This is a genomic window from Pseudomonas sp. 32_A, from assembly GCF_017490905.1.
Lineage (GTDB): Bacteria > Pseudomonadota > Gammaproteobacteria > Pseudomonadales > Pseudomonadaceae > Aquipseudomonas > Aquipseudomonas inefficax.
Genome location: NZ_JAFGYI010000009.1, coordinates 1 through 115343, shown reverse-complemented (window position 1 = coordinate 115343; position 115343 = coordinate 1). Strand labels below are relative to the sequence as shown.

General features: G+C 61.7%; 95 protein-coding genes, 1 tRNA gene and 2 pseudogenes (1 of these 98 running past the window's edge). 61 read left to right on the top strand and 37 right to left on the bottom strand.

Going from position 1 to position 115343, the window contains the following annotated elements:
* The 9 genes from J5M58_RS08110 to J5M58_RS08070 form a co-directional block, all read right to left on the bottom strand.
* Window positions 1-254, bottom strand: partial view of an ABC transporter permease gene (locus tag J5M58_RS08110; protein WP_112253239.1) — the start only. Its footprint begins 733 nt before the window's first position; the window shows 254 of its 987 coding nt (coding positions 1-254); the start codon lies at window positions 252-254; its stop codon lies off the left edge, out of view.
* Window positions 251-1861 carry an ABC transporter substrate-binding protein gene (locus J5M58_RS08105; RefSeq protein WP_252378358.1) on the bottom strand — a complete coding sequence of 537 codons (1611 nt, stop codon included), beginning with the start codon at window positions 1859-1861 and terminating at the stop codon, window positions 251-253. The genes J5M58_RS08110 and J5M58_RS08105 overlap by 4 nt, the downstream gene beginning before the upstream one ends.
* Window positions 1862-2235: 374 nt before the next feature.
* Window positions 2236-3885 carry an ABC transporter ATP-binding protein gene (locus J5M58_RS08100; RefSeq protein ID WP_207877794.1) on the bottom strand — a complete coding sequence of 550 codons (1650 nt, stop codon included), beginning with the start codon at window positions 3883-3885 and terminating at the stop codon, window positions 2236-2238.
* Window positions 3882-4730, bottom strand: a complete 849-nt coding sequence (locus tag J5M58_RS08095; RefSeq protein WP_112252888.1) for an ABC transporter permease — start codon at window positions 4728-4730, stop codon at window positions 3882-3884. The genes J5M58_RS08100 and J5M58_RS08095 overlap by 4 nt, the downstream gene beginning before the upstream one ends.
* Before the next feature lie 140 nt (window positions 4731-4870).
* The gene (locus tag J5M58_RS08090; RefSeq protein ID WP_112252889.1) at window positions 4871-5926 is read right to left on the bottom strand and encodes an NADP(H)-dependent aldo-keto reductase; all 1056 of its coding nucleotides are present in this window, start codon (window positions 5924-5926) and stop codon (window positions 4871-4873) included.
* A gap of 92 nt (window positions 5927-6018) precedes the next feature.
* Window positions 6019-7341, bottom strand: coding sequence for an LLM class flavin-dependent oxidoreductase (locus J5M58_RS08085; RefSeq protein WP_112252890.1), 1323 nt, complete (start codon window positions 7339-7341; stop codon window positions 6019-6021).
* 14 nt (window positions 7342-7355) lie between these two features.
* On the bottom strand, window positions 7356-8600 hold the full coding sequence (locus J5M58_RS08080; protein WP_207877792.1) for an acyl-CoA dehydrogenase family protein: 1245 nt from the start codon (window positions 8598-8600) through the stop codon (window positions 7356-7358).
* A 21-nt stretch (window positions 8601-8621) separates the two neighbouring features.
* Window positions 8622-9554, bottom strand: coding sequence for an ABC transporter permease (locus J5M58_RS08075; protein ID WP_112252892.1), 933 nt, complete (start codon window positions 9552-9554; stop codon window positions 8622-8624).
* On the bottom strand, window positions 9551-11194 hold the full coding sequence (locus J5M58_RS08070; RefSeq protein WP_112252893.1) for an ABC transporter substrate-binding protein: 1644 nt from the start codon (window positions 11192-11194) through the stop codon (window positions 9551-9553). Before J5M58_RS08070 ends, J5M58_RS08075 begins: the two co-directional genes overlap by 4 nt.
* A 641-nt stretch (window positions 11195-11835) precedes the next feature.
* Between J5M58_RS08070 and J5M58_RS08065 the strand changes: the two genes are divergently transcribed.
* From J5M58_RS08065 to J5M58_RS08050, 4 genes are all read left to right on the top strand, one after another.
* On the top strand, window positions 11836-13947 hold the full coding sequence (locus J5M58_RS08065; RefSeq protein ID WP_207877790.1) for a TonB-dependent receptor: 2112 nt from the start codon (window positions 11836-11838) through the stop codon (window positions 13945-13947).
* Between the two features lie 200 nt (window positions 13948-14147).
* A complete protein-coding gene (locus J5M58_RS08060; RefSeq protein WP_207877788.1) occupies window positions 14148-14459 on the top strand; it encodes a hypothetical protein in 312 nt (103 codons plus the stop codon).
* Between the two features lie 170 nt (window positions 14460-14629).
* Window positions 14630-16876 (top strand): bifunctional diguanylate cyclase/phosphodiesterase, encoded by a 2247-nt coding sequence (locus J5M58_RS08055; RefSeq protein ID WP_112252896.1) that lies wholly within the window; start codon window positions 14630-14632, stop codon window positions 16874-16876.
* Window positions 16873-18462 (top strand): PAS domain-containing methyl-accepting chemotaxis protein, encoded by a 1590-nt coding sequence (locus J5M58_RS08050; protein ID WP_207877786.1) that lies wholly within the window; start codon window positions 16873-16875, stop codon window positions 18460-18462. The genes J5M58_RS08055 and J5M58_RS08050 overlap by 4 nt, the downstream gene beginning before the upstream one ends.
* Before the next feature lie 30 nt (window positions 18463-18492).
* Here the strand turns inward: J5M58_RS08050 and tssM are convergent, their stop codons facing one another.
* The 3 genes and pseudogenes from tssM to vasI form a co-directional block, all read right to left on the bottom strand.
* The gene (gene tssM, locus J5M58_RS08045) at window positions 18493-22101 is read right to left on the bottom strand and encodes a type VI secretion system membrane subunit TssM (RefSeq protein ID WP_207877784.1); all 3609 of its coding nucleotides are present in this window, start codon (window positions 22099-22101) and stop codon (window positions 18493-18495) included.
* A pseudogene (gene tssA, locus J5M58_RS08040) lies at window positions 22098-23566 on the bottom strand (type VI secretion system protein TssA). Before tssA ends, tssM begins: the two are co-directional and overlap by 4 nt.
* Window positions 23554-24186 (bottom strand): type VI secretion system-associated protein VasI, encoded by a 633-nt coding sequence (gene vasI / locus J5M58_RS08035; protein ID WP_207877782.1) that lies wholly within the window; start codon window positions 24184-24186, stop codon window positions 23554-23556. Before vasI ends, tssA begins: the two are co-directional and overlap by 13 nt.
* 298 nt (window positions 24187-24484) lie before the next feature.
* Between vasI and tssB the strand changes: the two genes are divergently transcribed.
* The 23 genes from tssB to J5M58_RS07925 all read left to right on the top strand — a co-directional run bounded on the left by tssB (window position 24485) and on the right by J5M58_RS07925 (window position 49313).
* A complete protein-coding gene (tssB, locus tag J5M58_RS08030; protein ID WP_112252900.1) occupies window positions 24485-24988 on the top strand; it encodes a type VI secretion system contractile sheath small subunit in 504 nt (167 codons plus the stop codon).
* Between the two features lie 17 nt (window positions 24989-25005).
* Window positions 25006-26496: a type VI secretion system contractile sheath large subunit gene (tssC, locus tag J5M58_RS08025; RefSeq protein WP_207877780.1), complete on the top strand. Its 1491-nt coding sequence runs from the start codon at window positions 25006-25008 to the stop codon at window positions 26494-26496.
* The gene (tssE, locus tag J5M58_RS08020) at window positions 26493-26903 is read left to right on the top strand and encodes a type VI secretion system baseplate subunit TssE (RefSeq protein ID WP_112252902.1); all 411 of its coding nucleotides are present in this window, start codon (window positions 26493-26495) and stop codon (window positions 26901-26903) included. The genes tssC and tssE overlap by 4 nt, the downstream gene beginning before the upstream one ends.
* A 3-nt stretch (window positions 26904-26906) precedes the next feature.
* The gene (gene tssF / locus J5M58_RS08015; RefSeq protein ID WP_112252903.1) at window positions 26907-28673 is read left to right on the top strand and encodes a type VI secretion system baseplate subunit TssF; all 1767 of its coding nucleotides are present in this window, start codon (window positions 26907-26909) and stop codon (window positions 28671-28673) included.
* Window positions 28637-29653 carry a type VI secretion system baseplate subunit TssG gene (gene tssG / locus J5M58_RS08010; RefSeq protein WP_207877778.1) on the top strand — a complete coding sequence of 339 codons (1017 nt, stop codon included), beginning with the start codon at window positions 28637-28639 and terminating at the stop codon, window positions 29651-29653. The genes tssF and tssG overlap by 37 nt, the downstream gene beginning before the upstream one ends.
* Complete coding sequence (locus tag J5M58_RS08005; RefSeq protein ID WP_112252905.1) at window positions 29650-30207, top strand: FHA domain-containing protein; 558 nt, start codon at window positions 29650-29652, stop codon at window positions 30205-30207. The genes tssG and J5M58_RS08005 overlap by 4 nt, the downstream gene beginning before the upstream one ends.
* Window positions 30204-30998: a type VI secretion system lipoprotein TssJ gene (gene tssJ, locus J5M58_RS08000; protein ID WP_112252906.1), complete on the top strand. Its 795-nt coding sequence runs from the start codon at window positions 30204-30206 to the stop codon at window positions 30996-30998. Before J5M58_RS08005 ends, tssJ begins: the two co-directional genes overlap by 4 nt.
* Window positions 30999-31050: 52 nt before the next feature.
* On the top strand, window positions 31051-32394 hold the full coding sequence (tssK, locus tag J5M58_RS07995) for a type VI secretion system baseplate subunit TssK (protein WP_112252907.1): 1344 nt from the start codon (window positions 31051-31053) through the stop codon (window positions 32392-32394).
* Window positions 32391-33263, top strand: coding sequence for a type IVB secretion system protein IcmH/DotU (icmH, locus tag J5M58_RS07990; protein ID WP_243432251.1), 873 nt, complete (start codon window positions 32391-32393; stop codon window positions 33261-33263). Before tssK ends, icmH begins: the two co-directional genes overlap by 4 nt.
* A 133-nt stretch (window positions 33264-33396) precedes the next feature.
* Window positions 33397-33912: an Hcp family type VI secretion system effector gene (locus J5M58_RS07985; protein ID WP_207877776.1), complete on the top strand. Its 516-nt coding sequence runs from the start codon at window positions 33397-33399 to the stop codon at window positions 33910-33912.
* Between the two features lie 73 nt (window positions 33913-33985).
* The gene (locus tag J5M58_RS07980; protein ID WP_207877775.1) at window positions 33986-36052 is read left to right on the top strand and encodes a type VI secretion system Vgr family protein; all 2067 of its coding nucleotides are present in this window, start codon (window positions 33986-33988) and stop codon (window positions 36050-36052) included.
* Window positions 36053-36066: 14 nt separating this feature from the next.
* Window positions 36067-37428, top strand: a complete 1362-nt coding sequence (locus tag J5M58_RS07975; RefSeq protein ID WP_207877773.1) for a DUF2169 domain-containing protein — start codon at window positions 36067-36069, stop codon at window positions 37426-37428.
* Between the two features lies 1 nt (window position 37429).
* Window positions 37430-37786 carry a DUF4150 domain-containing protein gene (locus J5M58_RS07970; RefSeq protein ID WP_207877771.1) on the top strand — a complete coding sequence of 119 codons (357 nt, stop codon included), beginning with the start codon at window positions 37430-37432 and terminating at the stop codon, window positions 37784-37786.
* 3 nt (window positions 37787-37789) lie between these two features.
* Window positions 37790-38962: a hypothetical protein gene (locus J5M58_RS07965; protein ID WP_207877769.1), complete on the top strand. Its 1173-nt coding sequence runs from the start codon at window positions 37790-37792 to the stop codon at window positions 38960-38962.
* A 24-nt stretch (window positions 38963-38986) separates the two neighbouring features.
* Window positions 38987-39982, top strand: coding sequence for a hypothetical protein (locus J5M58_RS07960; protein ID WP_207877767.1), 996 nt, complete (start codon window positions 38987-38989; stop codon window positions 39980-39982).
* Between the two features lie 100 nt (window positions 39983-40082).
* Window positions 40083-41846, top strand: coding sequence for a type VI secretion system Vgr family protein (locus J5M58_RS07955; RefSeq protein WP_243432250.1), 1764 nt, complete (start codon window positions 40083-40085; stop codon window positions 41844-41846).
* 48 nt (window positions 41847-41894) lie between these two features.
* Complete coding sequence (locus tag J5M58_RS07950) at window positions 41895-42326, top strand: DcrB-related protein (protein ID WP_112252910.1); 432 nt, start codon at window positions 41895-41897, stop codon at window positions 42324-42326.
* Window positions 42277-46383: a DUF6531 domain-containing protein gene (locus J5M58_RS07945; protein WP_243432249.1), complete on the top strand. Its 4107-nt coding sequence runs from the start codon at window positions 42277-42279 to the stop codon at window positions 46381-46383. Before J5M58_RS07950 ends, J5M58_RS07945 begins: the two co-directional genes overlap by 50 nt.
* On the top strand, window positions 46355-46996 hold the full coding sequence (locus J5M58_RS27865; protein ID WP_368857199.1) for an RHS repeat-associated core domain-containing protein: 642 nt from the start codon (window positions 46355-46357) through the stop codon (window positions 46994-46996). Before J5M58_RS07945 ends, J5M58_RS27865 begins: the two co-directional genes overlap by 29 nt.
* Entirely contained in the window at window positions 46987-47400 is a 414-nt protein-coding gene (locus tag J5M58_RS07940) for an SMI1/KNR4 family protein (protein WP_207877765.1), read from the top strand. Before J5M58_RS27865 ends, J5M58_RS07940 begins: the two co-directional genes overlap by 10 nt.
* A 361-nt stretch (window positions 47401-47761) precedes the next feature.
* Window positions 47762-47971 (top strand): RHS repeat domain-containing protein, encoded by a 210-nt coding sequence (locus J5M58_RS27860; protein ID WP_243432248.1) that lies wholly within the window; start codon window positions 47762-47764, stop codon window positions 47969-47971.
* 219 nt (window positions 47972-48190) lie between these two features.
* The gene (locus J5M58_RS07930; RefSeq protein ID WP_133974066.1) at window positions 48191-48388 is read left to right on the top strand and encodes a hypothetical protein; all 198 of its coding nucleotides are present in this window, start codon (window positions 48191-48193) and stop codon (window positions 48386-48388) included.
* Window positions 48389-48911: 523 nt separating this feature from the next.
* Window positions 48912-49313 (top strand): hypothetical protein, encoded by a 402-nt coding sequence (locus J5M58_RS07925; RefSeq protein WP_207877760.1) that lies wholly within the window; start codon window positions 48912-48914, stop codon window positions 49311-49313.
* A 541-nt stretch (window positions 49314-49854) separates the two neighbouring features.
* Here the strand turns inward: J5M58_RS07925 and J5M58_RS07920 are convergent.
* From J5M58_RS07920 to J5M58_RS07890, 7 genes are all read right to left on the bottom strand, one after another.
* Window positions 49855-49930, bottom strand: a tRNA-Gly gene (locus J5M58_RS07920).
* A 64-nt stretch (window positions 49931-49994) separates the two neighbouring features.
* Window positions 49995-50555 carry a CDP-diacylglycerol--glycerol-3-phosphate 3-phosphatidyltransferase gene (gene pgsA / locus J5M58_RS07915; RefSeq protein ID WP_015271035.1) on the bottom strand — a complete coding sequence of 187 codons (561 nt, stop codon included), beginning with the start codon at window positions 50553-50555 and terminating at the stop codon, window positions 49995-49997.
* 32 nt (window positions 50556-50587) lie between these two features.
* Window positions 50588-52411, bottom strand: coding sequence for an excinuclease ABC subunit UvrC (gene uvrC, locus J5M58_RS07910; protein WP_207877758.1), 1824 nt, complete (start codon window positions 52409-52411; stop codon window positions 50588-50590).
* Between the two features lie 6 nt (window positions 52412-52417).
* Window positions 52418-53056, bottom strand: coding sequence for a UvrY/SirA/GacA family response regulator transcription factor (uvrY, locus tag J5M58_RS07905; protein WP_112252913.1), 639 nt, complete (start codon window positions 53054-53056; stop codon window positions 52418-52420).
* Window positions 53057-53119: 63 nt separating this feature from the next.
* The gene (locus tag J5M58_RS07900) at window positions 53120-53509 is read right to left on the bottom strand and encodes a helix-turn-helix domain-containing protein (protein ID WP_112253242.1); all 390 of its coding nucleotides are present in this window, start codon (window positions 53507-53509) and stop codon (window positions 53120-53122) included.
* 117 nt (window positions 53510-53626) lie between these two features.
* Entirely contained in the window at window positions 53627-54058 is a 432-nt protein-coding gene (locus J5M58_RS07895) for a GNAT family N-acetyltransferase (RefSeq protein ID WP_075045798.1), read from the bottom strand.
* 142 nt (window positions 54059-54200) lie between these two features.
* Window positions 54201-54587, bottom strand: a complete 387-nt coding sequence (locus tag J5M58_RS07890; RefSeq protein ID WP_207877756.1) for a DUF488 domain-containing protein — start codon at window positions 54585-54587, stop codon at window positions 54201-54203.
* A gap of 127 nt (window positions 54588-54714) precedes the next feature.
* On the opposite strand from J5M58_RS07890, the gene J5M58_RS07885 reads away from it, so the two are divergent.
* Window positions 54715-56331, top strand: a complete 1617-nt coding sequence (locus J5M58_RS07885; RefSeq protein ID WP_112252915.1) for an inorganic phosphate transporter — start codon at window positions 54715-54717, stop codon at window positions 56329-56331.
* 171 nt (window positions 56332-56502) lie between these two features.
* Here the strand turns inward: J5M58_RS07885 and J5M58_RS07880 are convergent, their stop codons facing one another.
* From J5M58_RS07880 to J5M58_RS07870, 3 genes are all read right to left on the bottom strand, one after another.
* Complete coding sequence (locus J5M58_RS07880) at window positions 56503-57198, bottom strand: glutathione S-transferase N-terminal domain-containing protein (RefSeq protein ID WP_112252917.1); 696 nt, start codon at window positions 57196-57198, stop codon at window positions 56503-56505.
* An 88-nt stretch (window positions 57199-57286) separates the two neighbouring features.
* Window positions 57287-57784, bottom strand: a complete 498-nt coding sequence (locus J5M58_RS07875; RefSeq protein ID WP_112252918.1) for a PaaI family thioesterase — start codon at window positions 57782-57784, stop codon at window positions 57287-57289.
* A 60-nt stretch (window positions 57785-57844) separates the two neighbouring features.
* Window positions 57845-59227 (bottom strand): amino acid permease, encoded by a 1383-nt coding sequence (locus J5M58_RS07870; RefSeq protein WP_112252919.1) that lies wholly within the window; start codon window positions 59225-59227, stop codon window positions 57845-57847.
* 255 nt (window positions 59228-59482) lie between these two features.
* Here J5M58_RS07870 and gcvA point away from each other — a divergent pair, with 255 nt between their 5' ends.
* Both gcvA and J5M58_RS07860 read left to right on the top strand, forming a co-directional pair.
* On the top strand, window positions 59483-60379 hold the full coding sequence (gcvA, locus tag J5M58_RS07865; protein ID WP_015271044.1) for a transcriptional regulator GcvA: 897 nt from the start codon (window positions 59483-59485) through the stop codon (window positions 60377-60379).
* Between the two features lie 235 nt (window positions 60380-60614).
* On the top strand, window positions 60615-61868 hold the full coding sequence (locus J5M58_RS07860; protein ID WP_112252920.1) for an aspartate aminotransferase family protein: 1254 nt from the start codon (window positions 60615-60617) through the stop codon (window positions 61866-61868).
* Between the two features lie 13 nt (window positions 61869-61881).
* On the opposite strand, the gene J5M58_RS07855 is transcribed toward J5M58_RS07860, so the two are convergent.
* On the bottom strand, window positions 61882-62184 hold the full coding sequence (locus J5M58_RS07855; RefSeq protein ID WP_112252921.1) for a hypothetical protein: 303 nt from the start codon (window positions 62182-62184) through the stop codon (window positions 61882-61884).
* 246 nt (window positions 62185-62430) lie between these two features.
* Here J5M58_RS07855 and J5M58_RS07850 point away from each other — a divergent pair, with 246 nt between their 5' ends.
* Together J5M58_RS07850 and fusA are read left to right on the top strand one after the other, a co-directional pair.
* Window positions 62431-62856, top strand: a complete 426-nt coding sequence (locus tag J5M58_RS07850) for a hypothetical protein (protein WP_112252922.1) — start codon at window positions 62431-62433, stop codon at window positions 62854-62856.
* Window positions 62857-62929: 73 nt separating this feature from the next.
* Entirely contained in the window at window positions 62930-65041 is a 2112-nt protein-coding gene (gene fusA / locus J5M58_RS07845) for an elongation factor G (protein ID WP_112252923.1), read from the top strand.
* A 129-nt stretch (window positions 65042-65170) separates the two neighbouring features.
* Here the strand turns inward: fusA and J5M58_RS07840 are convergent, their stop codons facing one another.
* From J5M58_RS07840 to J5M58_RS07830, 3 genes and pseudogenes are all read right to left on the bottom strand, one after another.
* Window positions 65171-66613: a SulP family inorganic anion transporter gene (locus tag J5M58_RS07840; RefSeq protein WP_112252924.1), complete on the bottom strand. Its 1443-nt coding sequence runs from the start codon at window positions 66611-66613 to the stop codon at window positions 65171-65173.
* 82 nt (window positions 66614-66695) lie between these two features.
* Window positions 66696-68405 (bottom strand): annotated as a pseudogene (locus J5M58_RS07835) (S8/S53 family peptidase).
* Window positions 68406-68459: 54 nt separating this feature from the next.
* Complete coding sequence (locus tag J5M58_RS07830; RefSeq protein WP_207877753.1) at window positions 68460-69632, bottom strand: hypothetical protein; 1173 nt, start codon at window positions 69630-69632, stop codon at window positions 68460-68462.
* Window positions 69633-69758: 126 nt separating this feature from the next.
* Here J5M58_RS07830 and J5M58_RS07825 point away from each other — a divergent pair, with 126 nt between their 5' ends.
* Complete coding sequence (locus J5M58_RS07825; RefSeq protein WP_181457362.1) at window positions 69759-70523, top strand: secretin N-terminal domain-containing protein; 765 nt, start codon at window positions 69759-69761, stop codon at window positions 70521-70523.
* A 489-nt stretch (window positions 70524-71012) separates the two neighbouring features.
* Window positions 71013-72338: an isocitrate lyase gene (aceA, locus tag J5M58_RS07820; protein ID WP_112252927.1), complete on the top strand. Its 1326-nt coding sequence runs from the start codon at window positions 71013-71015 to the stop codon at window positions 72336-72338.
* Between the two features lie 234 nt (window positions 72339-72572).
* Here the strand turns inward: aceA and J5M58_RS07815 are convergent, their stop codons facing one another.
* Together J5M58_RS07815 and J5M58_RS07810 are read right to left on the bottom strand one after the other, a co-directional pair.
* The gene (locus J5M58_RS07815; protein WP_112252928.1) at window positions 72573-72836 is read right to left on the bottom strand and encodes a DUF3077 domain-containing protein; all 264 of its coding nucleotides are present in this window, start codon (window positions 72834-72836) and stop codon (window positions 72573-72575) included.
* A 156-nt stretch (window positions 72837-72992) separates the two neighbouring features.
* The gene (locus J5M58_RS07810) at window positions 72993-73235 is read right to left on the bottom strand and encodes a hypothetical protein (RefSeq protein ID WP_112252929.1); all 243 of its coding nucleotides are present in this window, start codon (window positions 73233-73235) and stop codon (window positions 72993-72995) included.
* A gap of 1181 nt (window positions 73236-74416) precedes the next feature.
* Here J5M58_RS07810 and J5M58_RS07805 point away from each other — a divergent pair.
* From J5M58_RS07805 to nuoN, 13 genes are all read left to right on the top strand, one after another.
* On the top strand, window positions 74417-74830 hold the full coding sequence (locus J5M58_RS07805; protein WP_003251427.1) for an NADH-quinone oxidoreductase subunit A: 414 nt from the start codon (window positions 74417-74419) through the stop codon (window positions 74828-74830).
* 9 nt (window positions 74831-74839) lie between these two features.
* Window positions 74840-75517, top strand: coding sequence for an NADH-quinone oxidoreductase subunit B family protein (locus J5M58_RS07800; protein WP_003251429.1), 678 nt, complete (start codon window positions 74840-74842; stop codon window positions 75515-75517).
* A gap of 78 nt (window positions 75518-75595) precedes the next feature.
* Window positions 75596-77377: an NADH-quinone oxidoreductase subunit C/D gene (nuoC, locus tag J5M58_RS07795; RefSeq protein WP_085625347.1), complete on the top strand. Its 1782-nt coding sequence runs from the start codon at window positions 75596-75598 to the stop codon at window positions 77375-77377.
* A gap of 2 nt (window positions 77378-77379) precedes the next feature.
* Complete coding sequence (nuoE, locus tag J5M58_RS07790) at window positions 77380-77877, top strand: NADH-quinone oxidoreductase subunit NuoE (RefSeq protein WP_003251433.1); 498 nt, start codon at window positions 77380-77382, stop codon at window positions 77875-77877.
* Window positions 77874-79253 carry an NADH-quinone oxidoreductase subunit NuoF gene (gene nuoF / locus J5M58_RS07785; RefSeq protein WP_039613100.1) on the top strand — a complete coding sequence of 460 codons (1380 nt, stop codon included), beginning with the start codon at window positions 77874-77876 and terminating at the stop codon, window positions 79251-79253. The genes nuoE and nuoF overlap by 4 nt, the downstream gene beginning before the upstream one ends.
* Before the next feature lie 134 nt (window positions 79254-79387).
* A complete protein-coding gene (gene nuoG / locus J5M58_RS07780) occupies window positions 79388-82102 on the top strand; it encodes an NADH-quinone oxidoreductase subunit NuoG (RefSeq protein ID WP_112252930.1) in 2715 nt (904 codons plus the stop codon).
* Window positions 82099-83106, top strand: a complete 1008-nt coding sequence (nuoH, locus tag J5M58_RS07775; protein WP_003251440.1) for an NADH-quinone oxidoreductase subunit NuoH — start codon at window positions 82099-82101, stop codon at window positions 83104-83106. Before nuoG ends, nuoH begins: the two co-directional genes overlap by 4 nt.
* Window positions 83107-83117: 11 nt before the next feature.
* On the top strand, window positions 83118-83666 hold the full coding sequence (nuoI, locus tag J5M58_RS07770) for an NADH-quinone oxidoreductase subunit NuoI (RefSeq protein WP_003251442.1): 549 nt from the start codon (window positions 83118-83120) through the stop codon (window positions 83664-83666).
* A gap of 10 nt (window positions 83667-83676) precedes the next feature.
* Complete coding sequence (gene nuoJ, locus J5M58_RS07765) at window positions 83677-84177, top strand: NADH-quinone oxidoreductase subunit J (protein WP_003261007.1); 501 nt, start codon at window positions 83677-83679, stop codon at window positions 84175-84177.
* A gap of 3 nt (window positions 84178-84180) precedes the next feature.
* The gene (nuoK, locus tag J5M58_RS07760) at window positions 84181-84489 is read left to right on the top strand and encodes an NADH-quinone oxidoreductase subunit NuoK (RefSeq protein ID WP_003251446.1); all 309 of its coding nucleotides are present in this window, start codon (window positions 84181-84183) and stop codon (window positions 84487-84489) included.
* On the top strand, window positions 84486-86339 hold the full coding sequence (gene nuoL, locus J5M58_RS07755; protein ID WP_114168202.1) for an NADH-quinone oxidoreductase subunit L: 1854 nt from the start codon (window positions 84486-84488) through the stop codon (window positions 86337-86339). The genes nuoK and nuoL overlap by 4 nt, the downstream gene beginning before the upstream one ends.
* 40 nt (window positions 86340-86379) lie before the next feature.
* The gene (gene nuoM / locus J5M58_RS07750; RefSeq protein WP_112252932.1) at window positions 86380-87912 is read left to right on the top strand and encodes an NADH-quinone oxidoreductase subunit M; all 1533 of its coding nucleotides are present in this window, start codon (window positions 86380-86382) and stop codon (window positions 87910-87912) included.
* 7 nt (window positions 87913-87919) lie between these two features.
* Window positions 87920-89389 carry an NADH-quinone oxidoreductase subunit NuoN gene (gene nuoN / locus J5M58_RS07745; protein ID WP_085625354.1) on the top strand — a complete coding sequence of 490 codons (1470 nt, stop codon included), beginning with the start codon at window positions 87920-87922 and terminating at the stop codon, window positions 89387-89389.
* Window positions 89390-89468: 79 nt separating this feature from the next.
* On the opposite strand, the gene J5M58_RS07740 is transcribed toward nuoN, so the two are convergent.
* Window positions 89469-89732 (bottom strand): ogr/Delta-like zinc finger family protein, encoded by a 264-nt coding sequence (locus tag J5M58_RS07740; protein ID WP_112252933.1) that lies wholly within the window; start codon window positions 89730-89732, stop codon window positions 89469-89471.
* 200 nt (window positions 89733-89932) lie between these two features.
* Here J5M58_RS07740 and J5M58_RS07735 point away from each other — a divergent pair, with 200 nt between their 5' ends.
* Window positions 89933-90313: a helix-turn-helix domain-containing protein gene (locus J5M58_RS07735; RefSeq protein ID WP_112252934.1), complete on the top strand. Its 381-nt coding sequence runs from the start codon at window positions 89933-89935 to the stop codon at window positions 90311-90313.
* Here J5M58_RS07735 and J5M58_RS07730 read toward each other — a convergent pair.
* The 3 genes from J5M58_RS07730 to J5M58_RS07720 are packed head-to-tail and all read right to left on the bottom strand — an operon-like array spanning window position 90310 to window position 91271.
* Window positions 90310-90672, bottom strand: a complete 363-nt coding sequence (locus J5M58_RS07730; protein WP_112252935.1) for a hypothetical protein — start codon at window positions 90670-90672, stop codon at window positions 90310-90312. The genes J5M58_RS07735 and J5M58_RS07730 overlap by 4 nt on opposite strands.
* Window positions 90665-91012 (bottom strand): head completion/stabilization protein, encoded by a 348-nt coding sequence (locus J5M58_RS07725; protein WP_112252936.1) that lies wholly within the window; start codon window positions 91010-91012, stop codon window positions 90665-90667. Before J5M58_RS07725 ends, J5M58_RS07730 begins: the two co-directional genes overlap by 8 nt.
* 10 nt (window positions 91013-91022) lie before the next feature.
* On the bottom strand, window positions 91023-91271 hold the full coding sequence (locus tag J5M58_RS07720) for a helix-turn-helix domain-containing protein (protein WP_112252937.1): 249 nt from the start codon (window positions 91269-91271) through the stop codon (window positions 91023-91025).
* A 217-nt stretch (window positions 91272-91488) separates the two neighbouring features.
* Between J5M58_RS07720 and J5M58_RS07715 the strand changes: the two genes are divergently transcribed.
* Complete coding sequence (locus tag J5M58_RS07715; RefSeq protein ID WP_207877750.1) at window positions 91489-93561, top strand: TonB-dependent receptor; 2073 nt, start codon at window positions 91489-91491, stop codon at window positions 93559-93561.
* Between the two features lie 163 nt (window positions 93562-93724).
* Here J5M58_RS07715 and chrR read toward each other — a convergent pair whose 3' ends face one another.
* A complete protein-coding gene (chrR, locus tag J5M58_RS07710; protein ID WP_112252939.1) occupies window positions 93725-94285 on the bottom strand; it encodes a class I chromate reductase ChrR in 561 nt (186 codons plus the stop codon).
* A 157-nt stretch (window positions 94286-94442) separates the two neighbouring features.
* Here chrR and J5M58_RS07705 point away from each other — a divergent pair, with 157 nt between their 5' ends.
* On the top strand, window positions 94443-94661 hold the full coding sequence (locus J5M58_RS07705; RefSeq protein ID WP_003261019.1) for a hypothetical protein: 219 nt from the start codon (window positions 94443-94445) through the stop codon (window positions 94659-94661).
* On the opposite strand, the gene J5M58_RS07700 is transcribed toward J5M58_RS07705, so the two are convergent.
* From J5M58_RS07700 to J5M58_RS07685, 4 genes are all read right to left on the bottom strand, one after another.
* Window positions 94645-96894: an Orn/Lys/Arg decarboxylase N-terminal domain-containing protein gene (locus J5M58_RS07700; RefSeq protein ID WP_112252940.1), complete on the bottom strand. Its 2250-nt coding sequence runs from the start codon at window positions 96892-96894 to the stop codon at window positions 94645-94647. The two genes, J5M58_RS07705 and J5M58_RS07700, sit on opposite strands and share 17 nt — an antisense overlap.
* A 175-nt stretch (window positions 96895-97069) precedes the next feature.
* A complete protein-coding gene (gene dnaQ / locus J5M58_RS07695) occupies window positions 97070-97828 on the bottom strand; it encodes a DNA polymerase III subunit epsilon (RefSeq protein WP_112252942.1) in 759 nt (252 codons plus the stop codon).
* 51 nt (window positions 97829-97879) lie between these two features.
* The gene (rnhA, locus tag J5M58_RS07690) at window positions 97880-98326 is read right to left on the bottom strand and encodes a ribonuclease HI (protein WP_112252943.1); all 447 of its coding nucleotides are present in this window, start codon (window positions 98324-98326) and stop codon (window positions 97880-97882) included.
* Between the two features lie 15 nt (window positions 98327-98341).
* A complete protein-coding gene (locus tag J5M58_RS07685; RefSeq protein ID WP_112252944.1) occupies window positions 98342-99115 on the bottom strand; it encodes a class I SAM-dependent methyltransferase in 774 nt (257 codons plus the stop codon).
* A gap of 85 nt (window positions 99116-99200) precedes the next feature.
* Between J5M58_RS07685 and gloB the strand changes: the two genes are divergently transcribed.
* From gloB to J5M58_RS07630, 11 genes are all read left to right on the top strand, one after another.
* Window positions 99201-99980, top strand: coding sequence for a hydroxyacylglutathione hydrolase (gene gloB, locus J5M58_RS07680; RefSeq protein WP_112252945.1), 780 nt, complete (start codon window positions 99201-99203; stop codon window positions 99978-99980).
* Window positions 99981-100080: 100 nt separating this feature from the next.
* On the top strand, window positions 100081-101511 hold the full coding sequence (locus tag J5M58_RS07675) for a lytic transglycosylase domain-containing protein (protein ID WP_133974128.1): 1431 nt from the start codon (window positions 100081-100083) through the stop codon (window positions 101509-101511).
* 218 nt (window positions 101512-101729) lie between these two features.
* The gene (locus J5M58_RS07670; protein WP_207877748.1) at window positions 101730-103559 is read left to right on the top strand and encodes an extracellular solute-binding protein; all 1830 of its coding nucleotides are present in this window, start codon (window positions 101730-101732) and stop codon (window positions 103557-103559) included.
* Window positions 103556-105391 (top strand): extracellular solute-binding protein, encoded by a 1836-nt coding sequence (locus J5M58_RS07665; RefSeq protein WP_207877746.1) that lies wholly within the window; start codon window positions 103556-103558, stop codon window positions 105389-105391. Before J5M58_RS07670 ends, J5M58_RS07665 begins: the two co-directional genes overlap by 4 nt.
* Before the next feature lies 1 nt (window position 105392).
* Window positions 105393-106466, top strand: coding sequence for a microcin C ABC transporter permease YejB (locus tag J5M58_RS07660; protein WP_016488245.1), 1074 nt, complete (start codon window positions 105393-105395; stop codon window positions 106464-106466).
* Between the two features lies 1 nt (window position 106467).
* Window positions 106468-107487: an ABC transporter permease gene (locus tag J5M58_RS07655; RefSeq protein ID WP_085664605.1), complete on the top strand. Its 1020-nt coding sequence runs from the start codon at window positions 106468-106470 to the stop codon at window positions 107485-107487.
* A 1-nt stretch (window position 107488) separates the two neighbouring features.
* Complete coding sequence (locus J5M58_RS07650) at window positions 107489-109099, top strand: ABC transporter ATP-binding protein (protein ID WP_207877744.1); 1611 nt, start codon at window positions 107489-107491, stop codon at window positions 109097-109099.
* 469 nt (window positions 109100-109568) lie between these two features.
* Complete coding sequence (locus J5M58_RS07645; protein WP_207877742.1) at window positions 109569-112499, top strand: aminotransferase; 2931 nt, start codon at window positions 109569-109571, stop codon at window positions 112497-112499.
* A 411-nt stretch (window positions 112500-112910) separates the two neighbouring features.
* Window positions 112911-113816, top strand: coding sequence for a LysR family transcriptional regulator (locus J5M58_RS07640; protein WP_112252951.1), 906 nt, complete (start codon window positions 112911-112913; stop codon window positions 113814-113816).
* Between the two features lie 122 nt (window positions 113817-113938).
* Window positions 113939-114874: a hypothetical protein gene (locus J5M58_RS07635; RefSeq protein WP_207877740.1), complete on the top strand. Its 936-nt coding sequence runs from the start codon at window positions 113939-113941 to the stop codon at window positions 114872-114874.
* Window positions 114871-115343 (top strand): toxin VasX (locus J5M58_RS07630; protein ID WP_368857198.1); only part of this gene is annotated, 473 nt, incomplete at its 3' end. The genes J5M58_RS07635 and J5M58_RS07630, both read left to right, overlap by 4 nt.

The following is a 115343-nucleotide window of genomic DNA, read 5'->3' as shown; positions in this document are numbered from 1 at the left end:
TGCACGGCCAATGGCTTGTCGAGGCCGTACTCCACGCGCGCGGCTTCAATCGCTTCCGGCGTCGGGTTGCCACTGGGGCCACCAAGAATCGCCAGCACCGGGTCACCCGGCATCAGCCGCAGTGCGAAGAAGGTCAGGGTCGCCACCGCCCACAGCACCAGCACGCCACCGGCCAGGCGGATGGCGGCGCGCCGCCCCAGGGCAGCCAGGCGTTCGCGACGCGGGTCGGTCACCGCGAGTGTCGTCGTAGTCATTTGTTCACCCATGCGTCATAGAGGTAGGTCACCGCCAGCGAAGGTTCCAGTCGCACGCCATGGGCGGTCTTGTAGATACCCAGGCGCGTGCTTTGCGGATAGGTGGTGAGTTGCAGGTACTGCGCGGCGGCCTGTTGCTGTGCCTGGAAGTAGCGCTGGCGCCTCAGGCCCGCGTCCTGGGTGGCCAGGGCACTGTCGAGCAGTGCGTCGTAGCCCGGGTCGGCGTAGCCGGAAGAGTTCTGGTGATAACCGCCAACCCCGGCTGGCTGCACGAACGCGGTGGTGAAGATGATGCGCAGCACGTCAGGGGTGTTGGTGTTCCAGTAACCGGTGCGGATGTCGTAGTCCCATGCCGCCTGGCGAGCGGTGACCTGGGCATCGCTCATCTGGTCCAGTACCAGCTCCAGGCCCGCCTGCCGGGTTGTGGCCTGTACCTGCTCCCACAGGGTCAGCTCCGACGGCGGCGTGCGCGCACCGATCAGCACGACGGCACGCAGCCGCTGGCCGTTCCTGGTGCGGTAGCCTTCGCTGTCGCGGCCGGTCCAGCCAGCCTCGTCGAGCAGCCTGGCGGCGCGAGCCGGGTCGTATTCCTGGCTGCGTTCGAAGTCACCGCTGTAGAACGGCGTGGCCAGGCTCAACGGGCCACCGGCGCGGGGGAACTCGCCGAAGTACACACTTTTCAGCGCACCCTCGACATCGGCGCTGCGAACGAAGGCCTCGCGTACACGGATGTCGTCGAACGGTGCGCGGCGCAGGTTGAAGGTGCCATTGGTGGGATTGCCCGGGCGCTGGGCGATGATCAATTCCACATCCGGGTTACGCCGTGCTGCTTCGTGCGACTCTGGTGGCAATGCTTCGATCACATCCACCTCACCGGCCTGCAGCGAGGCGAAGCGCACCGACGGTTCCTGGATGAACTTCCAGACGATGCGATCAAGGTACGCAGGGCCCTGGTGTCGTGCGGTCGGCGGCGCCCAGTTGTAAGCCGGGTTGCGCACCAGCTCCACCTGGTTCTGCCGGTCCCAGCGCACCACCTTGAACGGCCCGCTGCCGACCGGGCTTTCGCAGTTCTGGTCGCGGCTGCGTTGCAATGCGGTGGGCGACTGGATGCCGAGAAAACCCTGGGCCAACACTTCAAGGAACGCCGCATAGGGTGTCGCCAGGGTGACTTCGGCAGTGTAGGTGTCGATCACCTTCGTGCCGCGGTACTGGCGGATGTAGCCACCGGCGGTACTGGATTGGGTCTTGGGGTTGGCCATGTGGTCGAGGTTGGCCTTGACCGCTTCGGCATTGAACGGCGTGCCGTCGGTAAAATGCACGTCGCGGCGCAGGTGGAAGGTGTAGCGCAGGCCATCTGGCGAGACCTCCCAGCTTGTCGCCAGCCAGGGGCCGATCTGGCCGTTGCTGTCCATCGACACCAGCGAATCGAGGTACTGCTGGGCAATGAAAACCTGCGGCATGTCACCGGCCACATGCGGGTCCAGGCAGGTGGGCTCGCGGTCGGTGGCATAGACCAGGGTGCCGCCCTGCTGCGGCTGGGTACTTTGCGCGGCGTGCTGTTCGGTTTTTTCGCAGCCGAGCAAGGCCAGTGCGGTGCAGAGCGGGATCAGAGGGAGGATGGGTGTGTTCAAGGGCGCTCCTGCGAGGACTGGGCTTCGATAGGCCTGTTGCAGGAGTTGTGCCGGGTTCAAAGGCTTGATTTTGTTGGAGTTTGCCGAGGGTCAGGTGCTGTTGCGGGGGCAAAGTGTCCGGGGGGTGTTGGTGGGGCGACAGTGAAACTGTGTCTTGTTTATGATCATCGATGCCTCTCCTGTAGTGATCCTGTGGGAGCGGCTTTAGTCGCGAAGAATCCAACGCGGTGCATGGCACCGGCTGCGCCGGTGTTCGCGGCTAAAGCCGCTCCCACAGTATCCTTGCCAATTCAATGAGTTATGTGCAGCTCCATAAGTGCGGCCTTGCCCGCGTCAGGGCTGGCACGGGTTTACAAGGCAATCCGCGCAAACCAGCTTGGCCGCGCCGCCGGAAGATGAGGTACGGCATCGAGCAAGGCTCGGGTATAGGCCTGACGCGGCTGGCCGAGCACCTGGGCTGCCGCCCCTTGCTCCACCACCCTCCCCCCTTGCATCACCAATACCTGGTCACTCACCTGCTCCACCACCCCAAGGTCGTGAGAGATGAACAGGCAAGCCAGGTTCAGCTCCGCCCTGAGCTCGGCCAGCAATGCCAGGATGCGCGCCTGCACCGACACATCCAGTGCCGATACCGGTTCATCCAGCACCAGTACCCTGGGCTTCATGGCCAGCGCCCGGGCAATCGCGATGCGCTGCCGCTGCCCGCCCGACAATTCCAGTGGGCGGCGGTCGAGCAACCCCGCCGGCAGCTGCACCCGCTCCAGCAACGCCGCTGCCTCGGTGCGCTGCAACGCACGCGGTACCCCCGCATGCGCCAGCGCCTCGGTCAATACCCGTAACACGGTGTAGCGTGGGTCGAACGAAGCCAGCGGGTCCTGGAACACCACCTGGATCCCCTGCCGTGCCTGGCGCTGCTGCGCGGCGGACAACGCAAGCCAATCCTGCCCGGCCAGTTGCAGGCTGCCTTGCTCCGGCCGCTCCAGCCCCAGCAGGATGCGCCCCAGCGTGCTCTTGCCGGAACCGGACTCGCCTACCACGCCAAGGGTTTGCCCGGCGCGCAACTGCAGCGACACTTCGTCCAGCACCTGACGCAGCCGCCCGTCCGGGCCGACAAAGGCCTTGCTCAGGCCGCGCGCCTCCAGCACCACCGGTTGCTCGTCCACGACATTCTCCATCAGCGCCAGGGCAGGCGCCGCCGGACGTTTGAAATGTACTGCCCGAGCCGCGCTCAGCAGGCGTTGGGTATAAGGGTCCTGCGGGTCCTGCAAGATCTGCTCGACACTGCCTTGCTCCACCACCACGCCATGGCGCATCACCGCCACCCAGTCGGCCAGGCGTGCGACCACGGCCAGGTCGTGGCTGACCATCAACAGGCTGTTGTCGCGCTCGCGCAGTTGCTCCAGCAGGTCGAGGATCTGCGCCTGCACCGTGGCGTCCAGCGCGGTGGTGGGCTCGTCAGCAATCAACAGGCGCGGCTGACAGGCGATGGCCGAAGCGATCAGGGCGCGCTGCCTGAGGCCTCCGGATAACTGCCAGGGGTATTGCCGGGCACGGACTTCAGGCTCAGGCACTCCGACCTGACGCAACAGCTCGAGCACCCGCAGACGGCGCTGCTCCGCGGCCAGGTCGGTGTGCAACAGCAATGGCTCTTCGATCTCTGCCCCCACGCGCCGCAGCGGGTCGAGCGAACCCAGCGCATCCTGCATGACAAAGCCGATATGCTCGCCACGCAAGCGCTGCCACGCGCGCTCGTCGAGCTGGCGCAGGTCCTGCCCGGCAAAGGCCAGGCGCTGCGCCTGCACATGAGCGCCGGCGCCGGTCAGGCCGACCAGGGTACGCGCCGTGACGCTCTTGCCCGAGCCCGATTCGCCCACCAGTGCCAGGCACTGCCCTCCGCGCAACTGCAGGTCGACGCCGTGCACCACTGGCACACCATTGAAGCTCACGTGCAGGCCGCGGATGTCTACCAGCGGTGCCTGGTTCTTCTTGAAGATGCTCATGCGCGTCTGCCCTCGCTACGGCGCAGCCAGTCTCGGCCAATGACGGTGATGGAAATGACAGTCAGGGTGATCGCCAGCGCCGGCCAGGCCATCAGCCAGGGCGCGTTGGCCATGAAGTTGCGCGCCACTGCCATCATCGCGCCCCACTCCGGCGCGGGAGGTGGTGCACCGAAGCCCAGGAAGCTCAGCGCAGCGGCGGCGGTGATGGCGCCACCCAGGCCGATGCAGGCCAGGATAAATACGGGCTGGACGGCGTTGGGCAGCACATGCCAGAACACCACGGCCAAGCGCCTGCGGCCCAGCGTGACCGCTGCTTCGACGAAACTGGCACGCCGGATGGTCAGCGTCTGGGCGCGTACCAGGCGCGCATAGCGCGGCACCGAGGCGATACCGACGGCGAGGATCAGATTGCTGGTGCCTTGGCCGAACAGAGTGATGATGACCAGCGCCAGTAGCAGGTCCGGGAAGGCCAGCAGTACATCGACGGCGCGCATCAGCAGGTTGTCCAGCCAGGCTGGAGCGAGGCCGGCGAGCAAGCCGAGCAGCGTGCCCAGGCCAAGCCCGACCAGGGTGGCGGCCAGGCCGATGTAAAGCGATGGGCGGGCGCCATGGATCAGCCGGCTGAGGACGTCGCGGCCGTTCTCGTCACTGCCCAGCCAAAAGGCGGGGCTTGGCGGGTGGTAAGCCAGGCGGGCGTCGGCGGCCAACGGGTCGGTTGGCGAGAGCCAGCCGGGGAAGATTACAGCCAGCAGTAACAGGCCCAGGGTGATCCAGGCCAGCGCCAGGCCAGGGCGAATCTGCCACCTGCTGGTCGCTGTGTTTGGTATGGAGACGATTGCGTTCATGTCTGTCCTTCTTGTGTCGCCTGTACTGGCCTCTTCGCGGGTAAACCCGCTCCCACAGGAGCACAGCAAAGGCTGAATTCGTGAGGTCCCTGTGGGAGCGGCTTTAGCCGCGAACAAGGGCGAAGCCCTTGCCATGTGGGCTACGGCGCCGGGTTGGGAATACGCCGGTGCACGGCCTGGATCTCGGCCAGTACTTCATCGCTCAGTTGCACATCCAGTGCACTCAGGTTCTCCTGCAGTTGCAGCAAGGTGGTCTGCCCGGTAATCGCACTGGCCACGAACGGCTGGCGTATGACGAAAGCCAGGGCCAGTTGCGCCGGTGTCAGCCCATGCTCCCGGGCAATCCGCACGTAGCTGGCAATCGCGTTGTTGGCCTCCTCGCTGCCATAGCGATTGAACGTGCGATACACCGACGACAATCGCGAACCCTCCGGCCTTGCCCCGTTCAGGTATTTGCCGGTCAACGCCCCGAACGCCAGCGGCGAATAGGCCAGCAGGCTGACCCCTTCGCGATGGCTGAACTCCGACAGGCCGTTCTCGTACAAGCGGTTGAGCAGGCTGTACGGGTTCTGGATGCTGGCAATCCGTGCCAGGCCTTTGTCCTCGCTGTGCCGCAGAAACTGCGCCACACCCCACGGCGTCTCGTTGGAAACACCGATATGGCGCACCTTGCCGGCCTTGACCTGTTCGTCCAGCACCGCAAGGGTTTCTTCGATGGCTGCCGTTTGCGGATGGTCGTCGACGTAGGGGTACTCACGGATGCCGAAGAAGTTGCTGGTGCGGTCGGGCCAGTGCAGTTGGTAGAGGTCCAGGTAGTCGGTCTGCAGGCGGCGCAGGCTGCCCTCCAGGGCGGCGACGATGTTCTTGCGGTCGTGGTGCGACAGGCCATCGCGGATGTGCACCTGGCCGCCCGGGTCACGGGCCGGGCCGGCGATCTTGCTGGCCAGCAGGAGTTTGTCGCGCTTGCCACGGGCCGCCAGCCAGGTGCCGATGAAGCGCTCGGTGGTGGTCCAGGTTTCAGCGCGGGTAGGTGTGGGATACATCTCGGCGGTGTCGATGAAGTTGATGCCTGCAGCAACGGCAGCGTCCAGTTGCTGAAGAGCATCCTGTTCGCTGTTCTGGTGGCCCCAGGTCATGGTGCCGAGGCTGAGCAGGCTGACCTGGAGGTTGGTGTGGCCCAAGGGGCGATAGCGCATGGGTGCATCCTGTCGATTGTGTGTTGGGTTGGAATTTTTGGGGCTGCTTTGCAGCCCTTTCGCGACGCAAGGCCGCTCCCACAAGGGCAGCGCTAGGCTGTGAACTGGTTCACGGCCCTGGGCAACCCCAGGTGCTCGCGCAAGGTGGTGCCGGTGTATTCGGTGCGGAACAACCCACGCTTCTGCAGCAGCGGTACCACCTCTTCGACGAATACCCGAGCACCCGACGGGAACATGTCGGGCATGATGTTGAAACCATCCCCCGCCCCCGCCAGGAACCACTCGGCCAGGGTATCGGCGACCTGTTCCGGGGTACCGACGGCCAACCGGTGCCCGACCAGAATCCGCCGCGACAACTGGCGAATGGTCAGGTTCTCGCTGCGCGCCAGGTTCAACTGGGCCTCCAGAAAACCCTGCGACCCCCGCTCGAAATCCGCCACCGCGCCAATCCGTTCCCACGGTAACGGCGCATCGGGGTCCAGCTCGCGGGGGTCGATGCCGATACGCCCCGCCACTTGCTGCAACAGGCCGTGCTCGCCATGCCAGGCATTGAGCTCGTCGAAGCGTGCATGAGCCTCGGCCTCGGTGCTGCCAATCACGGTCGACAGGCCGGGCATGATCTTCAGGTGCTGCGGGTCACGGCCCCAGGCTTTGGCCCGTGCCTTCATTTCCCGATAGAACGCCAGCCCGTCGGCGAGGGTGGTCTGGGTGGTGAAGATCGCATCGGCATAGCGTGAACCGAGTGCCTTGCCACCTTCGGAAGAGCCGGCCTGCACCAGTACCGGCCTGCCCTGCGGCGAGCGCGGCAGGTTCAGCGGCCCCTTGACCTGAAAGTGCTTGCCCTTGAAATCCAGGGTGTGGACTTTGCCCGGGTCGGCAAAACGACCGGCACTGCGGTCACCGATGATCGCGTCGTCCTCCCAGCTGTCCCAAAGCTTGAGGGTCACATCGACGAACTCCTCAGCCCGCCCGTAGCGGTCTACATGCAACGGCGCGCCAGCCAGGCCGAAGTTCTGTGCTGCCGCGTCACCGGCATTGGTCACCACATTCCAGGCTGCGCGGCCGCCGCTGATGTGGTCCAGCGAGGCAATTCGCCGGGCCAGGTTGAAAGGTTCGTTGTAAGTGCTGGAGCAGGTCGCGATAACGCCGATGCGCTCGGTGGCGGCCGCCACTGCGGTCAGCAGCACGGTCGGTTCCAGGCGCCCGCCGGGCTGGGCGGACACATCCGGCGGCAACGCCGGGCCATCGGCAAGGAAGATCGCATCCAGGCAACCGCGTTCGGAAATACGCGCGATATCGCGGTAATAGTTGACGTCGATATAGGCGTCGATTGCCGCCTCACCCTGGCGCCAGGCGCCGGAGTGCGAACCGAAGCCGAGGATGTTCATACCCAGGCTCATCTGTTTGGTAGTCATGCCGATTCTCCTGATCAGACTGCGCTGGCTTCGTCGCCGCTGCCCTGCCCTTCGCTGGCGCTGGCATGAAGGGCACGCCAGGCCTGGGCCGGGCTGATGCCATTGAGGTAGTAATTGCCCAACGCCTGCTCGCGGTAGATCGCCGGGTTGTGCGAAGCCAAGGTGCGGGCATTGCGCCAGTGGCGATCGAGGCGCCGGGCATTGCTGGTGGCCGATGCGCCCCCGACTTCGAACAATAAGGTGCTCGCTTCCAGCACTTGCGGCAGCACAACCTGCTGCGCCTGGAAGGCATGGATCTCGGCGTCGGTGTAAAGCTGCTCGGCCACCTCGCCGTGCTGCCCGGCTTCGAACACCGCCTGCAGGCTCTGGCCCACGGCGGTGACTTGCGCATCGGCAGCGAAGGCCAGGCTCGACAGGCGGCCGATCACCGCCTGCACCCGCGGGTCTGCGGCCGGCTGCGACTGCCCCGGCACGCCAAAGGCGCGGGTACGGCCCTGGACGAACGCTACGGCATCGGCCAGTACCGCATGGCCGATACCCGCCAAGGTGGCCAGATGCACCGCCTGGTAGAACGCGGTCAGGTACGACTCGGCGCGCAACTCGCCCTTGGCGAAACGGCGCAGCACATGTTGCGGCGGCACGCTGACCCGGGTGAAACGGGTGGTGCCGCTGCCGGTCAGGCGCTGGCCGAAGCCGTCCCAGTCGTCGATCCGCTCAACCCCCGGCGCGCGGGTCGGCACCACGAGGCTGACAAAGTCGTCGCCGTGGTTGGCCACTGCCGCCACCCAATCGGCGTACAGCGTGCCCGTGCAGTAATACTTTTCGCCGTCCAGGCGGTAACCACCCTCGTCTTCGCTCAACTGCACGGTATTGCCGGTACTGGCGGTGCGCTCGGCCATGGCCGCGCCCCACAGCTCACCGGCGACCACGCGAGCGAACCAGTAGTCCTGAGAGGCGGCGTCACCGGACGACAGCCGCCCCTCGACGAAGCCGAAGTGAGCACGGAAGATCTGCGGCAGGTTGGAGTCGGCTTGCCCCAGACGCACCAGCTGGCGCAGCAACTGCGGCAAGGTTGCGCCTGAGCCGCCGTGGCTGCGCGGCACGCGCAGGGCGCCGAAGCGGGCCTCGCGCAACCAGGCCACCGGCTCATGGGCCAGGGTGCGCTGCTGTTCGCGGGCCACCGCGCCTTCGGCAATTCGCGCGTAGACCGGCGCGAAACGCGCATCCAGTTCGGCATCGGTAATCGTGGTTTGGCTCATGATGGTTCCTTTTTCGTGAATTCAGACGCGTGCGGTGCGCGGGTCGATGGCCTGGGTCGCCAGGTCCACCAGCAGGTTGACCAGCACGTAGATCGCTGCCGCCAGCAGGGTGACGCCGAGCACCAGTGGCACGTCCTTGCTGGCGGTAGCGTCGAGCATCAAACGGCCAATGCCTTGGCGGCCAAACAGCAGTTCCAGCACCACGGCACCGCCGAGCAGGCTGGCGAACACGTAGCCGGCCAGGGTCACCAGCGGCACCAGGGCATGACGCAGGGCGTGGCGCAGGCGCACAGCGATATCACCCATGCCACGTGCACGGGCCTGGGTGATGAAGGGTTGTTCCAGCACCTGCTCCAGCGACTGGCGCAACACCTGGGCGAGCACCGCCGCGATCGGCAGCGCCAGGGCCAGGCTCGGGAGTACCAGCGAGCGCCAACCGCCAGACCCGGACGGCGGCAGCCAATGGAAGTGGAACGCGAAGGCCAGCAGCAGCACGGTGCCGATCACGAAGTTTGGGGCCGACGACAGCAACAGCTCGATGCCCGACACCACCACCCGCAAACGCCGCCCGCGGTTAGCGGTGAGCAGCGCCGAGGCCACCGCCAGCAGCACCGCCAGCACAGCCGCGCTGCTGGCCAGCGCCAGGGTCGCGGCGGCCTGCTCGCCAATCGCCTGGCCGACCGGTATGCGCAGCCGGTACGACTCGCCCAGGTCGCCCTTGGCCAGGCGCGCCAGGTAGTGGCCGTACTGCACCCACAGCGGTTGGTCGAGGCCGTACTCGGTGCGCACCTGCGCCAACAACGCTTCGCTCGGCATCGCATCCGGGCCGCCGAGAATCGCCAGGGCGGTGTCGCCACCGCTGTGTTGCATGCCGAGAAAGGTCAGGCTGGCCGCTGCCCATAGCACGACCACACCGTCACGCAGACGGCGCAGCAAGATCGTCAGCAGTTTCATGGTTGCTCCTTGGCCAGCCACACGCTGGTGAACAGGGGAACATTGTGCGAACCATCGAACAGCACGCCGCCGACCGCATTGCGGTAGGCCAGCAGCATCTGGCTTTCCACTGAAGGCACAGCCGGCACTGTCTCGCCCAGGCGCTGCTGGGCCTGGCGATACAGCTCGCGGCGTTGCGCCGGGTCGGTGCTGCGCCGGGCGGCGCCGAGCAGCTGGTCAAGGGTGGCGTCACGGAAGTAGCCGACGTTCTGACCGATCATTCGTGTGCTGGGGATGGATTGGCTGTGGTAGAGGATGTACAGGCCATCGGCCGTGTTGGTGTGCCAGTAGCCGCCGCCGATGGCGTCGAAGTTGCCGCGGTAACGCAGCTCCATGACCTTGCTCAGCGGCAGCAACTCGATGCGCAGGTCGAAGCCGACCTTGCGCAGGTCCGCCTGGGCCGCCACCGAGACATTGGCCGGGAACGCCGGATTGTCATAGGTCAGCAAGGTCGCCCCGAGGCGCTGGCCCGCACGGCTGCGATAGCCTTCGGCATCACGCTCGGTCCAGCCGGCTGCGTCGAGCAAGCGCCCGGCTTCGGCCGGGTCGAAGGCCAGGGTGTCGCGGGCCACCGGGTCATAGCCAGGCGTATTCACGGCAAGGAAGTCCCCCTTGGCCAGGTATTCGCCGAAACCGGAAATCCATGCCAGGCCATCACGGTCGATGGCCTTGGCCACTGCCTGACGCACCCGCACGTCATCGAACGGCGAACGTTCGACATTGAAGGTGATGCTGCGCGACGGGTTGCCCTTGCGAATGCGATTGCGCAGGGTCAGTTGCGGGTTGGCGCGGATCGCCGCGGCATTCTGCGCCGGTGCATCCAAGGCCATGTCGTTGTCGGCAGCTTCCAGCGAGGTGTAGCGGATCATCGCTTCGGGCACGTAGCTCAGCTCGATGCCATCCAGATACGCCTCGCCCTGGTGGTTGATCGCCGTCGGCGCCCAGTTGTACCCCGGGCGGCGAACAAAGCTGGCACGCTGGTCGCGCACCCAGCCGGTCAACACAAACGGCCCGGTGCCGATGGGCTGACTGGCGATGGTCTTCGGCGCCTCGAGGATCTGCCGTGGCGAGATCATCCCCAGCCAGGCCTGCGACAGTACATCGAGAAACGGCGCATAGGGCGCACGCAGGGTTGCCTCGAATGTGTACTCGTCGACCACCCTCCCCTGCAGGTATGGCGCGATATAGGCGGCGGCCAGTGGCGACTTGGTCGTCGGGTCGCGCATGTGTTCGAGGTTGACCCGTACCGCCTCGGCGTTGAAGCGCTCGCCATCGCTGAAAGTGACGTCGTCACGCAGGTGGAAGGTGTAGGTCAGGCCGTCGGCGCTGATGTCCCAGCTTTTCGCCAGCCACGGAGTGAGGGTGCCGTCTTCGGACTGGTACACCAGGCAATCGAACAGGATGCGGCCCATCCACTGCATGTTGCCATTGGACAGCGCGTGGATATCGAAGCTGCCAGCGTCGCTCGCCGCCGACACGCGCAGCGTGCCACCGCGATTGCCGGGTTGCTGCTCGACGAAATCGCTGGCCGGGTAGCGCATCACGCCGTTCACTTCGCTGAGCGCTTCGCCCTTGAGCGGCGCCTGGCTCTGCGCGGACATGGCGGGTGAGCAGGCGACAACCAACAGTGCGCTGGCCACCAGGCATGTATTGAATAATCGAGAATTCAGCTGCACAACGGGCCCTTTATATAGACGGCTACATGAAGGGCTATTGCAGTTGTCGTGCCAGCGCTAACACAGCGCATTCGTTGAGGTTAGTTCAATCCGCCTGACGCATTAACCATACAAACTGTTTCATCCCTGTTGCGCTGACAACATCCAACCCTTTGGGCTGCGCTGTCGCGCAGATAACTGAAATTGCAAGCAACCCGCGTCCCCTGTGGGAGCGGCTTTAGCCGCGAAGAATCCAACGCGGTGCATGGCACCGGCTACGCCGGTGTTCGCGGGCATGCCCGCTCCCACAGGGATCGCCCAGCTTTTAGAAATTGAGTAAGACAGTTGCTCCCACAGGTTGCGCCATAGCATTCGGATATTTGGATATAACCTGCACTGTTCCGCAAACAACAGGGGCGCAACAAAATTTGCTGTTTTATTCAGCACTTCACACTAAAACTTTGCCCACACCCCCAAACTTCCGGCCTTTCGCCAGCTGGCACAGAAACTGCTCTCACATATTCCGACAGGCCTGACTATTCCCATAGAACGCCGAGGACCTACGATGACTTGCAAGGAATTCAACGATGCGTGCGATTCAACCCCATCCACTGCGCCTGGCCATCCGCCACGCCGCCCTGGCCACTGCGGCCACGGCCCTGCTGGCCCCGGTCACGGTACTGGCCGCTGAGCAAACCCTGGGCACGGTGACCGTGCAGGCTGCCAAGCAATCCGAAGTGCAACAGGCCGCCAGCGCCCTCGCCGAGGTGCCCGGCGGCACCAGCGTGGTCGACAGCGAAGAGGTCGCCAAAGGCCGCACTGCCACACTGCAGGACACCCTCGGTTACCAGCCCGGGGTATTCGTGCAGTCCACCGGCGGCAACGACGCTGCGAAGATCTCGATCCGCGGCTCCGGTGCCAATACCTCGCCCGGCTATTTCCGTGAGGGCATCAAGTTCCTGTTCGACGGCCTGCCGCTGACCGGCCCTGGCGGCACACCCTACGAATTCCTCAATGCCAGCGGCGTGAACTACACCGAGATCCTGCGCGGCGCCAACGCCTTCCAGTATGGGGCGCTGACCCTCGGCGGCGCGGTCAACTTCGTCAACCACAGTGGCTACAGCGCCCCTGGCCTGCGCGTGCGCGCCGAAGCCGGTAGCTACCACTACCAGAAGCAGAGCATCAGCTACGGTGGGGTCGAGGGCGACCTGGACTACTACCTGCAGGCCGACAACTACCGCAACGAGGGTTTTCGCGACTACAGCCTGTCGAAGAGCTCGGGCATCGTCGCCAACGCCGGCTACCGCTTCAGCCCCAAGCTGGAAACCCGGCTGCTGCTGCGCTACCGCGACGAAACCCACAACGACCCCAGCGCCACCACCCTCAACGCCGCACTGCACCACCCGCGCCGTGCCAGCGCCACCGCCGAGAGCAGCGGTGCCGGTGCGCGCCGCCCGGGCAGCATCTGGGTAGGCAGCAAGACCACCTATACCTTCGACGACGATGCACGGCTGACCTTCGGCCTGTCGTATCACGACTATCGCCATACCAACAGCCCGCGCAGCCCGAGCAATCCCAGTTACTGGGACTGGCACGACCTCGGCCTGCTGTTGGGCTACGATCGCGTCGACTACCTGTTCGGCCACGAAAGCCGCAGCAACATTGCCTTTACCTCGACCCAGCACCTGCGTGGCGGGGTGAACTCGGCCAATGACGACAAGCTGTCGCTCAAGCAGGTCAACTACAAGGATTCGTTCGACCGGGTGATTGCCCTGGGCAACGATATCAACCTGGTCGACAACCTCTGGCTCACCAGCGGTGTGTCGTTCATCAACGTGCGGCGCAAGATCAACATCGATCACGCGGTAAACCCCAACACCACCACCTTCCCGCAGCACGTGGACTACGACAACTGGAGCGTCGCCCCGCGCATCGGCCTGCGCTACGAGTTCAGCCCGAACCTGCAGGTATTCACCAACTTCAGCCGCAGCATCGACCCGCCTGCTTCGTGGGAATATTCGGGCTCCGGCCCGGCCCTGCCTTACATCCGCCCGCTGGTGGAGCAGAAGGCCAACACCTTCGAGGTCGGAATCAAGGGCTCGCACGGCATCTTCGATGGCAGCCTGGCCCTGTACCGCTCGTGGATCCACGACGAGCTGCTGAATGTGCAGATCATCCCCGCCACATCATCGTCGGCAGCGGTCACCGGCGCCTTCAATGCCTCACCAACCATCCACCAGGGTGTCGAAGCCGGCCTCAACACTCGCCTCTGGGAAAACCCTCAGGGCGACCTGGTACGCTGGCGTCAGGTGTACACCTACAACGACTTCTACTACCGGCATGACGACAGGTTCGGGGACAACCAGCTGCCGGGCGTGCCCAAGCACATCTACCAGGGCGAACTGCAGTACCAGGACCACAGCGGCTGGTACAGCGGAATCAACGTGCAGTCGGCCTCGCGCACGGCAGTGGACTACGCCAACAGCCTGTATGCGCCGTCGTACACCATCTGGGGGGCGAACCTGGGGTATGAGGCGCCGAAGGGCAACTGGAAGGTGTCGCTGGACCTGAAGAACCTGGCGAACAAGGCATACGTGACGGCAGTGACGCCGGTGTACAACGCGCGCGGGCAGGACACTGCGTCGTTCTGGCCGGGAGACGGGATTGGTGCATACGTGGGGGTCGAATACAGGTACTGAGCAGGCGGCCACGCGCTTGATGGCACGTCCGTTGTGCATTCGAAACCGAGCGCCGTCCCACGGTGCTCGGTTTCGAGGAGCGCTGTTCGCGCCGAAGGGCTTCGCAGGGTAAATGGAAAGGTTTCAGCATTGACCTGAATCAATCAAACGCCATGGGCGGTGTTGTAAACAGCACACCGAACATACGGGAATGAAGTTTGATGAGCGAGTCCAACCAGGCAACCAGAATTATCTGCAACAATCTTGAACTGGCCGATCAGTTGCGCCAGTTGCTGGCGCCTATCGCACCTGATTGCGAGGTGCTGAGCACGCCTGACAATTGCAGTGCCGTACCGCTTTGTCGCTGGCTCGGTGAAACACAGTTGGGCTCGGCTGGGCAGGTACAGGCTGCACTGCTGGATGCCACCGAGGTGCTCGCACAGACCCGACACGCCTTCAAGTCCCGCGAACTGGGTTTGCTGCGGCGACGCTTGGTTGCATTGCTGGATAAATTGTCGGAAGATCCCCAATGATGTAAATGTGCCATCACCAGGTTCCGCCCTGCGGGAACCGGCTTTGCCGAGCAGGATAATAGGCCTGAAAGACGAAGCGCCGTGGCAACAAGTTCTCGAGCAGAACTTGTTGCCACGGCGCTTTTTTTTGTTCAGCACAAAGGAATCTTCTCCAACACCGGGGGATGTGAATGAAGGTGACAAAAGACCTCGAGGAACTGCTCAAGCGTATCCGTCTGGATCACGCCGAGATTGTCGAACGCTTTCGTTTTCTTGACTGGAGCGGCGAAGATGCCAGGCGACTAGGCGCAGCAGCTCAGTACATGGCCCCGTCCCAGCAGGCTTTCGTCGACCATCTGTACCGTCACCTGGCGGAATTCTCCACGCCGTCTGCGTTGCTTCGCACACCGGAGGTCACCGCCCGCTTGAAGCAGAGCCAGGCTGAGTATTACCAGTGCCTGTGGGGCGGCCCCTACGATGAAACCTACGTCAACGGCCGCCTGCGCATCGGTGTGATCCACCAGCAGATCGGCCTGGAGTTGAAGTGGTACCTCGGCAGCTATCGCCTGTACCTCGACGACATGCTCGAAAGCGTGTTCGGCGACAGCCCGGATGCCACGCTCTATTCAAGCCTGTTGAAGGCGGTGTTCTTCGACATGACGCTGGCCATCGATACTTACAGTGCGGCCCAGCACAAGGCGCTGGAAGACAGTGAGGCGCGCTTCGCCCGCGCGCTGCGCGGTGCCAACGACGGGCTGTGGGACTGGCATGTCGATCAGGATCGGCTTTACGTTTCGGAGCGTTGGGCCAGCATGCTCGGCCTCAGCCGCGATAGCATCGGCGAGAGCAGTTCCAGCTGGTTCGGTCGCGTACACCCGGACGACCTGCCGGATTTTCGCCATGCCATCGATGCCCATCTTCAAGGGCAGACATCCTCCGTTCACCATGAGTACCGGATCCGCAAGCACAACGGTGACTACATCTGGGTCCTGGTGCGAGGGGTCGCCGAAATGACCACCCCTGGCGAGCTGCGCATGGCTGGCTCGCAGTCTGATATCAGTGCACGCAAGGATGCCGAGCAGCGCCTCCAGCATACCGCCCAGCATGACCCGTTGACCGGCCTGGCCAACCGTATCCGGCTTGACGAGCAGATGCAGAAGACCTTCAGGAAGCAGCGCAAGGGCGGTGACTACGAGGCGCTGCTGTTCATCGATCTGGACCGCTTCAAGCTGATCAACGACAGCCTCGGCCATAACGTCGGTGATCGCGTGCTGGTGGAAGTTGCAGCGCGCTTGAAAGAGTCGCTGCGCCCCACGGACCAACTGTTCCGCTTCGGCGGCGACGAATTCATCGTCCTGCTTCACGACCTCACCTGCGACCGCGACGCCGAGCAGATATCCCAACGCATCCTCGACAACCTGCATCGACCGCTGCACATGGACGGCCGTACCCTGGTGGTCAGCGCCAGCATCGGCATCGCGCCATTGCACGACGATGGCAAGGCCCTGGATGTCCTGCAGGCTGCCGACCTTGCCCTCTACCGAGCCAAGTCCGCCGGCAAGGCGCGGTTCGCCCACTACGACGAAACCTTGCAAGACACCGCACAGCAGCATCTGGAACTGGAGTCGGCGCTAGGCCAGGCATTGCAGCAGAATGAATTCGAACTGTACTACCAACCCATCTATCACCTGGGCCAAGGGACACCGCTGGTGACCGGCGTCGAAGCGCTACTGCGGTGGCGCCATGGCGAACGTGTGATCTCGCCACTTGAGTTCATCCCTGCGCTGGAGGAATCCGGAGAGATCATCCGCGTTGGCGAATGGGTACTGCGCCAGGCCTGTCAGCAGACCCGGGCCTGGCAACTGGCCGGGCATGAGCGCCTGCGCTGCTCGGTGAACATTTCCAGCACCCAATTGCAACAGGCCGACTTCACCCTCCGGCTGATCGATATCCTGCAAGAAAGCGGCCTGCCTCCCGCCAGCCTGATCCTGGAAATAACCGAAAGCCAACTGATGCATGACGACATGGACACATTGGCCTGTCTGCACGAGTTGACCAGCCTTGGTGTCCTGCTGGCACTGGACGATTTCGGCACGGGTTACTCCTCGCTTGGCTACCTTACGCGCTTTCCACTGCACATCCTCAAGCTCGACAAGAGCTTCATCACCGGCGTTCCTTACGAGAACAAACAGAGCGCGATCAGCCAGGCGATTATTGTTCTCGGCCGTAGCCTCGGCCTGGAAGTAGTGGCTGAAGGCATCGAGAGTTCCGCCCAACTCGAATTCGTGGTCGGTGAAGGCTGCCACTACGCCCAAGGTTACTGGTTCAGCCGGCCACAACCCGCCGCCCAGATACAACACCTGCTCAGCACAGAGGACCGTTTCGAGGGAAGCGCAGTTGCGCGGCGCGTACCAGTCAGTTCAGGAGAAAAACAATGAAAACCAATCTTCCGGTCAGTGGTCGTGCCGTCGAATTCAGCGCAAACGCGAACATTCTTTCGACAACCAACCCCAAGGGCGCCATCACTTACGTCAACCCCGACTTCATCAACATCAGCGGGTTCAGTGAAGCCGAACTGCTTGGCGTCAATCACAACATCGTGCGCCACCCGGACATGCCGCCGGAAGCCTTTGCGCATCTGTGGCAGACACTCAAGGCTGGGCGCTCGTGGATGGGGCTGGTAAAAAATCGCTGCAAAAATGGTGACCACTACTGGGTCAGCGCCTACGTCACGCCGATGCAGCGCAATGGCGAAACAGTGGAATACCAATCGGTTCGCACGCTACCGGCCAAAGCGCTGGTACAAGCCGCAGAACATGTCTATGCGCAGTTGCGTAGTGACAGAAAGGCCAACTGCCTGCGTATGTCACGGCTATCCGTGGGCATGCGCCTGGCACTCGCCAGCACTGGCGTGAACCTGCTGTGCTTTGCTGCCTTGGGCTCGCTGGGCGCGTTGGCCTGGAGCCATGCCGCCCTCTCCATGATGCTGTCGAGCTTGCTGCTCGGCGGCCTGTTGCGCTTCAGCCTGCGCCCCCTCGACGCCCTTGCGCACAAAGCCAGGAAGATCGCCGACAACCCTCTGAGCCAGATCCTCTACAGTGGCCGCCGCGACCAATTTGGCCAGATCGACTTCGCCCTGCAAATGCTCGAAGCCGAGACCCGGGCAATAGTCGGACGCATTGCCGATTCGTCCCGCCAGTTGAGCAAGGAAGCCGAAGCGCTCGTGTCTGCAGTGGACAACAACAATTGCGCGACCCTCCGGCAGCAGGGAGAAACCGCCCAGGTAGCCAGCGCAATAACCCAGATGGCCAGCAGCGTGCAGGAAGTGGCGCGCAACGCTCAGCTCACTGCCAGCGCCGCGAACCTGGCCAATCAGGAATCCGACCGCGGCCACCAACTGGTCGAGCAGACCCGCCAGCACATTGATAGCCTCGCCAGCGAGGTGCAACAGACCAGCATGGTGATTCATCAACTGGAACAGCATGGCAATGAAATTGACCGCGTGCTCGAGGTCATTCAAAGCATCGCCGAACAGACCAACCTGCTGGCCCTCAACGCCGCCATCGAGGCTGCCCGCGCCGGTGAGGCCGGCCGCGGTTTCGCCGTGGTCGCCGACGAGGTGCGCGGGCTGGCTTCACGCACTCAGCAATCCACCGCCCAGATCCAGGGCACCATCGAAACCTTGCGCCGCTCCACGGGTAGTGCCGTGCTGGCGATGCAGCGCAGTCACAGCAAGGCCGAGGTCAGCGTCGAACAGGCACTGCTGGCCGCCCGCGCGCTGGACGGGATCACCCAGCGCGTCGATGAGATAAGCGGCATGAGTGTGCAGATCGCTGCCGCCGTAGAGGAGCAGAGCGCGGTGGGTGACAGCATCCAGTGCAACCTGGCCGGTATCAGTCAAACCACCCAGAAAAGCGTGCTTGCCAGCAACCAGAGTCGCACCACTGCCGCCCACGTCGCCAAGCTGGCCGAGCGCCTGCAACTGCTGTCGGCGCAACTTTGGGGGCGCCAGCGCCACGGGTGACGGGTTCGCACCTTATTCTCAAGCCAACCCTCACAAGCCGGCCTGCGTGGTCGGCCCCAGCTTTGGCGACTTCTGCAACAACCCTCGTGGCAACTGGAAACCTTTGAAAGGCTCTTGCGTGATAGGGTTGAAGGCTTTCTGGGCGTTAAGCCTGTAGCGCATCACGCCATCGCCGGTCCTGAAGCTCAGGTCCACGCTGGTCGCCGTGCGCCCATTGAGCGAGCCACGGCTGAGCAAGCGGAACATCGACCAGGGGCCACGGTACTCAAGGCTGCTGCTGTTTCCGTTCTGCCGGAGCAAGGTCAGGTTACTGCGCACCTGCTGCCCCAAGGTATTGGGCCAGACAATACCGGTGATCTGGCGCGGGCCATGGGTGTAGGGAATCAATTGACCGTCCAGGTCCAGCAAGCTTGTACGCTGGTTGGCACTCAGGCCCAAGGGCTCGATGCTGAACTGCACACTCAGGTTGCCGCGCTGATCAAAGAAGGTCTCGCGGATACGATCTGCCCGCTCCAGCTGTTCGAGCACATCACTGCGGATCAGTGACTGCCCCTGCTGGCCGGCCTGCAGGGCTTCGAGGTTATCCTTCAGGAACACCTTCAGGTATTGATCATGAAACTGCTGCAGCCGCCCCTTCGGCCCGAAGAAGGCTTCAAAGTCATCCAGCGAAGCGTCGGGAGCTTTCACGACGAAGGGGTAACGCCCTGCCAGGCGCTGCTGGAAGAAGCTGTACACCTCGGCGTCCCAGCGTCGCTCCAATTCGCGCAGGGCTTCGACATTCAGCACTTGTGCTGTTTGATCGGCGATCTTTCTGACCTGGTGGTTGATCGGTTCCGGTAAGCCGGTGGCCACCCGCTGCAGGGTGCCGATGGGGTCTTGCCCTGTCATCGAGAATCGCTGATGCACGGCCTGCAGTGCGGCCTTGCCTCGGTCGGGGCTGTCTTGCACCGCCTTGGCATAGTCGTGCACGGCCGCGATGGCACCGAGAGTCTCGTCGTAGTAGCTGGGTTTCTCACCGGTTGCCTGCAGCATGGCACTCAGCCCGGCAAATGCCCGCTGAATGGCCCAGGCCTGTTGTTGATCAGGCCTGCCACTTGTCGGTCGCAACGCTTCGACCTCCCCGGGTGCCTCAGCGACAACGGCTGATGAAAGCGAAGTGTTGTCCCTCACTGTGTCCAACAACCGATGCAGGGGTGCTGCTGGCCCGGTCAACTGCTGCAGGATCGCGACACCATGATCCAGGTCGCGGAAGTCGGCCACCGAGAAGGCGTTCAAGGCTCGACGCCAACTGTCAATGAAATCGGCGCTGTACAGGTTACGTAGGCGTTCGCCCAGCGCCTCCCGGTCGGCATCCGAGTAATCGAGCTGATCGCGCTCTCCAAGTGCCCACTGGTCGATCATCGCCATATCTGCAAACCGCTGGCTACGTGGCTCGAAATACTCTTTGAAACCCTTGGCGGTGAGCATTGGCGCTATCAGGACACCATCGCCCTGCCTGAGGCCGGGAGAGGACTGATACACCACATCGAACGCTGGCCCCACCTGATGGCGCAGGTCCAGGCCGGCATTCAACTGCTCGCCAGCCTGTTGTTTCAGGCTCGCGTAGACCCGCTCTGGCAGTGGTACCTTGCGCAGCACCTGCTGCACCTGTGCCAAACGCTGGCTGTACTGCGGAAGGTCGGTATCGGCATAGGTCAAGGCATACTTCAGGTGCCGCATGAGGTCGCGTTGCAATTGCCCCTGCCCGGGGAACTTATGTTGCCACTGGCGGGCCATCCAGTCTTCGACCCATTCGGGTCGGCGGCTCTGGCGGTCCTCCAGCATTCGATATACCCGAAGAGCGGCCATCTGCTGTTCGCTTCCCGGCGGCGCGGCGTCCATGGCATCGATCACACCACTGGCCAAGGCTGGCAGGAAGCGCCTGGAGAGCAAGCTCAGGTAGGCCTCGTCGACGCGGGGGCCAATGGCGCGCCCCTGATACAAGCCAAGGTCGGAAACACCCGGCCACGCGGCACGATAGTTGCCAAACACCGACACGGCATCGCGGATCTGGTCCAGCGGCTCCAGCAGGTTGCGCCCGGTGGGGTCCAGACGCTGGTCCACTTCGTGATGACTGTACTCTCTACTCTTGGCGAGCACATTGGCGGCCTTGGCGCCATTGATGTCGAAGTAGCGTTGCCAACTGGCGATGGCGACACTGAAGGCCAGCACGCCTACTGCAGAACCAACCCAAAGCAACCGACGTTTGCCGCGCGCTACCTTGATGTTGTCCCCGGCAAGGCCGGCCTCCTGGTAGATGACTCGCCGGAAGGCGTGCTGAATGAAGTAGACCAGCGCCTGCCCCTGCGCCTTGCCTTCACGCAGCGGAAACTCGGTCTTGTATGGCTGTGCCGCCTCACGCACGAACGCATTGAGCATGTCGCCCTGCTGCAAGACCGAAGACCAGTACACGCCACGTACCAAGGCAGGCGTGGTGAAGCGGTCACTTGCGAGGGTTTCTTTCAGGAAGGCCAACAGTATCGGACGCAGCCCGATCAACTGGGCATGCAACGAGAACAAGCGAACACGCAATGGCGCACCGCTCAATACATCGAGCCGGTCCACTACCTGCTCAAACAATTGCCTTATCAACCGATCGTAATGATCGCCATATTCATCCAGCCAGGCATCGAATGTGCCGACCGCATCCAGTTTGAAGGTGAAGCCCAGCATGTTTTCCCGCATGGCGGCGGGAAGGCCAGCGTACAGCTGGTCGAAACCGTCCAGCAGATCGAATTTGGCCAGTACCACATACAGCGGCAGGCGCGAGCCCGACTGACTACTCACTTCATACAGCCGCGTGCGTAGCATATGTGCCAAGGCGACACGTTGCTCAGGCGTGCCATGCAATAGCGCAGGCAGGTCAACAACCAACAGCAAACCGTTGAGTGCTCTCTGGCTTCGGTTACGCACAAGCCAGCCCAGCATGTGTTCCCACAACCTGGCCGAGGTGGCCGGTGGTGCTTTCGACGAGTCCGACTCCTCGGCTGATGAACCTGCCAACGAGTCCTGACGGACGAATGCGCCCGGCGGGTCGATGATCACCGCATCGTTACTGACCCACCAGCCTATCGGATAAGCCAGCTCCTGCGCTTGCCTGCCTCGCGCTTGTGCCTTGTCGATACGGGTCAGGGAAAAACTCTGTTCGGTACGGTCGATGAAGCTGGTCTTGCCGGCCTGTTGGTCGCCCACCACCAGATACCACGGCAGTCGGTACAAGGCACGCCTGCCACCCGCATTGTCCAGATAGCGTGCCAGCCCTTGGTCCAAGGCTTTCTCTTGGGCCTGGACGAAAGGCAACACCTTGTCCAGTTCAGCGTCCACCGCCTGCTTGCGTTCGGCCTGCAAACGGCGAAAACGCCTGCGCAGTACCACAAGCCAGCAGAGAAGCGGTACCAATACAAGCATTAGGCTGGCCAAAACGCGATGCGCCACGCTAGCCAGCGGCTGCTGTTCGCGCCAGACCCATTGCGGGCCGAGCCACCAGATTGCAACCAGCATCAATGCGGCACCCAGCCCGAGCAGCAGCGGCATGGCCAGGCCGATGCGGGCCACCAGGGGCAAGCCCCAACGTTCAAGATGCTTCCACAGTTGATTCATCGTGACTCCCGTTCCTTGTTCCAATCAGCCCTTGATGGGCAGTGCACGCGTACTGCTGAAGGCGTTGAAACACCTCAGGCTCCCAGGCGCTGGCGGTGGTTTCCTGCATCGTTCGAGCAACGCCTGCGCACAAGTCCTGGGCCAACCAGGACACACCCCGAGCAGCCAGCAGATCAGCCGCGATCACAGTGGTATGGCAGCGCTCACGCAGGCTGCGGAAGTCCGCCTGCATGCCCTGCAGCCTGAGCAACACCGCTTCCACGCCGCTGGTTTCCAGTTGGCAGGCCAGCTCCTCTCGCAACGTGGCGAACTCCTGCGAGGCTGCATCCGAATCGGATTGCCCTTGTGCCCCCCTGAGCCACGCCAGACATTGGTCATCGACAAATACCTTGCCGTCGCTGAAGCACAACTGCTGCAGCGCGGGCATGCGCTGCACGAACCGCGCGGTCGCAGCGCGAATGGCCTCAGCCACCTCGCCCATCGCCAGCCGCGTGGCCGCGCTCGCTGCCAGAAAGCTGCCGCGAATCCAGTAGGGGCAAGCCGTGACGCTCTTTTCGATCCGCTGCAGCAGGGCCGCGTCGATTGCAGTAGCGGCAATGGCATCTTCATAGTCCCCGGCAATGTCCTGCGGCACCGCCATCAGCTCCGTGCGGTTGCCCTGCCTGGTTTGAGGCGGCGTCTGGATGTGCGCCCACAAGCCGAACCGACGCAACTGGTAGCCAGCAGGATCGTAAGGGTCCTGTTGATTGATCAGCTCGGCCATGGTCAGCATGGCCCTTCGTGACTCCCGCTCGTTGCCCAACGACACACGGGGCGTCGGCGTGGCGATGACCTCGGCCAGGGGCGCAGACTTGATGCCCTTTGCGGGGGGCTTGTCGGTGGTGGGCTCGGCAAGGCCGTTGGAAAGTTCCGTGTGCTTGCGTAGCAGGCGCTCCAGTTCGCCAAGGGCCGCTTCATCGAGCTGCGCTGCTTCCCGCTGCTGTTGCAGACGTTGCAGCGCGCACTGAGCCGCCGCGGCGTGCGCGGGGCTGAACGTGAAGCGGTCCAGGCGCGGCAACGCCACGAGCAAACGGTTGAGCATCAGGCCAACCAGCTTGCGCTTGCCGAGGAACCCTTTGGGGCCCGGTTTCGGGTATGCGCTTTCCCAATAGACTTCGACCATGCCGGCCAGCAGTGCGACGGCAAAACCCCAGCGCTCCCAGCATTGGCTGCGTAGCCAAGCGACACCCAGGTGGGCGACGATGCGCAGGTGCTTGCACTCCTGGCCCAGGTACTGGCGGGACGCTTCTTCGATATAGGCCCAGTCGATGGAAGGCTCCTGCAACCCACCCAGCTTGACCATTTCCTGGTCGATGGCCTGGTAGGTTTCGTTCTCCACATCGAACAGGCCGGCAGGGTTCTGCGCGTCGATGGGGGCAAGCAACCGGGCAATTTCCTGTGCGGTGACCTCTGCTACCAGCGACATGCCTTACGCGCCTCATCGATGAGTGGGTCCAGCCCCTGGGCGTCGAAAACCAGCCCATCAACGGCTGGGTTGTCGCTCTCGACCTGAATGCGATGGGCCCCGATCAGTGGCTTGATCTGCTCGATGCCCGGCAAGCCCCTGCCAGCGTCAAGCACCTGGCCGTTCTCCGTCACCTGCCAGGGAGTAGCGAGGGTGGAGCCACGCTCCCCCTGCAATCGCACCATCACCCGGCCGGCATCGATGGGGTGTGCGGTAACCAGTTGCAACCTGGAAATGTTCTGCACACAACTGAGCACCAGGTAGGGGTACGGTGCGACCGTAGCGATTGCAGGCGCCGAGATCATCAGCCCGTCATCCCCTTTTTTGAGGCGAAACGTCAGCTCCTCCGGCGACCGCCCCGCCTCATGGGTCATCACACGACGCAGCGTGGGCGAATCCTGCTCCGGCGCGGACCATTGCAGTTTCGTCACATGCGCCGGGGTGCCAGCGGCCTGGTCGAAACAAGCCAGACGTTCGACGTTGGAGACTATCTGCGGGCAGTCCCTGGTCTGGCTTGCCAAACTTGGCGCCAGGGAGAGCAACATCGAAAGCCCAACGCCATATGCATAGCGGACAATCATTGGTTTCACTCACTCATCAAATATGGCAACAGCGCTACCCGACTGACCAGTCACGCTTTAACACTAATCATCAAATACAATTACTGGATAGTGGAGCATCGAAACGCAACAAAGGCCAGCGCCGACAAAACAATATTCACAACCAAATATTTCCTTACATTTTCACACTCGACGCACAATATTTTTTCGGTGCATGGTTTTTTACACGCACATAGCGAGACCCCAATTAAGTCTAAATTTAAACACAACTTGTAGGACGCTTCCTACATACATCAAAACTTCACGAAGGCTGACACCCATGAGTAAAAGCTCAGGCTCCGTTGCACCCAAAGAGCGCATAAACATCAAGTACGTACCAGCCACCGACGGCGAACAAGCCGAGGTAGAGCTGCCGCACAAGATGTTGGTACTAGGCGATTTCGGCCTGGATGATGCCCGCGCGCTGGAAGACCGTTCGATCATGCGAATCGACAAACACAGTTTCAACAACGTGTTGAACGACGCCGATGTCAGCCTCGCCATGTCCGTGCCATCCATGCTCAGCACCGCCACCGACGCAGAGCTGGCGGTCAACCTGCAGTTCAAGTCCATCAACGATTTCGGGCCAGACAGCATCGCCCGCCAGGTACCGGAGCTGAACAAGCTGCTGGAGCTTCGCGAGGCATTGGTCGCACTGAAAGGCCCACTGGGCAACGTGCCCACGTTCCGCAAGCAACTGCAGCAGCTGCTGACTAACGAACAGGCGCGCAAACAACTGGCAGAAGAACTTGACCTGGTGCTCGAGGCGCCAAAAGAAGACTAAGACAACGGAGCGTCCCCATGCCAAAGCAAAACAGCACGACCGTCGCGATTGAAACAACAACCGAAACACTGAGCAACGCCACCCTGCTCGCCCAGATCATGGCAGAAACCAAGTTGGTACCTACTCAAGAGGGCTATCAGGTCGCTCGCCAGGGTGTATCTGCTTTTATCGCCGAAATCCTTAAAAGCCATGACCCTGATCAACTCATCAACAAACATCGCGTCGACCAGATGATCGCTGAACTGGATCGGGTGCTCAGCAAGCAGATGGATGCCATCCTGCATCAACCCGAGTTCCAGCAACTTGAATCCGCGTGGCGCAGCCTCAAACTTTTGGTCGACCGAACCGACTTCCGCGAGAACATCAAGCTTGAAGTCTTGCATGTCAGCAAAGATGACTTGCTCGATGACTTCGAGAATGCCGCCGATATCACTTGCAGCGGCATCTACAAGCATGTTTACACCGCAGGTTATGGCCAATTTGGTGGTGAACCCGTTGCAGCGATGGTTGGCAACTACAGCTTCGGCCCCTCTTCTCCCGATATAAAACTGCTGAGTTACATGGCCTCGGTCGGTGCCATGGCACACGCACCTTTTCTCGCGGCGCCCTCTCCTGAGTTCTTCAATCTGAGCAGCTTTGAAGAGCTGCCCAACCTGAAGGAGGTCAAGGACATTTTCGCCGGCCCCCGGCATGCCAAGTGGCGTGCGTTCCGTGAAAGCGAGGATGCCCGTCATGCCGGGCTGACCGGGCCGCGTTTCATGCTCCGCTCTGCCTATCAACCGCAAGAAAACCCGGTCCAGAGCTTCACCTACGACGAGGACATCGCCGGGCGGCACGACAACTATCTGTGGGGCAACTCCGCCTTCCTGCTGGCCAGCTGCATCAATGACAGTTTTGCCCGCTACCGCTGGTGCCCGAACATCATCGGCCCGCAGTCGGGTGGTGCCGTCGAGGACCTGCCGGTGCACCTGTACGAGTCACTGGGCCAGTTGCAGGCCAAGATTCCGACCGAAGTACTGATCTCCGACCGCAAGGAGTTCGAGCTGGCCGAAGAGGGCTTCATCGCCCTGACCATGCGCAAGGACAGCGACAACGCCGCGTTCTTCTCGGCCAACTCGGTACAGAAACCGAAGAACTTCCCCAAGACCCCGGAAGGCCTGCAAGCGCAGACCAACTACAAGCTTGGCACCCAATTGCCCTACCTGTTCATCGTCAACCGGCTGGCCCACTACATCAAGGTGCTGCAGCGCGAGCAGATCGGTAGCTGGAAAGAGCGCAAGGACCTTGAGTCCGAGCTGAACAAATGGATCAAGCAGTACGTTGCCGACCAGGAAAACCCATCAGCCGATGTGCGCAGCCGTCGCCCGTTGCGTGCTGCAAGGGTCGAGGTGTCGGACGTTGCCGGTGATCCGGGCTGGTATCAGGTTTCGCTCGCCGTGCGCCCGCACTTCAAGTACATGGGGGCGAATTTCGAGATCTCCCTGGTCGGTCGTCTTGATACCCAATGAGTGGGTTTTTCGACCGTTTGGTGGCGGATCAACTCGCAAGCCGGGTGCCGTCCAGGCAAGAGAACGCTACCCAGAAGTTCGCCGCCATCAAGCGCCACCTGGAAACGCTGCTCAATGCTCGCCAGGGTTGCTCGCAAAGCAGCCCTGAGCTGGGCCTGAGTGACTTCAACGGGCACGACGCTAGCAGTGGCGACCTGCTGAAACAGGTGAGCGCGGACATTCGCCGCACCATTCAGCGCTTTGAGCCGCGTGTGCACGTGCGCGCGCTGAAGGCCGTCCCCGACTGCAATGCCCCGCTGGAACTGCATTTCAGGCTGGACTGCCACGTGCAGGTCAACAACCACACGGAGCAGCTGCAACTGGAGCTGCTGGTCAATGGCCATAACCGCCACACCCGAGTGAGGTGACCTATGTCACTCAAGGACCGATTCAGCGAAGAGTTGCGTTACCTCCATGAACTGGGGAACGACTTCGCCCAGGACAACCCACAACTTGCCCGCCTGCTCGGCAAGGGTGGCAGCGACCCGGATGTCGAACGCCTGATGGAAGCCTTTGCGTTCCTCACGGCCAAACTGCGGCTCAAGCTGGAGGACGACCTGCCCGAGCTGACGCACCCCATGCTGCAGTTGCTGTGGCCCAACTACCTGCGGCCCCTGCCGAGCGCCACGATCATCCAGTTCACACCGCGCAAGCAAGCGCTCAGCCAGTCGCAACGCATTGCCAAAGGCTCGCGGTTGTTCTCCAGCCCCGTGGATGGTGTGCCCTGCGAATTCCGCACCTGCACGGCGGTGGACATTCACCCGTTCGAGATCGAGTCGGTGAATGCTACCCAGACACTCGACAGTTCGGTGGTTCGCATCGACCTGCAAACCTTGGTCGAGCGGCCGCTGAATACCCTGGGCTGTGCCAGTCTCGACTTTCATCTGAGCGGTGACACCCAAACTGCTCGCACGCTGTACCTGTGGATCGCTCAGTACCTCAAACATGTCTGTGTGACAGTCAATGGTGAGGTACGCCGGCTGCCGGCCAGCAGCATCATGTTCCCAGGCTTCAGCCCGGACGAAGCGCTGCTGCCATACCCACAGAACGTCTTTGACGGTTACCGGATCCTGCAGGAGTACTTCGTATTTCCCGAGCGTTTTCACTTCGTCAGCATCACCGGCCTGGAGAAAGTCTGGCCTGATCAAGCGACTCAGCGGGTCGGCCTCGAATTTCACTTCACCCGACAGTTACCTGATTCGCTGCGTGTCGGCAAAGCAGACTTCAGCCTGTTCTGCACCCCGGCAGTGAACCTGCTCAGCCACAGCGCCGAGCCCATCGACCTGTCCAGCCGGCCCGCCCAGGTCGAGCTTGTGCCCAGAGGCAAGGAGCGGCACGCCTATGAAATCTTCAGTGTCGACCGGGTCATCAGCACCCGCACCACGACTGACGGAAGTACCGGTGAACACCTGAGAACCTTCCGCCCCTTCGAGTCGTTCGCCCATGAGATCGAGCATGTGCAAGGGCGCACGGCGTTGTACTACCGCTACACACTCGAGGAATCCCTGCGCGGCGATGGCGTCACCCATCGCATCGCTTTCGTGCGCGCCGATGCCAACGCCTACATCGGCGAACTGGAAACAGCGTCCATCGACCTGACCTGCACCAACCGCGACCTGCCGCTGGCGTTGGGTATCGATGACATCAACGTGCTCACCGAGATCACGCCGCCCCTTGCCACCTACACCAACATCCGTGCACCCACCCGCCCGTACAGGCCGGTGCTGGACGGCCAGTTGCAGTGGGCCCTGATCTCCAACATGTCGCTCAACTACCTGTCGCTGCTCTCGGCCGAGCCACTGAAAGCGGTCATCCGCGCCTACGACTTCGCGGCCTTGCACGACATCCAGCAGACACGCACCACCCGCAAACGCCTCGATGGCATCCGTGATGTGCAAACAGAGCCGCTGGACTGGCTGATCAAGGGCCAGCCCATTCGTGGCTTGCGCACGCGGCTGAAGCTGGATCAAAGCGCATTCCTCTGCGAAGGCGACCTGTACCTGTTCGGTTGCGTGCTCGCGCGCTTCTTCGCCCTGTACGCCAGCATCAATTCCTTCCACCAACTGGAAGTGATCAACACCACCAACAACGAGCACTACACATGGCCAATCCAGACCGGCAAACAACCGCTGATCTAGCCGACAAGCTGTTCGCCGAGGCGCACCAGTACAACTTCTTCCAGTTGCTGGAACGCCTGCACGGCTTGCACAGGGATGACCTGGAACCACGCTGGCCAGATCAGGCCACCCGGCTGAGGGTGCGGCTTGCCAGCGACCCGCGGCTGAGTTTCCCGGTTTCCGACATATACAAGGTCGAACGCATGCCCGGGGAAGCTGACCGCTATCGCGTGTGCACCACCTTCATGGGCTTGCATGGCACCGACTCGCCATTGCCCACCTATTACCTGGAGCAGGTGGCATACGAGCATGCACAGGGCATCGGTGTGCGGCCGGCGTTCTTCGATTTCTTCAACCACTACCTGCTCAGCCTGCTGCATCGCATCTGGCGTAAATATCGCTACTACATCCGCTTTCAGCCGGGAGCTACCGATGGGTTCTCTCAGTACATCTTTGCCCTGCTCGGGTTGAATGACAGGCAGTTGCGCGGGGACACGGCACTGCCGTGGAGCCGGCTGCTCAGTTTCGCCGGCGTCATTGCCAGCCGCAGCCGTGCACCGGGCACGGTCGCCGGCATCATCGCCCACTGCTTCGACTTGAAGCAGGTACAGATCCGCGAGTTCGAAACCCGCTCGGTCCCCACTGCCGCCAAGCAACTGGTCAGCCTTGGCCGCAGCAACGGCGAACTGGGCAGCACTTTCATGGTGGGCAGCCGCACGCGAACACGCAGCAGCAAGTTCACCATCGTGATCAGCGAACTCGACCCAGCGCAATTGCGTGACCTGCTGCCCAGCGGCATCAACTTCGGCCGGTTACGGGCATTGATCGACTTCCTGCTGCGTGATGGCCTGGCCTATGACCTGGAGCTGCGCCTGAAGCAGAACGCACTGCCGCCCTTTTGCCTGCACCGTAGCCTGGGTGCCTACCTGGGCTGGACCAGCTTCGTCGATGACCGTCACGGCCAGAGCAGCCCTGTGGTGCGGTTCCGGGGGCGCTCATGAGCACTTTGACCTTGAGCATCACCAATCTGGATCAGTTGCAACACAACGTCACTGCCCGACATCAGTTCGATTGCACAGGCGGCACCATCGGCAGCGCAAAGGCCACCTGGCAGATCAACGATCGTCAGCAGACCGTTGCACCGATCCATTGCGAGATCCGCTGGATCGAGGGCAGCTTCTGCGTCATCGATCGCTGTCAGCGTACCTACCTGAACGACAGTCTCCACAGCCTGGGGTCGCTAACCGCAAGGCGGCTGCTCGAGGGTGACCAGTTGCGCATTGGCGCCTATCGGCTGCAGGCCCAGCTTGCGCAGGCCGATGCACGCTCACTGGAGGACCTGTTCAGCCCTGAACAGAGAACCCTCGATCACTGGTTGCTGGATGTTCCACCCAACACGTGCCAGGCCACTGCTGTCGCCCCCCAGACTGTCACGGACATCTGCTCGGCATTCGAACCGGGCATGGGCAACGACCCTTTGGAGGCACTGGACGCAGAGGCAGCGCCAGCGCAGCAGAGCCCACTGGAACGCCTGATTGCGGGAGACCGACCATGATGCGTCCAACATTCGTGGCCGGCCTGCTGACGGCGCTGATCGGGCTCTCCGGTTGCACGTTGCTGAGCAAGATTGGCCAGGTGGTGATGGACCCCTCATTGCCCGTCGGATCGCCCGGGGAACATCCTACCCAGGTCGCGTTCAGCATCAACGCCAGCCCAACGCTCAATGGCAACCCGAACAGCCTTGAGGTGGCGCCCGAGCCCGGGCCGGTTGTGGCGCCCAGCCCTTACGCGGTCAGCCTGAGTGCAGGCGACCCCTACGTGCTGACCGAGAAAGTCGGGGCCCTGTTCGAGTACCTGCTGGAACAATTTCCGGCCATGTCGCCCGTCGATTCGCCAGTTGACGATGGCGAGAATCCGGCGCGCTCCCCCATGGAAGAAAGTACCCCGGGCAGCTACGGCGACCCGACCGTGGTGCTGACCTTGCCGCGCACCACCACCGTGGCCGCCGAGCCCGTCGCTACGCCCATGGCCGTGAAGATCCTGCAACTGCGCGACGACTCACTCTTGCGCAACAGTGTTTACGAACTGCTGGACAAGAACCCTGCCGAGGCGCTGCGCAGCACCTACATACGCGATGACGATTACCTGCTGCGCCCCGGCCAGTTCAAGTTCATCCCCTTTGCGCCCATCGAGCCCGAAACGCGCTTTGTCGCGGTGATCGCCGACTACCGGAACCAGGAAAACGCCACCTGGAGCCAGGTGCTGCGCATTCCGCCCCGCGGGCACCAGATCATCCTGTCGGTGTTGCTCAACGACACGCAGCTCCTGCTCCAGGAGGAAGACTGATGGCGCCTGTAACCCTGCCCTTCTCGATTACTCACGCTGACATGGAGCGCTCATGAGTTCACGTAACCCTGTCCTGTGGCCGGAAGGCCTGTTCGTCAAACCGCAGCATTTCCAACAGGCCACCCGTGCCGCCGAAGCGGCCCTGCATCAACGTCTTGGCAGCCTGAACGCAGCCTTCTATGGCTTCAGCGAATTGCAGTTGAACGACGAGTATCTGAGCCTGGGCAAGGTCGCCATCACCCGTGCACGGGGCATCATGCCGGACGGCACGGTGTTCGATATCCCGGCAGACCTGCCACCACCACCACCGCTGGAAATCGAAGACGACGGCGCGAAAGACAGCGAGATCTACCTGTGCCTGCCGCTGCGCACCGAAGGTGGCCGTGAAGTAAGCTGGCCCGATAACCCCGCCAACTTCCGTTACAGCGCCCAGGCCCTGGAAATCAAGGACACACACAGCACCGACGGTGACCTGGTGCAGGTTGACCTGGCGGTGCCCAACCTGCAGCTCAAACGCAAGGCCGACGACAGCAGCGCCTACACCCGCCTGGCGGTGACGCGCATTCTGGAACGGCGCCCCGATGGCAGCCTGCAACTGGATGAAGGCTTCTATCCCACCAGCGTTTCAGTGCGCGCCGTACCCGCGCTGCAACGGTATCTGGAAGAAATCACCAACTCCCTGCGCGAACGTGCGCGCAACCTCGCCGCCCGCATTGGCGCCTCAGGGCAGTCCGGCATCGCCGACATTCGCGACTTCAACCTGCTGCAGGCCATGAACCGTTGGTGGCCCTGCTTCCAGCATCTGGCAAGGCAAGGGCAGACCCACCCTGAACAGTTGTACCTGTGCATGAGCCAGGCCTGCGGCGAGTTCGTGACGTTTACCGACGAGAGCCGGCTGCCGCAGGAATACCCCGCCTATCACCATACCGCGCTGCGCACCTCCTTCAAGCCGCTGGAGGACACGCTGCGCCGGGCACTGAGCACGGTACTGCAACCCCGCGCCGTTTCGCTGCCATTGGAGACGCTGGAGTACGGCGTCATGACAACCGCACTGGAGGACCGCCGACTGATCGATGAGGCCACTTTCATCCTGGCCGTACGCGCCGATCTGCCACCTAAGGCGTTGCGCCAGATGTTCATCCAGAAAGCCAAGATCACTTCACTCGAAGCACTGGAGGACCTGGTGCCGCTGCAACTGCCCGGCATTCCTTTGAACGCCTTGCCCGTGGCGCCTCGCGACCTGCCCTTCCATGCAGGCTTCAGCTATTTCGAGCTGGACCGGCGTGACCCGGCGTGGGCGTGCATGAGAACGGCTAATGGCTTCGGGATTCATGTGGCTGGGGACTTCCCAGGGCTGGAGCTGCAGTTCTGGGCGATCAGGGGGGAACAGAAATGACAGGGGATTTCAACAATGAGGATGATGTCACCCAGAGCGTAGTGACGTCGATTCAGCACGCCAAGAAGAAGGCACAAGAAGGGCAAACACGCGCCCATGCTGAGGCCGAACAGAGTGAGAGCGAGGCCAACCCCGCAAAGGACGAATATCTAGGGTACGCAGCAGACCCAGACTTTCAGCTACGTGGCGGCTACGACAACCTGATGCTGGATGCCGCAGCACCGCTGTTCGGCCTGGTGATACGCCTGCGCACACTGGATGCGCTGCCCAACATCAAAGATGTGCATCAGCAGGTGCGCAACCAGATCGAAAATATTCGCGAGGAGATACGCCAGCACGGCTACGAGCCCGCTCAGTTGCTGGCGTACTCATACGGCCTTTGCCTTTTCATCGATGAAGCTGTCATGGACAGGCCTTGGGGTAAAACCAGTTGCTGGAGCCAGGAACCCCTGCTCAGCATCTTCCACGACGAAACCTGGGGTGGAGAGAAAGTCTTCACCGTACTGTCGCGCCTCATGCAGGAACCCAAACGTTACCAGGACGTATTGGAGTTCATGTACTTCGCGCTTTGCCTCGGTTTGAAGGGCAAGTACGCCATTGCGCCGAAGGGCGAAGAAACCCTCAACGCATTGATACACCACCTCCACGGGATTATCCGAGAACTGCGCGGCCCGACTCCGGAGACCGTCTGCGATCCGTACACCAATGTCGCCCCAAGCAACTTCCGCATGAACCGGCAATGGCCGTGGTGGAGTCCGTTGGTCATTTCCGCCCTCGCCATGGCGGTGGCGTACGGCATCTACAGCTACCGGCTGCACCTGATTACCACCGAGGTGTTGGAGTCGCTGAACGGCATTTTGCAGCAGTAGATCGGCAGAAACCGACGCAGCTGACTTCAACGAATTGACGAGGCGACTGCTTCGTTGACAAGCCCATCGTTCCCGATGGCCACGCCACTCCGAGTGCGCGTGATTTATCCACATGGACGCAGGAGAGACTGCCATGCCAACACCCGCTTACATCAAGATCACTGGTCAAAAACAGGGCAACATTACCGCTGGTGCATTCACCGCTGACTCCGTCGGCAATGTTTACCAGCAAGGCCATGAGGATGAAATCCTTGTCCAGGAAATCAATCATGAGGTCACTACACCCACTGATCCACAAAGTGGCCAACCCAGCGGCCAGCGCGTACACAAGCCGTTCAAGTTCACTAGTTCGCTCAACAAAGCCACACCACTGATGTATCAAGCGCTGGCCACCGGCGAAATGTTGCCGACTGTCGAGGTCAATTGGTACCGCACCTCGACGGAAGGCAAACAAGAGCACTTTTTCACCACCAAGCTCGAAGACGCCACCATCGTCAGCATCAATACCGTCCTGCCCCACGCTCAAGACAAGGAGAACGAAAACTACACCCAGCTGATCGAGGTAGCGCTCGCCTATCGGAAGATCACCTGGGCACACGATGTCGCAAACACCGAAGGGTCTGACGACTGGCGCGCACCAGCCGCCTGATATTCACGAATGCTCCGGGCGGGTTTACCTGCCCGGACTTTGTGTCACCTCAGACGGCGGACAAGGATTGCTTATGCCTAGCCAATCTGACTTGCGTTACAGCTTCCAGCCGCTGGTTGGCAACGCTGAATTAGAAGTGGTGTCGTTCGAACTCCGAGAGGGGATCAGCATGCCCTTCAAGTTGGAGCTGAAACTCATCAGCTTCGAAAACGATATCGACTTCGGCCACCTGCTCGACAAGCCCGTACTTTTTGCCATCTGGGACGGCGAACGCCCGGTGCGCTACGTGCACGGCCTTGTCAGCCGCTTCAGCCAGGCTGAAAGTGGCTTCCACCGCACCTACTATGACGCGCTGGTCGAGCCGCAACTGGCCCGTGCCGACCTGCGCTCGAACTGGCGCATCTTCCAGCAGAAGACCGTTCCACAAATTCTTGAGCTGATGCTCCAGCGCCAGGGCATCAACCAGTACGAACTGCGCGCCAACATGGACCATCAGGTCCGCGAGTTCTGTGTTCAGGCCGGTGAGACGGATCTGGCGTTCATCGCTCGCCTGGCTGCTGAAGAGGGCTTCGTCTACCGCTTCGCGCACAGTGAAAAGCTGCACAAGCTGATCATCACCGATCGACTGCAATCACTTGGGCTGATCAGCCATGGGACCATCAAGGCCGAGGAGGAAGACGAGGGCTTCTTCGATGCCGACGACCCCATAGACCCTAACAGCGTGCTGTACCAAGCAAACAGTGGTGGCGATCAAGCCAAACCCTGCCTTCGTCGCTTGCGTTACAGCGAACAGGTGCGTACCGCCCGCCAGGTGCAGCGCGACTACACCTTTACCAACCCAGCCTACCGCCAGGAGCACAGAGCCACCGGACCCTTTCTGGAGCATCAGTCCAAAGAGTACGAATACTTCGATTACCCCGGCCGCTACAAGCGCGATGCCGTGGGCAAGCCGTTCACTGAAAACCGCATCACCGCGCTGCGCCACGATGTGCGAGTCGCCGAAGTTGAGGGTGACGATGTTCGCCTGCAACCGGGCCTCAGCTTCACGCTGACCGGACACCCACGTGACGACCTCAATGCGCATTGGCGGGTGAACACGGTTACCCATAAAGGCAGCCAGTTCACCAGCCTGCAGGAAGAAGCCGCCGGCGCAGATGTAAGCACGCGCTACGAACAGACCGCCGTGCTGGTACCCGGTCGGACCGAATGGCGTCCTGCCCCACTGCCAAAACCACGCATTGACGGCCCCCACATGGCTACCGTGGTCGGCCCGAAGGGAGAAGAAATCTATTGCGATGAGTGGGGCCGGGTGAAGGTCAGCTTTCCCTGGGACCGTGAAAGCCAGAACAACGAGTTCAGCTCCTGCTGGGTGCGTGTGTCGCAAGGCTGGGCCGGTGGCAGCTGGGGCGCGATGGCGATCCCGCGCATCGGCCAGGACGTGATCATCCAGTACGTCAATGGCGACCCCGACCAGCCGATGATTACCGGGCGAACCTACTGTGGTGATCAGCTCCCGCCCTACGACCTGCCCGACCACAAGACCCGCATGACCATCAAGAGCCAGACCCACAAAGGTGATGGCTACAACGAGTTGCGTTTCGAGGATGAGTTGGGTCGGCAAGAGGTGTTCATCCATGCCGAGAAGGACCAGAACAACATCGTCAAGTACAACGAAACCACCTTCGTCGGCAACGACCGCAGTGAACGGGTTGACCACAACGAAACCATCTCCATCGGCGACCACCGCACCGAAGAGGTTGGCAAGAACGAAACCATCAGCATTGGCGCCAACCGCAGCGTGACCATCGGCGCTAACAAGACCGAAACCATCAAGCTGGCCAAGGCAGAAACCATCGGTTTGGCTAAGGTCCTGAACATCGGTGCGGGATACCAGGTGAGTGTGGGCGCGGCCATGAACACAACTGTTGGGCTCAGCCAGAGTGAGCAAGTGGCTATTCATAAGTCAGTGGTGATTGGCAACAGATTCAGCATAACCGCAGGCGACGAACTGAGCATCACGGTGGGCAAGGCCACTCTGGTGATGAAGTCCGACGGCACTGTGCTGATCAACGGCAGCAACTTTGACTTCAGTGCCACAGGGCCTGTGCAAATCAACGGCAAGGATGTCGATCTCAACTGAAGGGGTAGCCCAAGATGGAATTTCGCAACCTGACGCCATTTGACGTCATGTGCTTCAGTGCAATCGATAAACAGGATGTCGAACATCCTGTGATTGTGATGAAGGTTGGTTATCGGTTAGAGCCTATCGCCGAGAAGCCCGGGCACCTAAGTGCCCAAGTAATAGATGATGAGCCCGTAGCACTCTGCTTGGCTGATCAGTACTTCGGTGAGGAAGGGCGCAGCAGCGCAAAAGAGGAAAGCGACTTAGCCCCCTTCAAGCCTCGCTGCGATGTGATCATCAACGGGCACGCCCACGCCCCCAATGGCACTCCCACTCGCGATTGGGTAGCTGGCATTCGCCTGAGCGAACCGGCAGCGCCCTTGAAGATCAAGGTCGAGCAGCCTAAGCCTTTGAAGGCAGGCGAACCACTTACGCAGCAGCAACTCTATGCCTGGCGTGATGCGCAAGCCGAAGCAAACCTACGCCGCGCGAACGCACCCACTCGCAATATTCTTTTGGATAAACGACTACGCTTCACAGGACCGCGAGTATTTAGGCAAGGCTTCTTGGGTGGTTGGCATCTGACCGAAGCCGAATTGGCCAAGAATGTACCATTACAATGGGAATACGCATTTGGCGGATCGAGTGTCTTTGGAAACCCGCACTACCCCGAGCACACGCCTGAGCCCTACCTACTCAATCAGGTCTGTTATAGCAACCCTCTGGGTCGAGGCTGGATTGAGCGTCGTCACTTTGAAGTGGCCAGCTCACTTGAGCTGCTCCTTGAGGAATTACCCGCCCCCCAGATTGAACCGACTGATAGGCCTATCCAAAGGCTGCTGAAAACCTCCCAGCCAGACGGGAATACCAATGCCATTCAAATGGCTGAAATTTCGAATGCCCTGGATCATCAGCCTGTTGGCTTCGGGGTCGTAGGACGAGCTTGGGCACCTCGCCTGGCTTTGGCCGGCACATACGACAGTGACTGGCAAGACAGACGCTGGCCAGGTCTGCCCGGCGACTTTGATTTCGGCTATTGGAACGGAGCGCCGGCAGATCAGCAGACCGCATTCTTGAGGCCGGACGTTCGTATTGAGCTGTTCAACCTCACCTCCCCCGATTGGAACCACAACGGGCAATCATGCATAGAGTTGCCAGGGCACCGCCCTTTTCTGCTTGCTCGGTTGCACAGCGGTGTAATGATTCCCCTACCGCTGATGACGGACACGCTCTTGATCGACACCGACTCAATGACGCTGTCGCTGACTCATCGAGTAAGCCTCCCCTCCCAAGACCCTATCCGTGTCTTGGAGGCCCGATTTGAAGCTGATCCAGTCGCTCCCCTCATTAAATGGGACTCGCCAACTTGCGCAACTGACAACAGGGGACGCTGAGATGGCGGAGAACATTCTTGCGCGAAAACAGGACAAGTGGCTAGTTGTCAGTATCGTTCCTGATGTTTGTAAGACGCCTATGGGAGGTGCTACTCCACCAGTACCCTACCCCGTCACGGCTGAACTTAAAGCAGCCACAGATGTAGCAAAATCAGTACGTGTCAACGGTAAACCCATCGTCGTTTATGACAAAAGCTTGGTACCTCAAACTGAAGGCGATCAGGCGGGAGCAGCCAAAGGGGTTATCAGCGATACCGTTGGTGGAAGATGCTACCCCCAAGAGAAAAGCAGTACCGTCAGAGCCGAGGGAAAATTGGTCGTGCGCCATAACGATCTATTCTGGATGAATGGGGCATGAGTTGTGGACGAACCACTCAACATCGAGATAAGCAAATTTCAGAAATCCATCAGCGCCACTAAGAGCATCGCAACTTACCAACAGGGTGACCATGTCGTCGTACAGCTGTGGCAAGGAGAAACTCGGCTTTACAGTGACACTCTTACCTATGAGGAATATTTAACCTTCAAGGATAGTGCCCCTGAGTATGGACTACCGAATTATCCGCCACCCGAGATCTACAATGATAGAGAGACAGGTGGGACAACCGCCAGCGGTAACACGATAGGCCGTGTCGTCGGCGAAACCGCAAAAGCAGAAGTTCCAGCTACATCTGCCAACCCACCACAGGAGGCTGAAACAGAAAAGGAAAGTTGGTGGAAAAAAACCAGCCCGTGGGTACATGGCACACTGGACGGAGTTGGGTTCGTACCAGGCTTGGGCGCTATTCCTGACGGTATCAGCGCGTTCATTTATGTATTGGAAGGGGATATTGAAAACGCAGGCCTTGCTGCTTTTGCCGCGATCCCGGTTATCGGCGATGCAGCTAAAGGCGGGGTACTTGTAGGTAAAGCTGCTGGCAAAGTAAACAGATCTCTAAAAAACAGCCACGCCAAGACTCCAAAATCCTCACCTCCGACAGAACGGAAGCCGAATGGCCCGAAAAATAACGGGGGAAAGTCTAAAGGCGAGAAAAGAGATTGCCGACTTCGCAAATATGGCAACGGAAAGAATTGCCCACCTGGAAAAACAGGGCATCATATAGTAGCAGACCGCGCTTTTAGGCTACCCAACAAAAACAAAAACCCAGGACCACGAGTGCCTGGTGGGCTTTCACATGCAAACGGCTACACTATCTGTGTCGATGGAGGCACACCAACCAAGAAAGGTAGCAAAGCAAATGAGCATGGTCTGATCCACGCTATTTATGACCCAGCTGAGAGAGAATTAGGTAGCAGAGGCACACCTGAGGGAACGGCTACATTAGGTGAGCTTGAATTGATTGGCGTAATGGCAGCTTCGGCTATAACCGGGTGCAATCCTACAAAGATGCTTGCAGAGCTACACGCATACCACACCAGCATGGGTTTGAAACCCGGCGATCGGTACCGTGCTTACAACAAAACAAACCTTCTAAACCATGACGACATTACAAAGCTCGGCTCCAAAACCCAAAAAGGCTCAGGCGGCCTATAACTCATCAAAAAAGAAGAAAACAAAATGAACGGTACTAGCAAAATAACTTTTGGAAGCGCATGCGCAATCAATGACGACATGTTATATGTCGCATCTTTTGCGGACAAGCTTGAGAACACAGAGCACACACGAATGTTCGTTCTAAATCTTAACCTGCCTGAAAAATGGCATTACCATGACATTAATCACAAGACAGTAATCTCGATCGCATTAAGGCCTGCGCACACTGAAACCATAAGAGCTGGATGCTCGCTCACAACCAATGGTGAAATCGAAATATACAACTCCAACGGCATTGAGACCTTAGCAATCCCCAAGAAGAGCGAAGCAAAATTGACTTCACTAGCCATAGTTGACAACATATTTTTTGCTTGCGGCGGCGAAGGCCAAATTTACCAACTAGACCAAAGCAACTGCATAGAAACCGGTTACCAGATAACACAAGAAGCAACATCAACCTTATCAAAGCTACTTGAAACCATTAACTCAGACACCCCACAAAAAATACAAGACCTTGCTCAGCTATCACGATCAATTATAACCTTTCAATGCATAGACGGGCTTTCCAAGGAAGACATTTACACCTGCGGAACAAACGGCACAATATATCACTGGAACGGTGCCTCATGGAACAAATGCAAAAGTGGCACTAGACAACACCTGCATAATATTCATTGCATCTCAACTGATGAAGTGCTGATCTGCGGTCACAACGGGACAATTGTAAGAGGCAATTACAAAGACGGCTTTAAACGGATACCCACCGAAAAAATAGACACGAATTTTTGGTGCATCAAACAATTTAATAAACAAATTTTCATTGGAACAACCACAGGCTTATTCTTACTGAATAACAAGAGCTTTGAGAACGCCATCCCTTCTAGCCTGCCAACCCCTCACGAATATAGCATAGAGAATTTAAGCTCAACCAAAAATACTCTCTGGGTAACAGCAACCAAATTCATTTTGCGCCTTCAAAATGGCCAGTGGGAACTGATAGAACACCCAGACAACCTATAATCTCTTGAAATCATACCAGAGACCCCAGCCTTGAACTATTCAATGACGAGCTTAGGCGTTTCATAACAGGCTAAGCGGAGAATTATATGGATGACCTGGCTTGGTCAGCCGATTCAGCCAAGCTGAGGGCGGCTTCTACCGCACCTACTATCACGCGTTGGTCGAGCCACAACTGGCGCGTGCCGGTCTGCGCTCGAACTGGCGCATCTTCCAGCAGAAAACCGTTCCGCAAATTATTGAGCTGATGCTCAAGCGCCAGGGCATCAACCAATACGAACTGCACGCCAGCATGGACCATCAGGTCCGCGAGTTCTGCGTTCAGGCCGGTGAGACGGACCTGGCGTTCATCACCCGCCTGGCTGCTGAAGAAGGCTTCGTCTACCGCTTCGCGCACAGTGAAAAGCTGCACAAGCTGATCATTACCGATCGGCTGCAATCATTCGGGCTGATCAGCCATGGGACCATCAAGGCCGAGGATGACAACGAGGGCTTCTTTGATGCCGACGAGTCTGTAGACCCTGACAGCGTGCTGTACCAAGCCACCGGCGGTGGCGATCAAGCCATGCCGTGCCTTCGCCGCTTGCGCTACAGCGAGCAGGTGCGCACCGCTCGCCAGGTTCAGCGCGACTACACCTTTACCAACCCAGCCTACCGCCAGGAACACAGAGCTGCCGGGCCCTTCCTGGAGCATCAGTCCAAAGAATACGAATTCTTCGATTACCCAGGCCGTTACAAACGCGATGCGGTCGGCAAGCCGTTCACTGAAAACCGCATCACTGCGCTGCGCCACGATGTGCGTATTGCCGAGGTTGAGGGTGACGATGTTCGCCTGCAACCGGGCCTGAGCTTCAACCTGTCAAGTCACCCACGTGACGACCTCAACGCGCATTGGCGGGTGAACACGGTTACCCACAAAGGCAAACAATTCACCAGCCTGCAGGAAGAAGCCGCCGGCGCAGATGTAAGCACGCACTACGAGCAGACTGCCGTGCTGGTCCCCGGCCGGACCGAATGGCGCCCCGCCCCACTATCAAAACCACGCGTTGATGGCCCGCACATGGCGACCGTGGTCGGCCCGAAGGGAGAAGAGATCTATTGCGATGAGTGGGGCCGGGTGAAGGTCAGCTTTCCCTGGGACCGGGAAAGCCAGAACAACGAGTTCAGCTCCTGCTGGGTGCGTGTGTCGCAAGGCTGGGCCGGTGGCAGTTGGGGTTCGATGGCGATCCCGCGCATCGGCCAGGACGTGATCATCCAGTACGTCAACGGCGACCCCGACCAGCCGATGATTACCGGGCGTACCTACTGTCGTGACCAGCTTCCGCCCTACGACCTGCCCGACCACAAGACCCGCATGACCATCAAAAGCCAGACCCACAAGGGGGATGGTTTCAATGAGTTGCGCTTTGAGGACGAACTGGGCAAGGAAGAGGTGTTCATCCATGCCCAGAAGGACCAGAACACCCAGGTCAACCACAACCAGTCTCTCACCGTCGGTGTTGATCGCACCCAGAGCATTGGCCAGGACGAGTCTGTTGCCATCGGCCGCAATCGCCTGCGCGTAGTGAAAGCCAACGACACCCTGAAAGTCGGCGGCGGCAAAAACGACCTCATCGCCGGCGACTACGAGATCGAAGCAGGCAACACCCTGCGCCTCAAGTGCGGCAAGACACTGATCGAGATGCAGGCCAACGGCACGCTCAATATCACCTGCGAGACCTTCAACCTCACCGGGCAACAGACCGGGCAGATCAACACGCCCGCAGCGAAGCTCGACCTCAACCCTGAGGGCGGAGCGGCAGGTGCCGCAGCGGATGGACGCGATAGCAGTGCACTGAAAGCCGATGTGGATGGGCATTTCAAGTAGCTGCTTGCACTTGCCCGTACGTAAAGACCTCCTGAAAGGACTCCCGCAATGACGGAATACCTGACTCACGACCTGATCCTCAACCTGGGCGAGGAAGCACCTGAAGACCTGACGCTCAACATGCTGCGCTTTCGTGCCCGAGACACCACGTTGGTAATGGCGCGCAGCCCCGTCGGCAACGACAAGACCCTGGACCAAGCCATCGATGACCAACTGCGGATGCTGCGAAAAAAGTCCGGGGCGATGACCATCACACCTACGAAGATCGCGCGTTTGGGGGGCGGTGAACACTCCGTCGAAGCCCGCGAAATGGCCATTGAATTCAAGGTAGGGGACAAGCCCAATTTCCAGCTCCAGGCCGCCTGCCTGATTCCAGGTCAGCACCGGCTGCTAGTGATCAATTACAGCAAGCCAAGCCCTTTGAGCAGCGATGACATCGAGCACTGGCGCGCAATCAAACAACAGCTCCGATTCACCTGAACCCTTCACCACCAAGGTCAACCTCATTCAGAACTTTTGGAGCTTGCAAGCCATGGCGCAGATCGTTCACGCCGCCCGCATGGGCGATGAAATCCTGCATCCGTCCCTGATCGCCGAAATGGTCAGTGCCGTTGCAGAGGCCGTCATTTATGCCGCAGCCACCGCCGCCGTGGCTGCCGCTATCAGCCTGGCCGTTGTCGGTACTGTCGCGACAGGGGGCGCAGCGGGCATCGCCATCGCCGCCGTTGCGGGGGTGGCGGTCGGTGCGATGAGCACCCTTTCGGTCGGTGAAGATCAGACTGTCGGCGACGCCATCTCCCGCTTTTGCGACAGCCTTGGCAACAGCGTGGATGCACCCGATCCCTACGGAAAGATCGAAAGCGGGTCACACAACGTGTTCGTCAACAGCAAGCCCGCCGCTCGCGCAGCCGGTATCACAGGGCCGCCAGGAGGGGGAGCGACCGACGCCGAGCAAGCAGAGCCTTCGATTCTGGAGAACGTGGGTTCCATGGCCATGGCGGCGGTGCCCTACCTGCTCCCGGTGGTGGGGCTGGGCATGGCGATCCGCGACATCTTCAACCCGCCCGTCACCACGCCAAAGGACCCCGGCGCGGAATCCAAAGAGCAAGACAAGATTTCATGCAGCCGCCACCCGCCTCTGCCCGAAAACCATATTGCGCAAGGGTCGGACAAGGTCTTCATCAACGGCCAGCCTGCCGCGCGATCGGGTGACAAGACCACCTGCGATGCCACGATCGATGTGAATGAGAAGGTATCGCCGAATGTACGCCTTGGCGGCGGGACAGCGACGGTTCGGGATATTCGCAATGGCAAAAGCAAGGTTGCGATGTTTACCGGGATTATTGCTGGGATACTTATTTCACGACGTTTTGGGCGCATTAAAGGTTGCAAGGCTGGCAACCCTGTTGCTGTAGCCACGGGTAGCAAATTCCAGGACGGTCCCGAGGACACTGACTTCAGTCTCCCTGGCCTGCTCGGTATCGAATGGGCTCGCCGCTACGATAGCAGGGACACTCGCAATGGTGGCCTGTTCGGAAAGGGCTGGAGTGTTCCTTATGAAGTTGAACTGGTCCGCGTCCCGCATCCTGAAGGCGGCGAGTTGTGGATTTACGTCGATGAAGAAGGCATTCGCCTGGAACTCGGGCGCCTGCGCGCCGGCGATGCCTTTGTCAGTGTTGTGGACGGCTTGGCTTTCTTCCAGTTGGAGGATGGCCAAACGGTTGTCGAGGACATTCATGAGGGACGCTACAAGGTTTTTGATGTCGACCCGCACGAGCCCTGTCGTTCAAGACTCATCAGGCTGAGCGACCGCAATCTCAATTACGTAGATGTGCTTTACGACAAACAAGGTCGCCTGCAAGCACTCTATGACAAGTACGGCCAGACGGTTGTCCAGCTTCACTATGATGCTGCGCATACAAGGCGCGTATGCAAGGTGTCGCGGCTCTTCCTGTCAAACAACGGCGAGCCCGCTATCGAGCGGAACGAGCTGCTGGTCAGCTACAGCTATACCGACAGTGGGCAGTTGCAAGAAGTTCTGGATGCAACGGGCCAGGTGGTGCGTAACTTCGGTTATACCGAAGAGGGCTATCTGAAGCGTCACCAACTGGCCAGCGGCGCCGTCCGCGAGTACGCATGGGCACGCTACACCATTCCTGAAAAACGTCCTACACCAAGACGGGCGGACGGAACACCCTATCGCTTGCCACCTTTGCTTGAGCCGCAATCTGACCACGAATGGCGGGTGGTTCGCCACTGGGGTAGCGATGGGGAGGAGTACAAGTTCGAGTACAACCTCGAAGAAGGCGAAACCCTCGTAACAGACGGACTGGGACGTATAGATCGCTATTTCTGGGGCCCGCTGTACGACGTTTACAAGCATGTCGATGCACTTGGGAACTGCTGGCAAGCAGAGATCGTCGCCGGCCAGTTGGTCAAACGAACTGATCCACAGGGCGGCGAGTGGGGATACAGCTATGACGATATCGGGCGTCTGATCGAGACACGTGACCCGCTTGGGCGAAGCGAACGCATAAGCTATCTGCGCCACTGGGCTTTGCCCGTTCAGGTCACAGACGGAGCAGGACGTACCCGGCGCTACGGCTACGATGCTCATGGCAATTTGCTGTGGGAGCAGGACCCACTGGGCCGGAGCACGCAGTATCAATACAGCCCGGAAGGTCGTGTTACCCGCGTCACCGATGCCATCGAAAAGACCAAGCACCTGGGTTGGAACACCCGTGGCCAGCTTCTCAGCTATCGCGACTGCAGCAACAACCAGACGCTGTACCACTACGACTTGCAGGGTCGCCTGAGCGAAAGCATCAATGCCCGCGGAGAGCAGACCCACTTCCGCTATGACGCTCGCGGCTACCTCATAGAAAGCGAACGGCCCGATGGTCGTATCGACCGCTACGAAGTTGATACCGCCGGCCAGCTGACGCGCTACATCGATCCTGCGCAAAAGAAGCTGCAATTTCGCTACGACCGCAGCGGGCGTGTGATCGAACGGCTGGACGCCATGGGTCATAGCGTAAGATTTCGCTATGACGCCTATGGCCGACTGCTACAGCTCACCAACGAGAACAATGAATCATATCGCTTTGGCTGGGACAAACTGGACCGCCTGATCGCGCAGGAAGACTTGGATGGCAGTGGTCGCATTTATGAATACGACATGTTGGATGGGGTCACCAGCCTCACCCACGTGCTCTCTCCCCATGAACAAGCACCATTGTCCGAGAACGCCCCAGCAACGCGGACAACGCCGATTCGCCACGACTTCGAACGTGATGCCGTCGGCCGCCTGCTGAGCAAGCGCACCGAGGATGGCATTACCGACTACAGCTACGACACCGCCGACAACCTGTTGTCCATCATTTTCACGAATAATCAGGGTGAAAAACAGCAGCTTGAATACACCTACGACCCCGTAGGACAACTGTTGAGCGAAACTAACAGCGCCGGGCTGTTGCAGTATCGCTACGACGAGTTGGGCAACCTGCAGACGCTCACCCTCCCCGATCAACGCAATATCAATTACCTCTACTACGGCAGTGGGCACCTGCACCAGATCAACCTGGACGGCCGGGTCATCAGCGACTTCGAGCGTGATGCCGTGCATGACGAAGTCATGCGTACCCAAGGTAGCCTGATTACGCGCACCCGTTATGACAAAAGCGGGCGCTTGAGTGGCAAGGCAATCCACTACCGCGATGCGCCCGCTGAAGTTCTGCCATTACTGGACAAAACCTATCGATATGACGCCAGCGACAACCTCGTCGCCGAAGTACTGACCCAGACCCAACGTCGCAGCCTTGGCGACATTGCAGCTGATGACACCGCGCACCTTGCGCAGATCATTGGCCATTTTCATCGTTCGCCTCACACAGGCAAGAGCTACACCGGCAGCAACCGTTATGGCTACGATCCGAACGAACAGCTGCAGAATACCCACCAGTCTCGCCCCAACTGGCAAGCGACACAGGTTGAGGATTTCAAGTACGACAAGGCCGGTAACTTGTTCGACGGACCGAAGCTCCACGGCTTAATCAAGCACAACCGTGTGCTGGTCTATCAGGACAAGCGCTACCGCTATGACCGATTTGGGCGATTGTGCGAAAAAAGGATTGGAAGTAACTGGGTACAGCACTTCGAGTACGACGCCGAACAACGCCTGATATGCGTAGACCAGTACCGCAGCGGTGAGCGTGAACGTGTTATGTTCCGATACGATCCTCTGGGAAGGCGAATCAGCAAGGAAGTTTATCAAAGCGATCACTCGGAACCTCGTCAGCGAGTCCTGTTTCACTGGCAGGGGTTACGCCTATTACAGGAAATTCAGAACGGCCTATCTAGTCTATACGTTTACACCAGTTCTAAAAGCTATGAGCCTTTGGCTCGAATTGATGGGGGTTACGGAAAAGAAAGCATCCAGCATTTCCACACTAATCTGGCAGGCCAACCTGAACAGCTGACCGACGAAAGCGGCGCCACTATCTGGCGCAGTGACTATTGCGGCTGGGGGGGAAATTAGAGAGCAATGGCAAGATCAAAGAGAATCGCGAGAGCAAAATTTGCGAAATCAAGGACAATATCACGATCGCGAAATCGGACTTCATTACAACACATATAGATTTTACGACCCAAGCATTGGTCACTTCACCCAACCTGATCCCATAGGGCTTTCCGGAGGTATAAATTTTTATCAATATGCCCCCAATTCAATTAGTTTCGTCGACCCATTAGGCTTAGCCTATGATCCAATTTCTGCATTACTAGAACTTGGTTTCACAAGTGTAGAGCAGACACAGAGCGGCGGCCTTGACTACAGAAACAGCAATGCACTTTACACAAAGAAAAATATCAACCCTGTGGTAACCATTGAATATACTGGGGATTATGCGCTGGATGCGCAGGCAGCGAACACCAAAGCAGGATTGAATCAAAAATCAACTCCTAGAGGGTATGTATGGCATCACGTTGACGACTATAATGCCCAGACCAATCGCGGGACCATGCAGCTTGTAAAACAGACCGCACACCTCGGGATAACTCACAATGGAGGCGTAAGTCAGTACGCAGCCGTGACAGGCAAGAGGTATACACATCCAGCCAGATTTTCTAAAGGAGCAAAACCGTGCCCGTAAAATTGATAGAAAGTGAACAACCCATATCCAAAAGCGACTTTCTTGAATTCACACAATCAATAAATGCACACCCAACAAGTGAATTCATGAACTTTTATCTGACCAATAACGGCGGTTTCATTGATGATAAACAACACTCCGAATCCGAGCTTCTAATAAATAGTTTTTTATCAATAAAATATGGTGAAGCCACGATAGAAAACGTCTACAAACAACTAGTCAAAAGCACCCCTTCGCTAGCCGGACTCATACCATTTGCCTATGATGACTGCGGCAACCTATTCCTACTATCAACAAACAACGACGATAATGGCCGCGTTTACCTATGGTTACCAAGCGATAGCGAAAAACTCCCAATTTCTGACACATTCAATAGCTTTCTTCATATTCTCAGCTCTACATGAAGGGGCACCATGAATAATAAAATTTAATAATTCGAAACATTCTATCTACAGGTATGCGTGCAAATACATGTAGGATAATTTGGGTGATATGACGACGGACTTCAAACAGAAGGCTGTTTTCCTACAGTTTATTTGAAGCCTGGAGTTCACCGCTATCGAGATCCACATGTACGACGTTTACAAACATGTCGATGCGATGGGGAACTGCTGGCAAGCAGAGATCATCCCTGGGCAGTTGATCAAACGAACTGATCCGCAGGGCGGCGAGTGGCAATACAGCTAGGACGATATCGGGCGTCTAATCGAGACGCGTGACCCGCTTGGGCGAAGCGAACGCATAAGCTATCTCCGCCACTGGGCCTTGCCCGTTCAGGTCACAGACGGAGCAGGAAGTACCCGGCGCTACGGCTACGATGCTCATGGCAATTTGAACACGGCAGCAAGCTGCTGGGCAAAGTGGACGTTCAAGCGTAGGGCGGATCTGTGCAGGCTCGACATGAAACGCGACAGATCATCGCCACGCTGCTGCTCAGCTATGAAGGGTGGTAGACAACCTTGCTTCATCCCATAGAGCCCCGATTCGGGGCTCTATTTCGTTCTGCCTGCGGCTGCGCACCTCATCTATCAGGCAAGGTCCTGCAGTTGGAAAATTCAATCAGCCCCCTCTGGCAGTTGGCCAGCCCCCCTCTACACTGCGATCAATGCCGCTTGCTGGCCTGGACCTCGCGCCTGTGCACGGACAAAGAGCAGTAACCCTTGAAATGGTCCTCCCTACGTGCAGGTAGTTGGCATGGCGCTTCAACTCGACCTGGTGCGAGTTTTCTACGCACTGATATCACTCAAACAGAAACTGTTTCCTCGACCGTTGAACCAAGAGGAAGCCAGCCTGCTGGAACACTACCGCAGTTTGTCCGAACAGGACCGTATTGCAGTGCGCTATATGTGCACTGCAATACGGGAAACCTCCAAGCATCACCCCCGCCGCTGAAATCGGGAGCGCTGGAAGACCGATTAGGCCGGACGTGCTGAACCTCATGACGCATGCTCGGCCCATGCCCCCTGGCGTTGCCGTCACGCCCAAGAAGGGCGATGCGTTACTCGCTTGCGGCATCGCCACGCTGAATGGTCACAGCGGCAACGCCGAGTACCGACGGTCACAGGATCGTGCAGCCGCCGGGCTGGGTCACGTCATCTCAGTAATCGGTATGGACCATCACGTTGCCTTGCATTTCTCACCGAGAAAGCGCACGACCAGGCGAAGCGATGCCAACGTGTTGTCCAGCTCCTACCTTTTTAACGCATAGCTGCAGAAATGGGGCTCAAGGCATCGCAGCCCGGCATGCTCGATGAGTAAAAATTGTTTCATCCATTCAAAGCCTGATTAAACATTATGTTTATATCCTGCGTGATGGCTGCGGCACTATAGTTGACCCGATGACTCGGTTTTCCTGTGACGGGTTCTTGCGTGCCCATTGCAGTTGAGGTTAGGAAAGTTCGTACATGGAGGTTCGATGCTCAACACAGCTGCCCACGACCTGGCGCGTTTGCAAGAGCTGCCGGCATTACTGAACGCGCTGCCTGCCTTCGCAGAAGCGTTGGGATTTCACTTTTACAGTTTCAGTTACAATAGTCCGACCCACGAGGTCTACGCGAGCAACCTTCTACCGGGAGGCCGATGGCTTGTCCAGGCGGCACTTGAGGCGAAGCCTCATCACGACCATCAATACCCGTGCCCTCCCGTTCTTTGGACTGCTTTGCCGGGACGGCCTCACTGGTGGGACGTTGCGCAAGTGCTTGGTATGCGCCACGGCCTTATTCAGCCCTTTTACGATGGCGAGTTGCAAAGCAGCCTGACCTTCTTGCGTCCACACGTCAGTCTTTCGGCCCAAGAGCTGTATCAAAAAGCGGCGTAGGTCATTTGGCTAGGTGAACATCTGCACCGTGCTGCCGTTTGCAGTGCCGCTGTCAGTGGCGGTCACGCGCCTTGCGCACCTTCTCACGCTATTCAAGGGCTAGCGGCGGGTAATAGATCCGGTGCAGCGGGTACGCCGGGAACCAGGCGTGCTTGAGCAAGGCTCCGCTGGCCACCAGCAAGGCCTGATCGACAACCATACCCGCTACCCCTTGATCCTGCACGGCCCCATCGAGATACGGGCCTGCTTGCACAACCAGTAGAAACGAAAGTGCCACTGCTTGGGGCCCTTGGCACCAACGATCAGTGCAAGGCCAGCAGTGTCTTTGAGGGTCTAGTTCTTGCCAGTAGAATTTGCTTGGCGGACAGCGGTTCTGCCATCAATCCGCTACGCCAACTATCCGGAATCGCTGTACTTAAAAATGTAACTCAATTTCGTGGCTGCTGGTGGATTCAGGCAGACTGCGCTAAACGAAAAAAGACGCCGAAGCGTCTTTTTTCAATGATTTACAGACTTCCAAAAAACCCTGTAAATCTATATTTGGAGCGGGAAACGAGACTCGAACTCGCGACCCCGACCTTGGCAAGGTCGTGCTCTACCAACTGAGCTATTCCCGCGTCGTGATGGGTGCCATTCTAGCGATTTCCAAAATGGCGTCAACCCCTTGATTCAAAAAAACTTTTACTTCTGCTCAGAGCCTTCGCGCAGGTGCGGCCAAGCAGCCAGCAGGTAGTGCACCATCGACCACAGGGTCAGCCCCGCCGCCACCAGCAGCAGCGCGTAGCCGAGGATTACCCAGAAGGTCACCGCCGGCGGGTTGGCCAGCAGGATCACCAGCGCCAGCATCTGCGCCGCGGTTTTCCACTTGCCAAGGTTGGACACCGCCACATGCGCCCGCGCGCCCAGCTCGGCCATCCACTCGCGCAACGCCGATACCACGATCTCGCGGCCGATGATCACCGCAGCCGGCAGGGTCAGCCAGAAGTTGGCGTGGGTTTGCACCAGCAGCACCAGGGCCACCGCCACCATCAGCTTGTCGGCCACTGGGTCGAGAAACGCACCGAACGGCGTGCTCTGCTGCAGGCGACGCGCCAGGTAGCCGTCCAGCCAGTCGGTGGCGGCGGCAACGGCAAACACGCTGCTGGCGGCCATATAGCTCCAGTGATAGGGCATATAGAACAGCAGGATGAAGATCGGGATGAGCAGGACGCGTAGAACGGTGAGCAGGTTTGGAATATTCATCGGTACGACTGGCCGCAAGTTGAGCCCGCATTCTACTCGCTATGCAGGCTGGCATAAATCGACTCGGCAAGCTTTTTACTGATGCCGGGCGCTTTGGCGATTTCATCGATACTGGCGCGGTTGAGCTCCTGCAGGCCGCCGAAATGTTTCAGCAGGTCGCGCCGCCGTTTGGGCCCTACCCCGGCCACATCCTCCAGGCTGGACACCCGGCGGGCCTTGCCACGGCGGGCGCGGTGGCCGGTGATGGCGAAACGGTGGGCCTCGTCACGGATCTGCTGGATCAGGTGCAAGGCCGGTGAGTCGCCCTTGAGGGTAAACTCATGGTGCACGTCGTTCAGGTACAGGGTTTCGAAACCGGCCTTGCGCGTCACGCCCTTGGCCACGCCAAGCAGGGTCAGGTCACTGAAGCCCAGCTCCTGCATTACGTCACGGGCCATGTTCAGCTGGCCTTTGCCGCCGTCCACCAGCAGCACGTCGGGCAGCTTGCCCTCGCCGTCCTTGATGCGCCCGTAACGGCGGTTCAGGGCCTGGTGCATGGCGGCGTAGTCGTCACCGCCGGTGACGCCTTCGATGTTGAAGCGGCGGTAGTCGGACTTGAGCGGGCCTTCGGGGCCGAATACCACGCAACTGGCCACGGTGGCTTCGCCGCTGGAATGGCTGATGTCGTAGCACTCCAGGCGCTGCGGCACCTCGTCCAGGCCCAGTACCTCGGCCAAGGCCTCGAAACGTGCGGCCATGTGCTGGCGGTTGGCCAGGCGGGCATTGAGCGCCTGCTCGGCGTTGGTCACCGCCAGCTGCTGCCAGCGGGCGCGGGTACCGCGTACCCGGTGGCTGATGGTCAGCTCGCGGCCACGCAGGGTGTGCAGGGCTTCGCTGATGGCTGCGAAGTCTTCATGCACCACGTTGACGATCAGTTCGCCCGGCAATTCGCGCTCGGCATTGCCCAGGTAGTACTGGGAAAGGAACGCGGCCATCACTTCGGCCACCTCCTCCTCGATACCTACCTGCGGGAAGAAGTTCTTGCTGCCCAGCACCCGCCCGCCGCGTACGCTGATCAGGTGCACGCAGGCGCCACCAGGGTTGACGAAGGCGGCGACAACGTCGACATCGCCGCTGCCGCCTTCGATGTACTGCTGGTCCTGGACCCGGCGCAACAAGGCGATCTGGTCGCGCAACTCGGCGGCCTTTTCGAAATTGAGGGCCATGGCGGCCTTCTCCATCTCGGCATTGAGCTCGTTGCCCAGTTGCTGGCTACGCCCTTCGAGGAACATCACCGAGTGGCGCACGTCCTCGGCATATTCCTCGGCGGTCACCAGGCCCGTGCAGGGCCCTTTGCAGCGCTTGATCTGGTACTGCAGGCATGGCCGGGTGCGGTTGGCGTAATAGCTGTCTTCGCACTGACGCACCGAAAAGGCCTTCTGCAGCAGGCTGAGGCTTTCGCGAATGGCTCCGGCGCTGGGGTACGGGCCAAAGTAGCGGCCCTTGGCCTTCTTCGCCCCACGGTGGATGCCCAGCCGCGGGAACTCGCCGTCGGAAAGGAACACGTAGGGGTAGGATTTGTCATCGCGCAGCAGGATGTTGTACGGCGGCCGCCATTCCTTGATCAGGTTCTGTTCCAGCAGCAACGCCTCGGTTTCGTTGGCGGTGATGGTGGTTTCGACCTGGGCGATGCGGGCCACCAGCGCGGCGGTCTTGGGCGCCAGGCCGGTCTTGCGGAAATAGCTGGCCAGGCGCTTCTTGAGGTTCTTGGCCTTGCCCACGTAAAGCAGCCGGGCTTCGCCGTCGAACATCCGGTAGACGCCCGGGCGACCACTGCAGGTAGCCAGGAATGCGCTGGCATCGAAAACTTGGGACATGAGGTTTTACAGGCTTGCGTCGACCATGCCGTGGCGAACGGCCAGCAAGGTCAGTTCGACGTCGCTGGTAACCGAGAGTTTTTCAAAGATCCGATAACGGTAAGTATTGACGGTCTTGGGCGAGAGGCACAACTTGTCTGAGATGATCTGCACTTTCTGGCAGCCGACGATCATCAGGGCAATCTGGATTTCCCGTTCCGACAAGGCATCGAACGGCGAACCCTGCGGCTGGAAGGGTTTCAACGCCATCTGCTGGGCAATCTGCGGGCTGATGTAGCGCTGGCCGGCGAAGGCCAGGCGGATGGCCTGGACCATTTCGTCAAGGCCGGCGCCTTTGGTCAGGTAGCCAGCAGCACCGGCCTGCAGCAGGCGCGTGGGGAACGGGTCTTCCTCGCACACGGTCACGGCAACCACCTTGATGTCCGGGTGGCTGCGCAGCAGCTTGCGGGTTGCCTCCAGGCCACCGATGCCAGGCATTTTCACGTCCATCAGCACCACATCCGGCTTCAGCTCACGGGCCAGCTTGAGTGCCGATTCACCCGAATCACCTTCGCCCACCACCTGCAGACCATCGATGTCGGCAAGCATGCGTGTAATACCGGTTCGTACCAGATCGTGATCGTCGACCACTAAGACCCTAATCAAGCACACACCTCGTCAGCAGGGCGATTGGATCCTGCCACCTTAACAAAATTTTTCACGGCGGACCTAACGCATTCCTTCCGTAAGAAACGCCTGACGTTCAACCGTAAGCGGCCTCATTGTCTGCCGGGATTTGTCGTTGTTGGTCAAACGCCGCAACAAGTGCCAAAGGGCCGCTTGGTCGTCGCATGACAACTGCCGGAAAGCCCCCAGCAAACCGGACTCATCGGTGCTCAGCCCCTCGAGCGGTACGGGGGTGCGGGTGCCGCTGAGCACATAAAGTGCATCCACGCCCCTGGCTGCCAAAGCCGCCAGGTAGTCGACCCGCGGCGAACGCTCACCACTCTCGTATTTGCCTTGGGCATTGGGTTCGACCCCGCCGATATCGCCAAACACGCGCTGGGTCATCCCCAGGCGTTCTCGCTCTTCCCGCAGCCGCGGACCGATTCCATTCATGGGGTTCTCCTTGTCCCTGATCACAATCATGTACGGCCTACCCGCCAGCAGGCAGCCGTGAACGCCTGGGTTCACTATGCCGATGCTCACCAGTCGCGACAAGCCATCATTAAGCTATTAGTCGATCGTGCGCTGCATGCGCACAAAGCATTCGTCCTCGCCCATTTCGACGAAGCCGTGGCGTTGGTAGAGCACGCGCGCCGGGTTGCTGCGAAACACCATCAGCCGCAGCAGCGGCAGGTGCCGCTGGCGGGCCCACAGTGCCAACTGCTCCAGCACCCAGCTGCCCACCCCACGCCCACGGTGCTCGGGTAGCAGATGCAACTCGCGAATGAACAGCGCCTGGCGGTCCTGGCTGAGGCTGCAGAAGCCGAGCACGGCGTCGCCTTCGGTCACCAGCCATTGCTCGCGCCAGCCCCAGGCTTCGTCGAAGGCTTCCTCTAGCCACAGCAGGTCGTATTCGCGGTAGTACGGCAGCATGGCGCGGCGCGTGAGGTCGCGGGCGAAGGTGCGGTGGGTGTCGTTGGCGGGGGTCAGTTTCAGGGACATCACATTTCGGACTCTTCGGTTTGCCAGGCCCGGCCCTATCGCCGGCAAGCCAGCTCCCACAGTTACAACGATAGCCTTGAAGGCAGCGCCGTACCTGTGGGAGCTGGCTTGCCGGCGATAGGGCCAGCACAACGAATACCAATCATTGGGCGTAGCACACGGGCGAACTGCCGGGCCCACGGCGATCCAGTTCGTCCTCCAGCCATTCGGCCAGCACCTGAGCATTGTTGTGCTCAGTATCCTTGCCCGCATAAAGCAATGTCAGCGTGCCCTTTCCGGCCAGATCGAGCAGCGGGTACCAGTGCTCGGGGTGCGCCGCCAGCTCCTGCCGGTAACGCTGGGTGAAGCCGGCGAAATCCACTTCTCCCTGGTGAAATGCCTTGCGCAACTCATCAGAGGGTGCAACTTCGCGCAACCACTGCCCGTGCAGGTCGTCCTTGCGTTTGTTACGCGGCCACAGGCGATCAACCAGCACGCGCTGGCCGTCGTCTTGCTCAACCGCATCGTAGACACGCTTGCAGCGAATCATGGGCTTCTCCTGCCACTACCGTCCGTCTTGAGCCTAGATAAATCATTGATCGAGGTCACGGCCGGGTTACGAATTGTTTCTATGCTCAAGGCCTTCGGCACCCTTGCCCACTCCAACCGGAGCCACCATGGCAACCCCTTCACTGGCCAGCCTGCCGCAACTGGCTCAACGCGATGCCCGCCCGCAACTTGCCCACAAACCCGGGCGTGCCACCCTGGTGTTGTTCTTCGGCCTGCTGCTGGCCGGCATTGCCTATACCGCCTGGAGCCTGAAGCAGGACGTGGCGGCCAGCGGTACGGTAATCACCACGGTTACGCCATTCCTGCTGCTGGGCCTGGCGTTGCTGATTGCCCTGGGCTTCGAGTTCGTCAATGGCTTCCATGACACCGCCAACGCAGTGGCCACCGTCATCTACACCCACTCGTTGCCGGCACCGGTCGCAGTGGTCTGGTCCGGGCTGTGCAACTTCCTCGGGGTGCTGCTTTCCAGCGGCGCGGTGGCGTTCGGCATCATCGCCCTGCTGCCGGTGGAGCTGATTCTGCAGGTTGGTTCCTCGGCCGGCTTCGCCATGGTCTTCGCCCTGCTGCTGGCGGCGATCATCTGGAACCTTGGCACCTGGTGGCTGGGCCTGCCGGCCTCATCCTCGCACACCCTGATCGGTTCGATCATCGGCGTGGGCGTGGCCAATGCGCTGATGCACGGGCGCGACGGCACCAGTGGCGTGGACTGGGCCCAGGCCAGCAAGGTCGGTTATGCCCTGCTGTTCTCGCCACTGATCGGCTTTGCCTGTGCCGCGCTATTGCTGCTGGCCCTGCGCGCGCTGGTCAAGCGCAAGGCGCTGTACCAGGCGCCGGAAGGCCAGACACCTCCGCCATGGTGGATCCGTGGCGTGCTGATCCTGACCTGCACCGGGGTGTCCTTTGCCCACGGCTCCAATGACGGCCAGAAAGGCATGGGCCTTATCATGCTGATTCTGGTTGGTACCCTGCCGATGGCTTACGCACTGAACAAGACCATGCCCAATGAGCAAGCCTTGCAGTTTTCCGCGGTCGCCGAGGTAACCCGCCAGGCACTGGTGCGCAGCAACCCGCAAGCGGCACCGGCCGACCCGCGCCAGGTGCTGGCCACGTTCATTGCCGAGCCACGGGCCAACCCGCAACTGATACCGGCGCTGGCAGCGCTTACCGGCATGATCGGCGAAGAGGTCAAAGGTTATGGCTCGCTCAAGCGGGTACCGGCCGAAGCCATGGCCAACGTGCGCAACGACATGTACCTGACCAGCGAAGCCATCCGCCTGATCGAGAAGAACCAGCTGGTAGGGTTCGATGCAGGCACACGCAGCCAGTTGCTGCTGTTCAAGACCCAGCTGGATGATGCCACCCGCTACATCCCACTATGGGTGAAAGTGGCCGTGGCCATCGCACTGGGGCTGGGCACCATGGTCGGTTGGCGGCGTATCGTGGTAACGGTAGGCGAGAAAATCGGCAAGACCCACCTCAGCTATGCCCAGGGGGCTTCGGCTGAAGTGGTGGCAATGTGCACCATCGGTGCGGCGGACATGTTCGGGTTGCCGGTGTCGACCACCCATGTGCTGAGTTCCGGGGTAGCCGGGACCATGGTGGCCAACGGGTCAGGGATTCAGAAGCGCACGCTGGTCAACCTGCTGATGGCCTGGGTGCTGACCTTGCCGGCAGCGATGCTTTTGGCCGGTAGCCTGTACTGGGTGCTGCACCAGATATTCTGAATCTGTACACGCTCCCCTGTAGGAGCGGCCTTGTGTAGCGAAAGGGCCGCACAGCGGCCCCGGGATTTCAGCGGCAACGCATAGATTGCTGGGGCTGCTTTGCAGCCCTTTCGCGACACAAGGCCGCTCCTACAAAGGCCGGCGCATGCATATACATTCGGTATAGCCTGATCAACCTGGAATTTTTAGCCCGCGCTGCACGGCTGGCCGCTCGAGGAATGCCGCCAGCACCCGCTGCACTTCCTTGAACTGCTCGAAGCCGACCAGATCACGGGCGTTGTAACGCTCGACCAGGTTACGCACCCACGGGAAGATCGCGATATCGGCAATGCTGTACTCGTCGACCATCCATTCCCGGCCTTTCAGATGCCGGTCCAGGACCCCGAGCAGGCGCTTGGACTCGTTGACATAACGGTCGCGCGGGCGCTTGTCCTCGTATTCCTTGCCAGCAAAGAAATGGAAGAACCCCACCTGGCCGAACATTGGCCCGATGCCACCCATCTGGAACATCAGCCACTGCAAGGTCTGGTAACGCTGGGCCGGGTCCTGGCTGAGCAACTGGCCGCTCTTCTCCGCCAGGTACTGCAGGATCGCTCCCGACTCGAACAGCGGCAGTGGCTGGCCACCCGGGCCATTAGGGTCGAGGATGGCGGGGATCTTGTTGTTGACGCTGAGCGAAATGAACTCGGGGCTCAGCTGGTCATCGTTGTCGAAGCTGACCTTGTGCGGCTCATAGGCCAGGCCGATCTCTTCGAGCATGATCGACACCTTGACGCCGTTGGGCGTAGGCAGCGAGTAAAGCTGCAGGCGTTCGGGGTGTTTTGCGGGCCACTTGCGGGTAATGGGGAAAGCACTGAGATCGGTCATGATCAACCTTGCCTGGGGGAATGAACCTCTCACTCTAGAGACATCCCCGACCGCTGACCATCACCGACCACTCCTCAGCACGGTCGGCTCATGCTTGGCCGTGGGCCTTGAGCTTGAGCTTTTCGGTATCGACGCGGACGAACACCGAGTCGGCGGTCACCGTCAGCACATCGCCGGCCCAGACTTCGCAGATCACCCGGGTCTTGCGCCCGACCTCACCTTCCACACGCGCCTTGAGCAACAGTTCCACGCCCATGGGTGTGGGCTTGAGGTAGTTCAGGCCAAGGCTGCCAGTGACACAGTCGATGCGCGGCAGGCTCCCCGCTTCGCGACCTTCGTTGCGGTAGTGGTAAGCCATCGCCGTCCAGTTGGAGTGGCAGTCGACCAGCATCGCCAGCAGCCCGCCGTAGACCAGGCCGGGCCAGCCGATGAAGGTGCTGTCGGGCGCGTGCCGGCACACCAGATGGATGCCATCGGCGTCCCAATGGCTTTGCAGGTGCAGGCCGCTGGGGTGGGAGCAACCGCAGCCGTAGCAAGTGCCGTCGGGTGCGGCGAGGGCCTGGAGGGAAAGGGAATGGTCGTTCATACGCTTCCTGTGCTTATTGATATGGGGGGCGCGCAACGCCCCCACATTAAAGCAGAAACATCAGGCCGTCTGGGTAGCCACACTGGCGCGCCGCTGGGTCAGCGAAACCAGCAGGATGAACGCAGTCACCCCGGCGGTCATCAGTGTCTCGTAGCGGTAGGCATCGCTGAACAGCATGTAGCCCAGCACCATGACGATGGTGCCGATCACCAGCCAGGTCAGCCACGGGAACAGCCACATCTTCAGCTCCAGCGGCCGCCCTTCACGCTCGGCACGGGCACGCATGCGCAGCTGCGACACGGCAATCACCAGGTACACCAGCAAGGCGATGGCGCCGGTGGTGGACAGCAGGAAGCCGAATACCTTGCCCGGGAACACATAGTTGACGAAGCACCCGGCAAAGCCGGCCAGGGTCGAGAAGATGACCGCCACGGTCGGTACGCCAGCGCCGGAAATACGCTTGGTAACGCTCAGCGCCTGGCCGCGGGCACCCAGCGAATAGAGCATGCGCGACGCGGTGTACAGGCCCGAGTTCATGCAGCTGGTCACGGCCACCAGCACCACGATATCCACCAGCAGCTTGGCGCCCGGCACGTTCAGCACCTCAAGCACACGCTGGAACGAACCCACCGCTTTCAGCCCGGGGTCGTTCCAGGCCACCAGCGACACCACCAGGAAGATCGACGCCAGGTAAAAGATGGCGATGCGGTACACCACCAGGTTGGTGGCGCGGCGGATCTTGTCTTTCGGGTTGGCGGTTTCGTCAGCGGCAATGGTGACGATCTCGGCACCGAAGAACGAGAAGATGGTGATCAGCACGCCACCGAGCACGGTGCCGAAACCGTTGGGCATGAAGCCGCCGTTGTCCCACAACCGGCTGACCCCGGACACCTCGGCCAGCGGCCAGACGCCGAACACTGCCAGGCTGCAGACCACGATGAAGGCGATGATCGCCACCACCTTGACCAGCGCGAACCAGTACTCGAAGGCACCGAAGTTCTTCACGCTGATCAGGTTGGTACCCGACAGCACCAGCATGATCAGGAAGGCGAACAGCCACGACGGCACGTCAGGGAAATAGGCATGCAGGATATCGGCGCCGGCGATGGCCTCGACCGGAATGATCAGTACCCAGAACCACCAGTACAGCCAGCCGATGGTAAAGCCTGCCCAGGGGCCGATGGCTTCGGAGGCATAGGTGGAGAACGAGCCGCTGTTTGGGTTGGCGATGGCCATTTCACCCAGCATGCGCATCACCAGCAAGACCAGCAAGCCGGTCATGGCGTAGGAGATGAGGATAGCCGGGCCGGCGGTGGCGATGGCGTTGGAGGACCCGATGAACAGGCCGGCGCCGATGATGCCGGCGATGGAGATCATGGATACCTGACGGGACGTCAGGCCGTGCTGCAGGGAGCGCTGTTTGTTGTTGTGTAGCGAAGCCATGAAGAACCCTCGAATGGGTCGGCCGCAGCGGAGCGGCTGAAGACTGGAGCAGAATTCTTATAAATTTCTGATGTTCGTTGTTGTTGTTTTGCAGATGCCGGAAGCGGGTACTGACCTCCTCTTCGCACGACCGGTTGTAATCGTTGATCCAGGTCAGTATTAATCTATAGGGCGGGGTCAACAAACGACCTTTTCGAAACACATGATTCCATTACGGAATGAACTCCTTCCTTTTTTGCTCGGTATTTGCCCGTCATGTCCAAACGCCTGATGCCTTCGACCACCGCCCTTCAGTGCTTCGAAGCGGCCGCCCGCCACCTCAGCTTCACCCGCGCGGCCCAGGAACTGCACCTGACCCAGAGCGCCGTCAGCAAGCAGGTGGCACAGCTCGAAGACATGCTGTCGCACTCGCTGTTCCAGCGCATTCGCCGCCGCCTGCACCTGACCCCGGCCGGCGCGCTGTACCTCACCGAAGTGAACAAGATCCTCACCCAGATCGACATTTCCAGCCGTTACATCCTCAGCTACGGCGACGAGACCGAAGTGCTGCGCATTGCCACCCAGCCCACCTTCGGCGCGCGCTGGCTGGTGCCCCGGCTGAAGGGTTTTGGCGACCGCTACCCGCGTATTCACCTGGATATTCGCAATGAGCTGGAGCCGTTCGACCTGGTGCAGGCCAAGGCCGACATTGCGTTTTTCTTCGGCCAGGGCACCTGGCCCGGGGCAACCTGCATCGAGCTGTTCAGCGAAGAGGTGGTGCCGGTATGCAGCCCGCAGCTGCTGGCCAACCACCGTTTCGACAGTGCCCAGGCGCTGACCGAGCACCGCCTGTTGCAGTGCGTGTCACGCCCGGAGGCCTGGCACGAATGGTTCCTGGGGCTGGGGTTGCATAGCCAGAACAGCTACCACGGGCCGCGCTTCGACACGTTCTACCTGTGCATCCGCGCGGCCATTGCCGGCTGCGGGATCGCTCTGATTCCGCGCTACCTGGTGGCCGAAGAGCTGAGCGAGGGCAAGCTGGTGGTGGCCTGGGACCACCCGGTGGCGAGCAATGGCCGGCACTTCATCGCCCATGCCGAGCATGCGGCCGAAGTGCCCAAGGTGCGGGCCTTCGTGCAGTGGATTCGGGAGCGGGTGGCTGAGGGGGATTGATTCAACCTGTACCGGCCTCTTCGCGGGCTTGCCCGCTCCCACAGGGATCGCACAGCTTTCAAGCGTGGCGCCGTACCTGTGGGAGCGGGTTCACCCGCGAAGAGGCCAGTGCTAGCAATACAAAATCAGCCAAGATCAAGAATCCAGGGAATGATCGCAATCGAATAATTCGTTTGCGGAATAACCCGCCAACACGCTTGGATAATAAGAAACTCGAACAAGGTCCGCGTGCCCCATGAACCAGGAAAGTATCAGCCAATCCATTGCCATCGTTCACCCGATCACACTTTCCCATGGCCGTAATGCCGAAGTATGGGACACCGACGGCAAACGTTACATCGACTTCGTCGGCGGTATCGGCGTACTCAACCTGGGCCACTGCAACCCGGCCGTGGTGGAGGCGATCCAGGCCCAGGCCGCTCGCCTGACCCACTACGCATTCAACGCAGCCCCGCACGGCCCATACCTGGCACTGATGGAGCAACTGAGCCAGTTCGTACCGGTCAGCTACCCCTTGGCCGGGATGCTCACCAACAGTGGCGCGGAGGCTGCGGAAAATGCCCTGAAAGTGGCCCGCGCTGCCACCGGCAAACGCGCCATCATCGCCTTCGACGGCGGCTTCCATGGTCGCACCCTGGCCACCCTGAACCTCAACGGCAAGGTCGCCCCTTACAAGCAGCGGGTCGGCGAACTGCCGGGGCCGGTGTACCACCTGCCCTACCCCAGCGCCGACACCGGGGTCACCTGCGAACAGGCCCTCAAGGCCATGGACCGCCTGTTCAGCGTCGAGCTGGCAGTGGAGGATGTGGCGGCGTTCATCTTCGAGCCGGTGCAGGGCGAAGGCGGGTTCCTTGCCCTTGACCCAACCTTCGCCCAGGCCCTGCGCCGCTTCTGCGACGAGCACGGCATCCTGATCATCATCGACGAGATCCAGTCGGGCTTCGGCCGCACCGGCCAGCGCTTCGCCTTCCCGCGCTTAGGGCTTGAACCCGACCTGCTGCTGTTGGCCAAGAGCATTGCCGGCGGCATGCCGCTGGGTGCGGTGGTCGGGCGCAAGGAGTTGATGGCAGCGCTGCCCAAGGGCGGCCTGGGTGGCACCTATTCAGGCAACCCGATTGCCTGCGCAGCGGCCCTGGCCAGCCTGGCGCAGATGACCGACGAGAACGTCGCTACTTGGGGTGAACGCCAGGAGCAGGCAATCGTGCGCCGCTTCGAGCGCTGGAAGGCCTCGGGCCTGAGCCCGTTCATCGGCCGCCTGACCGGCGTCGGCGCCATGCGCGGAATCGAGTTCGTCAATGCCGACGGCAGCCCGGCACCGGCGCAACTGGCCAAGGTGATGGAAGCGGCACGCGCCAAGGGCCTGCTGCTGATGCCCAGCGGCAAGGCGCGGCACATCATCCGCCTGCTGGCACCGCTGACCATCGAGGCCGAAGTGCTCGAGGAAGGCCTGGATATCCTCGAGCAGTGCCTGGTGGAGCTGGGCTCCTGAGGACAACCGGGGCTTAAAGACCCAGTTCCTGCGGGGTGAGCATGTCAGACTCGAAGGCAATCCAGCCGCCTTCGAGTTCGGCTTGGCCGTTGACGATCGGGCCGTAGTAGGTCAGGCCGTTTTCCAGGGTCACGCAGATGTGCGTGGCGTTCTTTTCGGGGGCTGCGAGCGTACCGACGAAATGCACCTTCTTCAGCGTTTCGGTCACCGCTTCCAGGCCAACGCGCATGTTGGGGTTTTCCGAGGCTTCGGTGTCGCCGCCACGGTCTTCGGCGCTGATGGTGATGGTGGCGATGTACGGGTACTTGGTGCTCAAGCGGGGTTACCTCTGTGGGTGTGTAGGCGTATGGGCGCGTAGAGTACGGCAGGTGATCTCTATTGTCTCTACCGGCCTCTTCGCGGGCACGCCCGCTCCCACAGGGACTACACATTATTCAAAGGCTGTGTTGTACCTGTGGGAGCGGGTTTACCCGCGAAGAGGCCAGGCCTGCAAAAGGTGATCTGAAGGGCCCGATCTGTTAGGGTGCCCGGCGATGCAAGCCACACCACACGAGGATCCAGAGTGAGCGCCGAAGAACCCCTTATCGCCGACCTGTTCGAGGTCGACAAACGCCTGTCCCTCAAGCCCGTGGTGGACTTCAACAGCTACCTGCGCAACGCCTTCGGCGAAGGCCCGTGCCGTTGCCACCGCTGCACCGAAGGTGGCGACCAAAGCATCTACAGCCACGCCCACACCTTCACCTTCGACGGCCGCCAGTGGCACCGCCGCTTCGCCAGCACCTCCGGTAGCGACGTCGCCCAAGCCCTGAAAAAGGCCTGGCTGTCGTACACCAAGGCCGACCTCAACCTGGTCGGCAACCTGGACCTGACCACCCTCAAGACCTTCACCGAAGCCGCTCTGCACGCACGCCTGCTGGCGCTGTTGCCTGCCAGCGGCCTGGCCCGCGAAGTGGATGGCCAGTGGCTGCTGCAGGCCCAGGCCGACTGACGGCCCGGCGGTAAAGCAGGATTCTCCCGTTCTGCTACCGTGGGAGAATCCGCTCACCCGCAGGTAGTCCGCCATGGCCCGTACAACGCCCATCGAGCTGTACCGCAATATCGGCATCGTCGCCCACGTGGACGCCGGCAAGACCACGACCACCGAGCGGATCCTGTTCTACACCGGGGTCAACCACAAGATGGGCGAGGTGCACGATGGTGCCGCGACCATGGACTGGATGGCCCAGGAGCAGGAGCGCGGCATCACTATCACCTCGGCAGCGACCACTGCTTTCTGGCAAGGCTCGACCAAGCAGTTCGCCCACAAGTACCGCTTCAATATCATCGACACCCCCGGCCACGTCGACTTCACCATCGAGGTGGAACGCTCGCTGCGCGTGCTCGATGGCGCGGTGGTGGTGTTCAGCGGCGCGGACGGGGTCGAACCGCAGTCCGAGACAGTATGGCGCCAGGCCAACAAGTACCACGTGCCGCGCCTGGCCTACATCAACAAGATGGACCGCCAGGGCGCCGATTTCCTGCGCGTGGTCCGGCAGATCGACCAGCGCCTGGGCCACCACCCGGTGCCGATCCAGCTGGCCATCGGCAGCGAAGAAAACTTTCAGGGCCAGATCGACCTGGTGAAGATGAAGGCCATCTACTGGAACGATGCTGACAACGGCACCAGCTACCGCGAAGAAGCCATCCCTGCCGAGCTGCAGGCGCTGGCTGACGAATGGCGTGCGCATATGGTCGAAGCAGCGGCCGAGGCCGATGACGAACTGACCTTGAAGTTTCTTGATGGCGAAGAGCTGAGCATCGAAGAAATCAAGGCCGGCCTGCGCAAACGCACCCTGAACAACGAGATCGTGCCGACCATCCTCGGCTCGTCATTCAAGAACAAAGGCGTGCCGCTGATGCTCGACGCGGTCATCGACTACCTGCCCGCCCCGTCGGAAATCCCGGCCATCAAGGGCACCGACCCGGATGACGAAGAAAAGCACCTCGAGCGCCACGCCGACGACAGCGAACCGTTCTCGGCGCTGGCCTTCAAGATCGCCACCGACCCGTTCGTCGGCACTCTGACCTTCGCCCGGGTCTATTCCGGCGTGCTCAGCTCTGGCAATGCGGTGCTCAACTCGGTCAAGGGCAAGAAGGAACGCATCGGCCGCATGGTGCAGATGCATGCCAACCAGCGCGCCGAAATCAAGGATGTGTGCGCTGGCGACATCGCCGCGCTGATCGGCATGAAGGATGTGACCACCGGCGACACCCTGTGCGACATGGACAAGCCGATCATCCTCGAACGCATGGACTTCCCCGACCCGGTGATTTCCGTGGCGGTGGAGCCGAAGACCAAGGCCGACCAGGAAAAGATGGGCATCGCCCTGGGCAAGCTGGCCCAGGAAGACCCGTCATTCCGCGTGCGCACCGACGAAGAGACCGGACAGACCATCATTTCGGGCATGGGCGAGCTGCACCTGGACATCATCGTCGACCGCATGCGCCGCGAGTTCAACGTCGAGGCCAACATCGGCAAGCCGCAGGTGGCCTACCGCGAGAAAATCCGCAACACGTGCGAGATCGAGGGCCGCTTCGTCCGCCAGTCCGGCGGCCGGGGCCAGTATGGCCACTGCTGGATCCGCTTCGCCCCCGGCGACGAGGGCAAGGAAGGTCTGGAGTTCATCAACGAGATCGTTGGCGGCGTGGTACCGCGCGAGTACATCCCGGCGATCCAGAAGGGTATCGAAGAGCAGATGAAGAACGGCGTGCTGGCCGGCTACCCGCTGATCAACCTCAAGGCGGCGGTGTACGACGGCTCGTACCACGACGTCGACTCCAACGAAATGGCCTACAAGATTGCCGCCTCGATGGCCACCAAGCAGTTGTCGCAGAAAGGCGGCGCGGTGTTGCTGGAGCCGGTGATGAAGGTGGAGGTGGTGACGCCGGAGGAGTACCAGGGTGACATCCTTGGCGACCTGAGCCGGCGCCGCGGGATGATCCAGGATGGTGACGAAACGCCGGCCGGCAAGGTGATCCGTGCCGAGGTGCCGCTGGGCGAGATGTTCGGCTACGCCACCTCGATGCGTTCCATGACCCAGGGTCGGGCCAGCTTCTCGATGGAGTTCACCCGTTATGCAGAGGCGCCTGCGAGCATTGCCGATGCCATCGTCAAGAAGAACCGCGGGGAGTAATTCGCTCTCCTGTGCTGGCCTCTTCGCGGCTAAAGCCGCTCCCACAGGGAATGCACAGTAGTCACTGGCTGTGTTGTCCCTGTGGGAGCGGCTTTAGCCGCGAAGAGGCCGGCACAGATAACAACATTCTCAGTGCTGCTCCCCAGCCCGCTTCAGCAGCTTCTTGCAACGCTCGGACAGATGCACCACCCGCAATTGCTTACCAGCCCTGGCATACCGCTCGCGCAAGGTCTTCAACGCAGCAACCGCCGAATAATCGACAAAGCTCAAATGCTGGCAATCCAGGGTCACCTTGGCCGGGTCGTTAGCCGGGTCGAACTGGTTCAGGAACACCGTTGTCGAGGCAAAGAACAGCGTGCCGTGCACCTGGTAATGCTTGCCCTCCTCTCCATCCTCATGGCTGTCGGCATAGAGCTCCCGCGCATGCTGCCAGGCGAAGTTCACCGCCGCGATGACAATGCCGAACAGCACCGCCACCGCCAGGTCGGTGAGCACCGTTACCACGGTCACGGCAATGATCGCCAGCACATCGCTCAGCGGCACCTTGTGCAGCACCCGCAACGACGCCCAGGCAAAAGTCTGCTGCGCCACCACGAACATCACCCCGACCAGCGCCGCCAGCGGAATACGCTCGATCAGCGGCGACAGGAACAACACGAACAGCAGGACCATCACCCCGGCCACCACACCCGACAGCCGACCACGGCCATTTGAGCTGAGGTTGATCACCGTCTGGCCGATCATCGCGCAACCACCCATGCCGCCGCACAGGCCGGAAACCATGTTGGCCGCACCCAGCGCAACGCACTCGCGGTCCGGGTAGCCACGGCTCTCGGTGATTTCATCGGTCAGGTTGAGGGTGAGCAAGGTTTCCAGCAGGCCGACCATGGCCATCAGCACCGCATACGGCGCTACGATTTTCAGGGTTTCGAGGTTCCACGGCACATCCGGCAGGGCCAGGTGTGGCAGGCCGCCGGCGATACTCGCCATGTCGCCGAGGGTGCGCGTGGGCAGGTGGAGCACGTACACCAGTAGACCGACACCGAGGATCGCCACCAGCGCCGGCGGCACCGCGCGGGTCAGCTTCGGCAGTACGTAGACCACCAGCATGGTCAGCGCCACCAGGCCGATCATCAGGTACAACGGCATTCCAGTGAGCCAGTGTTCACCTTGCTTGAAATGCTCGAGCTGGGCCAGTGCGATCACGATTGCCAGGCCATTGACGAAACCGAGCATGACCGGGTAAGGCACCAACCGCACCAGCTTGCCCAGACGCAGCAGGCCGAACAGCATCATCACCACGCCGCCCAGCAGCACGGTGGCCAGCAGGTACTGGGCGCCGTGCTGCACCACCAGCGCGACGATCACCACCGCCATCGAACCGGCAGCGCCGGAAATCATCCCCGGCCGGCCGCCGAACAGCGCCGTCAGGGTGCAGATGATGAAGGCGCCATACAGGCCCATCAGCGGGTTCAGGTGGGCCACCAAGGCGAAAGCGATACACTCGGGCACCAGTGCGAACGAGGTGGTCAGGCCGGCGAGCAGGTCGGCGCGGAGTCGGGCGGGTTTCATGAGCATCCTGGGGTCGGTCCGGGCGGACGGGACAAAAACAAGGGTCGCGATGTTACGGAATTTGCCCGTCAACAGCCACCGTTCAACGCACCCGGTCGCGACTCTGCACGGCCAGGTCCAGCGCCCGCTGCATGTCCAGCCGCGCAGAGCGGCCAAGGTCGGGGTGATGCAATTGCCCGTTGCGCTCCGATGGCAGAATCGGCGCGGTCAGGTCCTCGGCATCCATGGCTTCGAAATCCTGCTCGGCGCCCAGGGTCAAGGCGCTGCGCCGCAACAGCATGCGCACCTGCTGCGGGGTCAGGGCCGGGTTGATCGCCAGCATGGTCGCCACGGTGGCGGTCACCAACGGGGTCGCATACGACGTGCCGCAATGCGGCTCGGCGGCTGGCGACGGGCGGATGCAGGCAGCCGCACTGATGTCCACACGCATGTCGATGTTGGAACTGTGGCGTTTGCGCACATGGCGCGGGTCTGCGACTGGTACCGGCCTGTCACTACGCTGGTGGCCGCCCACCACCAGCAGTTATTCGGTGATGAACGACGATGGCAGGCGATATTCATCGGTCCCCGACCAGGACGCACCGTTGCCGGCCGAGTTCACCACTACCACGTCAGGATGCTTGGCCCGCAACCAGAGGAAGAACTCTTCGAGCAGCTCTTCATAGCCGCTCATCGCCAGCCCGGAACGTACCAGCGAATCGACCTCATCGCCCTTTACGTTCTTCGCCCCGACCCGGTGAATCCCCCAGCTCCAGTTCAAAACCCGCGCGCCGTCTTCGACCAGGTTCACCGAGGCAGCGATGTTCGCCGTGATGCCGGCATCGGAGTTGCGCTCGACGATGACATCAAAGCCAGGGTTCTGCTTGCCCAGCCCCGGCAGAAAGCCGTCGCCCTGCGCTGCCAGGATGCCGGCCACATGGCTGCCGTGGCTGGTCGGGCGTCCGCCGTCGCGGCCGTACAGGCAGGTCCGGCCCGTGTCGCAGCGGCCGCGGTAGCTTTCGAACGCCGGCGCGTCGAAGTCGAGATCGCGCTCGATCACACCCACCCGCACCGGCTGTACCGGCACAGCGGAGGCAGCGATACGCCGCTGGTAGAAGTACAGGGCGTCCATGAAGCGGTTGGCGGCCCATTCATCCGCCTGGACGATGGCCGCCTGCTCGCGCCCGCCACCTTCCTCGCCGCGCTCCGGGGCAGACTCCTCGACAATCACTGCATCGACGCTAACTTCACTGCCAATGCGCAGGATCATCGCGTCGCGCTGCACCAGGTCGCCCACCGGCAAGCGCAACTGGTAGACATTCAGCGGCGGTATGGCACCCACGACCTGGGCGCCGTACTTCCCGGCGATCCGTCGGGCTTCGCCGAGGCCATCATGTTTTTCCTCGATCAAAAGGCTTACCAAGTCCACATAGGTGGTGAGGCCATCCATGTTCTTCGCCACTTCATCAGGCCCGGCGGCCACAACATGGCTGCGCTGGCGTGTCAGCCAAACCGGGTTGCTGGTGCGCTCGCCGTCCTCCAGCCACAGCGGAGCACTGCGCAGGGCTTGTTTGGCCAACTTCAGCGTAAGCCGGTCACCTTGCCGCTCGAAATCGGCTGTCGGCAGCCGCGCACCACCGAGCCAGACCGTCGGCAACTGCGCCCCGAGCCCCTCGGCGCGCAGGCACCATTGCTGCTGGCCATCGCCAACCAGGTCGCCGCAACGCTGCAGCTGCTTGATGCGCAACGAATCAGCTGCAGCCTCGGCACAAACGCTGCACAGGCACAACAACAAGATCAGAACACGCTTCATGCACTCAGCCCCACTCAATCCCTGTGCGTGCGACTGGTGGGGTAGATCAAAGGTTCAGCTGCGGCCCGCCGCCTTGTCCCGTGCAAGCCATTCAGCCATGGAAGCATCCTCAAGCGCGTACTCTCCGCGATTGGCCTTCCATACCAGCTCCTTGTCACGCAGGGCATCGAGGGCCTTCTGGACGCTGGTCGTGCTGGCGTTGATTTCCGCCCGGGCCTGCTCCAGCTTACGGTTCACATCCCTCAAGGTTTGCTCGGTAAATGGCGAAAACGGCTGCCGGCCCAACGTCCGCTCGGCCATTACCTCAAGCACTGCCTGCTGCAAGGCCGACAGGTCGTTCCAGGCGCTTTCGTAGTCACTCCACACGCCCGCCTGATGATTGAGCGCCCCTGTGCGCAGCAATTCACCCAGGTTGCCCGCCTCACCCAGGCCCACGCTCACTTCGGCCAACAGCTTGTTGAGCATTTCAGGGCGGCGCCCGACCAACTCGAACGCATACGCAAGGTCCTCGACCTTGAACTGGTTGCTGGCGGCCAGACGCCGGTTCCACAAATCAGTGATGAACTCGACATACTCACGCCCCAGCAAGGGGAATGGCGTAATGCTGGCCCCAAAGAAGGGTTGCTTGCTCTTGAGCACCAGGTTGGCCAGCTTGTCGCGGCTGGAGCCAGTGAACACCAGACGCAAGCCGTCCGGGCGGTCACCACGGTTGAGATGGTCACGCGCGGCTTTCAGCGCGAACATCGCATTCAGGCCATCTTCGCTGTTGAGGGCATGCTGGGCCTCATCGATGATCAGTACCACCATCTGCCCCGACACTTGATGCAACACGGCAAGTGCGTGAGCCAAGGTAGTCCCCTCAGGCAGTTGCGGGCGAGTAAAATCCCAGCTGAGGGTACGCAGCAGGTTTATCTTGTCGATACCGGCCTTTTTCGCAGCCTTGGCCAGCGCACCTTCGAAGCTGCCCAGCGCAGCACCGATGGCGCCACTGATGAGTTCTGCCGGCGCGGCGTCGCGGTCCGACCACAGGTCGACATAAACCGGTAGCCAGCCGCGCTGTACGCATTCCGGAATGAAGTCGTTGTTGAGGAAGGTGCTCTTGCCCGTACGTCGGGGCGCGGCGAGGAACATGCCCGCGCTGTAATCGACCAGCGACTCGCCGGCCAGGTCTCGGCCCAGAGCCTTGGCCAACTGATCACGACGTAGAAGCGGGCGGATGGGTGACATGCAATTACCCTCAATTATCTTGATGACTATAATTTATAGCCTACAAGATAGAACCCGATAAATCACCCACTCGGCCACAGCACCAACGTGATCCAGATCCGGCAGCCAGCCGCTAAATTTGCCATCATGTTGATTCCACCTGCGGAGATCATGGACATGCCGCTACGCCCCCTTTTCGCTTCCCTGCTGCTGGTCGCCAGCCTCAGCGCCCAGGCCGCCACCGAAGTCGTACCCCTACAACACCGCAGCAGCGCCGAACTGCTGCCCGCCGCCCAGGCGTTCATCGGCAAGGACGGCAGCGTCACGGCGTTCGAGAACAAGCTGATCGTCAACGCCAGCCCCGAGCGCATCGACGACCTGCGCACCCTGCTACAACAGCTGGACACCGCACCCAAGCGCCTGCTGATCAGCGTCGACAACAACGACAGCAACTTTCAGGACAACCGTGGCAACGCACGTGTCATCCACTACGGCACCAGCAACCGTGACGGCGGCATGCAGCAGATTCAGGCCAGCGAAGGCCAACCGGCGCTGATCCAGGTAGGCCAGAGCATCCCGATCACCAGCACCAGCACTGACGGCTACGGGCGCATTCAGAGCAACACCGAATACCGCAACGTGACCCAGGGTTTCTATGTCACCCCCAGCTTGAGTGGCGACACGGTTCGTCTGCAAATAAGCACCAATAATGACCGCATCAGCCATGAACGTGCAGATGTAGTGAAAGTGCAAAGCACCGACACGACAATCACCGGCAAGCTCGGCGAGTGGATCACCCTGGCGGGTTACAACCAGCAGAGCCAAGCCGACCGTAGCGCGTCAAGCCACAGTTACAGTACCCAACGGGGTGAAAACATGACTTTGCGTGTCAAAGTCGACCTTCTTGACTGATCCCAGGCAATTCAAGGCTTCGACCAAAGGCCTTGAAACTGACTGCCAAGTCGCATTAGACCAAAGATGTAGTAAGTAAAAAAAACCACTACAAAACATTTGACAGGGTCTTTTTCCCAAGGGCATGATGGCCTCGCTCCCGCTAATCAGGGGCCCTGGCAAGGGCCTTCGAGGCGCACTCCTCCCACCCTTGGAGGCGTCTCGTGTCTATACGGCCCACAAGGCGGTTCGACGGGATTGCGACTGCAACGAAGAAGTTGTCCCGAGGGACGGAAGCGCATCACCGCAGTACTGGCAATCGCGTAGCACCGCAGCAAGGCAACCACGAGCCGACCTGCCGGAGCACCCTTTCGCCTGGCCTGCACACCCTTCCCCTTCGAGCCTTCGCGTTCGCCGTCGCACTCCTGCGAACAGGACAGCCGCCAGCTCCTGATCTGCTCCGAGCATCAGCACAATTACCCCAAGATCGATGCGACGAGGTTTATTTCCATGGCACTGACACGCGAACAGCAAATTGCAGCCCTCGAGAAAGACTGGGCCGAGAACCCGCGCTGGAAAGGCGTGACCCGTACCTACACCGCCGCTGATGTCGTTCGCCTGCGTGGCTCCCTGCAGCCGGAGCACACCCTGGCCCGCCTGGGTGCAGAAAAACTGTGGAAGCTGGTCACCGAAGGTGCCCACCCGTCCTTCCGCCCAGAAAAAGATTTCGTCAACTGCATGGGCGCCCTGACCGGCGGCCAGGCAGTGCAGCAGGTCAAGGCCGGTATCCAGGCCATCTACCTGTCCGGCTGGCAGGTTGCCGCCGACAACAACTCGGCCGAGTCCATGTACCCTGACCAGTCGCTGTACCCGGTCGACTCGGTACCGACCGTGGTCAAGCGCATCAACAACTCGTTCCGCCGCGCCGACCAGATCCAGTGGAAAGCCGGCAAGAACCCGGGCGACGAAGGCTACATCGACTACTTCGCGCCGATCGTGGCTGACGCCGAAGCTGGTTTCGGCGGCGTACTGAACGCCTACGAGCTGATGAAGAACATGATCGAAGCAGGCGCCGCCGGCGTGCACTTCGAAGACCAGCTGGCCTCGGTGAAAAAATGCGGCCACATGGGTGGCAAGGTACTGGTACCAACCCAGGAAGCCGTGCAGAAGCTGGTGGCCGCGCGCCTGGCAGCTGACGTATCGGGCGTGCCGACCATCATCCTGGCCCGTACCGACGCCAACGCCGCCGACCTGCTGACCAGCGACTGCGACCCGTACGACCAGCCGTTCGTGATTGGCGAGCGCACCCGTGAAGGCTTCTACAAGGTACGCGCCGGCCTCGACCAGGCCATCGCCCGCGGCCTGGCCTACGCACCGTACGCCGACCTGATCTGGTGCGAAACTGCCAAGCCGGACCTGGACGAAGCCCGTCGCTTCGCCGAAGCGATCAAGAAGGAATACCCGGACCAGATCCTGTCGTACAACTGCTCGCCTTCCTTCAACTGGAAGAAGAACCTGGACGACGCGACCATCGCCAAGTTCCAGCGCGAGCTGTCGGCGATGGGCTACAAGCACCAGTTCATCACCTTGGCCGGCATCCACAACATGTGGCACGGCATGTTCAACCTGGCGCACGACTACGCCCGCAACGACATGACCGCCTACGTGAAGCTGCAGGAACAGGAATTCGCCGACGCCAGCAAAGGCTACACCTTCGTCGCGCACCAGCAGGAAGTGGGTACTGGCTACTTCGACGACATGACCACCGTGATCCAGGGTGGCGCTTCGTCGGTGACTGCACTGACCGGTTCGACCGAGGAAGAGCAGTTCCACTGATAGTGGGTCGCTGCTGAACGAAGGCCCGGGGCTTGTGAAAGCCCCGGGCCTTTATTTTTGCGTGTACTGGCGGGCAACAGGCTAGCACCAAACATGTGGGAGCGGCCTTGTGTCGCGAATGGGCCGCAGAGCGGCCCCGGCAATCTTGCGACGATGCACCGATCCCGGGGTCGCTTCGCACCCCAATCGCGACGCAAGGCCGCTCCCACAGGAGAAATCGCGCCTGTCGGCACCTCAGTGCTTCATGCCCAGCTCTGCATCATCCATCAGCGCCTTGGCCATCGCACTCAGGTAATGGGCGGCCCATATCATCAATGGCTTCTCATCCATCAGGCCGGTGATGGTCAGTTCGCGTACATAGCCCATCAATTCCGAGGACTGCTCGCGGGCGTCCTTGCACGGAATACCGGGCTCGATGCGGAACAGTGGGTGGGTGCCGTTTTCGCCTTGGTAGAAGGTGGTTTTGCCGACGGTGAATTGGGTGTCTTCTGTTGTCATTGTTCAATTCCCTGAGAATTCTCTACTGCCTGGGCCGGCCCTTTCGCGGGCAAACCCGCTCCCACAGGTGCTGTGCAAGTCTTGGCGCTTGTGATGAACCTGTGGGAGCGGGTTCACCCGCGAAGAGGCCCGCCCAGACAACACATCAATCAAGCCTTAGTGCAAAGTCCGAGGCTCTGTGTGCATCTGCGCCTGAACCAATGCCGACTCCAGCAAAGCCCGCAACGTCTCCAGTTCATGCATCGACGTCATCATCAAAACCGACGCCGGCGACTTGGGCTGCAGCAGCATGGCCTGATGCACAACGGTCGCAGCGCACAGCGCATAATCCGTGGCCTGGATCAGGGTGTCTTCGAGGGAATGGGGGTTATGGGGTGGATCGGGAACGATTTTCAACATATCGACTTCCGTTGGCAGTGCCGCTACCCGTCTGCTGTCAAACAGAAGGGTGGCAGCTGTACGTGGGTTGACAGACCGGCGGAAATCGCAAAGTTCCGGCGCACGCAAGCGTGCCCGCACGTACAGCCACCATAACAGCGAGCCGCACACGATTTACCGTCACAGCCTGTCAAAGCTGTATCGTTGATGAGCAACGACAGGCCGAGACTAGAGCGCTGCCAGAGCAGCGGCAACGGAAAATGCGCGGCAGGAGTATGTTTGGGAAATGGCCTACAGGGAAGGGGCTAAATCCGACATGTCAGGTGTTCTGCGCCCGATTGCGCCAGGGCGGCGAGGTGCCTGCCTTGGTTTTTGCGGTGTTGCGTAGATCGAGCGCCGCCCGCGCGGCGCTTCGGGACAAGCCCGCTCCCACATTTGTTGCAACGTGGCCATGTCAGTTAGGCCATGGTTGTGAGCCTTGTTGGTCTGACTCAATTTCTCGACTGGCGCTGCCGCCGCCTCAACAGTCTCAAGACATGCACCAAGACAGGCAACCATGGCCTGACAGGTTCGGCACGTTGCAACAAATGTGGGAGCGGGCTTGTCCCGCGAAGCGCCGCGCGGGCGGCGCTCGATCTCACAGACACTGCATTCATTTCGCCATACCCATGGCAACCACCGCCCCTCAAAGACATCCCCCTCCCCACAATCATGTCTATGCTTGAGGCAACACAACCACCCACCGCTTCATCAGCCAGCCATCGCTCGATCGATAAAATATTGACCCAGAGCGGGGCGAATGGTGTCGGAAGCTGCTAGAACAGGCGTTTTTCGCATTTGCAAGTAGGGGGAATCGCCAGATGAACTTTACAAGACGCAGAACAGGGGAAATATCAGGCATCAGGTTAAATGATATTAATTATCATTACGAAACTTGCAATTCGTTACCCCCTGCAAGAAACATAATTAACAAAACCGCACGCAATGCCCGAATCTCAAGGCTTTCAGCCAGTTACGAGCAGGTTTTGTACTTAATCCTACGAATAAATTTGCGACAGAAATTTTACTTGCACCGGGTTTACCCATAAAATCAGCGCGATTGATTCAGCTGCGACATTTGGTCACTGCATGTGCGACACCAGGTCGCCGCTCTACACTTATTTCAGACTGCAGAGCTGGGTCTCTGTATAAGGATCTCTAGCATGTCCGATTCGGCAGGACTCATCGCCCACAACTGGGGCTTTGCCATCTTCCTCCTGGGTGTCGTCGGCCTGTGCGCCTTCATGCTCGGCCTGTCCAGCCTGCTCGGTAGCAAGGCCTGGGGCCGCGCCAAGAACGAACCCTTCGAATCCGGCATGCTGCCCGTCGGCAGCGCCCGCCTGCGCCTGTCCGCCAAATTCTATCTGGTCGCGATGCTGTTCGTGATCTTCGATATCGAAGCCCTCTTTCTCTTTGCATGGTCTGTGTCCGTCCGCGAAAGCGGCTGGACCGGATTCGTCGAAGCACTCGTTTTCATAGCAATTCTGTTGGCTGGTCTTGTCTACCTATGGCGCGTCGGGGCACTTGATTGGGCTCCCGAAGGTCGCCGCAAGCGGCAAGCGAAGCTGAAACAATGAGGCTTTGGCATGCAATACAATCTCACCAGAATCGATCCGGATGCGCCCAACGAGCAGTACCCGGTCGGTGAACGGGAAACCGTCACCGATCAACTGCTGGAGGACCAGGTCCACAAGAACATCTTCATGGGCAAGCTTGAAGATGTGCTGCGTGGCGCGGTCAACTGGGGTCGCAAGAACTCCCTCTGGCCGTACAACTTCGGCCTGTCCTGCTGCTACGTGGAAATGACCACGGCCTTCACGGCACCCCACGACATCGCCCGCTTCGGCGCCGAAGTCATCCGGGCCTCGCCGCGTCAGGCCGACTTCATGGTCATCGCCGGTACCTGCTTCGTGAAGATGGCGCCGATCATCCAGCGCCTGTACGAGCAGATGCTCGAGCCCAAATGGGTCATCTCCATGGGTTCGTGCGCCAACTCCGGCGGCATGTACGACATCTACTCGGTCGTTCAGGGGGTCGACAAGTTCCTCCCCGTGGACGTCTATGTGCCTGGCTGCCCGCCACGCCCTGAGGCTTTCCTGCAAGGCTTGATGCTGCTGCAGGAGTCGATCGGCCAAGAACGACGCCCGCTTTCCTGGGTTGTTGGTGATCAAGGTATTTACCGTGCCGAGATGCCAGCCCAGAAAGACCTGCGTCGTGAGCAGCGCATTGCAGTAACCAACCTGCGCAGCCCCGACGAAGTCTGATCCAGCGACCTGCCGCCCGCTCCCCTGGAGCCGGCGGCCTGGCTTCATTCTTAACGTTGACCCAAAGCGACCGAGACCATGACAGCGGACAACGCTATTTTCATTCCGCCCTACAAGGCTGACGACCAGGATGTGGTCGTCGAACTGCACAACCGTTTTGGCGCCGAAGCATTCGTCGCCCAGGAAACCCGCACCGGCATGCCCGTGCTGTGGGTCAAGCGCGAGCAGCTCAAAGAGGTGCTCAGCTTCCTGCGCGGTGTGGCCAAACCGTACAGCATGCTGTACGACCTGCACGGCGTCGACGAGCGCCTGCGCACCCAGCGCCGCGGCCTGCCAGCCGCCGACTTCAGCGTGTTCTACCACCTGCTGTCGATCGAGCGTAACAGCGACGTGATGATCAAGGTATCGCTCAGCGAAGGCGACCTGAACCTGCCGAGCGTGACCGGTATCTGGCCGAACGCCAACTGGTACGAGCGCGAAGTCTGGGACATGTTCGGCATCGACTTTGCCGGCCACCCGCACCTCAGCCGCATCATGATGCCGCCCACCTGGGAAGGCCACCCGCTGCGCAAGGACTACCCTGCCCGCGCCACCGAGTTCGACCCCTACAGCCTGACCCTGGCCAAGCAGCAGCTTGAAGAGGAATCGGCACGCTTCAACCCGGAAGCCTGGGGCATGAAGCGCCAGGGCGCCAACGAGGACTACATGTTCCTCAACCTCGGCCCCAACCACCCTTCCGCGCACGGCGCCTTCCGTATCGTCCTGCAGCTGGACGGTGAAGAGATCGTCGACTGCGTACCGGACATCGGCTACCACCACCGTGGCGCCGAGAAAATGGCCGAGCGCCAGTCCTGGCACAGCTTCATCCCCTACACCGACCGTATCGACTACCTCGGCGGGGTAATGAACAACCTGCCGTACGTGCTCGCCGTCGAGAAGCTGGCCGGCATCAAGGTGCCACAGAAGGTCGACACCATCCGCGTGATGCTGGCCGAGTTCTTCCGTATCACCAGCCACCTGCTGTTCCTGGGTACCTACATCCAGGACGTCGGCGCCATGACTCCGGTGTTCTTCACCTTCACCGACCGCCAGCGCGCCTACACCGTGATCGAAGCGATCACCGGTTTCCGCCTGCATCCGGCCTGGTACCGCATCGGTGGCGTTGCCCACGACCTGCCACGCGGCTGGGACAAGCTGGTCAAGGACTTCGTCGAATGGCTGCCCAAGCGCCTCGACGAGTACGAAAAGGCTGCCCTGCAGAACAGCATCCTCAAGGGCCGTACCATCGGCGTTGCCGCGTACAACACCAAGGAAGCCCTGGCCTGGGGTACCACCGGTGCCGGCCTGCGTGCCACCGGTTGCGACTTCGACCTGCGTAAAGCCCGCCCCTACTCCGGCTACGAGAACTTCGAGTTCGAAGTACCGCTGGCCCACAACGGCGATGCCTACGATCGCTGCATGGTCCGTGTCGAGGAGATGCGCCAGAGTATCCGCATCATCGACCAGTGCCTGCGCAACATGCCGGAAGGCCCGTACAAGGCGGACCACCCGCTGACCACGCCGCCGCCGAAAGAGCGCACCCTGCAGCACATCGAAACCCTGATCACGCACTTCCTGCAAGTCTCGTGGGGCCCGGTCATGCCGGCCAACGAGTCGTTCCAGATGATCGAGGCGACCAAGGGCATCAACAGTTACTACCTGACGAGCGATGGCGGCACCATGAGCTACCGCACCCGGATCCGTACCCCGAGCTACCCGCACCTGCAGCAGATCCCTTCGGTGATCAAAGGCAGCATGGTCGCCGACCTCATTGCGTACCTGGGCAGTATCGACTTCGTTATGGCTGACGTGGACCGCTAAGCATGAACAGCACGCTTATCCAGACAGACCGTTTCGCCCTGAGCGAAACCGAGCGCTCGGCCATCGAGCACGAAATGCATCACTACGAGGACCCGCGCGCGGCGTCCATCGAAGCCCTGAAGATCGTCCAGAAGGAACGTGGCTGGGTGCCGGACGGCGCCATCCACGCCATCGGCGAAGTGCTGGGCATCCCGGCCAGTGACGTCGAAGGCGTGGCCACCTTCTACAGCCAGATCTTCCGTCAGCCGGTCGGCCGCCACATCATCCGCGTGTGCGACAGCATGGTCTGCTACATCGGCGGCCACGAGTCGGTGGTCAGCCAGATCCAGAGCGAGCTGGGCATCGGCCTCGGCCAGACCACCGCCGACGGCCGTTTCACCCTGCTGCCGGTGTGCTGCCTGGGCAACTGCGACAAGGCCCCGGCGCTGATGATCGACGACGACACCTTCGGTGACGTGCAGCCGGCTGGCGTTTCCAAACTGCTGGAGGGTTACGTATGACCATTACTTCCTTCGGCCCGGCCAACCGCATTGCGCGTACCGCCGAAACCCACCCGCTGACCTGGCGCCTGCGTGATGACGGCGAGCCGGTCTGGCTGGCCGAGTACGAGTCGAAGAACGGCTATGCTGCCGCGCGCAAGGCGCTGGCGCAGATGTCCGCCGACGACATCGTGCAAAGCGTCAAGGACTCCGGCCTCAAGGGCCGTGGTGGCGCGGGCTTCCCCACTGGCGTGAAGTGGGGCCTGATGCCCAAAGACGAATCCATGAACATCCGCTACCTGCTGTGCAACGCGGACGAAATGGAGCCGAACACCTGGAAGGACCGCATGCTGATGGAGCAACAGCCCCATCTGCTGGTCGAGGGCATGCTGATCAGCGCCCGCGCCCTGAAGGCCTACCGGGGCTACATCTTCCTGCGTGGCGAATACACCACCGCAGCGAAGAACCTCAACCGCGCCATCGAGGAAGCCAAGGCCGCCGGCCTGCTGGGCAAGAACATCCTCGGCAGCGGTTTCGATTTCGAGCTGTTCGTGCACACCGGTGCCGGCCGCTACATCTGCGGTGAAGAAACCGCACTGATCAATTCGCTGGAAGGCCGCCGTGCCAACCCGCGCTCCAAGCCGCCCTTCCCTGCCGCCGTGGGCGTGTGGGGCAAGCCGACTTGCGTGAACAACGTCGAAACCCTGTGCAACGTTCCGGCCATCGTCGCCAACGGCAACGACTGGTACAAGTCGCTGGCCCGCGAAGGCAGTGAAGACCACGGCACCAAGCTGATGGGCTTCTCCGGCAAGGTCAAGAACCCGGGCCTGTGGGAACTGCCGTTCGGCGTCACCGCCCGCGAGCTGTTCGAAGACTACGCCGGTGGCATGCGCGACGGCTTCAAGCTCAAGTGCTGGCAGCCAGGCGGCGCCGGTACCGGCTTCCTGCTGCCCGAGCACCTCGACGCACAGATGTACGCCGGCGGCATCGCCAAGGTCGGCACCCGTATGGGTACCGGCCTGGCCATGGCGGTGGACGACAGCATCAACATGGTTTCGCTACTGCGCAACATGGAAGAGTTCTTCGCCCGCGAGTCGTGCGGCTGGTGCACCCCATGCCGTGACGGCCTGCCGTGGAGCGTGAAGATGCTGCGCGCACTGGAAAAAGGCCAGGGCCGCGCCGAAGACATCGAGACGCTGCTGGGGCTGGTCAACTTCCTTGGCCCAGGCCGTACCTTCTGTGCTCACGCACCAGGTGCCGTCGAGCCATTGGGCAGTGCCATCAAATACTTCCGCTCGGAATTCGAGGCCGGTGTCGCTCCAGCTGGTGCTGGCGATGCGCTGCGTCCGAACCTGGCAAAGCCAATCCAGGCCGGGCCGATCGTGGTCGGCGCATAACAAGATGATTGAGGCGGGTGGTCCGTGCCACTCGCCAGCTTGCCGGCCGGCCCGAGTCGATCGCGGCGTGTCGCAAGCTCACCGATTTCCATTAGCCACGCCCGCTCACGCGGGCCAACGAAGAACTTTGAACAATGGCCACTATCCACGTAGACGGCAAAGCGCTCGAAGTCAACGGTGCAGACAACCTGTTACAGGCCTGTCTGTCGCTCGGCCTCGACATCCCTTATTTCTGCTGGCACCCGGCGCTTGGTAGCGTTGGCGCCTGCCGGCAGTGCGCGGTCAAGCAGTACACCGACGAGAACGACACCCGTGGTCGTATCGTCATGTCCTGCATGACCCCTGCCTCCGACGGCACCTGGATCTCCATCGACGATGAAGAGTCCAAGGCGTTCCGCGCCAGCGTCGTCGAATGGCTGATGACCAACCACCCGCACGACTGCCCGGTGTGCGAGGAAGGCGGTCACTGCCACCTGCAGGACATGACGGTAATGACCGGCCACAACGAGCGCCGCTACCGTTTCACCAAGCGTACCCACCAGAACCAGGACCTCGGCCCGTTCATCGCCCATGAGATGAACCGCTGCATCGCCTGCTACCGCTGCGTGCGCTACTACAAGGACTATGCCGGTGGTACCGACCTGGGCGTGTACGGCGCTCACGACAACGTGTACTTCGGCCGCGTCGAAGACGGCGTGCTGGAAAGCGAGTTCTCGGGCAACCTGACCGAGGTCTGCCCGACCGGCGTATTCACCGACAAGACCCACTCCGAGCGCTACAACCGCAAGTGGGACATGCAGTTCGCCCCGAGCATCTGCCATGGCTGCTCCAGCGGCTGCAACATCAGCCCGGGCGAGCGCTACGGCGAACTGCGTCGCATCGAAAACCGCTTCAACGGTTCGGTCAACCAGTACTTCCTGTGCGACCGTGGCCGCTTCGGCTATGGCTACGTCAACCGCAAGGATCGCCCACGCCAGCCACAGCTGGCCGACGGTACCAAGCTGGGCCTGGACGCCGCCCTGGACAAGGCCGCCGACCTGCTGCGCGGGCGTACCATCGTCGGTATCGGCTCGCCACGCGCCAGCCTCGAGAGCAACTACGGCCTGCGTGAACTGGTGGGTGCCGAGTACTTCTACTCGGGCATGGAAGCCGGCGAACTGGCCCGCGTACGCCTGGCCCTGAACGTGCTGAACAACAGCCCGCTGCCGGTGCCGACCCTGCGCGATATCGAAGACCACGACGCCGTGTTCGTGCTCGGTGAAGACCTGACCCAGACCGCTGCCCGCGTCGCACTGGCGGTGCGCCAGGCCACCAAGGGCAAGGCCGAGGCCATGGCCGAAGCCATGAAGGTGCAGCCGTGGCTCGACGCCGCCGTGAAGAACATCGGCCAGCACGCACTGTACCCGCTGTTCATCGCTTCGCTGGCTGAAACCAAGCTGGACGACGTCGCCGAAGAATGCGTGCACGCCGCCCCCGCCGACCTGGCCCGTATCGGTTTCGCCGTGGCCCACGCCATCGACGCGAGCGCCCCTGCCGTCGAAGGCCTGGACGCCGAAGCGAAAGCTCTGGCCCAGCGTATTGCCGACGCCCTGGTCGCGGCCAAACGCCCACTGGTCGTAGCCGGTACCTCGCTGGCCGACCCGGCGCTGATCGAAGCCGCCGCCAACATCGCCAAGGCGTTGAAGCTGCGCGAGAAGAACGGCTCGCTGAGCCTGGTGGTGCCTGAAGCCAACAGCCTCGGCCTGGCCATGCTCGGTGGCGAGTCGGTCGATGCCGCGCTGGACGCGGTCATCAGCGGCAAGGCCGACGCCATCGTCGTGCTGGAAAACGACCTGTACGCCCGCGTACCGGCCGCCAAGGTCGATGCAGCCCTGGCCGCGGCCAAGGTGGTGATCGTTGCCGACCACTCGAAAACCCCGACTGTCGACCGCGCCCACTTGGTGCTGCCGGCCGCCTCGTTCGCCGAAGGCGACGGTACCCTGGTCAGCCAGGAAGGCCGTGCCCAGCGCTTCTTCCAGGTTTTCGACCCGCAGTACCTGGACAGCAGCATCCAGATCCACGAAGGCTGGCGCTGGATGCACGCCCTGCGCGCCACCCTGCTGAACAAGCCGGTCGACTGGACCCAGCTGGACCATGTCACCAGCGCCTGCGCCGAAGCCGCGCCGCAACTGGCCGGCATCGTCAACGCCGCGCCAAGCGCCGCGTTCCGCATCAAGGGCATGAAACTGGCCCGCGAGCCGCTGCGTTACTCCGGCCGTACCGCCATGCGCGCCAACATCAGCGTGCACGAGCCGCGTACCCCGCAAGACAAGGACACCGCGTTCGCCTTCTCCATGGAAGGCTACTCGGGTTCGGCCGAACCGCGTCAGCAGGTGCCGTTCGCCTGGTCGCCGGGCTGGAACTCGCCGCAGGCCTGGAACAAATTCCAGGACGAGGTCGGTGGTCACCTGCGTGCCGGTGACCCGGGCGTACGCCTGATCGAACCGCAAGGCGACCGCCTGCACTGGTTCAACGCCATTCCGGGCGCCTTCAACCCGGCCCGTGGCACCTGGACTGCCGTGCCGTTCTTCCACCTGTTCGGCAGCGAAGAAAGCTCCTCGCGCGCCGCCCCGGTACAAACGCGCATTCCGGCAGCCTACGTGGCCCTGGCCAAGTCCGAAGCCGACCGCCTGGGCGTCAACGACGGTGCCCTGCTGAGCCTGACCGTGGCCGGTGTGGCCCTGCGTCTGCCGCTGCGTATCAATGAACAGCTGGGCGCTGGCCTGGTCGCGTTGCCGAAAGGCCTGGCCGGCATTCCGCCTGCCATCTTCGGTGCATCCGTCGAAGGTCTGCAGGAGGCAGCACAATGAGCTGGTTCACCCCCGAAGTGATCGATGTGATCCTCACCGTGCTGCGGGCCATCGTGGTCCTGCTGGCGGTGGTGGTCTGCGGCGCGCTGCTCAGCTTCGTCGAGCGCCGCCTGCTGGGCTGGTGGCAGGACCGTTACGGTCCGAACCGCGTCGGCCCGTTCGGCATGTTCCAGATCGCTGCCGACATGCTGAAGATGTTCTTCAAGGAAGACTGGAACCCGCCCTTCGTCGACCGCGTGATCTTCACCCTGGCACCGGTAGTGGCCATGAGCGCCCTGCTGATCGCCTTCGTGGTCATCCCGATCACCCCGACCTGGGGCGTCGCCGACCTGAACATCGGCCTGCTGTTCTTCTTCGCCATGGCCGGCCTGTCGGTCTACGCGGTGCTGTTCGCCGGCTGGTCGTCGAACAACAAGTACGCCCTGCTGGGCAGCTTGCGTGCCTCGGCGCAGACCGTGTCGTACGAAGTGTTCCTGGGCCTGGCGCTGATGGGCGTGGTGGTGCAGGTAGGTTCGTTCAACATGCGCGATATCGTTGAATACCAGGCCCAGAACCTGTGGTTCATCATTCCGCAGTTCTTCGGTTTCTGCACCTTCTTCATCGCTGGCGTCGCCGTGACTCACCGTCACCCGTTCGACCAGCCAGAAGCGGAACAGGAACTGGCCGACGGCTACCACATCGAGTATGCCGGCATGAAATGGGGCATGTTCTTCGTCGGTGAGTACATCGGCATCATCCTCATCTCGGCGCTGCTGGTAACCCTGTTCTTCGGCGGCTGGCACGGCCCGTTCGGCATCCTGCCGCAACTGTCGTTCCTGTGGTTCGCGCTGAAGACCGCGTTCTTCATCATGCTGTTCATCCTGCTGCGCGCCTCGATCCCGCGCCCACGCTATGACCAGGTGATGGACTTCAGCTGGAAGTTCTGCCTGCCGCTGACCCTGATCAATTTGCTGGTGACCGCTGCGATCGTGCTCTACAACACGCCAGCCGTCGCGGCCCAGTGAGGATTTGACCCATGTTCAAGTATATCGGCGACATCGTTAAGGGCACCGGCACCCAGCTGCGCAGCCTGGCAATGGTGTTCTCCCACGGGTTCCGCAAGCGCGACACCCTGCAGTACCCCGAAGAACCCGTGTACCTGCCGCCGCGCTACCGCGGCCGCATCGTCCTCACCCGCGACCCCGATGGCGAGGAGCGCTGCGTAGCGTGCAACCTCTGCGCGGTGGCCTGCCCGGTTGGCTGCATCTCGCTGCAGAAGGCCGAGACCGAGGACGGCCGCTGGTACCCGGAGTTCTTCCGCATCAACTTCTCGCGCTGCATCTTCTGCGGCCTGTGTGAAGAAGCGTGCCCGACCACCGCGATCCAGCTGACTCCGGATTTCGAAATGGCCGAGTTCAAGCGTCAGGACCTGGTGTACGAGAAAGAAGATCTGCTGATCTCCGGCCCCGGCAAAAACCCTGACTACAACTTCTACCGTGTTGCCGGCATGGCAATCGCTGGCAAGCCGAAGGGCTCTGCACAGAACGAAGCCGAGCCGATCAACGTGAAGAGCTTGCTCCCATAAGGACAGAAAGATGGAATTCGCTTTCTACTTCGCATCCGGGATCGCCGTGGTCTCCACCCTTCGGGTGGTGACCGGCACCAACCCCGTGCACGCCTTGCTTTACCTGATCATTTCGCTGATTTCCGTGGCCATGATCTTCTTCGCCCTGGGTGCGCCGTTCGCCGGCGCCCTGGAAGTGATCGCCTACGCCGGCGCCATCATGGTGCTGTTCGTGTTCGTGGTGATGATGCTCAACCTCGGGCCGGCTTCGGTCGCCCAGGAACGGGGCTGGCTCAAGCCCGGTATCTGGGCGGGGCCGGTGATTCTCGCCGCCCTGCTGCTGCTGGAGCTGCTGTACGTGCTGTTCGTCACCCCGAGCGGCGCCGGCATCAGCGGTACCACCGTGGGCCCGAAAGAAGTCGGCATCAGCCTGTTCGGCCCCTACCTGCTGGTGGTCGAACTGGCTTCGATGCTGCTGCTGGCCGCGGCCGTCACCGCCTTCCACCTGGGCCGCAACGAGGCGAAGGAGTAAATCATGGGTGCTATCCCTCTCGAGCATGGTCTGGCAGTCGCCGGCATCCTGTTCTGCTTAGGTCTGGTTGGCCTGATGGTCCGCCGCAACATCCTCTTCGTGCTCATGAGCCTGGAAGTCATGATGAACGCCTCTGCCCTGGCGTTCGTCGTCGCCGGTGCCCGTTGGGTCCAGCCCGACGGCCAGGTGATGTTCATTCTGGTGATCAGCCTGGCAGCCGCCGAGGCCAGCATTGGCCTGGCCATCCTGCTGCAGCTGTATCGCCGCTTCCACACTCTCGACATCGATGCTGCCAGTGAGATGCGCGGATGAACCTTCTCTTCCTGACTTTCGTCTTCCCCCTCATCGGCTTCCTGCTGCTGTCGTTCTCGCGCGGGCGGTTCTCGGAGAACCTGTCCGCGCTGATCGGCGTCGGCTCGGTAGGCCTTTCGGCGGCCACGGCCGCCTACGTCATCTGGCAATTCAACGTCGCCCCGCCTGAAGGCGGCGCGTACAGCCAGCTGCTGTGGCAGTGGATGTCGGTGGACGGCTTCGCGCCGAACTTCACCCTGTACCTGGACGGCCTGTCGGTCACCATGCTCGGCGTGGTCACCGGTGTCGGCTTCCTGATCCACCTGTTCGCGTCCTGGTACATGCGTGGCGAAGCCGGCTACTCGCGCTTCTTCTCGTACACCAACCTGTTCATCGCCAGCATGCTGTTCCTGATCCTTGGCGATAACCTGCTGTTCATCTACTTCGGCTGGGAAGGCGTGGGCCTGTGCTCGTACCTGTTGATCGGTTTCTACTACAGCAACCGCAACAACGGTAACGCGGCACTCAAGGCATTCATCGTCACCCGCATCGGCGACGTGTTCATGGCCATCGGCCTGTTCATCCTGTTCGCCCAGCTGGGTACCCTGAACGTGCAGGAACTGCTGGTGCTGGCCCCGCAGAAGTTCCAGGCTGGCGACACCTGGATGGTGCTGGCAACCCTGATGCTGCTGGGTGGTGCGGTCGGTAAATCGGCCCAGCTGCCACTGCAGACCTGGCTGGCCGACGCGATGGCCGGCCCGACCCCGGTTTCGGCGCTGATCCACGCGGCAACCATGGTGACCGCAGGCGTTTACCTGATCGCCCGTACCAACGGCTTGTTCCTGCTGGCACCGGACATCCTGCACCTGGTGGGCGTGGTCGGTGGCGTGACCCTGGTACTGGCCGGCTTCGCCGCGCTGGTGCAGACCGACATCAAGCGTATTCTCGCCTACTCGACCATGAGCCAGATCGGCTACATGTTCCTGGCCTTGGGCGTTGGCGCCTGGGACGCGGCGATCTTCCACCTGATGACCCACGCCTTCTTCAAGGCCCTGCTGTTCCTGGCTTCCGGTGCGGTGATCGTGGCCTGCCACCACGAGCAGAACATCTTCAAGATGGGCGGCCTGTGGAAGAAACTGCCACTGGCCTACGCCAGCTTCGTGGTCGGTGGCGCTGCTCTGGCTGCCTTGCCGATCGTGACCGTGGGCTTCTACTCCAAGGACGAGATCCTCTGGGAAGCCTTCGCCAGCGGCAACACCGGCCTGCTGTACGCCGGCCTGGTCGGCGCGTTCATGACCTCGCTGTACACCTTCCGCCTGATCTTCATCGCCTTCCACGGCGAAGCCAAGACCGAAGCCCATGCTGGCCACGGCATCAGCCACTGGCTGCCGCTGGGCGTGCTGATCGTGCTGTCGACCTTCGTCGGCGCCTGGATCACCCCGCCGCTGGCAGGCGTGCTGCCTGAAAGCGCCGGCCACGCTGGCGGCGAAGCCAAGCACGCGCTGGAGATCACCTCGGGTGCCATCGCCATCGCCGGTATCCTGTTGTCGGCCCTGCTGTTCCTGGGCAAGCGCCGCTTCGTCAGCGCCGTGGCCAACAGCGGCATCGGTCGTGTCCTTTCGGCCTGGTGGTTCGCTGCCTGGGGCTTCGACTGGATCTACGACAAGCTTTTCGTCAAACCGTACCTGCTGATCAGCCACATCCTGCGCAAGGACCCGGTTGACCGCACCATTGGCCTGATTCCTCGGATGGCGCGTGGCGGCCACGTCGCCATGAGCAAGACCGAGACTGGCCAGCTGCGCTGGTACACCGCCTCTATCGCCGTGGGTGCCGTGCTGGTGCTCGGTGCCGTGGTAGTGGCTGCGGTATGACTATGAATCTTGCGACTTTGCCAAAGGAAACCAACCCGTCATGATTTTGCCTTGGCTGATCCTGATCCCCTTCATCGGCGGCTTCCTGTGCTGGCTGGGTGAGCGCTTCGGCGCCACCCTGCCGCGCTGGATCGCGCTGCTGACAATGTCCCTGCTGCTCGGCATCGGCCTGTGGCTGTGGGCTAACGGCGACTACACCCTGGCCCCCGCCCCGGGCGCCGAGCCTGCCTGGGCCCTGGAATACAAGGTCCAGTGGATCCAGCGCTTCGGCATCAGCATCCACCTGGCCCTCGACGGCCTGTCGCTGCTGATGATCCTGCTCACCGGCCTGCTCGGTGTGCTGTCGGTACTGTGCTCCTGGAAAGAGATCCAGCGTCACGTCGGCTTCTTCCACCTCAACCTGATGTGGATCCTCGGCGGCGTGGTCGGTGTGTTCCTGGCCCTTGACCTGTTCCTGTTCTTCTTCTTCTGGGAAATGATGCTGGTGCCGATGTACTTCCTCATCGCGCTCTGGGGTCACAGCTCGGCAGACGGCAAGAAGACCCGGATCTACGCGGCGACCAAGTTCTTCATCTTCACCCAGGCCAGCGGCCTGATCATGCTGGTGGCGATCCTCGGCCTGGTGCTGGTCAACTACACCAACACCGGCGTGATCACCTTCAACTACAGCGACCTGCTCAAGGCCGAGCTGCCAGCCGGTACCGAGTACCTGCTGATGCTGGGCTTCTTCATCGCCTTCGCGGTGAAGCTGCCGGTGGTGCCGTTCCACTCCTGGCTACCTGACGCTCACGCCCAGGCACCGACCGCAGGTTCCGTCGACCTGGCCGGTATCTTGCTGAAGACAGCGGCCTACGGCCTGCTGCGCTTCGCTCTGCCGCTGTTCCCGAACGCCTCGGCCGAGTTCGCGCCAATCGCCATGACCCTGGGCCTGATCGGTATCTTCTACGGTGCATTCCTGGCCTTCGCGCAAACCGACATCAAGCGCCTGGTCGCCTTCTCCAGCGTCTCGCACATGGGCTTCGTGCTGATCGGTATCTACTCCGGCAGCCAGCAGGCCCTGCAAGGCGCAGTGATCCAGATGCTGGCACACGGCCTGTCCGCTGCCGCGCTGTTCATCCTGGCCGGCCAGCTGTACGAGCGCCTGCATACCCGTGACATGCGCCAGATGGGTGGCCTGTGGCACCGCATCGCCTACCTGCCAGCCATCAGCCTGTTCTTCGCCGCCGCCTCCCTGGGCCTGCCAGGTACCGGCAACTTCGTCGGCGAGTTCCTGATCCTGATCGGCAGCTTCGCCAGCGTGCCGTGGATCACCGTGATCGCCACCACTGGCCTGGTGTTCGGTTCGGTGTACTCGCTGATCATGATCCACCGCGCCTACTTCGGCCCGGCCAAGACCGACACCGTGCTGGCCGGCATGGACGGTCGCGAGCTCATCATGGTCCTGGGTCTGGCAGTACTGCTGATCCTGCTGGGCGTGTATCCACAGCCGTTCCTCGACACCTCTGCCGCCACCATGAGTGGTGTGCAGCAGTGGCTCGGTTCCGCTTTCACTCAACTCGCTTCGGCCCGGTAAGAGCGCTATGGAATTCACCACTCAACACTTCATCGCATTGGCGCCGATGCTGATCACCACCATCACCACGGTGGTGGTGATGCTGGCGATCGCCTGGAAGCGCAACCACTCGCAGACCTTCCTGCTGTCCACCGTGGGCCTCAACCTGGCCCTGCTGTCGATCCTGCCGGCGCTGAAGGTCGCGCCGCTGGCGGTCACTTCGCTGGTCACCATCGACAAGTTCGCCTGCCTGTACATGGCGATCATGCTGGTGGCGACGCTGGCTTGCGTCACCCTCGCCCACGCCTACCTCGGCGAAGGCTCCAAGGGCTTCCCGGGCAACCGTGAAGAACTCTACCTGCTGCTGCTGATGTCGGCCCTCGGTGGCCTGGTGCTGGTCAGCGCCAACCACCTGGCCGGCCTGTTCATCGGCCTGGAGCTGCTGTCGGTACCGGTCTACGGCCTGGTGGCGTATGCCTTCTTCAACAAGCGCTCGCTGGAAGCCGGCATCAAGTACATGGTGCTGTCGGCCGCAGGCTCGGCCTTCCTGCTGTTCGGCATGGCCCTGCTGTACGCCGACGCCGGCAGCCTCACCTTCGACCAGATCGGCAAGGCCCTGGCCGCTACCAGCATGCCGAGCCTGCTGGCCCAGCTGGGCCTGGCCATGATGCTGGTCGGCCTGGCCTTCAAGTTGTCGCTGGTACCGTTCCACCTGTGGACCCCGGACGTATACGAAGGCGCCCCGGCACCGGTCGCAGCCTTCCTGGCCACCGCCAGCAAGGTTGCGGTGTTTGCCGTTGTCGTGCGCCTGTTCATGCTCTCCCCTGCTGCCAGCAGCGGCGTGCTGAGCACCGTACTGGCAGTGATTGCAGTGGCCTCGATCCTGATCGGTAACCTGCTGGCACTGACCCAGAGCAACCTCAAGCGCCTGCTCGGTTACTCGTCCATCGCCCACTTCGGCTACCTGGTCATCGCCCTGGTCGCCAGCAAAGGCCTGGCCCTGGAAGCCATGGGCGTGTACCTGGTCACCTACGTGATCACCAGCCTGGGCGCCTTCGGTGTCATCACCCTGATGTCCTCGCCTTACGGCGGCCGTGACGCCGATGCGCTGTACGAGTACCGTGGTCTGTTCTGGCGCCGTCCGTACCTGACCGCGGTACTGACCGTGATGATGCTGTCGCTGGCGGGTATCCCGCTGACCGCCGGCTTCATCGGCAAGTTCTACATCATCGCCACCGGCGTCGAGTCGCACCTGTGGTGGCTGGTCGGTGCGCTGGTGATCGGTAGCGCCATCGGCGTCTACTACTACCTGCGTGTCATGGTCACCCTGTACCTGGTCGAGCCGAACCTGCGTCGCCACGACGCCCCGCTGAAGTGGGAACAGCGCACTGGCGGCGTCATGCTGCTGGCCATCGCCATTCTTGCCTTCGTGCTGGGTGTGTATCCGCAACCGCTGCTGGAAATGGTCCAGCAAGCTGGCCTGCAACTGATCGGCTGATCGCCCCGGCAAAACAAGACACCCCGCTCATGCGGGGTGTTTTTTTATCTGCACGTTTTGTATCCGTAGCCATGAAAGCTCATTCGCCGGGGTTGTCCTGCACGGCTGCCGGCAGCGCTGCCTTGCGCAAATCACCATTGGCCGAAGGCAGGTAGACTTCCGGGTTGGGCATGCCGCTGGGCGAGAGTTCATGGGTCATCTCGAACTCGGCGCGCACTGACCAGCCACAGGCCTCGGTGGTGCATTGCAAATAAGCGATCCGCAGGAAAATATGACGCCCTTCGCTGGTACGGATACGCATCCGGCTATGGCAATGCGGGCAAACCAGCTTGTAAGTACTCACGGCAAGTACCTGCAAGCATTGTTTGGCTTAATCTTCTGTAAGAATGATCGTTTCGCTGTGTCAGTATTAGCTGCAGATGTGTATCGATTGCTCAGCTTGATGTTTCTCATCTCAGAAATGCTCCTAAAAACGCAGGGCTGTATTCATAACGAGTAGTTTAAGCCCATGGAATATCATTAAACCAGTCATGGATATTTGTTATGAGTACTCACGTACTTGCTGCTGTGTTAACACGCCTCAAGCTTCTGACCGGTGCCCAGTCGGATGCCGAACTGTCGCGCAAACTGTCGATCAGCCCACAGACGCTGAGCAGCTGGAAGGTTCGCGACAGCATCCCGTACTCACTATGCGTAGATATCGCCAGGCAGCATGCCTGCTCGCTGGATTGGTTGTTGCTGGGCGAAGCCGGGCAGAGCCCTGCGGCCCAGGATGAAGCAGACTGGGAGTACGACATGCTCGAGCGGCTGCGAACGCTGTCACCAACCGATCGCCAGGCCATCCTGCTGGTCATCAAGGACAAGCAGCGCATCCAGCAACTGGAACAGAAACTGAATGCGCTTCGCGGGGCGGCCAATGACTAACCCCGGTGCCGCCAGCGCTGGATGAGCTCGCGTAGGTCCAGCGTATCCAGCCAGGCCATGACCTTGAGGCTGATGGGGATTACCACCACGGCAGCTACGAACGCCGCCATGCCACGAGTCAGCAAAGGCACCAATGACGAAACCAGCGGCTCGAACAGATGGCCAACCCCCACGGTCACGAACACCAGCAACAGTCTCTTGCCCAGCGTCAGACGCCTGGTCGTATTGGTGATCAACCGGTCACGCGCCGCACTCACCAGCAAAGCCCCCAGAAACGCGGCGAACAGTACATTGCCATCCATGCCCAGCAACTCCACCAGCGGCGGGGCCAGGCTGTCGAAAACAGATTGTTCAGCCATGGGCAGCCCCTCGGTGCGTCGCCGACAAATAGGCGGTCGAGCCCAGTTTATGCATGACCGCGGCTTCGACAAAGCGGATGTAGCACACCCGCAATGCACGCCCCTGATCATGCCCGGCCACATCCTCGAGGCGCTTGTAGCCCCGTTCTCGCAGCACCGCGCGCCAGCGTGCGAATTCGCGTGCCGCGTCGATGGCGGCGCAGCGTGCGGCCACTTCCAGCGCCGCCTCACTGACTGGCCGCTGCAGGTTCAGGCGCTCGCGCAGGGTGGCCAGGTCCACCCGTGGCCAGAATGGGTCATGGCAATCGGCAAAGCGCGATAACCGAGGATCGTTGCCCATGTGTCACCTCTCACTGCCCGACCAGCATGCCGTAGCGAATGGCCTTGATCACCGCCGCCACCCGGGTGGGCACATCGAACTTGCGCAGGATGTTCGACACGTGGAAGTTCACCGTCGATTCCTTGCATTCCAGGATCTGGCCAATTTCCCAAGAGCTCTTGCCGTAGGCGCACCACAAAAGCACTTGCTGTTCACGTGGTGTCAGGCGAACCGGGGCGTCCGCCAAGGGTTGCTGCGAGTGTCGCGCGTTGTCAGTCATGCTTGAACTCCACGGGTTATGAGAGGCATCGCTGCCGATCTGCAGTCACCTTACGAAGCGCTGGCCGCCCTGCTCCATCGCTGCGGCTTGTAAAGAACTTTCGTACAAAACCGTCTGACGAAGGCTGCGCGATATTTGTCGTCTTTCCTCGTGCTCCAAGCGCCATTTCGCTCGTCTCAACGCCGTTGTCCATTCGCCTTTCGCCTGGAGTCGTACAATGCGTTGCGTTTTGCCCCTGCCATCCTGCCTCGGCCTGCTGGCTGCTTTCGCTGCCTCCCAGCCTGCCCTGGCGGCATCTTCGCTCGAGTTGGGCCAAGTGCTGATCACCGATGAGGAGCAGAACGACCTGACCGCAGCCGCCGAACGCCTGCACGAAGTGCCGGGCGCCAGCAACCTGGTGGACATGCAGCGAGTGGGACAAGGCCGGGTCGCCAGCAATCAGGATGTACTGGCCTACCAACCCGGGGTATTCGCCCAATCGGCGGGCAACGATGGCATCAAGCTGTCGATCCGCGGTTCGGGCCTCAACCGCGCACCGGGGGCCCACGGTTCCGGGGTGTACACGATGTTTGACGGCCTGCCCCTGACCGGCCCGGGCGGTACGCCCTACGAGCTGTTCGAGCCGCTGTGGCTGAGCCGTGCCGAAGTGCTACGCGGCGCCAACGGCTTCGACCAGGGTTCCCTCGCCCTTGGCGGCGCGATCAACTATGTCACCCACACCGGCTACGACGCCGCGCCGCTGCAGGTGCGCTATGAAGTCGGCAGCCGCGGCTACCAGCACCGGCATATCAGCTCGGGGCAGGTGCTGGGCAACCTCGACTACTACGTGGCCCTGACCGATTCGGAATATGACGGCTACCAGGCGCACAGCAGTGGCAGCGCCAAGGGCGTTGCCGCCAACGTCGGCTACCGCTTCAACCCGAACCTGGAAACCCGCTTCTACTTGCGCTACCGGGAAACCGAGAACGAGCTGGCCGGGCGCCTGACCAAGGAGCAGATCAAGCACCACCCACGTGCGGCCAACCCGGCCTACCTGGCCCGCGACGACAGCCGCCCGCAGCCGGGCAGCACCTGGGTGGGCAACAAGACCACCTTCTACCTCGACGACGATGCGCGCCTGGAAGCCGGCCTGGTATACCACGACTACCCGATGGACCTGCGTGAAGGCCCGATGCGCCTGAAGGTGGCCTACACCGATGTCAGCGGCACGCTGAACTACTTCCGTCGCGATACCTTGTTCGGCCATGAGAGCAAGACCACCATCGGCTGGCGCACCACCAAGCACCTGCCCAACAGTGGTGCTTCGCAGTTCAACCGCAACGGCGATGTGTTCGGTGAGCGCACCCGTGACTTCACCTACCAGGGCTCGGACACGGTGCTGCATGTGGGCAACGACCTGGAACTGGTGCCGAACCTGTGGCTGACCACGGGCCTGGCAATGATCTATACCCGCCGCGAAAGTGATGTCACCTACCCTGCCGAGGGCGGCAAGGTAAGCATGCATGACTGGGACTATGCGCCACGCGTGGGGCTGCGCTATGACATCCGCCCAGACCTGCAGGTATACGGCAACCTGAGCCGCTCGGTAGAGCCGCCCCACCCGTGGTCGCTGATCTGGAGCTCGCCCAAAGTAGACGGCAAGCAGATCCAGCCGATCGAGATGCAGAACCAGACCGCCACTACCCTGGAGCTGGGCGCGCGTGGCGATTCGATGCTTGGCCGCTGGGACCTGGCCTGGTACTACGCGCAGGTGCGCCATGAACTGCTGGCCGTGGAAGTGGTGCCGAACTTCACCTCGGAGTTCAACGCCAGCCCCACCGTGCACCAGGGCGTGGAAGCCGGCCTCGACAGCGACCTGTGGGAGCGCGCCGGTACTGGCAAGCTCAGCCTGCGCCAGGCCTACACCTTCAGTGATTTCCACTACCGCGATGACGACCAGTTCGGCGACAACCGCCTGCCGGGCATCCCCATGCACTACTACCAGGCCGAGCTGCGCTATGACTGGCCGAGCGGCCTCTACGCCGGGGTCAACACGCAGATGGCGTCGAAGGTGCAGGTGGACTACGCCAACAGCTACCACGCCGATGAATATGCCTTGCTCGGCGCGCGCCTGGGCTGGGATTCACCGAAGCAGGACTGGCAGACCTGGCTGGACCTGCGCAACCTGACCAACAAGCGTTATGCGGCGACGGTGACACCGACCTATGACGATGCCGGCAAAGACAACGCCCGCTCGACGCCGGGCGAAGGCTTTGGCGTGTATGCCGGGGTTTCCTACAGTTTCCGCTAATCCGCTTTTTTGTAGGAGCGGCCTTGTGTCGCGAAAGGGCTGCGCAGCAGCCCCAGGATTTCAGCTTCGCAACATAAATTGCCGGGGCTGCTGCGCAGCCCTTTCGCGACACAAGGCCGCTCCTACAGGGATCGTGCGCTCAGCGATGATTGCTCAAGGCAGGTCAAACCGCCCGGTTCAACTTAACCCACGAAGCAAACTTGTCGACAAACGCCTGCAAGAACGGCCGGGTCTTGTCATTGAGCTTGCCTGCGTCATCGAACAGGCTCGCTGCGCCGCCGATATAGGCCTCGGGCATCTGCATGCACGGCATATCCAGAAACACCAGCGACTGGCGCACGGCATGGTTGGCACCGAAACCACCAATAGCCCCCGGCGACACACTGACCACCGCCGTTGGCTTGCCCCCCCAGGCGCTCTGCCCGTAGGGCCGCGACCCCACATCGATGGCGTTTTTCAGGCAGCCCGGCACCGAACGGTTGTATTCCGGGGTAACGAACAGCACCGCATCGCTGCGGCGGATTTCGTCGCGAAAACGCTTCCAGGCCTCTGGCGGTGCGTCGGCCTCGACGTCCTCGTTGTACAACGGCAGATCGCCGATCTCGACGATCCTCAGGGCAAGGCTGGACGGCGCCAGCTCCGAGAGTGCGCGGGCGACCTTGCGGTTGTAGGAATCCTTGCGCAAGCTACCGACGACAACCGCTACCGAATACACCTGGCTCATGGCAATTTCCAACCTTCGCTGAGTAAAGGGACGTTGTAGTTATAGATGACCGTTCCTCGGCGCCTTGGTTTTTTTTCCGCGGGGCGAAAACTTCCGACGCTGTTCCACGGTCTATGCCTGCAGACATTTCCCACGCAATTCAGAGGTTTCCACCCAAATGGCAGCAGTAATGGTCGGCCAATTCCACGCCCGTGACGCCGAAGGCCGCATCTACCCCGTGCACGAGTTCCAGGAGTCGACCCTGCAAACCGACGGCAGCACGCTGGGCGCCCCCATCACCACCTATCGCCTGGCCATCGGCGACAAGGTCAACCACCTGGGCGAAAACCGCTTCGAACTGGCGCGCAGCGGCGTCGAGATCATTCGCATTCCTTGATGCAATCCACCGTGTAGCGGCCGCTTTCGTTCTGCAGGCCGTGCACGTCGGCGACGAAACCTGGGAAGCCCTGGTTGAACGCCCGGGCGAATGCCAGGTAATCGAGTATCGAGCGGGTCGCCTCGGTGAACCGCTCGCCCGGCATGATCAATGGAATACCAGGCGGGTACGGCACCAGCATCACCGCCGCCACGCGCCCCAGCAGCATCTCGATCGGCACCGCTTCCACCTCACCGCGCACCATCTGGTCATAGGCCCGGGCCGGGCTCACGGCTACCTCCGGCAAGCGCGTGAACAGCCGCTTCAGCTGCTTGGCCGTGGCATTTGCCCGGTAGCAGCCATGCAACTGGTCGCACAGGTCGCGCAGGCCCATACCCTGGTAGCGTGAGGCATCGGCAGCCACCACGCTCGGCAGGCAGTTGTTCAGGGCGGTATTGCCGTCATAGTGGCGCTTGAACTCCAGCAACTCGGTAAGCAGGGTGCTCCACTTGCCCTTGGTGATGCCCATCGAGAACAGCACCAGAAAGCTGTAAAGGCCGGTTTTCTCCACCACCAGCCCCCGCTCCCAGAGGAACTTGCTGACCACCGCCGCCGGGATGCCATGCTCGCCCAGCGCACCGCCCGCGCTCAGGCCCGGCATCACCAAGGTCACCTTCAGCGGGTCGAGCAGCACATAGTCGTCCGCCACTTCGCCAAAGCCATGCCACTCCGCCCCCGGCTGCAGCAGCCAGTCCTGCGCGGCCAAACGGTGGATGCCTTCGGCACTCGGCGGCTGCCAGATGCTGAACCACCAGTCGTCGGCAGCGATATGCTCGCGCAGGTTGGCCAGGGCACGGCGAAAGCTCAGCGCCTCGTCGAACATTTCCTGCAACAGCGAACGCCCGGCCGGCCCCTCCATCATGGTCGAGGCCACATCCAGCGAAGCGAGGATGCTGTATTGCGGCGAGGTCGAGATGTGCATCATGAACGCTTCGTTGAAGCGGTCACGGTCCAGCTGGCGCCTGGCCCCGTCCTGCACATGAATCATCGAGGCCTGGCTGAACGCGGCCAGCAGCTTGTGGGTGGAATGGGTGCTGAACACCAGCGGGCTGTCTGCCGCGCAGGCCGTGCCCATGGCATGGCGCCCGGTGAAGAACTCGTGGAAGGCCGCATAGGCGAACCAGGCTTCGTCGAAGTGCAGCACCTCGACACTGGCGCCCAGGCTCTGCTTGATCAGCCCGGCGTGGTAGCACAGGCCGTCGTAGGTGGAGTTGGTCACCACCGCCAGCTTGATGCGCTGCCCGCGATCGCGGGCAAGAGGGTTGGCCTGGATCTTCGCCTGGATCGCCTCGGCGCTGAACTCGCTGAGAGGGATCGGGCCGATGATGCCCAGTTCGTTGCGCTCGGGGCACAGATAGAGGGGAATGGCACCGGTCATGATGATCGCGTGCACCACCGACTTGTGGCAGTTGCGATCCACCAGCACCAGGTCGTCGCGGCCGACCATGGCGTGCCAGACGATCTTGTTGGCCGTGGAGGTGCCATTGATGACGAAGAAGGTATGGTCGGCGCCAAAGTTGCGTGCGGCCCTGGCTTCGGCTTCGGCCAAGGGGCCGGTGTGATCGAGCAGCGAGCCCAGCTCCGGCACGGAAACGGACAAGTCCGAGCGCAGGGTGTTTTCCCCGAAGAACTGGTGAAAGGCCTGGCCAACCGGGCTTTTGCGATAGGCCACGCCGCCGCCGTGGCCCGGGGTGTGCCAGGAATAGTTGGACTGCGCGGTGTGCTGTACCAGGGCCTTGAAGAACGGCGGCAGCAGGCCGTCGAGGTAGATGTGTGCGGCACGCGCCACCTGGCGCGCAAGAAACGGCACGGTGTCTTCGAACAGGTAGAGGATGCCGCGCAGCTGGTTGAGCTCGCTCATGGCTTCGGCGGGGGCGTTTTCCAGGGTCACCTGTTCGCCCAGGGCGAAAATCGGCAGGTTGGGCGCACGCAGGCGGGCCAGTCGAATCAGCTCGGCCATGCTCTGCAGCAGGTGAGTATTCTCGCCGACGCCCTCGGCGGCAATCAGCATGCAAGCCAGGCCATGGTGGGTGGCGGCGACCAGGCAGGCCTCGGCATGGTCGGCGGCGGCGAGGATGGCAAAGCCGTCCTGGCGCAGTTCCTCGGCGATGCCCCGCACGCGTTCGCCAGCGACGCTGTCGGCCTTGATGGCACGGTGGACAATGAGGATGGGGAACTTGAGGTCCTTGTACATCAGGTGGCTACCTCCGAAGGACATGACGTCCATTTCAGGGTAGTTGAGCCTTGTACTGCCTGTACTGGCCTCTTCGCGGGTGAACCCGCTCCCACAGGGACTGGATTGTTTTCAAGACCAGTCGATTGTCTGTGGGAGCGGGCGCGCCCGCGAAGAGGCCGGTACAGGCTGAAAATCAGCTAGCAGGTGTCTCGGTCAAAGCCTGCCACATGGATGGCCCACCCGCCGACTTGGCAATGGCCGCCAGGCGCTCGGCATGCGCCTCCAGCTCCTCGGCACTGGCCATGATCACCCGCCCGGGCACACGCCCGGTAATACGGCGAATCTCGCTGCCGCCAGCACCGCCCCCTTCATCCCCCGATTCTGCCCCATGCCCGGCCAGCGACAGGCTGGTCTGGCCACCGGTCATCGCCAGGTAGACGTCAGCCAGCAGTTCCGAGTCGAGCAATGCGCCGTGCAGTTCACGGCCCGAGTTGTCGATGTCGTAGCGTTTGCACAGCGCATCCAGGCTGTTGCGCTGCCCCGGGTGGCGCGAGCGCGCCAGCAGCAGGGTGTCGAGGATGGTGCAGTGCTGGGAAATGTCCGCGCGGTCCTGCTGGCCCAGCAAGGCAAATTCGTTATTGATGAAGCCAACGTCGAACGCCGCGTTGTGAATGACCAGCGTGGCGCCCTGGATGAACTCGAAGAACTCCTCGGCCACATCGCCAAAGCGTGGCTTGCCGACCAGGAAGGCATCGGTGATGCCGTGGACGTTGATGGCGCCCTCGTCACTCTCACGGTCCGGCTGCAGGTAAACGTGGAAGTGCCGCCCGGTCAGGCGCCGGCCGATTACCTCGACACAGCCGATCTCGATGATCCGGTGGCCTTCGCTGACCGGCATACCCGTGGTTTCGGTATCGAGAATGACGAACCGTTTATCTTGCTGCTGCTCCACGCGGGGCGCTCCAACTTGCATCAGTTACAAAGGGCGCAATTGTACCCCAGCTCAACGCTTGGCGCGCACCTCATCGACGCCACGGTTGGCCAGCTGATCGGCGCGTTCGTTGCCGGGGTGGCCGATGTGCCCGCGTACCCACTTCCAGGTGACCTTGTGGCGGTTGACCTGCTCATCCAGCTGCTGCCACAGGTCGGCGTTCTTCACCGGCTCCTTGGCCGCGGTTTTCCAGCCGCGCTTCTTCCAGTTGGTCATCCATTCGTTGATGCCCTTCATCACGTACTGCGAGTCGGTGGTCAGCACCACCTCGCATTCGCGCTTCAGCGACATCAGGCCCTGGATCGCAGCCATCAGCTCCATGCGGTTGTTGGTGGTTTCACGCTCGCCGCCCCACAGTTCCTTCTCGACGCCCTTGTAGACCATCAGCACGCCCCAGCCACCAGGGCCCGGGTTGCCCTTGCAGGCACCATCAGTAAACATCTCGACGCTATCGCTCATGTACCACTCTTGAAGTCAGTGCTTGTCAGTTTCGGGGTTGGCCGCCGTGCGGTTGACCTTGGCCAGCGGCAGCGGCAGCAGTTTGCCCATCGGCTCGCGGCGCTCCGGGCGCAACGGCCGCAGGCCCACCACCATCTTGCGCGCCACCAGCAGGTACACCCCGCCTCCGGAGCCCTGCCAGCCGCCGGCCATCCGTTCCCAGCCCTGCAGGCGGTGCTGCCAGGCCGGCGAGGCAAGCGGCGGACGATAGCACCCGAAGCGGCGTTTCTCCAGCGCGAAGCCCAGCAGGTTGAGCCAGTCGCCCACCCGCGACGGCGAGATGCAACGGGCCTTGCGCAGGGCGCCGTGGCTGAAGAAATGGCGCATGCCCCAACTGCTCCAGGGGTTGATCCCGACGATCAGCAGGTGCCCGCCAGGGCGCACGGCGCTGGCCGCCTCGCGCAGCAGGCCGTGGGGCGACAGGCTGAAATCCAGGCCATGCTGCAGCACCACCACATCGGCGGCGTGCTCGCTCAGCGGCCAGGCCTGCTCTTCGCAGACAATCTCCACCCCCGGCAGCGGCGCGCCGAGGCGCACGTTGCGCTGCACCTGAGGCGCGCTGGGCGGTGGCTCGGCGCAGGGCCCGTAGTGCACAAGGTAACCCCCGAAGAAGCGCCCGAGTTCTTCTTCCAGCAGTTTTTCCTCCTCCTTGAGCATCAGTTGGCCGAGTGGGCCGTTGAACCACTCACGGGCCAGGCTGATCAGCTTGACCCACTCCGGGTCGGCCTGGGCAAAGGCTTGGTCGGTCATTGCGCTCTCCCTCGAAGGTTCTCGCACCGCGCCATCGCGGCTAAGATGCCTTCATGTGCCACGCTAGGCGAATCGGATCCGCACCATGATACAGATCGATGCTCTCCCCGCTTTCTCCGACAACTACATCTGGTTGTTACAGGATACTGCCAAACGCCGCTGCGCGGTGGTCGATCCGGGTGACGCCGGCCCAGTGGAACGTTGGCTGTCGGCGAACCCCGGCTGGGTACTGAGCGACATCCTGGTCACCCACCATCACAATGACCACGTCGGCGGCGTGGAGCGGCTCAAGCAACTGACCGGCGCCCGCGTCTGCGGCCCGGCCCGCGAGCACATTCCCTGCCGTGACCTGGCGCTGGACGAAGGTGACCAGGTGACCGTGCTTGGCGTGACCTTCCAGGTGCTGGCCGTGCCCGGCCATACCCTGGGGCATATCGCCTTGTTCAGCGACCAGCCGGCAACACCCGTGCTGTTCAGTGGCGACACATTGTTCGCCGCCGGTTGCGGGCGCATGTTCGAAGGCACCCCCGAACAGATGCAGCCTGCCCTCGCCCGCCTGGCAGCCCTGCCAGAGCACACCGAAGTGTACTGCGCCCACGAATACACCCTGAGCAACCTGCGTTTCGCCAAGGCGGTGGAACCCGGCAACCCGCACGTTCAACAGCGGTTCGAGGACGTTACCCGTTTGCGTGGCGAAAATCGCATCACATTGCCATCAACGATCGGTCTGGAGCGCCTGACCAATCCCTTCCTGCGCACCTCTGAAACATTAGTTAAACAAAAAGCAGACGAATGGAAGGGACATTCAAACCCCTCGCATGTCGCTGTTTTTGCTGCCTTGAGGTCTTGGAAGGACACCTTCTGATAACCTCAAGATATATCGCAAGCGATGGTCAAAGGTTGACCAGGCCCGGAGCGGTTTCTAGAATCGCCGAAATTTTTCACCCGGAAACCTGTGTCAGCCGATGTCTTCCCGTAGCCGCAGAACCTCTCATTCCGTCGCCCTGACGCGCCTGGCCCAAATCAGTGCGCTGGCCCTGGCCGCCACTTTGGTGGGCTGCCAGAGCACCCGTCAGCTCGACGAATCCGATAGCGTTCGCGCGCACAACTACCAGGCGCGGATCAAGCACAAGCCTTCGCCGCTGCTGGTCAAGCCGGCCGAGCAGGCACCCCAGGATGTATGGGAACGCATGCGCCAGGGCTTTGCCCTGCAGGACAACATCGACGTCAACCCGCGCATCGAGCAGCAGCGTCTGTGGTTCGCCAGCAACCCAAGCTACATCGAAAGCGCCGGCGAGCGTGGCAGCCTCTACCTGCACTACATCGTCGAGCGCCTCGAAGAGCGCGACATGCCGCTGGAGCTGGCCCTGCTGCCAGCCATCGAAAGCGCCTACAACCCGATGGCCTACTCGCGCGCCCACGCCGCAGGCATGTGGCAGTTCATTCCGTCCACCGGGCGCCACTTCAACCTGCGCCAAACCAACTTCTACGATGGCCGTCGCGACGTGACCGCCTCGACCAATGCCGCACTCGATTACCTCAGCCGCCTGCACGACATGTTCAACGGCGACTGGCTGCTGGCCCTGGCTGCCTACAACGCCGGCGAAGGCACGGTCAGCCGCGCCATCGAGCGCAACGAGCGGCTCGGCCTGCCCACCGACTACTGGAACCTGCCGCTGCCGCAGGAAACCCGCGACTACGTGCCCAAGCTGCTTGCCCTGTCGCAGGTGGTACTCACGCCGCAAGCCTATGGCGTGAACCTGAACCCGATCGCCAACGAACCTTACTTCGAGGCGGTGGCCATCAACGACCGCCTCGACCTGTCGCGGGTAGCAGCCTTCGCCAATATCGACGAAGACGAGCTGATCCAGCTCAACCCGGCATTCAAGAAGCGCATGACCGTGGACGGCCCGCAGCAGCTGCTGGTACCCACCGCCAAGGCGCAACTGCTGAGCGACAGCCTGTCCAACCTCAAGCCCGAGCAACTGGTCAGCCTGCAGCCGAACAAGGCCGTGTTCGCCCGCGCAGTGGCCGAAGCCAAGGCTCCGGTCGCGGCGCGCAGCTACCGGGTCAAGCGCGGCGACAATCTGGGCGCAATCGCCAAGGCCAACCGCGTTTCGGTCAAGGACATCAAGCGCTGGAACCGTCTCTCCGGCAACAGCGTGCGCGCTGGCCAGGTGCTGGCCCTGCGCGGTGGCAGCGCGCCGAGCGCTGCTGGCAATCGGGTAGCCGCCTCCGGGAAGCGCTCCACGCAGTACAAGGTACGCAAAGGCGACTCGCTGTACCTGGTGGCCAAGCGCTTCAACGTGGAAATGAAGCACCTCAAGCGCTGGAACCCACGCAGCGGCCATGCCCTGAAGCCAGGCCAGACCCTGACCGTCTACCTCTCGCATTGATGTAGTGCGGGGCCGCTGCGCGCCCCATCGCCGGCAAGCCAGCTCCCACACCGACCGCATCGACTTGAAGTCTTGTGCAGTACCTGTGGGAGCTGGCTTGCCGGCGATGGGCTGCAAGGCAGCCCCTTGCAATCCTCAAGTTCGCACTCTTTTTCCAACCCCACCAAGCTGTTACTGTACCCCGATCAAAGCCCAACGCCTCTGGATCGGATGCCGACTTGATACGTCCCCTCCTGCTGTCACTCAGCCTGGCCTTGAGCTTTCCCGCAGCCGCGATGGTGAGCGAAAGCCACGGATACGCGCAGTTCGGCACGCTCAAGTACCCAGCCACATTCACCCATTTCGACTGGGTCAACCCGCAAGCGCCCAAGGGCGGCACCTTGCGGGCCATGGCTTTCGGTACCTTCGACACCCTCAACCCCTACACCTTCAAGGGGTCGAGCCCGATTACCACGCCCAATTTCCAGCAATACGGCGTCAGCGAGCTGAACGAGCCGCTGATGGTCGGCACCGGCCAGTACGACCCGTCCGGCGACGAACCAACCTCCAGCTACGGCCTGATCGCCCGCTCTGTGGAGTACAGCGAGGACCGCAGCTGGGTAGTGTTCAACCTGCGCCCGGAAGCCCACTGGCATGACGGCAAGCCGATCACCTCGGCAGATGTGGCCTTCTCCTACCGCACGCTGCTCAAGGATGGCCACCCGATCTACCGCACCAACCTGCAGGAAGTGCAGCGGGTGGACATCCTTGGCCCGATGCGCATCCGCTTCGTGTTCAAGCGCGCCGGCAACCCGTTGCTGATCCTGCGCCTGGGCGAAATGCCGGTGCTGCCCAAGCACTACTGGCAAAAGCGCGATTTCAAGGCCACCACCTTCGAGCCCCCGCTGGGCAGCGGCCCCTACCGCATCACCCAGGTCCAGCCTGGGCGCCGGCTGGTGTTCGAACGGGAGAAGAACTACTGGGGCAAGGACCTGGCGGTGAACCGTGGCAAATACAACTTCAATCGCGTGGAGTACGAATTCTACCGCGACGCCACGGTCGCCTTCGAAGCGTTCAAGGCCGGCGAGTTCGACATCTATATCGAGCACCAGGCGAAGAACTGGGCCAACGGCTACAACTTCCCGGCCGTGCGCCGGGGCGAGGTAATCAAGGCACAGATCCCGCACCGCATCCCCACGCAAACCCAGGGCCTGTTCATGAACAGCCGCAGGGCCACCTTCAGCGACCCACGGGTTCGCCAGGCGCTGGGGCTGATGCTCGACTTCGAGTGGACCAACCGCGCGCTGTTCAGCGGCGCCTATCGCCGTTCGACCAGCTACTACCCCAACAGCGAGTTCGCCGCCACCGGCCTGCCCACCGGCAAGGAGTGGCTGCTGCTGGCGCCGTTCCGCGACCAATTGCCGGCCAGCCTGTTCAGCGAACCCTACAAGGTCAGCCAGACCGATGGCCGCGGTATCAGCCGCCACACCCTGCGCCAGGCCCTCGGCCTGCTCGCCGAGGCCGGCTGGAAACTGAACGGGCAGCGCCTGGTTGACAGCAAGGGCCAGCAGCTGCGCATGGAGCTGCTGCTGGTAAACCCCAACCTTGAACGCATCCTGCAACCTTATGTCGAAAATCTGGCCAGCATCGGCATCGATGCGCGCTTGCGTACCGTGGACCGCGCCCAGTACAAACAACGCCTGGACCAGTTCGATTTCGACATGATTCTGATGACCCTGAACCAGACCCTGAGCCCCGGCCTCGAACAGTGGCTGTACTTCCACTCCAGCCAGGCCACGACCAAGGGCAGCAAGAACTATGCTGGGGTCAAGGACCCGGTGGTCGATCATCTGCTCGACACCCTGCTCGCCGCCCGTACCCGTGATGACCAGGTCGCCGCCGCCCGCGCCCTGGACCGGGTGCTCTCATGGCAGTACTACATGATCCCCAACTGGTACCTCGACAATCATCGCCTGGCCTACCGCAACCGGTTCGCCTTCGTCACCACGCCGCCCTACACCCTTGGGCTGAACAGCTGGTGGATCAAGACCTCGGAGAAAGCCCAATGACGCCAACGCACCGACTGCGCCGGCTGGCCGGCAGCCTGTTGCTTGCCTGCCTGAGCCTTCCCGCCCTGGCCGCACCGCAGCACGCGCTCACGCTTTATGACGAACCGCCCAAGTACCCGGCCGACTTCAAGCACTTCGACTACGTCAACCCTGACGCGCCCAAGGGCGGCACCTTCCGCCAGTCCAGCTTCGGCGGTTTCGACAGCCTCAACCCGTTCATCAACAAGGGCGTGCCAGCCGAGAATATCGGCAGCATCTACGACACCCTGATGCGCCAGAGCCAGGACGAGCCGTTCACTGAGTACGGCCTGGTGGCCGGCAAGATCGAAAAGGCCCCGGACAACAGCTGGGTGCGCTTCTACCTGCGCCCCGAGGCACGCTTCCACGACGGCCACCCAATGCGCGCCGAAGACGTGGTGTTCACCTTCAATGCCCTGATCAAGGACGGCGCGCCGCTGTACCGCCAGTACTATGCCGACGTCGCCGAAGTGGTCGCCGAAGACCCGCTGACGGTGCTGTTCACTTTCAAGCACAAGAACAACCGTGAGCTGCCGCTGATTCTCGGCCAGCTGCCGGTGTTGCCCAAGCACTGGTACGAAAGCCGCGAGTTCAACCGCGGCAACCTGGAAATCCCGCTGGGCAGCGGCCCGTACAAGGTCGCCGAGGTCAAGGCCGGGCGCTCGGTGCGCTACGAGCGGGTCAAGGACTACTGGGCCAAGGACCTGCCGATCAACCGCGGCTTCTACAATTTCGACGTGATGACCTTCGACTCCTACCGCGACACCACGGTCGCCCTGGAAGCGCTCAAGGCCGGGGCGTTCGACTATGCGCTGGAAGTCAGCGCGAAGAACTGGGCCACTGCCTACAACGTACCCGCCGTGCGCGATGGCCGGCTGATCAAGGAAGAATTGCCCAACGGCAACCCCACCGGCATGCAGGGTTTCATCTTCAATATCCGCCGCCCGGTGTTCCAGGATGTGCGCGTGCGCCAGGCGCTGAGCCTGCTGCTTGACTACGAGTGGACCAACAAGCAGCTGTTCAACGGCGCCTACACCCGTACCGGCAGCTACTTCGAAAACTCGGAAATGGCCGCCCGCGGCCTGCCCGGCCCCAACGAGCTGAAAATCCTCGAACCGCTGCGCGGCAAGGTCCCCGAGCAGGTATTCAGCCAAGCCTTCCACAACCCGGTCAGCGACGGCAGCGGCATGATCCGCGAGCAGCAGCGCCAGGCCTACAAGCTGCTGCAGGAAGCCGGCTGGAAAATCGTCGACGACAAGATGGTCGACGCCCAGGGCAAGCCGGTGAGCATCGAGTTCCTGCTGGCACAGACTGAGTTCGAACGTATCCTGCTGCCGTTCAAGCGCAACCTCGCCGACCTTGGCATCGACCTGAACATCCGCCGGGTCGACGTTTCCCAGTACATTACCCGCCTGCGCTCGCGCGACTACGACATGATCGTCGGTGGCTACCCGCAGTCCAACTCGCCGGGCAACGAGCAGCGCGAGTTCTGGTCCAGTGCCGCCGCCGACAACCCTGGCAGCCGCAACTTCATCGGCCTGCGCGACCCGGCCATCGACCAGCTGGTGGAGCAACTGATCAATGCCGATTCGCGCCAGAGCCTGATCGACCACTGCCGGGCCCTCGACCGCGTGCTGCTGTGGGGCTACTACGTGATCCCCAACTGGCATATCAAGACCTGGCGCGTGGCCTACTGGAACCACATCGGCCACCCGGACGTCTCGCCCAAGTACGACATCGGCATCGACACCTGGTGGATCAAGCCTGGCGTAACCCCGGCCGCCAGCGCAGCCACTGCGGACGAGGCCGAATAACATGCTGGCCTACATCCTGCGCCGCCTGCTGCTGATCATCCCGACCCTGTTCGGCATCCTGATCATCAACTTCATCATCGTCCAGGCAGCCCCCGGCGGCCCGGTCGAGCAGATGATCGCCAAGCTCGAAGGTTTCGAAGGCGCCACCAGCCGCATTGCCGGTGGCGGCGCCGAAGTGTCCGTGGCCGGCTCCAACTACCGTGGCGCCCAAGGCCTGGACCCGGCACTGATCGCCGAGATCGAGCGCATGTACGGCTTCGACAAGTCGCCGCCCGAGCGCCTGTGGATCATGATCAAGAACTACGCCCGTCTGGACTTCGGCGACAGCTTCTTCCGCGATGCCAAGGTCATCGACCTGATCGTCGAGAAGATGCCGGTGTCGATCTCGCTGGGACTGTGGAGCACGCTGATCATGTACCTGGTATCGATCCCGCTGGGCATTGCCAAGGCCGTGCGCCACGGCAGCCACTTCGATGTGTGGACCAGTTCGGCGATCATCGTCGGCTATGCCATCCCGGCGTTCCTGTTCGCCATTCTGCTGATCGTGCTGTTCGCCGGCGGCAGCTACTTCGACTGGTTCCCGCTGCGTGGCCTTACTTCCAACAATTTCGACGAGCTGAGCACCACCGGCAAGGTGCTGGACTACTTCTGGCACCTGGTACTGCCGATCACCGCGCTGGTCATCGGCAACTTCGCCACCATGACCTTGCTGACCAAGAACAGCTTCCTCGACGAGATCAACAAGCAATACGTGGTCACTGCCAAGGCCAAGGGCCTGAGCCGGCCACGGGTGCTGTATGGCCATGTGTTCCGCAATGCCATGCTGCTGGTGATTGCCGGTTTCCCTTCGGCGTTCATCGGCATCTTCTTCACCGGCTCCCTGCTGATCGAGGTGATCTTCAGCCTCGACGGCCTCGGCCTGATGAGTTTCGAAGCGGCCATCAACCGCGACTACCCGGTGGTCTTCGGCACCCTGTTCATCTTCACCCTGCTGGGGCTGGTGGTGAAACTGATCGGCGACCTGACCTACACCCTGGTCGATCCACGCATCGACTTCGCCAGCCGGGAGCACTGACATGGCCTTGTCCCCCCTCAACCGCAGGCGCTTCGAGCGCTTCAAGGCCAACCGCCGTGGCTGGTGGTCGCTGTGGCTGTTCCTGATCCTGTTCGGCCTGAGCCTGGGCGCCGAGCTGATCGCCAACGACAAGCCGATTGCCGTGCGCTACGACGGCGAATGGTACTTCCCGGCGTTCAAGCGCTACCCGGAAACCACCTTCGGCGGCGAATTCCCGCTGGAAGCCAACTACAAGAGCCCGTACATCCGCGAACTGCTGGAGAAGAAAGACAGCTTCGTGCTGTGGGCACCGATCCCGTTCAGCTACCAGAGCATCAACTACGACCTGCGCGTACCCGCACCGGCCCCACCGTCGGCGGACAACTGGCTGGGCACCGACGACCAGGGCCGCGATGTGCTGGCACGGGTGATCTACGGCTTCCGCATCTCGGTGCTGTTCGCCCTGACACTGACCGTGCTCAGCTCCATCGTCGGCGTGATCGCCGGTGCCCTGCAGGGCTTTTATGGCGGCTGGGTCGACCTGGCCGGGCAACGCTTCCTGGAGGTCTGGTCGGGCCTGCCGGTGCTGTACCTGCTGATCATCCTTGCCAGCTTCGTGCAGCCCAACTTCTGGTGGTTGCTGGGCATCATGCTGCTGTTCTCGTGGATGAGCCTGGTGGACGTGGTGCGCGCCGAGTTCCTGCGCGGGCGCAACCTGGAATACGTGCGCGCAGCCCGCGCGTTGGGGATGCGCAACGGCGCGATCATGTACCGGCACATCCTGCCCAACGCCATGATCTCGACCATGACCTTCATGCCGTTCATCCTCACCGGCGCAATCGGCACCCTCACCGCCCTGGACTTCCTCGGTTTCGGCCTGCCGCCTGGCGCACCGTCGCTGGGCGAGTTGGTGGCCCAGGGCAAGTCCAACCTGCAGGCCCCCTGGCTGGGCATCAGCGCCTTCGCCGTGCTGGCGCTGATGCTGAGCCTGCTGGTGTTCATCGGCGAATCCGCCCGCGATGCCTTCGACCCGAGGAAGTGACATGAGTGAACAGAACCTGATCGAAGTGCGCGACCTGGCGGTGGAATTCGTCACCGGGGACCAGGCCCACCGCGTGGTGAACGGCATCAGCTTCGACATCCGCAAGGGTGAGACGCTGGCACTGGTGGGCGAGAGTGGCTCGGGCAAATCGGTCACCGCGCACTCGCTCCTGCGCTTGCTGCCCTACCCCCTGGCCCGCCACCCCAGCGGCAGCATCCGCTACGAGGGCAAGGACCTGCTGCAGCAGAACGAGAAGACCATGCAGCGCATTCGCGGCAACCGCATTGCGATGATCTTCCAGGAGCCGATGACCTCGCTGAACCCATTGCACTGCATCGAGAAGCAGATCAACGAAATCCTCCTGCTGCACAAGGGCCTGACTGGCAAGGAGGCCACGGCGCGCACCCTGGAGCTGCTGGAGATGGTCGGCATTCCCGAACCACGCAAGCGCCTGAAGGCCCTGCCCCATGAGCTGTCGGGCGGGCAGCGCCAGCGGGTGATGATTGCCATGGCCCTGGCCAACGAGCCGGAACTGCTGATTGCGGACGAGCCGACCACGGCGCTGGACGTGACCGTGCAATTGAAGATTCTCGACCTGCTGAAGAAACTGCAGGCGCGTCTGGGCATGGCCCTGCTGCTGATCAGCCATGACCTGAACCTGGTACGGCGCATCGCCCACCGTGTGTGCGTGATGCAGCACGGGCAGATTGTCGAGCAGGCCGAATGCGCCACGCTGTTCAGCGCGCCGCAGCACCACTACACGCAGATGCTGATCAATGCCGAGCCCAGCGGGCTGCCGGCGCACAACCCGGTGGGCGCGCCATTGCTGGAGGTGGATGACCTCAAGGTGTGGTTCCCGATCAAGAAGGGCCTGCTGCGGCGCACGGTCGACCATGTGAAGGCGGTGGACGGGGTCAACTTCAGCTTGCCGCAGGGGCAGACGCTGGGGATTGTCGGCGAGTCCGGGTCTGGCAAGTCGACGTTGGGGCTGGCGATCTTGCGCCTGATCTCCAGCCAGGGCGGCATTCGCTTCCATGGTCAGAACCTGGAAGGGCTGAACCAGAAGGCCGTGCGCCCGTTGCGCCGGGAGATGCAGGTAGTGTTCCAGGACCCGTTCGGCAGCCTGAGCCCACGCATGTGCGTGGCGGATATCGTCGGTGAAGGGTTGCGCATTCACGGCATTGGCAACGCGCAGGAACAGGAAGCGGCGATTATTGCTGCCCTGGAGGAAGTGGGGCTGGACCCGCGCACGCGGCATCGCTATCCGCATGAGTTTTCCGGTGGGCAGCGCCAGCGCATTGCCATTGCCCGGGCGTTGGTATTGAAGCCGGCGCTGATCCTGCTGGATGAGCCTACGTCGGCGCTGGACCGCACGGTGCAGCGGCAGGTGGTGGAGTTGCTGCGCAATCTGCAGCAGAAATACAACCTGACCTACCTGTTCATCAGCCATGACCTGGCGGTGGTCAAGGCGTTGAGCCACCAGTTGATGGTGATCAAGCATGGGCATGTGGTGGAACAAGGGGATGCACAGGCGATCTTCCATGCGCCGCAGCATCCGTATACCCGGCAGTTGCTGGAGGCGGCGTTCTTGGAGGTGGATGCGGCTAGTTAGCTTTTGGGGGCTGCTGCGCAGCCCATCGCCGCGGTTCCAAGCCTGCTCCCACCCCGACCGCGCTGGCTTCAAGCCATGCGCTATCCCTGTGGGCCATTTCCCAATCCTCGCCGAACCCAAGACTTGCACCAAGGCTGATTAATGTGTCGCCAGGGCCGGCCCTTTCGCGGGCACGCCCGCTCCCACAGGGTCAGCACAGGCTTCAACACTTGCGCAGTACCTGTGGGAGCGTGCGTGCCCGCGAAGAGGCCCGTCCAGGCAGTCGAGAATTTTCAGGGGATTCAAGAATGACCACGGAAGACACCCACTTCACTGTCAGCAAAACCACGTCTACCAAGGCGAACACGGCATACACAGCTCCGGGGCAGCAATCCAATCATCAAATTTTCTGACAACAATCGTCTTCCATCATCAGCCAGATCGAGCATAAATTCTCCACCGTCAACCCCCAGCAGCAACGGTAGAGCCCATGTCCAGCACACAATACCAGCCCGCCTCCCCTGCCCTGACCACGCTGATCCAGCGTTCCGGCCTGCCCAGCCCTGCGCTCGGCGAAGCCCAGGCACATGCCGTGCTGCAAACGCACTACGGCATTGCCGGCAACCTGTCGCCACTGGGCAGCCAACAGGACCTTAACTTCCGCGTAGACGCCCCCCAAGGCAGCTTCGTGCTCAAGGCCTGCCACGGCAGCTACGCCCAGCTCGAACTGGAAGCCCAACACGCGGCCCTGGCCTACCTGCGCGAACAGGGCTTGCCAGTGCCCGCCGTGTGCCCGGCAAGCGACGGCCAGATGCTGCTGGCGCTGGAAATAGACGGGCAACCGCTGCGCCTGCGCCTGCTCGACTACATCGAAGGCCAACCGTTGACCCGCCTCAAGCACATGGAGCCACGCCTGATGGCTGAACTGGGCGGGCTCTGTGCGAAGCTGGACAAGGCACTTGCCAATTTCGATCACCCAGGCCTTGCGCGCACCCTGCAATGGGACCCGCAGCATGCCCAGGCACTGATCGCTCACCTGCTGCCGGTGCTGCAGGACAGCGAGCAGCGCGCCCGTATCGAACACACCACCCGCCAGGCCAGCGAGCGCCTGACGCCGCTGGTTGCTCACCTGCCAAGCCAGGCCGTGCACCTCGACATCACCGACGACAACACCGTGTGGGCCCGTGATGCCCAGCGCCAATGGCAGCTGCAAGGGGTGATCGATTTCGGCGACCTGTTGCGCACGTGGCGCATCGCCGACCTGTCGGTAACCTGCGCGGCGCTGCTGCACCATGCCGAGGGCGACCCGCTGCGCATCCTGCCAGCCGTGCATGCCTACCAGGCGCTCAACCCACTGAGCGAAGCCGAACTGCGCGCCCTGTGGCCACTGGTGCTCAACCGCGCCGCCGTGCTAGTGCTGAGCAGCGAGCAGCAACTCGCCGTAGACCCCGGCAACCAGTACACCCGCGACAACATCGCCCATGAATGGGAAATCTTCGACACTGCCACCGCCGTACCCTTCGCGTTGATGGAAGCGGCCATCCTGCAAGCTGCGGGCCTGCAGCCTGCCACGCTGGACCTGAGCGGCTGCGCGCCACTGCTCCCTGAGCTGGACGGGCAGGCAGTGACGCGCGTCGACCTGGGCGTACTCAGCGTGCATTGCGAGGCGGGCAACTGGGAGCAACCGGGCATCGACCAGCACCTGCTGACCACGCAACCGGCCCCGGCCTGCAGCCTGCACGGGCAGTATCGCCTGTCGCAAACCCACATCGACCGCCCCGAAGAGCCCGCCACCTGCGCCTTGGGCGTCGAGTTGCATGTACCCAACGGCAGCCTGGTACAAGCGCCAGATGCCGGCACCTGGCAGCGCCATGGTGACGGCCGTGGCTGCCTGCGCAGCGCGCACTGGACCTTGTGGCTGCAGGGCCTGGAAGACGCGCCTGCAAATGGCCAGGCCGTGGAAAAAGGCCAGCCGCTGGGCAGCAGTTGTGGCTTCCTCAGTGTGCAACTGTGCCTGGATGACGGCATCCAGCCGCCATTCTTCGCCACGCCATCCCAGGCGACGGCCTGGCTGGCCCTGTGCCCGTCGCCAGCTGCCTTGCTGGGCTTCGACTGCAACGCCGAACCACTCCCTGACCCACAGGCCCTGCTGGCCCGCCGCGACGCCAGCTTCGCCCGCTCGCAGAAGCACTACTACGCGCAACCGCCCCACATCGAACGCGGCTGGCGCAACTACCTGATCGACATGCAGGGCCGCTCGTACCTGGACATGCTCAACAACGTCGCGGTGCTGGGCCACGGCCACCCGCGCATGGTCGCCGAATCGGCGCGGCAGTGGTCGCTGCTGAACACCAACTCGCGCTTCCACTACGCGGCCATCACCGAGTTCTCCGAACGCCTGCTGGCGTTGGCACCCGCAGGCTTCGACCGGGTGTTCATGGTCAACAGCGGCACCGAAGCCAACGACCTGGCGATTCGCCTGGCCTGGGCCTACAGCGGCGGGCGCGACCTGCTCAGCGTGCTGGAGGCCTACCACGGCTGGTCGGTGGCCACTGATGCCATTTCCACCTCCATTGCCGACAACCCGCAGGCCCTGGAAACCCGCCCGGACTGGGTGCACCCGGTCGAAGCGCCGAACACCTTCCGTGGCCGCTTCCGTGGTGCCGACAGCGCCACCGACTACCTGCGCGACGTCGACGCCAAGCTGGCCGACCTCGACGCCCGTGGCCGCCAGTTGGCAGGCATCATCTGCGAACCGGTGTACGGCAATGCCGGGGGTATTTCGTTGCCGGCCGGTTACCTGCGCGAGGCCTATGCCAAAGTACGTGCCCGCGGCGGCGTGTGCATCGCCGACGAGGTGCAGGTCGGTTATGGCCGCCTGGGCGAGTACTTCTGGGGCTTCGAGGAACAGGGCGTGGTGCCTGACATCATCACCATGGCCAAAGGCATGGGCAACGGCCAACCGCTGGGCGTAGTCATCACCCGCCGCGAGATTGCCGAAGCACTGGAAGCCGAGGGCTACTTCTTCTCCTCGGCAGGTGGCAGCCCGGTCAGTTGCCGCATCGGCATGGCGGTGCTGGACGTGATGCAGGAAGAAGGCCTGTGGGACAACGCCCGCGATACCGGGCGCTACTTCAAGTCGCGCCTGCAGGCACTGGTCGACAAGCACCCGCTGGCCGGCGCGGCGCATGGCTCGGGCTTTTACCTGGGGCTGGAACTGGTGCGCGACCGCGCAACCCTGGAACCAGCTACCGAGGAAACCATGACGCTGTGCAATCGCCTGCGTGACCTGGGCATCTTCATGCAGCCGACTGGCGACTACCTGAACATCCTCAAGATCAAGCCGCCGATGTGCACCAGCCGGGCGAGCGTGGACTACTTTGTCGACAGCATTGATCGGGTGTTGGGCGAAGGGCTGTAAGGAACTGGGTGGTGCTGGCGGCGTTGGCCTTTGGATATTCAGCGCCTGTGAGCCCCAGCGCTTTGTGGGAGCGGGCACGCCCGGGCACGCCCGCGAACACCGGCAAAGCCGGTGCCATCAACCGCGTCGTCTGTTTCGCGGGCGCGCCCGCTCCCACAGGTGCTGCGCTGGCTTGGAGTTGACGCTGTACCTGTGGGAGCGGCTTTAGCCGCGAATACCGGCGAAGCCGGTGCCCTACCCCGCGCAGGCTTCTTCGCGGGTAAACCCGCTCCCACAGGTACCGCACAGGCTTCAGGTTCACGTTGGACCTGTAATGCGCCGCACCAGCGGCGCTCGATCCCACAGGGGCCATAAAACTTTCGCCTCATCTATTACTATTCGCTCACACCCCCCACCTCAGGTTCAATGAACATGGCCTTTACCAGCGACTCCCTGGCAATCTTCCTCGCGGTGCTGGAGGCAGGCTCGTTCTCTGCCGCCGCGCGCAAGCTGGGGCGTGTGCCTTCGGCCGTGAGCATGGCCATCGCCCAACTGGAGGCGGAGCTGGACCTGGTGCTGTTCGACCGGGCCACGCGCAAAGCCTTGCCCACCAGCGCCGCCCTGGCCCTGGAACCCCAGGCCAGGCAGGTGATCTGCCAGCTCAACCTGCTCGACGCCCAGGCCCTGCAACTGCACAAGGGCCTGGAAAAGCGCCTGACCATCGCCATGGCGCCCGAGCTGCAGACAGGCCGCTGGAGCCAACCACTGGAAACCCTCGCCCAGGAATTTCCCAGCCTGGAAATCGAGGTGCGCTCGGCCACCCAGGCCGAAGCCATCCGCCTGCTGCACGACGGCAGCGTGCAGCTGGCGCTGGTCTTCGAACGGCCTGGCATCGACGAGCGCGAGTCATTCCTGGAAGCTGGCAGCCAGTTGCTGGTTGCCGTTGCCTCCCCCCGCCATCCGGCCGGGCAAAACAGCGGCACGCCATTACCTGAAGAGGCTTTCGCCGAACAGCGGCAGATCATCGTGGCCTCGGGCAAGGCCACCGGGTCGGACCCGCGCATGGTACTGTCGCGACGCATCTGGCTGACCGACAGCTACCTGGCCACGCTGGACCTGGTGCAATCGGGCCTTGGTTGGGCGTATCTGCCGCAGCCGTTGGTTGAACCGTTGATCGCTTCGGGCGCGCTGGCAGAGGTGCGTTTCGACAACATGGCCAGCCGGTTGCGCCTGTGGGTGGACATCATCTGGGTCAAGTCGCGCCCGTTGGGCCTGGGCGCCCGGCGCTACCTTGAGGTGGTGCGCCAATGCTTTGAAACAGAATCCCCGAGGTCCTGAGCGATACGCCTGCCTCGTCCGAAAGCGAAAAATCCTACAACTGGTTAGGAAGCCAATAACTACCTGCAGCATTGATTCCCCGTTAGGTTTCTGCTCGCCATCAAGGAGAAAAGGAACTTCTCATGTCGAGCCAGTCCGCGCAGGGCTACGTGCAGTCGGTCGATCACTTCGCCAACCTGCAGCGTCAGCCAGACGAGGCCCTCTACCTTTTACTGGACCCATTCGCCGGCTGCCCGCCTGAGCACCCGCTGGCCATCGCTGCCCTCGGTGAAGCGCTGGGTAGTGATGCCGTAACACGCGTCGACTGCAGCGGGCTGGTGCAGGATCCCGAATGCTGGCCAGCTCTGGTGCGGCTTGCGAAACCCGGCGATGCGCCCACAGCCCTTGCGTCATTGAGTGCGACCTGCGCCGCTCGTGAATCGGCAGCTACCTGGCACTACGTGTGTGGCTGGCTGATCAGCGACCAACCCGCCAACCTCATCGCCCGGCACATCAGCCAGCAGTGTCAGGTACTGCACCAACCAAAACCGCACGGTATCACCGCCTGGTTCGAACCGGTGCGGCTGGCGCTGCTGCGCGCGACCCTGAAAAACGCAGACGAAGTCCTCGGACCTGTTCGCAGCTGGCTACATCCCGATGGTCGGGGCAGTTGCGAGGTATTCGAGCGAAAACCCATGGCTGGCGAACTGGCCGTCCCCGAGGCCGTAAGGGCGACACAGCATGTCGCACCACAGATCATTCAGCTGCTCTGTGCCTGGCATCGCCTGAGTGCCGTGCAGCATTCCCATGCAGGCCTGCCGGAAAACGCCCCCACCCATGCCATGAACCTGATCCTCAAGGCGTTCAGGCAGGGCCTGCGCGACCGCGCCGATATCCAGTGCATGAGCCTGCACATGCTCATGGTCCACCCACTGCTCCTTCAGCACCCGACCATCCAGCACGCGGTGGAAAAGGCAGCTGCCGGCGAACAGCGCCTGGCAGACCGCTTCGCCAGCTACGACGACTGCACCTGGTCGCACATCGTCGCCAGCCTGCCGAAGGCAAGGAGTTACTCATGAGCATCAGCAAAACCATCCACATCACCATGCAGGAAGAGATCCCCAATACCTACGGCACCTGTAATGCCTGCGAACGCTCCGGCCTGCCGATTCTGCTGCTGCGCGAGGCCTACGCCCCACGCCCGGATACAGGGCGCCCCTATCGCCTGGCAGACGATAGCGAAATCATCTTCCACCCGATGCACACCGACCAGTTGCGCCTCCTGCGCCAGGGTTATGTCTACGTACTGCTCGACCAGGAAATCTGGCAGGCCTACGAGGTAGCGGCGGAAGGTACCTTGCAGCGCTTTCCGGTATCGCAGATGCCCTTGGGGCCACCCAGGTCGTTACCCAAGGTATGCGCCACCGAAGGCCACGATGTGATCGCCTCCTTCATCAACATCGATACCCTGCTCTACCGCAAGGCCTGGATCGCCTTCGCCAACGACCCCTGGCCCCGTGCGGTACTCGACCGCTATCGGCAAGGCAT

Excerpts from the sequence above, each read along its gene's own strand:
- J5M58_RS07735 (WP_112252934.1), top strand. The coding sequence starts at position 89,933 with ATGAGTACTCACGTACTTGCTGCTGTGTTAACACGCCTCAAGCTTCTG.
- tssJ (WP_112252906.1), top strand. The coding sequence starts at position 30,204 with ATGATGCGTCCAACATTCGTGGCCGGCCTGCTGACGGCGCTGATCGGG.
- J5M58_RS08065 (WP_207877790.1), top strand. The coding sequence starts at position 11,836 with ATGCGTGCGATTCAACCCCATCCACTGCGCCTGGCCATCCGCCACGCC.
- nuoJ (WP_003261007.1), top strand. The coding sequence starts at position 83,677 with ATGGAATTCGCTTTCTACTTCGCATCCGGGATCGCCGTGGTCTCCACC.
- J5M58_RS08075 (WP_112252892.1), bottom strand. The coding sequence starts at position 9,554 with ATGAAACTGCTGACGATCTTGCTGCGCCGTCTGCGTGACGGTGTGGTC.
- J5M58_RS07930 (WP_133974066.1), top strand. The coding sequence starts at position 48,191 with ATGGCGCTTCAACTCGACCTGGTGCGAGTTTTCTACGCACTGATATCA.
- J5M58_RS07815 (WP_112252928.1), bottom strand. The coding sequence starts at position 72,836 with ATGACAACAGAAGACACCCAATTCACCGTCGGCAAAACCACCTTCTAC.
- J5M58_RS08100 (WP_207877794.1), bottom strand. The coding sequence starts at position 3,885 with ATGAGCATCTTCAAGAAGAACCAGGCACCGCTGGTAGACATCCGCGGC.
- J5M58_RS07980 (WP_207877775.1), top strand. The coding sequence starts at position 33,986 with ATGCCTAGCCAATCTGACTTGCGTTACAGCTTCCAGCCGCTGGTTGGC.
- J5M58_RS07825 (WP_181457362.1), top strand. The coding sequence starts at position 69,759 with ATGTTGATTCCACCTGCGGAGATCATGGACATGCCGCTACGCCCCCTT.
- vasI (WP_207877782.1), bottom strand. The coding sequence starts at position 24,186 with ATGATTGTCCGCTATGCATATGGCGTTGGGCTTTCGATGTTGCTCTCC.
- J5M58_RS07805 (WP_003251427.1), top strand. The coding sequence starts at position 74,417 with ATGTCCGATTCGGCAGGACTCATCGCCCACAACTGGGGCTTTGCCATC.
- J5M58_RS07705 (WP_003261019.1), top strand. The coding sequence starts at position 94,443 with ATGGCAGCAGTAATGGTCGGCCAATTCCACGCCCGTGACGCCGAAGGC.
- tssC (WP_207877780.1), top strand. The coding sequence starts at position 25,006 with ATGCCAAAGCAAAACAGCACGACCGTCGCGATTGAAACAACAACCGAA.
- tssG (WP_207877778.1), top strand. The coding sequence starts at position 28,637 with ATGGCCAATCCAGACCGGCAAACAACCGCTGATCTAGCCGACAAGCTG.
- J5M58_RS07800 (WP_003251429.1), top strand. The coding sequence starts at position 74,840 with ATGCAATACAATCTCACCAGAATCGATCCGGATGCGCCCAACGAGCAG.
- J5M58_RS07660 (WP_016488245.1), top strand. The coding sequence starts at position 105,393 with ATGCTGGCCTACATCCTGCGCCGCCTGCTGCTGATCATCCCGACCCTG.
- icmH (WP_243432251.1), top strand. The coding sequence starts at position 32,391 with ATGACAGGGGATTTCAACAATGAGGATGATGTCACCCAGAGCGTAGTG.
- J5M58_RS07700 (WP_112252940.1), bottom strand. The coding sequence starts at position 96,894 with ATGTACAAGGACCTCAAGTTCCCCATCCTCATTGTCCACCGTGCCATC.
- nuoG (WP_112252930.1), top strand. The coding sequence starts at position 79,388 with ATGGCCACTATCCACGTAGACGGCAAAGCGCTCGAAGTCAACGGTGCA.
- J5M58_RS08055 (WP_112252896.1), top strand. The coding sequence starts at position 14,630 with ATGAAGGTGACAAAAGACCTCGAGGAACTGCTCAAGCGTATCCGTCTG.
- tssF (WP_112252903.1), top strand. The coding sequence starts at position 26,907 with ATGTCACTCAAGGACCGATTCAGCGAAGAGTTGCGTTACCTCCATGAA.
- J5M58_RS07895 (WP_075045798.1), bottom strand. The coding sequence starts at position 54,058 with ATGTCCCTGAAACTGACCCCCGCCAACGACACCCACCGCACCTTCGCC.
- pgsA (WP_015271035.1), bottom strand. The coding sequence starts at position 50,555 with ATGAATATTCCAAACCTGCTCACCGTTCTACGCGTCCTGCTCATCCCG.
- tssM (WP_207877784.1), bottom strand. The coding sequence starts at position 22,101 with ATGAATCAACTGTGGAAGCATCTTGAACGTTGGGGCTTGCCCCTGGTG.
- J5M58_RS07810 (WP_112252929.1), bottom strand. The coding sequence starts at position 73,235 with ATGTTGAAAATCGTTCCCGATCCACCCCATAACCCCCATTCCCTCGAA.
- J5M58_RS08060 (WP_207877788.1), top strand. The coding sequence starts at position 14,148 with ATGAGCGAGTCCAACCAGGCAACCAGAATTATCTGCAACAATCTTGAA.
- J5M58_RS07950 (WP_112252910.1), top strand. The coding sequence starts at position 41,895 with ATGACGGAATACCTGACTCACGACCTGATCCTCAACCTGGGCGAGGAA.
- nuoM (WP_112252932.1), top strand. The coding sequence starts at position 86,380 with ATGATTTTGCCTTGGCTGATCCTGATCCCCTTCATCGGCGGCTTCCTG.
- J5M58_RS08085 (WP_112252890.1), bottom strand. The coding sequence starts at position 7,341 with ATGACTACCAAACAGATGAGCCTGGGTATGAACATCCTCGGCTTCGGT.
- gloB (WP_112252945.1), top strand. The coding sequence starts at position 99,201 with ATGATACAGATCGATGCTCTCCCCGCTTTCTCCGACAACTACATCTGG.
- J5M58_RS08090 (WP_112252889.1), bottom strand. The coding sequence starts at position 5,926 with ATGCGCTATCGCCCCTTGGGCCACACCAACCTCCAGGTCAGCCTGCTC.
- J5M58_RS07880 (WP_112252917.1), bottom strand. The coding sequence starts at position 57,198 with ATGACCGATCTCAGTGCTTTCCCCATTACCCGCAAGTGGCCCGCAAAA.
- J5M58_RS07645 (WP_207877742.1), top strand. The coding sequence starts at position 109,569 with ATGTCCAGCACACAATACCAGCCCGCCTCCCCTGCCCTGACCACGCTG.
- J5M58_RS07655 (WP_085664605.1), top strand. The coding sequence starts at position 106,468 with ATGGCCTTGTCCCCCCTCAACCGCAGGCGCTTCGAGCGCTTCAAGGCC.
- rnhA (WP_112252943.1), bottom strand. The coding sequence starts at position 98,326 with ATGAGCGATAGCGTCGAGATGTTTACTGATGGTGCCTGCAAGGGCAAC.
- tssK (WP_112252907.1), top strand. The coding sequence starts at position 31,051 with ATGAGTTCACGTAACCCTGTCCTGTGGCCGGAAGGCCTGTTCGTCAAA.
- J5M58_RS07970 (WP_207877771.1), top strand. The coding sequence starts at position 37,430 with ATGGCGGAGAACATTCTTGCGCGAAAACAGGACAAGTGGCTAGTTGTC.
- J5M58_RS07900 (WP_112253242.1), bottom strand. The coding sequence starts at position 53,509 with ATGAATGGAATCGGTCCGCGGCTGCGGGAAGAGCGAGAACGCCTGGGG.
- J5M58_RS07885 (WP_112252915.1), top strand. The coding sequence starts at position 54,715 with ATGGCAACCCCTTCACTGGCCAGCCTGCCGCAACTGGCTCAACGCGAT.
- J5M58_RS07975 (WP_207877773.1), top strand. The coding sequence starts at position 36,067 with ATGGAATTTCGCAACCTGACGCCATTTGACGTCATGTGCTTCAGTGCA.
- J5M58_RS07830 (WP_207877753.1), bottom strand. The coding sequence starts at position 69,632 with ATGTCACCCATCCGCCCGCTTCTACGTCGTGATCAGTTGGCCAAGGCT.
- nuoI (WP_003251442.1), top strand. The coding sequence starts at position 83,118 with ATGTTCAAGTATATCGGCGACATCGTTAAGGGCACCGGCACCCAGCTG.
- nuoH (WP_003251440.1), top strand. The coding sequence starts at position 82,099 with ATGAGCTGGTTCACCCCCGAAGTGATCGATGTGATCCTCACCGTGCTG.
- J5M58_RS07875 (WP_112252918.1), bottom strand. The coding sequence starts at position 57,784 with ATGAACGACCATTCCCTTTCCCTCCAGGCCCTCGCCGCACCCGACGGC.
- J5M58_RS07715 (WP_207877750.1), top strand. The coding sequence starts at position 91,489 with ATGCGTTGCGTTTTGCCCCTGCCATCCTGCCTCGGCCTGCTGGCTGCT.
- tssB (WP_112252900.1), top strand. The coding sequence starts at position 24,485 with ATGAGTAAAAGCTCAGGCTCCGTTGCACCCAAAGAGCGCATAAACATC.
- tssE (WP_112252902.1), top strand. The coding sequence starts at position 26,493 with ATGAGTGGGTTTTTCGACCGTTTGGTGGCGGATCAACTCGCAAGCCGG.
- J5M58_RS07985 (WP_207877776.1), top strand. The coding sequence starts at position 33,397 with ATGCCAACACCCGCTTACATCAAGATCACTGGTCAAAAACAGGGCAAC.
- J5M58_RS07650 (WP_207877744.1), top strand. The coding sequence starts at position 107,489 with ATGAGTGAACAGAACCTGATCGAAGTGCGCGACCTGGCGGTGGAATTC.
- J5M58_RS08095 (WP_112252888.1), bottom strand. The coding sequence starts at position 4,730 with ATGAACGCAATCGTCTCCATACCAAACACAGCGACCAGCAGGTGGCAG.
- J5M58_RS07665 (WP_207877746.1), top strand. The coding sequence starts at position 103,556 with ATGACGCCAACGCACCGACTGCGCCGGCTGGCCGGCAGCCTGTTGCTT.
- gcvA (WP_015271044.1), top strand. The coding sequence starts at position 59,483 with ATGTCCAAACGCCTGATGCCTTCGACCACCGCCCTTCAGTGCTTCGAA.
- J5M58_RS07890 (WP_207877756.1), bottom strand. The coding sequence starts at position 54,587 with ATGATTCGCTGCAAGCGTGTCTACGATGCGGTTGAGCAAGACGACGGC.
- J5M58_RS07840 (WP_112252924.1), bottom strand. The coding sequence starts at position 66,613 with ATGAAACCCGCCCGACTCCGCGCCGACCTGCTCGCCGGCCTGACCACC.
- J5M58_RS07945 (WP_243432249.1), top strand. The coding sequence starts at position 42,277 with ATGACATCGAGCACTGGCGCGCAATCAAACAACAGCTCCGATTCACCT.
- J5M58_RS07635 (WP_207877740.1), top strand. The coding sequence starts at position 113,939 with ATGTCGAGCCAGTCCGCGCAGGGCTACGTGCAGTCGGTCGATCACTTC.
- J5M58_RS08005 (WP_112252905.1), top strand. The coding sequence starts at position 29,650 with ATGAGCACTTTGACCTTGAGCATCACCAATCTGGATCAGTTGCAACAC.
- nuoK (WP_003251446.1), top strand. The coding sequence starts at position 84,181 with ATGGGTGCTATCCCTCTCGAGCATGGTCTGGCAGTCGCCGGCATCCTG.
- aceA (WP_112252927.1), top strand. The coding sequence starts at position 71,013 with ATGGCACTGACACGCGAACAGCAAATTGCAGCCCTCGAGAAAGACTGG.
- J5M58_RS07640 (WP_112252951.1), top strand. The coding sequence starts at position 112,911 with ATGGCCTTTACCAGCGACTCCCTGGCAATCTTCCTCGCGGTGCTGGAG.
- nuoN (WP_085625354.1), top strand. The coding sequence starts at position 87,920 with ATGGAATTCACCACTCAACACTTCATCGCATTGGCGCCGATGCTGATC.
- uvrC (WP_207877758.1), bottom strand. The coding sequence starts at position 52,411 with ATGTCCCAAGTTTTCGATGCCAGCGCATTCCTGGCTACCTGCAGTGGT.
- J5M58_RS08080 (WP_207877792.1), bottom strand. The coding sequence starts at position 8,600 with ATGAGCCAAACCACGATTACCGATGCCGAACTGGATGCGCGTTTCGCG.
- J5M58_RS07675 (WP_133974128.1), top strand. The coding sequence starts at position 100,081 with ATGTCTTCCCGTAGCCGCAGAACCTCTCATTCCGTCGCCCTGACGCGC.
- J5M58_RS07725 (WP_112252936.1), bottom strand. The coding sequence starts at position 91,012 with ATGGGCAACGATCCTCGGTTATCGCGCTTTGCCGATTGCCATGACCCA.
- J5M58_RS07960 (WP_207877767.1), top strand. The coding sequence starts at position 38,987 with ATGAACGGTACTAGCAAAATAACTTTTGGAAGCGCATGCGCAATCAAT.
- nuoL (WP_114168202.1), top strand. The coding sequence starts at position 84,486 with ATGAACCTTCTCTTCCTGACTTTCGTCTTCCCCCTCATCGGCTTCCTG.
- fusA (WP_112252923.1), top strand. The coding sequence starts at position 62,930 with ATGGCCCGTACAACGCCCATCGAGCTGTACCGCAATATCGGCATCGTC.
- nuoC (WP_085625347.1), top strand. The coding sequence starts at position 75,596 with ATGACAGCGGACAACGCTATTTTCATTCCGCCCTACAAGGCTGACGAC.
- J5M58_RS08070 (WP_112252893.1), bottom strand. The coding sequence starts at position 11,194 with ATGTCCGCGCAGAGCCAGGCGCCGCTCAAGGGCGAAGCGCTCAGCGAA.
- nuoE (WP_003251433.1), top strand. The coding sequence starts at position 77,380 with ATGAACAGCACGCTTATCCAGACAGACCGTTTCGCCCTGAGCGAAACC.
- J5M58_RS07860 (WP_112252920.1), top strand. The coding sequence starts at position 60,615 with ATGAACCAGGAAAGTATCAGCCAATCCATTGCCATCGTTCACCCGATC.
- J5M58_RS07925 (WP_207877760.1), top strand. The coding sequence starts at position 48,912 with ATGCTCAACACAGCTGCCCACGACCTGGCGCGTTTGCAAGAGCTGCCG.
- J5M58_RS07870 (WP_112252919.1), bottom strand. The coding sequence starts at position 59,227 with ATGGCTTCGCTACACAACAACAAACAGCGCTCCCTGCAGCACGGCCTG.
- nuoF (WP_039613100.1), top strand. The coding sequence starts at position 77,874 with ATGACCATTACTTCCTTCGGCCCGGCCAACCGCATTGCGCGTACCGCC.
- J5M58_RS07720 (WP_112252937.1), bottom strand. The coding sequence starts at position 91,271 with ATGACTGACAACGCGCGACACTCGCAGCAACCCTTGGCGGACGCCCCG.
- J5M58_RS07730 (WP_112252935.1), bottom strand. The coding sequence starts at position 90,672 with ATGGCTGAACAATCTGTTTTCGACAGCCTGGCCCCGCCGCTGGTGGAG.
- J5M58_RS08050 (WP_207877786.1), top strand. The coding sequence starts at position 16,873 with ATGAAAACCAATCTTCCGGTCAGTGGTCGTGCCGTCGAATTCAGCGCA.
- J5M58_RS07685 (WP_112252944.1), bottom strand. The coding sequence starts at position 99,115 with ATGACCGACCAAGCCTTTGCCCAGGCCGACCCGGAGTGGGTCAAGCTG.
- chrR (WP_112252939.1), bottom strand. The coding sequence starts at position 94,285 with ATGAGCCAGGTGTATTCGGTAGCGGTTGTCGTCGGTAGCTTGCGCAAG.